Below are 115343 nucleotides of genomic sequence, written 5' to 3' on the forward strand. Positions count from 1 at the left end.
CTCCGCCAGGTCGGCATGCCCGGCGCTGGGCGGGCCGGCGGTCTGTTGCTGGGTCACGGTTGGTCCTGATCTTTGGTGAGGGTTGCTGGCGTTTAGCTAACGCGGGGGTTGTGCTCCGGGGAGGCCACAGCGGTGCGGCCTCCCCGGGCACATGGCAGGGGTTTTACTTGCCCCAGCAGATCTCGGAAGCTTCGGTGGTGGTGATGCTCTTGATGCCGTCGGCCGGCTTGTCAGTGACGAGTTCGACACCGGTGTTGTAGAAGTCCAGGCCCGGTGAGTTGGCCGGCTTTTCACCGGTCTTAGCGAGGTCCACGATTGCCTTCACGCCGAGTTCGGCCATCTTGACCGGGTACTGCTGGGCAGTGGCGCCGATGACGCCGGACTTGACGTTGTTCACGCCGGTGCAGCCGCCGTCGATCGAAACGACCAGCACGTCTTTGTCCTTGCCGGCTGACTTCAAGGCTTCGAATGCTCCCGCCGCCGCAGGTTCATTGATCGTGTAGATCACGTTGATGTCGGGGTTGCTCGACAAGAGGGTTTCCATGGCCGTCCGGCCGCCGTCCTCGTTGCCCTGGGAGGCCTGGTTACCGACGATTTCGTAGTCGCCGCCCTTGCCGCCGGTGTACTTTCCGGTTTTGGCCTCATCGCCATTCTTCTTCTTGTCCGCAGTGTCGATGCCTAGGCCGGTAAGGAAGCCCTGGTCCCGGTTGTAGTCAACGGAAACAATCTTGTCGTCGAAGAGGTCGACGAGGGCGATCGTGGCCTTCTTGCCGTCCAGCTGAGCAGCGGTCCATTTGCCGATCAGCTCGCCGGCGGCGAAGTTGTCGGTGGCGAAAGTGATGTCGGCGGCGTCGGCGGGGTCCGGCGGGGTATCCAAAGCGATGACGAACAGGCCGGCTTCCTTCGCCTTCTGAAGAGCGTCGACCACCGAGGGGCCGTTGGGCGTGATCAGGATGCCCTTGTCGCCCTTGGAAATGGCGTTCTCGATGGCCTGGATCTGCGTGTCCTCGTCGCCGTCAGCCTTACCGGCCGCCAGCTTCAAATCAACACCGCCAGCCTCTGCGGCTTTCTTGGCGCCGTCCTGCATCGAAACAAAGAAGGGGTTCGTCGTGGTCTTGACGATCAAGGAAACGCCGACTTTCTCGTCTGACGTGCCTTCGCTGGCACCCGGCGCAGTGGAACTTCCTCCACAAGCGGAAAGGCTGAGCGTTCCTAAGGTCAGGGCCGCGCCGGCGGCAAAGATGCGGGTGGCCTTTGAAAGGTGGGACTTGGAACTCAACATTGAATCTCCTGGTGTTTGAGGCCTCCATGGCCTCGACAACGATGTCATAACCGAGGTAAGCAGGATCACACGCTAGAGTCAATAGGAAAAGAACGATAAGGAGCTACTTTCTTGACAACGATGTCTGATCGTTACCAGCCACCCCTGTCCCCGACCCGGCCCACGATGCGTCACGTGGCGGCACTCGCGGGTGTTGGAATCAAAACCGTTTCACGGGTGATCAATGACGAGGCCGGGGTCTCCGAAGTCACTCGGCAAAAAGTGCTCGATGCCATCGCGCAGCTCAACTATCAGCTGGACGTCACAGCGGGCAGCCTCCGTCGAGCGGGCAGAAGGACCCTCTCGGTTGGCCTCTTGCTGCCCAGTGTTTCCAACCCGTTCAGCGGCGAAATACACCGCGCCATGGAGGATGCCCTTGGCGCCAGGGGAATAGCCGTTTTCGCCGCCAGCCTCGATGACGACCCCAAGCGGGAGCAGGCCATCATCGCAGCTTTCCTGGGCAGGCGGGTGGACGGCCTTGTCCTGACGCCGATCGCTAAAAACCAGGCCTACATGATCCCGGAGCACTCCAGGAACCTGCCAATGGTCTTTATTGACCGGGAGCCGGTAGGGGTTGAGGCTGATGCTGTGGTTACCGACAACGCAGTGGGCGCGGCAGGGGCGGCCGCACATCTGCTGGCGCACGGACACACCAAATTGGCCTACCTGGGTGACCGCACTGACATTCAGACGGCACGGGAGCGACGGCGGGGCTTCCTTGAGGAGGTCGGCAGGGCAGGACTTCCCACCTCTACGCTGCCCGTTGTCGAGAATCTTCACGATGAGGAAGCAGCGAGGCGGGCAGCCCTTGAACTGTTGACTTCCGAGGATCCTCCGACGGCAATCTTCTCCAGCCAGAACCTCGTCACCTTCGGAACGATGCGCGCCCTGAAGGAGCTTGGCGTGCACAAGCGTGTGGCCCTTGTCGGTTTTGACGACTTTACACTTGCCGACATGATGGACCCCGGGGTTACTGTCGTCGCTCAACACCCGGAGCGGATCGGCGTGATGTCGGCCGAACGGCTTCTAGCCAGAATGGATGGCGACGATCAACCGGCGCGGACCTACATTGTCCCCTCCGAGCTGATCCAAAGAGGCTCCGGCGAAATCCGCCCGCCGGCATAGCCCCCTTCCCAAAAGAACTTCGCCTCTGTAAAACCAACCCGAAGAGAGATCATGACCAAAACCTTGTATGCCGAGTTCACCGTCAAAGCCGGCAGTGAGGCCCGCGTTGCCGAAATGATGGCCGAATTGACCCAGCACGTCCGGAAGGAACCAGGCAACGAACTGTTTCTCCCCTACACCCGCGAAGAGAATCCCCGGGAATACTTCGTCTTCGAGGTCTACCGGGATGAAGCCGCGTTCCAGGAGCACATCAACGCCGATTACGGAGCCAGGTTCAACAAGGAATTGGCCCGTCACATTGAGGGTGACGGCTCGGAGCTGACCTGGCTCAACCCGGTCGTATAGCCCAGCAAAAACGGCCGTCATAGGGTAGGTGCCACCCAGGGTTTTCCCTCTGGGCCCCCAGTCGTACGTCTCAGCCCCCGTCCTGCGGACGGGGGCCAATCGTCGTTCCCAAGCATTCATGCCGCAACCAGACTCAAGAAAATCGGCCTCAAAATGACCGTTGACTTGTCCGATAGACATCTTTTAGAGTCCAACGCATTGACTGACAACGTTGTCTATTTGCTAGACACGCGCAACGAAGGGCGACACAAGCGACATGAAACAATCCACTATGCGGAGCACGCGCAGCGTCTCTGCACTGACACTGGCCAGCCTTTCGCTCGCCGCAGCACTGGCCGGCGCCATGCCCGCTTCCGCCGCCGAACTCGGGGATGAGCAGCACCGGCCGGCTATCCACTACACGCCGGAAAAGAACTGGATGAACGACCCCAACGGGCTCGTATTCCACAAGGGCGTGTACCACATGTACTACCAGCACAACCCCTCCGGGAACACCTGGGGGAACATGTCCTGGGGCCACGCCACGTCCAAGGACCTCGTCCATTGGGAAGAGCAGCCTTTGGCCATCTCCACCGATGCCCAGGAAGATGTCTTCTCCGGCAGCGTGGTCGTGGACAAAAACAACACATCCGGACTCGGAACCGCGGAAAACCCGCCCCTGATCGCGATTTACACAAGTGCTTATAAAGAAGCGTCCCCGTACCGCGGCCTGCAGGCCCAGTCACTGGCCTACAGCCTGGACGACGGCCAGACATGGACCAAGTACGACGGCAACCCAGTCCTGAACCGGAACTCAGCCAACTTCCGCGACCCGAAGGTCTTTTGGTACGACAACCCGGCCGGCGGAGGCTACTGGGTCATGACCGCGGTGGAATCGCAGGAGCACAAGGTTGTCCTCTACAAGTCCGACAACCTTAAGGATTGGACCGCACTGAGCGATTTCGGGCCCGCCAACGCCACCGGCGGGCAGTGGGAATGCCCCGACCTGTTCCCATTGGCTGTTGACGGTGACCCGAACAACGTCAAATGGGTCATGATAGTCAGCATCAACCCCGGCGGCGTCGCTGGCGGTTCTGCCGTCCAGTACTTCGTGGGCAACTTCGACGGCACCACGTTCACCTCCGAAACCACCGAGCCGGCCAGTGCCCCGCCGGCCGGAACAGTCCTCGCCGGATTCAACGACGGAACCTACAACGGCTGGACGGTGAACAACGAACCGGGCAACTGGAAGAATGGCCCCTTCGGTGACGCCCCTGCGACCGGTTCCCTGCCTGGTCAGAGCCCCGTGACCGGATTCGGCGGCAGCGGACTGATCAACTCTTTCAATGATGGGGACTGGCCCCTCGGTTCCATGCAGTCACCCACATTCACCGTGACAGACGACTATCTGAACTTCCTCGTGGGCGGAGGCAAGCACCCCCATGTCTCCGACAAACTGGACAATAACCCGCCCGAGGGAGAGCTCAAGTTTGAAGGCTTTGAGGTTCCCGAGGGAACGACGCTGGCCGATGCCGCCTGGACCGGCACAGGAGACCTGACCCCCAATTTCCAGCCAGCCACCAGCGGAGGGGACTATTACCTTGGCGCCAAACGGATCAATACGTTCGAAACCGGGACCGTGCCCGGTGATGACCGCCAAGGTACCCTGACGTCCCCAGAGTTCCCCATCACGAAGAATTTCATGAGCATGCTGGTGGGAGGCGGCAACCGCTCCACCGACTCCGGGCAGACCCTGGCCGTCCAGCTGCTCATCAATGGCAACGTGGTCCGCTCCCTGGCCGGCGACAACGGCGGGTTGCTGAACTGGAAAGGCTGGGACGTCTCCGAATTTGCCGGGCAAAACGCCCAGCTGCGGGTCGTTGACGAAGCTACCGGCGGGTGGGGACACCTGACGCTTGACCACGTCATGCTCACCGACTCCGCAGCTGTTCCCAGGTCCGATGAGGAAACGGTGAACCTGGTAGTCAACGGACAAGTGGTCCGTACGGCCACCGGCAACGACAGTGAATCCCTGGACTGGACATCATGGGACGTCAAGGAATTCATTGGCCAGCAGGCACAAATCAAGGTTGTCGACAACAACAGGTTCGGCTGGGGGCACATACTCGCGGACGAATTCACAGCAAGCCCCACACCCGCGGCGTCCCGCCTGGAGTCCTATGACTGGCTGGATTACGGACGGGACTACTACGCCACCGTATCCTTCGCCAACATGCCCGACGACAAGCGGATCATGCTGGGTTGGATGAGTAACTGGGACTACGCCAACAACACCCCAACCAACCCCTGGCGCAGCGCCATGGCCCTTCCCCGCGAAGTGAAACTCACCCAAACCCCTGACGGCCCCCGCCTCAGCCAAAGCGCCGTAAAGCAAGTGGAAAAGCTGGGAGGGAAAGTCACCTATAACGACAAGAAGGGCGGCCCGATTTCCGCAGGCAGGCACCCGCTGCCTGCACAGTCGGCAGGCCAGGTGCAGCAGGTGGACATCACGTTCGCCCCCGGTACCGCAACAAAATCCGGCATGACCGTGCTCGGCGATGGACAGTCGGCTACGATCATCGGCTATGACGCCACGACCGGGAAGATGTTCGTTGACCGCACAAACTCCGGCAACACCACATTCCACCCGGCCTTCGCATCCATCGAGGACGCCCCCGTCACGCTGGACAAGAACGGCAACGTCACCATGCGTATCTACCTTGACCACTCCTCCGTAGAGGTGTTCGCCCAGAACGGACTGAGGACCATCACCGACCAGGTATTCCCCAACCCGGGAGCCGACAAGATGGCCCTCTTCGCCGAAGGCGGTACTGCCCAGCTCAAATCACTCACCGTGACCCCGCTGGAAAAGGCAATGTTCCTCCCCCAAAAGAAATAACACACCCCACGGTGTGACCGGCTCACCTGCGAGCTGGAGCTGAAGGGACTGGGTTCGGTAATACACCGGGCCCAGTCCCTTCAGCTTTTCCCGCGCACACCTGTTGCTAGATCACTGCTCTCTCTTCGTGCACTTATTTTGCATGGTTATCTATAAAATCTTGCGCTTTTGTTGCAGCTACCGTGACCCTAGTCTCGTCTTTACAAGGGAGGTGTCCCGTGTCCGTGAAGGGTGCTTCGGTGGCTGAAACCTGGGGAGGTATCCTCATCGAAGCATCCTTCACGGGCTACGGGGCAACGCCTGCAACTTTGCCGGACCAGTGCCAGGCCATCCGCACGGAAGGCCTGGCACCACATGCCCCTACCAAAAGGAGTGTCCATGTCAGGAAACAGAGCCGTCGCCTACAAAGAACCCGGTGTCGTCGAAATCATCAACACCGACTATCCGACGTTGGAACTCAAGGATGGGCCTGGCGTTAATCCGGCTAATGTGGGCCGAAAAGTACCCCACGGTGCGATCCTGCGTACAGTGACCACCAACATCTGCGGCTCGGACCAGCACATGGTACGGGGCCGGACCACGGCTCCCAAGGACCTGGTCCTCGGCCACGAAATCACCGGCGAAGTGGTGGAAGTCGGACCGGACGTGGAGTTCATCAAGGTGGGAGATATTGTCTCTGTACCTTTCAATATCTCCTGCGGCCGTTGCCGGAACTGCAAGGAGCGCAAGACCGGCATCTGCCTGAACGTCAACCCTGACCGCCCGGGCAGCGCCTACGGCTATGTGGATATGGGCGGCTGGGTGGGTGGCCAGGCGGAATACGTGCTGGTCCCCTACGCTGACTGGAACCTGCTCAAGTTCCCGGACCGCGACCAGGCCCTGGAAAAGATCATGGACCTGACCATGCTTTCCGATATCTTCCCCACCGGCTTCCACGGTGCCGTCACTGCCGGAGTGGGCGTTGGATCCACCGTGTACATTGCCGGTGCCGGCCCGGTGGGCCTCGCAGCCGCCGTGGGCGCGCAGCTGCTCGGTGCCGCCGTCGTGATTGTCGGTGACATGAACGAAGACCGGCTGGCTCAGGCACGCTCCTTCGGCTGCGAAACGGTGAACGTCTCCAACGGTGATCCGAAGGACCATATCGAGCAAATCCTGGGCGTCCCCGAAGTGGATTGCGGCGTGGACGCCGTAGGGTTCGAAGCCCGGGGGCACGGCAAGGACGCCTCCCATGAGGCTCCGGCCACCGTGCTGAACTCCCTTATGGACATCACCGCTGCAGGCGGGGCCCTCGGCATTCCCGGCCTGTATGTCACGGGTGACCCCGGTGGAATCGACGACGCCGCCAAGCACGGCTCGCTGTCGCTGTCCTTGGGCACGGGCTGGGCGAAGTCCCTGTCCTTCACCACCGGCCAGTGCCCTGTCATGTCGTATAACCGGCAGCTTATGATGGCGATCCTGCACGACAAGGTCCAGATCGCCAAGGCCGTAAACGCCAAAGCGATCCCGCTTGAGGACGCACCGAGCGGCTACGCCGAATTCGACGCCGGCTCGGCAACGAAATTCGTGCTGAACCCGAACGGATACGTCAAGGCGGCGAACTCCAACTAAGTAGCAACCCGCCCTGGTGGCACGGGCCTTCCTGGCCCGTGCCACCGGCCCGCATCCACTCCCCCCCGCATCAGCAAAGGTAAGCACATGAATCGCAACGACCAAGAATCAATTCTCCGTCTCAGCAGCAACGGGAAGGAGCAGGGTGACATCCAGCTGGAAGCATCGAGTCCCGTGACCGTTCGGCTGCAGCTGGATCATGGCTGCGGTTGCCAGCATCGCACCCAGAACCGCCCGGGTTCGTATGTCGACAGCGACCTCGGCGTCCGCTGACAGTGGCTGCCCCGGCCATCTGGCATCAGTTCTAAGGCCGGGACTACACAGATAGGCATCTGTGCAGCAACCTTCGCTGCAGAGATGATCATGAGCGTCATGCCAATGATGCCCGGACTACAGCCCAGCCTGCAGGTGCTGCTTGTCCGCCTGGTCCCGGCTCCCGCTCCAGCGCCGAAGGCGCAGCGCGAAGGCGTTAGCGCCGACAATGAGGATTATCCCGGCCCATTCCACCGCGCCCAGTTCCTCATTGAGTGCGATGGCTCCGATGGCCGCAGCGAACACAGGATTGATGCTCATGAGTACGCCAAAGATGTGGGCGGGGACGCTGCGCAGCGCTATCAGGTCCGCAATATAGGGTACGACGGATGCCAGGAGTCCGGCGGCGACGGCGCAAAGCACCGTTGCGGCGTCGGGTCTTTGGGTAATGAAGATGGTGAGCCCGATGGGGAGGAACAGTGCGGCTGACACTCCTGTTGCGGTGGCGGTTCCCTGGACACCGGGTATCCGGTTACCTACCGTTCTGTTCAGCAGAATGTACGCGGCCCAGCTCGATGCCGCGATGAGTGCAAGACCGATTCCGGCGTAGTCTGTGGAAGCCTCGGGCTGTGTGATGGCAACAACCCCCGCACCAGCAATGGCAGCACAGAACATGCTGCCTTTACTTCTGGTTGTGGCCAAGGCAACTGCCAGAGGCCCAAGGAATTCCAGCGTCACGGCCAGTCCCAGACCGATTTGCTCGATGGCGGCGTAGAGCGAAAGGTTCATCGTTCCGAAGACAAGCGCGAGCAGAAGTATCGGCCACCATTGGGAAAGCGTGAAATCCCGGACTCTTGGCCGGACCAGCGGCAGGAGTACCGCGGCAGCAACAAGTTGACGAACTGCAACAACACCGACGGGGCCCACTGCGGGAAAGGCCATCGAGCCACTGGCCGCACCCAATTGGTTTGAGAGGGCACTTGCTACGAGCGTGGCGGTTGCCCGCCCCTGACGCCCTTTCCCTGCTTTATCCATGACTGGATTCTCCGCAACGGCCGCACTCCCCCATAATGCATAAGTGCGCCGACTAATGCAGATCCTGCATGAATAGACTGGTGGCATGGACTTCGAGATACGGCACCTGAGATCTTTCCTCAGGGTTACAGAGGCTGGGACGTTCACCGACGCAGCCATTGAGCTGGGTATTTCCCAGGCCGCTGTTTCCCGGAACGTCGCTGCTCTTGAACGGGCATTAGGAGTCCGGTTGCTGGTGCGGACCACCCGTAGTGTGGAACTCACTCCCGCGGGAAAGCGCGTGATAGGTCGCGCTCGACATGCCCTCTCCGCGCTGGAGGATCTTCAGCGGGAAGCGTCCTCCTCCAAGAGCACCGTAAGGATCGGGTATGCGTGGTCTGCCTTAGGCAGACACACCCCTGAATTGCAGCGCCGCTGGTCCGCCGCCTTCCCCGACAAAGACCTGCTGCTCATCAGGACAAACACCCCGACGGCGGGGCTGGCCGAAGGAACAACCGATCTTGCAATCCTGCGCCGCACCCCGGAACCAGGAACCCTCGGCTTCGTCCTCACTGGATACGAGAAGCGCTACTGCGCAATGGCAATCGCTGACCCCCTGGCAGCCAAACGAACCGTCACGCTAGCCCAAGTCAGCGATGCCACTTTGGCCATTGATCCACGGACCGGAAGCACCCGCCTGGACCTCTGGCCCGAAGAAAAGCAACCCGTTCAGACGGTAATCACCGACGACGTGGACGATTGGCTAACGGTCATCGGCAGCGGCAAAGCCCGCGGCATAACCGCCGAATCCACCGCCCACCAATACCGAAGGGCCGGTCTGGCCTACCGGCTCGTCCGAGATGCACCGCCAGTCCCCGTTTACCTGGCCTGGTCCAGAAACGACCCGCCCGCAATCCAAACCGGAGCGGCCGACCTCATCCGCAGCCTATATGAAGGGCTGGAACTAACGCCCGGGGCCGGGGGGCACAAGCCTTAGCGAATGGGTCGGCACCTGTTTTTGGTTACACGGCGCGGCGACCATGCTTGTCTTCAACGCCTTGGGAGGAGCGCCCAGCCCAGGGGGCGTCCGCTCAGTACACGGGCTACCCCAACTCAAACCTTGAAGTACTTCGCCTCCGGGTGGTGGAACACGAACGCGTCGGTGGACTGCTCGGGGTGCAGCATCAGCTCATCGTTCAGGATCACGCCCATCCGCTCGGGCTTAAGCAGCTCCGTCACCTTGCGGCGGTCCTCCATGTCCGGGCACGCGGGGTAGCCGAGCGAGAACCGGGCGCCGCGGTAATCGAGCTTGAAGTACCCTGCCGTGTCCTTGGGCTCCTCGGCCGCGAAACCCAGCTCCTTGCGGATCCGCGCGTGCCAGAACTCCGCCAGCGCCTCGGTGAGCTGCATGACCAGGCCGTTGAGCTCGTAGTAGTCGCGGTACTGGTTGGCGGCGAACATCTTGGAGGTGAACTCCTCGATCTTCGAGCCGGCGGTCACCAGCTGGACCGGCAGCACGTCGATCTGGCCCGATTCGCGGGACTTCACAAAGTCGGCCAGGCACAGGTGCCGGTCGCGGCGCTGCCGCGGGAAGTCGAAGCGCAAGCGGTCGGTGCCGATCGGACCGCCTGAACCACCGTCGGGGGCGAGCAAACCCGCGGTGCCGAGGACGCCGTCGTGGTCCTCCCCGTGGTGCAGCACCACCACTTGTTCCCCCTCGGAGACCACGGGGAAGTAGCCGTAGGCGACGGACGCGTCAAGCATTCCCTCGGCGAGGATGCGGTCCAGCCAGTAGCGCAGGCGCGGCCGGCCCTCGCGTTCAACGAGCTCCTCATAGGAGGCGCCGTCGTCGCCGCGGCCGGGCTTGAGCCCCCACTGCCCCATGAAGGTGGCGCGCTCGTCGAGCAAGGCGGCGTAGTCGTGGAGTGCCACGCCGCGCACGATGCGGGTGCCCCAGAATGGCGGGGCGGGCAGGGGGTTGTCGGTGACGACGTCGGACCGGCCGGGCATCGCTTCCGGCTCGGTCACCGTGAACTTCGCGCCGCCCTTGTGGATGCGCTTCTTCAAAGGCGGCAGGCCGACGTCGTCCGGGGACGCGCCGCGGGCCACCTTCACCAGCGGTTCCATCAGGGCGAGGCCCTCGAAGGCGTCCTTGGCGTACCGGACCACGCCGTCAAACTGCTCCGCCAGGTCCTGCTCCACATAGGCGCGGGTCAGGGCTGCGCCGCCAAGGATGATGGGCCACTTCTTCGCCAGGCCGCGGGACTGCAGCTCGGCGAGGTTCTCCTTCATCACCACGGTGGATTTCACCAGCAGCCCGGACATGCCGATCACGTCGGCGTTGTGCTCCTCGGCCGCGGCCATGATCTCAGCGATGCCCTGCTTGATGCCGATGTTGATGACGTTGTAGCCGTTGTTGGTGAGGATGATGTCCACCAGGTTCTTGCCGATGTCGTGCACGTCGCCGCGCACGGTGGCGATCACCATGGTGCCCTTGCCCGAGGAATCGGACTTTTCCATGTGCGGCTCGAGCAGCGCGACGGCGTTCTTCATCACCTCGGCGGACTGCAGCACGAACGGCAGCTGCATTTCGCCGGCGCCGAAGCGCTCACCCACCACCTTCATGCCCTCAAGCAGGTGGTCGTTGATGATGCCGAGCGGGGTCAGGCCCTCGCTGCGGGCAAGGTCGAGGTCCTCTTCGAGGCCCTTGCCTTCGCCGTCGATGATGCGCCGTTCCAGGCGCTGGCCGGTGGGCAGGGCCGCGAGTTCGGCGGCGCGCTGGTCCTTGAGCGCTGCGGTGTCGACGCCGGCGAACATGTCGAGCATGACAGCGAGGGGGTCGTAGGTGGTATTGCCCTCGGCGTCGTATTCGCGGCGGTCCCAGACGAGGTCCAGCGCCACCTTGCGCTGCTCTTCCGGCAGGGAGGCCAGCGGCACGATCTTGGCGGCGTCGATGATGCCGCTGGTCAGACCCGCCTGCGCGGCCTCGTGCAGGAACACCGAGTTCAGGACGACGCGCGCCGCGGGGTTTAGGCCGAAGGACACGTTGGAGACGCCGAGCGTGGTGTTGATGCCGGGGTACTTCGCGGTGATCTGGCGGATGGCCTCGATGGTTTCGATACCGTCCCGGCGGGTTTCTTCCTGGCCGGTGGCGATGGGGAAGGTCAGGGCGTCGACGATGATGTCCTCGACGCGCATCCCCCATTCGCCTACCAGGGCGTCGACCAGGCGGGAGGCGATGGCCACCTTGCCCTCGGTGGTGCGTGCCTGGCCCTCTTCGTTAATAGTCAGGGCGATCACGGCTGTACCGTGTTCCTTCACGAGCGGCATGATGCGCGCGAACCGGCTGCTGGGGCCGTCGCCGTCCTCGTAGTTGACCGAGTTGACCACCGGGCGGCCGCCGATGAGTTCAAGCCCGGCCTGCAGGACGGGCGGTTCGGTGGAGTCGATGACGAGCGGGAGGGTGGAGGCCGACGCGAAACGCGAGACGATCTCCTTGATGTCCGCCACGCCGTCGCGCCCCACGTAGTCGATGCAGACGTCCAGCAGGTGCGCGCCGACGCGGACCTGCTCGCGGGCGATGTCCACGCAGTCGTCCCAGCGCTCCTCGAGCATCGCCTGGCGGAACGCCTTCGAACCGTTGGCGTTGGTGCGCTCACCGATGGCGAGGTAGGCGGAATCCTGGTCGAACGGCACGTGGTGGTAGAGGGAGGCGATGCCTGCTTCCCGCTCGGTGGGGGTGCGGGCGGGGCCGTTGTTGGCTTTCGTCTCCGTGGTGACGGGGGCTGCGGTGCGGAAGGGGGCAAGACGTTCGACGACGGCGGCCATGTGCTCCGGCGTCGTACCGCAGCAGCCGCCCACCAGGCCCAGGCCGAACTCGCGGACGAACTGCTCGTGGGCGGTGGCGAGTTCGGTGGGCGAGAGCGGGTAGTGCGCGCCGTTGGGGCCGAGGACCGGCAGGCCGGCGTTGGGCATGCAGGCGATGGCGACGGAGGACTGCTTGGAGAGGTGGCGCAGGTGCTCGCTCATCTCGTCCGGCCCGGTGGCGCAGTTCAGGCCGATGGCGTCGACGCCGAGCGGTTCGAGCGCGGTGAGCGCGGCGCCGATTTCTGAGCCCATGAGCATGGTTCCGGTGGTTTCGACCGTCACCTCGACGAAGATGGGGAGCCGGATGCCGCGGGTGACGATGGCCTGCTTGCAGCCGTTGACCGCGGCTTTGGTCTGCAGGAGGTCCTGGCTGGTTTCGATGAGGAAGGCGTCCGCTCCCCCGTCGATGAGGCCCTCGGCCTGCAGGGCGAAGGTCTGTTTGAGGTAGTCGTAGCTGGTGTGGCCGAGGCTGGGGAGCTTGGTGCCCGGGCCCATGGAGCCGAGGACCCAGCGCACGCGTCCGTCTGTTTTTTCTGCCGCTTCTGCGCGTTCCCGGGCGATCTGGGCACCCTTGCGGGCGAGCTCCTCGATTCGGTCGTCGATGCCGTAATCGGAGAGGTTGGACCAGTTGGCGCCGAAAGTGTTGGTTTCGACCGCGTCGATGCCCGTGGCGAAGTACGCATCGTGGATGTCTGCGAGGACATCCGGGCGGGTGTCGTTGAGGATCTCGTTGCAGCCTTCCAGGCCCTGGAAGTCTGTTTCGAGCGACAGATCCCGGCCCTGCAGCATGGTGCCCATCGCGCCATCGGCAATGACGACCCGGTGGTTCACGGCATCCAGCAACTCCTGCGAACGGTCAGGACGGGGCACGGACTCAATATCAAGTGCAAAACGAGGCATCTAAACAGGTTACGTGTGGGGGCTGAAACGTTGCGCTGTGTGTCCGTGTACTACGGCGTGGGGTGGTGGTTGGGCTTGCTAGTCGCCGTTCGCAGGCGCTTGGGTCAGCGGTTGGTGACGACGACGGGCGCCAGCTTGGGAGCTTCAGTTTGGAACGTTGTAGCCGTTGCACAAGCCAGAGAGGTTGTTATGCCCTCTTTTCGACATGGAGTCATAGCTGCAACCAGATGAGTGTCATTCAGGACAATCGCATGTAGTTTGTTGCTTCATCAGCTTGGATCTTTGCTGCACTTCGTTGTGCAACATCGACGGTCTTGTAGGGGGACAAATGGAGTTCGCAGAGAAGCTTTCAGCGTTGGCAGCAAAGGTGCGCCAACAGCGCGGTGTTATCCAGACAGAAGAGGCGACGAAAAACGCGTTCGTGATGCCGTTCATTTCGACGATTCTTGGCTACGACGTATTCAATCCCATGGAAGTCGTTCCGGAATTCATCGCAGACGTGGGGCTCAAAAAGGGCGAGAAAATCGACTATGCGATCGTCAAGGACGGCGAAGTCCAGATCCTGATCGAGTGTAAGAAGTCCAGCGAACCGGTCAAAATCGAGCACGCGTCGCAGCTTTTCCGGTACTTCGCCGTAACCAATGCTCGGATTGCGATCCTTACCAACGGGGAGGTCTACCAATTCTTTACGGACCTTGACGCGCCTAACCGCATGGATGCGAAGCCGTTCCTCGTGCTCGATTTGAATGACATCGACCAAATGCTAATCCCCGAACTTCAGAAGCTGTCCAAGGATGTTTTCGATCTCGACTCGATCATCAGTGCGGCTGGCGAGCTGAAGTACATCGGCGAGCTGAAGCGGACTCTAGCCGCGCAGTTCAAGGAGCCTGAAGACGAATGGGTCAAGTTCCTCACTGGACGCGTGTATTCCGGCCCGTACACCCAGAAGGTGCGGGAACAATTCACTGCCCTGGTTACCAAAGCATCAAAGCAGTTCTTGAATGATCAGGTGAACGAGCGCTTGAAAAAGGCCCTCGGCAACCCGGGCTTCCCCCAGAACGAGGAAGCCGCAGTGGCGGCTAGCGTCACCAGCGCTCCAGTAGCCGAAGCGGACCTGGCCGAAGCTGATGGGCTCGAGACGACGCTGGAAGAGATCGAGGGTTACCAAATTGTGCGGGCCATTGTTTGCAGCGAGGTGAAGCCAGCGCGAGTAGTTCAACGGGATGCCAAATCTTACTTCGCAGTGCTGCTGGACGATAACAACCGCAAGCCCATCGCACGCCTGCACTTCAATCGGACTCAGAAGTACATCGGGATCTTCGACGACAACAAGGAAGAGACCCGAGTTCCCATTAGCTCTCTCGAGGAAATCTACGAGCATACTGAAGCTCTGCGCGCGAGCGTCAAGAGTTACCTATGACAGCGCCTTCTTCTCTTTGCGTGATCTTCAGGCATTTAGCTAATTAAGGAACTTTCTTGAAAATATCTGCATATCTCTACCGCAAGGAAGTTACTGATTTTGCTCAATTACTGAAACCCGTTCCCAACGGGATGCTTGGCCCGGTTGCACTAAAGCCCAAGGTGAAGCTGAGCGTTCCCTTCCAAGCGTGGTCGGTGCCCGGGCGAAAGAAGCCTCCTTCATGGGCTGCGGTCGCAGGGGAACTCGTTGACACGTCAGCCTTTGTTAACGTGTCGAACAGCCTGGTATTTCTTTTTGAAGTGGATTCTCGATTCTTTGCTGTGTCCTTTGGACATGGCCACTCAATTCTCAATGCAGAACTATTGGAACCGGAGTTCGGGCTACGTACTTCAGTCAATGCTGTGGATCCAAACAAGCTTGCGGCTATGCAAGTTCGGACGTTGAATGAAAACAGCAGGCAACAACGGAGTCAAACATCGAACCAAGCCAGCATCGCCGATCTTGACCTTGACGTCGAGCGCGAAATGATCCGTTTCGTTCGTGGGAAGGTCGGCGACAGCACGTCTGCAGTCAAAAGCCTGGGCGGTTCTCAAGCTGTCGCTCTTACCACCAAAAGTGACTTGAAGGAGATTCCGAAGGTCCTGTCGTGGTTATTGAAGGCATACGAGTCCGATGCCTATAAAGCGAGCTTTCCGTATCTGGATAACTTTGTTCCACTCAAGAAGAGCGACCCGGCCGTCCCTCCCTTGATCAAGCTTCTCCATGAAGCTATCGCGAAGCCAGCAGGTCAGAGGATCGGCGTAGCATCGCCTGATGACATATTTGGCGAGGAACCCGACTATTACCGGATATCCGGCGACCGAAAACGACGCGACAATTTAGAGGATCTCACTCTTGCAGACATCCTGGACCAAATTGCGAGCTCAACTAAAACCGAACCTCTAGAGGATCTGAAGATAACCCCTTACAATGCTGGCGGTGATCCGATCCGAACCGCGCGAAAGCTTCGCGACTACTTTGTTTACGAAGTAGTTCACGAGAAACAGACGTACGTCTTCTGCCTCGGCCAGTGGTTCCGCATAGATAAAGATTATGTAAAAAAAGTGAATGATCAGGTTCGTAGTTTGCCCGACATCACAAACGACTTGGCCCTGCCTGACTGGGGTAAGGATGAGGACGGCAAGGAACTCACTGAGGGTACCTATAACGAAGATACTGCAAAGAAGCACCAGTGGTTATTGCTGGACAAAAAGAACTTCCCGATTGGCGGTCCTCACCAAAAGGTTGAGATTGCTGACCTGATCACCCATAAGGGTGATTTTCTCTGTGTCAAACGGATGGAATCCTCTGCCACCCTGTCACATCTCTTTAGCCAAGCTGCAGTTTCTGCTGAACTGTACACTGAGGACGCTGCTGGCTATGCAACCCATGTAAACCAGAAATATGTCGCTCATTTCGGATCCGCATCGCTGCCAGCACGGCCTCGCATGGTTTTGGCGATTGCCACAGACAAATCAGGCAACCTTGCCGATGTGCTTTTTTTCTTCAGCAAGGTGAATCTTGTCCAGCGTCGACGCATCGTTGAGCGTGCTGGTTTTACCCTCGCCCTGTCCAAGATCGAAAAGAAATGACGTGCTTTTGGTTCATCCCATCGAACCGGAGCATCGTTCACTGCTCGTCACTTATACAAGTGCACCCTCCCTATTATCTGCTCACCAGCTGGAAGCACCCGCTGGCCCTTCGTCCACAAGAAGCGACCTCTTACCGCCGCTAAGAGGGCAAGAAACGGTAGTCCTATTACGCGCTGACCCGCTTTCGAGTCTACCGATGACAGGAGGTCATCTAAGTCTCAATTAGAGAGGACCTGCCCGTGGTGGCCATTTATACTCATGTGTTAAGAGCGACTCTCTTCCGGATCGCCCCAGCAAACTTCTCGACCGTCTCGGGACCTCTTCAGCTACTGAACTAACGTCAGCCTTGGACGTTCGGTGCTGCTGGAACGGCCACCACCGTCCAGAAGGGTGGGCGTAAGACCGAAGAGATAAGACTGCACTTCGTCAACTGCGAGACCAAGATCCTGAGCTATCTCATAAATTCCGGATCCACTGCCACGAAGTTGTTGTAGAACCTTAGTTAGCAATTGGGACGATTCGTGAACAGCGAGGCCACCTGGCTCGCCTCGTCTATAGCCCATCCTGGATAGATCCACGCAGGCGGCGCGATAGCACCATTCCGTCATAAGGCCAAGTTCATTAGCCCGATGAGCCAACGCCATCGCTGCAACTCCCCAGCGCTTTTTTGCTGCCAGGATTCTGTCCGCGGTGGCGTTTCGAAGGTTCTGTGCAAATACACCCGATGATGGCATTAAGAACGCTGCGGCGAATCTGTTGGCTTCTAGTTCCGCCGACGCGCCTTGTGGCTCTTTCTCTTCGCCGTGCAGAATAAGGTGTCCGAGTTCGTGCGCAGCATCAAACCGACTTCTTTCTGGGGATTTTCCACAACCCAAGAAAACGAATGGCGTACCGTGCCAGTTGAGGCAGAACGCATCTAGGTCCTGATTATTGTGAGCCAAGGTGTAGACCCGAACGCCGTGCGATTCGAGCAGATGCACAAGGTTTCCCACCGGGCCTATACCGAGGCCCCAACGAACGCGAAGCTCTTCCGCCGCCCCTTCCGGGCTTCGGCTGCTAAGCGTGGGCAGATCAGATTTTGGCAGTCGAAAGCGGCTTTCGATCCAATCATTGATCAGGATGGCAATGCGTCCCGAAGCTAGGCCACGGTCGCGGGTTCTGGCGGTCATCTTACTGAGCGCTCGAAAGCTGACCGCTTGAATCGGAATCTCCTCCATCTCCTCGGAGAGCAGAAAGGCGGGCGCCAAGCCGAGTTTCTGTGCCAGCAGGCCGACGATTTGGTCTGTGGGCTCCTGGTGGCCATTTTCGTAGGTAGACAGACTCTTGGTACTTATACCGGTTTCTTCGGCCAGTTTTGTGAGCGTCCAGCCATGACGCTTCCGGGCAGCAGTCAGTCTTGACGGGTTGAACATCAGTGCAGTGCTTTCTAAGAGTGTCAGAGCATGGCGACGTCTACTGTGTAGTCGCCGGCCCCGTCGTCCGGGCTCTCGCCGATAGGCAGGGAAACGGATGAAGCTCGATCTATTGGATCGATAATTATCCGCTCTGCCCAGTGGGTTATACGTCCGCCTTCAATCCGATCAGGGAGCGACAACTCGACGAAGATCTTGTCTTCGGTCACGTTGTAGAGCAAATACCACACCACCTGCCCATCGTCATCGATAGGTGCTTCGAGTTGGAAGGCCTGTCCAAGGTCGAATGAGGTTTGAAAAAAGTTCTGTGTTACGGCCTTTTCCGTGGTCTCGCCCTTGCGATACTTTGTCGATGGCGAGCGGTTTGGCGTCCAGAGACCGGTATCACTATCACCGGAGCTGGCGACGATTGCCCATTCCCGACCTGGATGAACGGTCCGACAATACCCTTGAGTATTGTCAGGAAACCAGCCACTCGGCATTAGCTCCTCACGGATGTACCGGTTTGTTTTGTTGTACCGCGTGACGCCTTCCGCGTTTGGTGGCTCCAGGTCGCTGATCAGCCGCGCTTCAGCATCCGCTCGTAGCACAGTCCTTTGCAGGCTCTGGGCCTCCAAGCCCAAAGAGGCAAGACGATTGCTCGCCTCCTGATGAATCGCAACTGCTGTCACTGGGTCTCCTGACGGTCGTCGTCTAGCGGAAATGCTACTTCACGAAATACTACCTCATGTGAGGTGGAAAAACGGGAAGCGCCCGTGGCATAGCTGATATTGCGATTTAATCGAGACCCAGTTGGTTTGGGCGGTTGCAGGGCAAGTGCTCACTTTGGGCTCTAACAGCTGTGGCGCGAACTTTCTAGACTTCCGCAACAGGAGCCGCGAACTGCGCCTCATACAACCGCGCATAAGCTCCACCCGCTGCCAGCAGCGAAGCATGCGTCCCCTGCTCCACGATCTGGCCGGCCTCCATCACCAGGATGAGGTCGGCGTCGCGGATCGTGGACAGGCGGTGCGCGATCACAAAGGAGGTCCGGTCGGACCGCAGCGCTCTCATCGCCTTCTGCACCAGCACCTCGGTCCGGGTGTCCACCGAAGACGTCGCCTCGTCCAGAATCAAGACAGACGGCCGCGCCAGGAACGCCCGGGCAATCGTCAGCAGCTGCTTCTCCCCCGCGGACACGTTCGAGCCCTCATCCTCCAGAAGCGTGTCGTACCCGTCCGGCAGCGACCGCACGAACCGGTCCACATACGTCGCCCGCGCGGCCTCCAGAATTTCAGCGTCAGTAGCCCCGGGCCGCCCATACGCAATGTTGTCCCGTATCGACCCGGCAAACAGCCACGTATCCTGCAGGACCATCCCCATCCGCGAGCGCAGCTCGCGCCGCGGCACCGAGGTGACGTCCACGCCGTCGAGCGTTATCCGCCCCGCATCAATCTCGTAGAACCGCATCATTAGGTTCACCAGCGTCGTCTTGCCCGCCCCGGTAGGCCCCACAATCGCCACCGTCTGCCCCGGCTCCGCCACCAAAGACAAAGAAGAGATCAAAGGCTGCTCCGGCGAATACGAAAACGAGACGTCCGAGAACACCAGCCGTCCCCGCCCAAAAACCGGCCCGGCAGAAGGAGCAGGCTCAACAGACTCCTCCTCCTCATCCAGCAAAGAGAACACCCGCTCAGCGGACGCCACGCCGGACTGCAGCACGTTCGCCATGGACCCCAGCTGCGCCAGCGGCATGGTGAACTGCCGCGAGTACTGGATGAACGCCTGCACGTCGCCCAGCTGCATCGCCCCGGACGCCACCTGCAGCCCGCCCACCACGGCGATCCCCACATACACCAGGTTCCCGATGAACGTTATGGCCGGCATGATCAGCCCCGAAATGAACTGGGCGCCAAAACTGGCCGAGTATAGCTCCGCGTTCTTCTGCCGGAACCGCTCCCCCACCTCCTGCTGCCGGCCGAACACCTTCACCAGCGCATGCCCGGTGTACGTCTCCTCGATCTGCCCGTTCAGCTCCCCCGTGTGCTTCCACTGCGCCACAAACAGCTTCTGCGAGCGCTTGGCGATCAGCGCCGTCAGCCCCAGCGTCAGCGGAATGGTCACCAGCGCGATCAGCGCCAGCGTGGGCGAAAGGATCACCATCATCACCAGCACGCCCACCACGGTCAGCACCGACGTGACCGCCTGGCTGATGGTCTGCTGCAGGCTCTGCGAAATGTTGTCCACATCGTTCGTCACCCGGCTGAGCAGCTCGCCGCGCTGGATCGAATCGAAATACCGCAGCGGCAGCCGGTTGATCTTCGCCTCGATCCGCTCCCGCAGCCCGAACACCGTCCGCTGCACCACCCCGTTCAGCACGTACGCCTGCACCCACATAAACGCCGACGACAGCACATACAGCACCAGCGCCCACGTCAGCACACTGCCCAGCGCCGCGAAGTCGATCCCCTGCCCCGGCACCAGGTCCATGGCACTGAGCATGTCCGCGCGCTGCCCCTCCCCGGACGCCCGCAGCTGCGCAATCACCTGCTCCTTGCTCACCCCGGCCTGCAGCTCCCGCGACACCACGCCGGCGAAGATCAGGTTGGTGCCCTCCCCCAGCAGCCGCGGCCCGATCACGGACAGCGCCACCCCGGCCACCGCCGTCGCGAACACCAGCAGCAGCCACGCCCGTTCCGGCCGCAGCGTCCCCATCAGCCGCTTGGCCGACGGCCAGAAGTTCATCGCCTTCTCCGCCGGGACGTTCATCCCCGCGAACGGCCCGCCGCGCCCCGGACCGCCCGCCGGACGGGGGATGCGGACGACGTCGGCGCTTGCCGTTTTGGCTCCGGGTGCGGTTCCGGCGGTGGTTCCGGGAGCGCCGCTTCCGGAAGAAGCGGACGACGGCGGGCGGTGAGGCGCGCTCATACCGTCTCCTCCGCCGCCAGCTGGGAGGAGACAATCTCGCGGTACGTCTCGGACGTCTCCAGCAGCTCACCGTGCGTTCCGCGCCCCACGATCCTGCCGTCGTCGAGCACTAAAATCTGGTCCGCGTCCATGATGCTGGAGACCCGCTGGGCGATGATCACCAGCGTGGCGCCGGCGGTGCTGCGCTTGAGGGCCTGCCGGAGCCGGGCGTCGGTGCCGGTGTCCAGGGAGGAGAACGAGTCGTCGAAGATGTACAGCTCGGGCCGTTTCACCAGGGCCCGGGCGATGGCCAGCCGCTGCCGCTGCCCGCCGGAGATGTTGGTGCCGCCCTGGCTAATGGGTGCGTCCAGGCCCTCCTCCATCCGCTCCACGAAGTCGCGGGCCTGGGCGATCTCCAGGGCGCTCCAGAGCTCGTCCTCGGTGGCGTCCGGCTTGCCGTACTGCAGGTTGCTGCGGACGGTGCCGCTGAACAGGTAGGGCCGCTGCGGGACCAGGCCGATGTGCCCCCAGAGCAGGTCCGGGTGCAGCTCGCGGACGTCCGCGCCGTTCATCCGGACCGAGCCTTCCGTGGCGTCGAAGAGCCGGGGCATGAGGTTCACCAGGGTGGTTTTGCCGGCGCCGGTGCTGCCGATGATCGCCGTCGTTTGTCCTGCCCTGGCGGTGAAGCTGATCCCGGTGAGGACGGGCTGGTCGGCACCCGGGTAGGCGAATCCGACGTCGCGCATTTCCAGCTCACCGCGGCGGCCGTCCTGTCCCGCCGTCGTACTGATGGGGTGAAGCGGCGGCCGGACGCTCGACTCCGTGCGCAGCACCTCCCCGATCCGGTCACCGGACACCGCGGCGCGCGGGATCATCACGGCCATGAACGTGGCCATCATGACGGACATCAGGATCTGCAGCAGGTAGCTCAGGAACGCGATGAGCGTGCCCACCTGCATGGAACCGTCCTGGATACGGAACGAGCCGAACCAGATCACGGCCACGGACGAAACGTTCAGGACCAGCATCACCACGGGGAACGCGAGCGCCATCAGCCGGCCGGCGCGCAGGGCGGTGTCCGTGACGTCCTCGTTGGCGCGGGCGAAGCGTTCGGTCTCGATGTCCTCGCGGACGAAGGCGCGCACCACGCGGATGCCGGTGAGCTGCTCGCGGAGGACCCGGTTCACGGTGTCGATCCGCTTCTGCATCTTCCGGAACAGCGGCACCATCCGGACGGTGATCAGGCCGACGGCGATCAGCAGCACCGGGACCGCGACGGCGATCAGCCAGGACAGCTGCGCGTCCTGCCGCACCGCCATGATCACGCCGCCGATGCTGAGCATGGGCGCGGTAACCAGCATGGTGGCGGACATCAGCACCAGCTGCTGGACCTGCTGGACGTCGTTGGTGGATCTTGTGATCAGGCTGGGTGCGCCGAATTTGGTGACCTCCTGCTCGGAGAAGTCACCCACCCTTGTGAAGATGGCGTCCCGGAGGTCCCGGCCCACGCCCATGGCCCCCTTCGCCGCGAAGTACACCGCGATCACCGCGCACACGATCTGCAGCAGGGTGATCCCGAGCATCACCCCGCCCAGGCTGAGGATGTACCCGACGTTTCCCTTGGCCACGCCTTCGTCGATGATGTCCGCGTTCAGGGTGGGCAGGTACAGGGACGCGATGGACTGCGCCAGCTGGAAAACCACGACGGCGGCCAGCAGCTTGCGGTGCGGGCGCAGGTATTCAACAAGCAGCTTCCAGAGCATGGGCGGCTCCTGGTCCAAGGCATTGGTCCGAAGGCTCACGGGACGTGATGCGAAGGTCAGTTTACGTCCGCGGGCTGGGAGTTTGGCTCTGGGCGTCAGAGCAGGCTGCTGGTGGTTCCTCAGTCATGCCCGGCGGAAAGCGAGTGTTCTCCGCCTGGCATGAATCAGGTTCCACGACGACGGCGCCGAGCTGGCGCTGGGGTAGCGGCCAACTCGGCGCCGGGAAGTCGTCCTCGACGATCCGGATCTGTAATTGTGGGTACTGAATGGGCCCTTCGGGCGGGCCAGTGCCGTCCTGGTCACTCCGCCGTCGGGGCCCCTACATCAGCTGATGGCGGTCATAACGTTCCAGCCCCCACCGACATTGATCCGCGAACCGAACAGACCGTTACCCAAGCCCGGGTAGGTCCACAACGTCCCGCTGGAATCACGGGCTGAGAGATCAGCCTTGCCGTCACCGGTCAGATCTCCGGCGGCACTGATGGCGGTCATAACATTCCAACCCCCACCGACATTGATCCGCGAACCGAACAGGCCGTTACCCAAGCCCGGGTAGGTCCACAACGTCCCGCTGGAGTCACGGGCTGAGAGATCAGCCTTGCCGTCACCGGTCAGATCTCCGGCGGCACTGATGGCGGTCATGACGTTCCAACCCCCACCCACATTGATCCGTGAACCAAACAGACCGTTACCCAAGCCCGGGTAGGTCCACAACGTCCCGCTGGAATCACGGGCCGAGAGATCAGCCTTGCCGTCACCGGTGAGGTCTCCGGCGGCACTGATGGCGGTCATAACATTCCAGCCCCCACCGACATTGATCCGCGAACCGAACAGACCGTTACCCAAGCCCGGGTAGGTCCACAACGTCCCGCTGGAGTCACGGGCAATAAGGTCAGCCTTGCCGTCACCGTTATATTCCCTGACACCACCCCCGGAAGCCGTGGTGAAGTTCCACGTCCTGTCCGACGCCAACGCGTTACCGGCAGCATCCTTCACCCCATCAGGGCCGCTCCTGATTGTCGCCGTATACGTCGTACCCGCCGCCAGGTCTGCGCTGGGGTTCACCGTCGCAACGTTGCCCGTGTACGTCACAGCTGCCGGCACCGGCGTCGTTCCCACCGTCAACGTGAACGTCCCCGAGGTAACCGTTGAGGCATCCATGGCCTCCGAGAACGTCCCCGTCACATTCGCGTTCACCGCAATATCTTTGGCATCAGCAGCCGGCGACGTAGCCGTCACGGTAGGCGGCGTGACATCTGATGGCGCCGTTCCAAGCGACCGGTCCGAATACCAGTAGCGGTTGGTTTCTTTGTTGCTGGCCAGGACGACGACGCCCGTGGTGGCGTTGACGCTTTGTTTGGTGGTGGTGACGTTGTTCATGCCGGCGGATGCCCCATCCTGAATAACCGGGGTGCCACGGCCGGTCTCGAAGACAGGATCATCCATGGAAGCGGTTTTCTCATAGATGCTTCCGGGCACACCCGAATACGCGCAGCCTGATGCCGAGGTGGACGGAGCCGTATAGAACGCCCTCACCTTGTTGGTGGCGGTATCCAGCAATATCTGTGGCCTGGAAACGCAGTCAGCAACAGTTGCTATGGTCGATTTCGTGAATGCACCCGTTCCGGGTTTGAAAACCAGCAACTGCAACTGCGGCAGGGTCTTGTCCAGCGTGGTGTTATCGAGGCTGGTCTTTGTTGCCGCGAAGACCCTTCCTGCCGAATCAGCCAGGAGTGCTTTGATGTTCAAATGATCGTCGGCCTGGCCTCTGCCCTGGATGGCGGCCTGCACCTTCCACGACGAAGCAGCCGTCCGGGAGGTTCCGTCGGTGCGAGTGGCCCAGTAAACCGCTCCCGCCGATTGATCACTCCACATCACACCGATCTTCTTGCCGGCAAAAGCGATGATGGCAGAAATATCGTCTGGAGTGGGGTTTGGATCCGCTACTGGCAGGACGAAGGGACTGCCCCAAGTGGTCTCGTTCGGCTCCAGGGAGTTCACGTACACGCTGCTGGTGTAATTTGAAGTCGAATTCCAGGACACCTGCGTCCACGTCGCCCAAATGGCTCCTGTGGAGTCCTTGTCGATCGTCAGGGACTCGCTGCTGCTGTTGTTGATGTTTGTTGGAAAACCTGCGTCAAGCGTGTACTTCCCCGCAGCATAGCTATACCTGTACAACTTAGCGGGCTCGTTAGGCAGCGAAGTCTGCATGCCGCCTTCTGCTGACACTGTCACCACGTGGGAGGCGATGTACAGCTTATTTCCGTCCCATAGGGTGTCCGCCGAGGTGGTGCCGCGACTGTCGTTCGTCAACCCGGTGCTCACCCAGGTTTTAGTGGCCCTGTCCAGTCTGTGGATCTGCCATCCTGTTCCTGTGGTCCACATGTCCGCCCACCATGAGCCGTCGTTCCACCACAGCTTGCTCTGGGGCTTATCGGCGGTCGGGGGGTTAGCCACCCCTGAGTAGCTGATGCTCTCGTAACCGTAATTGTCAGCGGCGTGGGCAGGGCTGACAGCAGCAATCAAGCTGATGAAGACGGCCACCGTCAGGGCCAAGGATTGGGCGACTATGACCGGGGTTTTAGCTTTAGGCATCTTTAGTCCTTTAACCGTTGAGGAAAACAAATCTCAGTCGGCGCCAACTCGTGCGCTGAACATCCGGAAATCGAACTCTGAGACCTGAGGACAACCTATTCCCGCCGACAAACGCCGACAATGCCGTGCCCGGCATAGTGTGGAAACCCGCATATATTCGCGGCATGGCCTTTGGATTATGCGCTTCCTGCGGGAAAAGTTACTTCCAGGGGCTGGGAGTTCGGGCGGCTAAGAAGACGGTGTTCAAGTCACCGCGGCTGCTAGCGGCGCAAGCTCGGCGGTATACGGCGGGTTCGCCCCAGTCCGCGAACAGGTGATCGCGGCGGCCCGGTTCGCATAGGCAGCCAGGGCAGAAAGCTGTTCCGGCCCCAGCGTCTGCAGGCGGTGCCTTCCTGCTGCCCCGAGCGCGTCAAGCTGGCCAAGGCCGGCGATGAGTGCGGCCATGAAGGAGTCGCCGGCACCCACGGTGTCAGCCACCGTCACGGACTCCGCCGGCAGCTCCACGCGCGCCTGCCGCGTGAGGAGAACCGGACCGGCCGCTCCTCGGGTCAGGGCTGCCAGGGATGGCCCGAGTTCCAGCCAGGCGTCGAGGCTTTCCTCAGGGGTACGGTGTGGGTAGAGCCAGGCCAGGTCCTCATCACTGGCCTTCACGATGTCGCTGGCCGCCACGAAACGCTCCGCCTGTTCACGGACGGGGTTGATATCAGGGCAGATAGCCGGGCGGAAGTTGGGGTCATAGCTGATGGTTGCCCGCTCCCCCGCCGCCTCAAGGAGACCCAGGACAGCCTGGTCCCCCGGTCCGAGCACAGCCGCAATTGATCCCGTGTGCACGTGGACGGACGTCTCGACGGCGGCCAATGCCGGGAGCGTTGCTCCGCTGAGGTCCCAGCCGATGTCGAAAACATAGGTGGCAGCGCCGTCGGTCCCCAGCGTTGCCGTGGCCGTCGATGTAACTCCGCAGGCGTTCCTGATGACGGTGACCCCGTTGGATCGGACGTGTTCCCCGATCATGAGGCCGTACGGATCGTCGGCATAGTGCGTCACCAGGTTGCTCGCAAGGCCCAGCCGCGTTGTCCCTACCGCGACGTTAAGGGGGCTCCCGCCCGGGTGTACCCGGGCGGGAGCGGCATGGCCGGCGTCCCTGATGATGTCAACGAGGGATTCACCAATGACTGTGATCATGGTCAGCGGCCCGGGTAAACCACGGATTTAAGCTGGCCCGGCTGCTTGCCCGCCTTGAGGGCATCCTCGGACTCCGCGAGGGTGAACTTCCCGGTGACCAGGATGTCCAGGTCCACCTTCGCGTCGGCGATGAGCTGGATGGCGAGCGGCCAGGTGTTGGTGTAGCGGAACACTCCGGACAGCCAGATCTCGCGGTTTTGGAGGAAGGAAACCGGCAGCTCAACATCGTCCGCGCCAAGCCCGACCAGGATCACCCTGCCGGCCGGGGCAACGGCCTTGATCCCGGAACGGACCGCCTGCGGTGCGCCGGACGCGTCTATGAACGCGTCGACGTCGAGCCCTTCCACACTGTCGGTCCTGGCGTTCAGCGCGTGCGTGGCGCCGTGCTGGAGGGCGAAGGCGAGGCGGTCCTCGGCGATGTCCGAGATGTAGATTTCGGTGGCACCGAAGGCGCGGGCAGCCTGGGCGGCGATGATGCCAATGGGGCCGGCGCCGGCGATCAGGACCCGGCTGCCGGGCTTGATGTCAGCACGTTCGCACGCCCAGAGGCCAACGGACAGCGGTTCGATCAGGGCTGCCGCTTCGTCACTGACGCTGTCCGGGATGTCGTAGGCGAAGTCGCTTTGGATAGTCACGTATTCGGCGAAGGCGCCGTCGATCGGCGGGGTGGCATAGAACTCGATGTCCGGGCAGAGGTTGTAGCGGCCGGCTTTGCATTGCTTGCACGTGCGGCAGGGGCGCTGGGGTTCGACGGCGACGCGCCGGCCGATGCGGGCAGGGTCCACGGCGCTTCCGACGGCGGCGATCCGGCCGGAGAGTTCGTGGCCGAGGATGAGCGGGTGGTCCACCACGTACGGGCCGATCCGGCCGTGCTCGTAGTAGTGCACATCGCTGCCGCAGACGCCGACGGCGGCCACCTGCACCAGGACCTGGTCGGCATCCAGCCGCGGGAGGGGCAGGGTTTCCATGGCCATGTCGCCCTGGCTCCTGAGGATGTTGGCGCGCATCGTGGCGGGCAGCGTGTAGCCCGTGGCGGGTGACTGGGTGGTTGTTGTTGTCATCGAAGTTGTTCCTTTGGAGATATGGGGCCGGTTTACTTGACTGCGCTTATTTCACGGCGCCGAGGGAGAGGCCCTGGACGAGTTTGTCCTGGGCGGCGAAGCCTGCGAACAGCACCGGCAGGGAGATCACGACGGCGGCGGCGCAGACCTGGGCGAGGAAGAGTCCCTGGCCGGAGACGAAGCCCGTGAGGAACACCGGCGCCGTGCCGGCGACCACCCCGGTGAGGACGCGGGCCAGGAGCAGTTCGTTCCAGCTGAAGATGAAGCAGATCAGGGCGGTGGCGGCGATGCCGGGCATGGCTACCGGGGCGATGATTTTGCGGAGGATGAGCAGCAGATTGGCGCCGTCGATCTGGGCTGCTTCGAGCATTTCCTCCGGAACCTCGGCGAGGAAGGAGCGCATCATCCAGACGGCGATGGGCAGGTTCATGGACGTGTACATCAGGATCAGGAACCAGATGTTGTCCAGGGCGCCCACAGTCCGGGCGAAGAGGTAGAGCGGCAGGATGGCCGCGACCACCGGCATCATTTTGGTGGAGAGGAAGAAGAACATGACGTCGGTCCACTTCTTCACCGGCCGGATGGACAGCGCATACGCGGCCGGGAAGGCCAGGAGCAGCACCAGAATCGTGGACAGGATCGAGGCGGTGGCGGAGTTGATCAGCGACGGCCACGGGCTGACGCCGGATGTTTCGCCGAAGAACTCCCGGTACGCGTCCAGGGTGAGGTTCGCGGCCAGGGACGGCGGGTTGGTTGCGGCGTCCGTCTCGGAGTGGAATGAGGTAAGGATCATCCACAGCACGGGGACTGCGAAGAGCAGCGCGAGCAGCCAAGCCGCGATGCCGGCGGCGGTGTTGTTGCGGGTGGGGTCCATGCGTGCCTTGCCGCGGCGTCGCGGCAGGCGGCCCGGGGTGTTCAGCGCGGTGGGGCCCGGAGGTGTGCTTTGCGGTGCAGCGGGGGTGAGGATGCTCATCGTGCTGCCTCCTTCTTGAAGAGTGAAAAGACGGTGCGGAGTGCGAACGTAGCCACGATGATGGTGCCGATGACTACGACGACGCCGGCAGCGGATGCCAGGCCGTATTCGTTGGCGAAGTAAAACGTCTGGTAAATCGCGTAGGGCAGGTTGGCGGTGCCGAGGCCGCCTGCGGTGAGGGTGAAGACGGCGTCGAAGTTCTGCACGATGTAGATGGCGCCGAGCAGCCCGCCCAGTTCCAGGTACTGGCGCAGGTGCGGCAGCGTCAGGTGGCGGAAGATCCCCAAGGGGGTGGCGCCGTCCATCTGGGCAGCTTCCACGGTGTCCATGGGCCGGGACTGCAGGCCGGCCAACAGGATAAGCATCATGAACGGCGTCCACTGCCACACCAGGGAGAGGATCACAGCCATCATGGGTGCCTGCGAGAGCAGGTCCAGCTGAGGTGCAGCAGCGCTGCTGAACAGGGACCATACCCAGGTGAGGACGCCGTTGATCAGCCCGTAGGTGGGGTTGAGCAGGGCGTGCTTCCAGATCAGGGCTGCTGCCACGGGAACCACCAGGAACGGTGCGATCAGCAGGGTCCGGGCCAGTCCGCGGCCGATGAACTTCTTGTCCAGCAGCAGGGCCAGCCCCAGCCCGATGAGCAGGCTGATCAGCACAACGGAGACGGTAAGGAGGATGGTGGTGAAGATGGCCTGGCGCAGGTCAGGATCCGTGAGGACGGTGGCGTAGTTCTCCAGGCCGGCAAAGGCGGTCTTGTCCGGGCTAAGGCTGTTCCAGTTCATGAACGAGATGACCAGCGTTGCCACGAACGGGAGCTGCGTGACCAGGATGAGGAAGATCAGGGCGGGAAGCAGCGGTGCCCGCCGCGCCCAGGCCAGGGCGCGTTCGCGCGACTTCGCTTCTCGTGAAGGGGTGGCTGCATTGTGTCCCGGGCGGGAGATGCGCGCCGTTGCGGTAGTCATGATGTTCTCCTGCGGTTCGGTTAAGGCTGCTTGTACTTGTCGCCGACCTTTTGGGCGGCTTCCTGGCCCTTGGCCAGCGCGTCGGCCACGTTGCCCTGGCCGGCGATGGCGGAGCTGACGCCCTGGGAGACGTTGGTGCCTAGGGCGGCGAATTCGGGGATGCCCACGAATTGGATGCCGACGGCGGGGCGCTCCTGTGCGCCGGGGTTCTTCGGGTCGGCGTTCTCGATGGCGAAGCGTTCGGCTTCGAAGAACGGGGCGGCCTTCTGGAATTCGGGGTTCTCGTAGGTGGAGATGCGTTTTCCGGACGGGACCTTGGCCCAGCCGAGCTCGGAGGCAACCAGTTCCTCATAGTCCTTGGAGCTGGCCCAGGCAATGAACTTCTCGGCGGCGTCCTGCTTCTTGGACGCCGCCTGCATGGCCCAGGACCAGGTCCACAACCAGCCGGAAGAGGCTGTCTCCTTCACCGGTGCCTGGGCGTAGCCGATCTTCCCCTTGACCGGGGAGTCCTCGGCTTCCAGTGCGCCAGCCGCAGACGTTGCGTCGTACCACATGGCAACTTTGCTCTGGCCCATGTTGTTCAGGCACTCGGTAAAGCCTGCCTGAGCGGCGCCTGCTTCACCATGCTCGCGGACCAGCTTGGTGTAGAACTTAACCGCTTCGGTGAATTCCGGGGAGTTGACCTGGGCGTTCCAGTCCTTGTCGAACCAGGTTCCGCCGAAGGTGTTCACCACGGTGGTCAGCGGTGCGAAGACCTGGCCCCAGCCTGGCTGGCCGCGGAGGCAGATGCCCTTCATCCCCGGTTCCGCGCCGTCGGCCTGGGCTGCAATCTCGGCCACCTCGTCCCAGGTGGGCTTCGCCGGCATGGTCAGGCCTTTGGCTTCCAGGATGTCCTTGCGGTACATCAGGAAGGAGGACTCGCCGTAGAAGGGTTCGCCGTAGAGCTTGCCGTCCTCGCCGGTGAGGGACGCTGTGTAGGCGGGCAGGATGTCGTCCTGGTCAAAGTCAGGATCTTTGGCCACGTCGTCCAGGGGTGCGAGCCAGCCGTTGGCCGAGTAGAAGGGGATTTCGTAGTTGGAGAGCGAGGCGACGTCGTACTGGCCGGCCTGGCTGGAAAACTCCTGGCTGATCTTGGCGCGGACGTCGTTCTCGGGAAGGATCGTGTAGTTGACCCTGATCCCGGTTTCCTTGGTGAAGTTCTCTGCGGTGAGCCGCTGCAGGTCCTCCATCTGGGGGTTGTTGACCATCAGGACGCTGATGCTGTTAGGGTCTCCGGCGGAGTTGCCGCCGCCGGCTCCTGCACAGGCCGAGGCACTCAGCGCGATACATAAAGCGCCGGCGGCCAGGGTCGCAGCACGCATTTTTGGGCGCATTAAGGACTCCTTTGTTCTCTTGGGGGATGCACAGTCGCCACACCTCGACTGCCATGTCGGGGTGCTGGACCGGGGCGGGGGATGTGACCGGAATGTCCCGGTGCCCCTCGCTGGTGTTCTTCAAGATTAGGCGCGAGGTATAGGTCACAACTAGCGTCCTGGTTGCCACTTTCTGATACTTATTTTCCTGACCGGCAGTGCCGGGCAGGCGCTACTCTGGGACCAGAACGCTGCCCCTCTGTCCAAAGTTCATAAATCGGCCCAACCACTGGAGCGCCATGATGACTGCCTCGGATACTGCTGACGGAGCCACCGCCAGGCTTGCCGAACGCCTGCTGGGGATGCGGGCCAACCGGGAGGTCATCCCGCCTGACCCCAACCACTCTGTCCGGTGGCACCAGCACAGCTATCCCAGTCCCGTGGCACGCTGGAACTACCATCCCGAGTACGAGATCCACCTCATCCGCAAGGGCACCGGAAAGTTCATTGTCGGTGACCATATCGGCACCTTCGAGGCCGGCCACGTTGCCCTGGTGGGTTCCGGACTTCCGCACGACTGGGTCAGTGACCTTGAGCCGGGTGAGGTCCTGGAGAACCGGGACGCCGTGATCCAGTTCGACGGGAAATGGGTGGAGCAAACTGCCGCCCTTGTCCCCGAGATGGTCGAGGTGAAGCCGCTGCTGGAGCAGTCCCAGCGGGGCATCGAGTTCCTGGGCTGGTCGGCTGAGGCGGCGGCAGCAGCGATCGAGGCCATGGGCGCCAGCACCGGACTGGTGCGCCTCCAGCACCTATTTACGCTGTTCGGCATCCTGGTCCGCGCCCCTGAAGAGGACCGGCGTTACCTGGCTGAGGAATGGTTCCGGCCGCAGCTGGACGGCCAGGCGGCCGCCGTCGTCGACCTCGTTTTGGAGTATGTTTTCAGCAACCATGCCGGCAGCGTGAAAATGTCCGAGGCGGCGGCCCTGGTAGGCATGCAGGAAGCCTCCTTCTCGAAGTACTTCAAACGCGCTACCGGGCAGAACTTCAGCGACCTGGTCCGTAAGCTGCGACTGGCCCACGCACGGCGCCTGCTGGAACGCAGCAACAAACCAATCTCCGACATCTGCTACGAGGTGGGCTTCTCCAACCTGTCCAACTTCAACAGGCACTTCCTGAACGACGCCGGGGAAACTCCGCGGCAATTCCGGCAGCGGGTCAGCGGCTGACTGTCCCGGAATGATGCCGTGTAGGGCAAGCGCGTTTTGACAGGTATACCCCATGGGGGTATAAAAGTTCTTGAGATACATACCCCATAGGGGTATCAGCTGCCCCTTTTGGGCGAGAGTCAAGGAGAACTGATGTCAAAGGCAGTCGCCGCTCACGAGGCCACAGGGTTAGGGCAATCTGCGGGACGCCGCCTGGGCATCGCTCTTCTCGTTATTGCGACCGCCCAGCTGATGCTGGTGCTGGATGATTCCATTGCCAACATCGCCCTGCCGACCATCCAGAACGAACTTGGCATCCCGGCCGCAACGCTGCCGTGGGTGATCAACGCCTACATCCTCGCCTTCGGCGGGCTGTTGATCTTTGGCGGGCGGATCGGGGACCTGATGGGCCGCCGTCGGATTCTCCAGCTCGGCATCCTGCTGTTCACCATTGCCTCACTGGCGGCAGGCTTGGCGCCGACCGGTCCGGCGCTGATCGCGGGACGCGCCCTTCAAGGCATCGGCGCGGCCCTGGTTGCACCCAACGCGCTGGCACTGATCGCCACAACGTTCCCTGCCGGCGAAGCCCGCAACAAAGCCCTTGCCATCTACGGAGCCATGTCAGGGCTGGGCATCACCGTCGGTCTACTGCTGGGCGGAGTCCTCACCGGCACGCTTGGCTGGAGGTGGGTATTCTTCATCAACGTGCCCATCGGGCTGGCCCTGCTGGCGGGAAGCCGCATCCTTGTTGACGCCCAGCGGCATCGCGGACGGCTGGACCTTGCCGGTGCGCTGACGGGAACCGGAGGCCTCACCGCCGTCGTCTTTGCTATCATCCGCGGCGGTGAACACGGCTGGACCGATGCCCTCACTGTGGCCTCCTTCGCCCTGGCAGCTGTCCTGATACCTGTCTTCATCGGGCTGCAGTCCCGCAGCAAGGACCCCCTCCTGCCGCTGCGTCTGTTCCGGGACCGGAACCGCTCCGGCTCCTATGTAGCGATGCTCCTGGTGTCCTTCGGCCCGATGGGCGCCTTCTACCTGCTCACCCTGTTCATGCAGCACATCCTCGGCTACAACCCGATCCAGACCGGCCTCGCCTGGCTTCCGTTCGGCATCGGAATCGTGCTGGGCGCTGGTGTGGCGTCCAAACTCGTCGTCCGCTTCGCCCCCCGCATCATCTCCACAACCGGGATGCTGATTGCGAGCGCCGCGATGTTCTGGTTTTCCACCGTCAACAGCGGCACGACCTATCTCGCGCTGCTGCCGGGCACCTTCGCTTTGGCCTTTGGCTTCGCCCTTAGTTTCATTCCGCTGACCCTCACCGCGGTAAACAGGGTTGAAGCCCAGGACTCCGGCATCGCGTCAGCGCTGCTGAACTCTGCCCAGCAGATCGGTGTGGCCCTCGGCATTGCGGTGCTCTCCACCATCTCGGTAAGCATCACAGAATCCAGCTTCCCCGGAGCATTAACGGCGCTCTACGTGTCCCGCGGTTCAGGGGACGGCGCAGCAACCGCGGCGGCCAGTGCGGCGTTGACCAGCGGCTATGCCACAGCGCTTTTCATCGCAGCCGTGCTCCTGGCGCTCTCCGCATTGATCACCGCTCTGGTCATCAACGCCGGCCCCCAAAAGGAAACCACCCAACGATAGCCCGCCAGCTGGATCCAGCGTCAGGTGCTGTTTCCTCCTCGGCACAGGCAGCAAGGGACGCTGCGGCATGAAGATGGAACGGCCGGGGGTAGTGCCTTTACAGGAGGTGCGCCGCCAGGAGAAGAAAAGCAGCCTCTCCGGTAAGTCCGGTCGGGCTGCTTTGCTCCATTGTCCCGTTAAGGGCTATATCCACTATGCAGTCGGAGCCCGGATCTCCTCAGGTTCATGGGTGGCAGCCGGGGCGCCAAGCGGAGCCTTAAGTTCCAGGCGCTGCCCCCACATGGTGCCAGCCAGGACCAGCACAACGCCGAAGATTCCAATGGGACCCAAAACGTCGCCGGCTAGCGTAACGCCGATGACTGCCGCCCAGACCGGCTCGGTTCCTAGCAGGAGACTCACTCTGGTCGGGGAAGTCTTGCGAACCGCCCACATCTGAATAAAGAACGGGAAAACGGTGCACACGATCACGAGGTATGCCATCTGGAGCGCTGCAGACCAATTCATGCCCGCGGCATAAGACGAGACCGGCCTGCCCCAGAGACTGGACATGATCAGGAACACCAGCGCACAAGTCGCCATTTGCACGAAGGTCAGGTTAAGAGAATCAACGCTGCGTCCTGCCGAGAGCCTGTGCATCCCTGTCACGTGGACCGCCCGCGCCGCTGCGGCCATCAGGATCAGCAGATCTCCAAATCCGAAGGAGGCCGCGGCACCGCCCGTGGCGAGGAAGTAGACCCCAACAACCGCGATCAGCGCGGCCAGGTAAAACAGGCGGTTGAGCTTCCGCTTTCCGACGACGGTTTCCAGTACTGGGGTCATTACGATGGTGAGGCTGATAATGAGCCCGGCATTGGTGGCACTGGTTGCGGCAATGCCGAAGGTTTCAAAGGTAAAAACGGTCGACAGCAGCAGGCCAAGAAGACAGCCGATCGCTGCCTCCGCCTTCTGTAGCCGCTTGCGCATCAAGACGAGAATCAGGCCGAGTGCGGCGGCGGTCAGTGTCATTCTGACGCCAAGAACCGCCAGTACGGTGTCCTGGCTGACCAGTTCCTTGGCGACCCAGTAAGTTGAGCCCCACGCCACAGCAACGGCAAGCAGCAAGGCATCGACAACCGGTGCCCGCCTCACCGTTGCCCGCCTGGGAGCTGACTCAGACACTTCTCAGCCCAGGCAAAGCCAATTCCTCAGCACGCATGGCAAGGCCTTTCTTTTTGGTAAGCACAAATTCCGTTTCCCAAGCTTCACGGTCACGAAGGGAGAGCATCCGGGGCGTGAATGCTCACTGTATCGACTGAACAGCAGGTAACTGCATTTGCTTCCGGCATCGCACGGGACATGTGGTTGCTGTGCCGTGTTGCCAGTTCGATCCGGATTTTGCGCGTGGTGTATCTGTCCTCTTTCATGGCTGCAGCCCGGTGGTAGTAGTAGGTGCTTGCAGACAGGACCGCCTCTTACTTCACAGCCCGCCGTTCAACGCGAGGTCGGCCTCATGGCGCCTGGTCCCGGCGGGCATGCCATAGTGATCCGCTATCAGTTCCACCGTGCGTGCCTGGGCGCGGCGCGTATATCCCTGGACAACCAGCATCACCTCATCGACGCCCGTCTGGTAGTGAAGCTCCTCCAAGCCGGAAGCTACCTCGGCGGCCGTTCCGTGAAGCGCCCGGTCGGTGTATTCCTCAATGATCTGCCGCTCCTGGTACGTGCCCTGGAAGGCTTCCACTTCCTCGGGAGGAAGCAGTGAAAAGGGCTTGCGCTGGAACATCCGCAACATTGCCATAGCGGTGGAAGACGACTGACGACGGGCCTCTGCGGGATCCTCGTCTGCAATCGCCCCTACGCTCACCAGGCTGTACGGTTCGTCAAGATAGCGCGACGGGCGGAAGTTCTCGCGATAAATCCGCAGGGCATTGAGCACATCGGCACTGCCGAACTGCAGGGCAAAGGCATAGGGCCGGCCAAAGCTGGCGGCAACCTGCGCGGAGTAGATCGATGATCCCAGAATCCAGATATCAGCGCTTGTCTCCGGCTGCGGGACCCGGTTCTGCTCGGCCTGCCAGGGGCCCGGCACCGCGTGCACGTGACTGTAAGGATGGCCCTGCGGGAAGTCGCTATTTAGGAAACCCAGCAGTTCCGTGATTTGTTCGGGAAACTCGTCGTTCGCGGCATGGTGGCGGCGCAGGGCCGAAGCAGTTGCCCCGTCCGTGCCGGGAGCCCGCCCAAGCCCCAGATCAATCCGGCCAGGGGCCAGCGCGTCGAGCATGCCGATCTGTTCGGCGATGACCAGGGGCACGTGGTTGGGCAACATGATGCCGCCCGCTCCGAGCCTGATGCGCTCGGTCTCGCCGGTAAGCCGGGCCACCATGAGATGCGGGGCGGGTATGGAGGCGCCCGGCATTGCATGGTGTTCCGACATCCAGAACCGCTGGAAGCCGCGACGGTCAGCCAGCTTTGCAAGGGCGATGATCTCGTCGAAGGTTTCCTGAGCTGAGTAGCCAACCCCGGTGATGGCGTTGTCGAGTACCGACAGGACGAACGGGGCGGTGCCGGAAGAGTGCGGACTGCTCATGAAAAAACCTCTCAAATCACGGGAAAAGACAAACTTTGGCGTGATAGTTACCTTACGCCGCTATCACGGCAAACTGCAAGTGATACCGTGATAAGCATGAAGGTCCCACTGCCTCCCGCCCCCGGAACCAGCGAGCATCCCTGCCTGGCGCTGGCCAACAGCATCGTTACCCTTCCCGGCGGCCACGGGATCGATGAACTCGACAGCCCGGAAAATGCCACGGCATGGCTGGTGGCCCAGGAACTCGTACCCGAAGGGACCGGATTGCTGGAATATTGCCAACTGAAGCTAACCAACGTTAGAGGGCATCTCCGGCAGTTGCTGGAGTCGCATACCTTGGGCGTCGCCCCCGATCCTGCGTCCCTGGACGCCATCAACGGTGCCCTGACAGCGGTGCCCAGCGCGGCGCTCCTGAGCTACCACCCCGGCGAGGGGCTGGCCCGGGTTTCCAACCATCCAGTGACACAACTCGTCGATCATGCGATGGCGGCCATCACCGAGGACGCGGCTTCATTGTTGACCGGCCCGGATGCGCACCGCATCACGCAGTGTGCATCCACGCCATGCGACCGGTTCCTGCTTCGGACCCATTTAAGGCGGCAGTGGTGCTCCGAACGGTGCGGCGCCCGCCAACGCGCTACCCGCGCCTATGCCCGCAAACAGGACAAGACTCCCGCAGGATGACCGGGGCTGGACGTACGGTCCGGAATATTGCTTAGGCCGCTTTGCTGACACCGTTCAGGGTGGCAAGGAGTCGATCTGCGGCCACCGTGACCCCCGGCCTTTCACGGAACCGTGTACCAAGTTTTCCGGCGGCAGCGGCTAAGCTCTCCGTTCCCGTAAGTTCCATGAGAGCGTGCCGGATCGTTTCCGGGGATGCTCCGGGACGTTGAGTCCGACGACGGCGGACAAGGGTTAGCCGAAATATGACAAGGCAGTAAAGAACAATAGTTTCCTTTACATCGCCAAGACAATAAGTAGACTGTCTTTGCGCCGTCTTCATAATCCGGACGGTCATCTGACGCAGACATTACCGGGGGGTGGTGCGCATGGCTGGAGCTGGTTCTCTGTGGCGTTCGCTGCGGCCGACCCTCTTGGCAGGAGCAGCCGCCCTTACGTGGCTCACCGTCTCGTCGACTGCAGCCAGTGCTGACACGCTCCCTGAGTCTCCATCGCTGCTTGGCGCTGTCACATCCTCGGTATCGTCGGTGGCCGAAGCACTGCCGGTCCTGTCGCAAGCCGATGCTTCGGATGATACGCCAGCATCCCCTAACGGCTTACTGCAGCCCGCAGTGCAACCTTTAGCCGGCGGCGTCGACAATCTCATTGCGTCAGTACCTGCGGTGCACCACGTAGTGCCGGCAAATACTGTTTCTGCCGTCACTGCGCCCGTAGCGGCTGTTGCCGACAATGTAGTGGCCGGAGCAGTAGGAGCGGTGGCAACACCGCTGACGGAAGTTGTCCCCGTCCTGGAGCCGGTGGTTCAACCCATCACCGAACTGGTGAGCGGGGATTCACCCCTGCCCGGCGGGATCCCGGGGCTTCCGCAGCTTCCGGCGACATCCGATGTGGGAGCTGTTCCCGGGAATACGGGTGTCAGTGATGGTGGAGCAGCTCCAACCCCGGCGGAAAATGCTGCCGGGGCAACGGAGGCGGTCGAGGTTCCCGGCGGGTCAGTGACCGCGCCGGCCCCGGCCAACATTGTCACCGCTCCCGTAACGCCCAAAGCTTCATACCTCGCGTCCTACCCCACATCCGGCGGCAGCCCGATAGCGATAGCGGACGAGCAGACTAGCCCCTCCGGCGGGTCGCCCTACCCTGCACATGCTCCTGCTCCCCCTGCCTCGGGCAACGGCGGCAGCACGGTATCCGGGGCGGGTTCGGGTCCAGCAGCGTGGCTCGACGTCTTTGATCTTCCATTCCCCCTTGCAGGCGATAGCCCGCTGGGCGAGTATTCGGAGCATGCTCCTTCACCGGTGTCCTATGACCCCGGTTCCTCCCCTGACTAGTTGAGCGCCTTCTGCCTTTCTGTGGCAGGACACGGCAAACGGGTTGCTGATCCAGCACCCAACCTCAACTACTTCAGGAGAAACCAATCATGAGTTCCAACCTTCGCAGAGGGCTGCTCGGCACCCTCTTTGCCGGCGGGCTGCTTGCCCTTAGCTGCACTGCGGCCAACGCAGCAGACGCCACTACCGCACCAGATGCCACCCAAACCGGCCTCGCAGTTGCCGCGGACGTAAACCTGGGTCTGGGCGGCCTCACCCAAACCGGCACCAACAACGGCAGCATTGCTGACGCTGCGGTCGCCGCCGATGTCGCCCTTAATCTCGGCAACGTCGTGAACACCGGAAACACCGGCAGCCTTGTCGCTGCTGCGGTGGCGGCTGACGTCGATCTCGGACTGGGCAACGTGACGGGCACCAACGGCGCCGGCACGCATGTCCCCGACGCCACCGTCGTCGCGGACGCAGCGGTCAATCTTGGCAATGTCGCGGGCCCGGAGAACACCGGCAGCCTCGTCGACGCAGCCGTCGCTGCCGACGTCATCCTCGGCCAAGGTGATGTGACGGGAACCAACGGCAGCCTTGTCGACGCAGCCGTTGCGGCGGACGTCAACCTCGGCCTGGGTAACGTGGCCGGCACAAATGGCACTCTCCCAGATGCTGCCGTTATCGCCGACATCGACCTCGGACTCGGACTCGGCGGCACCAACGGCACCGGCACCACCTTGCCCACAACCGACGTCGTAGCAGACATCGACCTCGGACTCGGACTCGGCGGCACCAACGGCACCGGCACCACCGCCCCGGGGAACACCGGGGGCGTGGATGTCGACGTTGATCTGGGCGTAGGTATCGGCGGTTCGGGCAACGATACAGAAGCCCCCGGAGCCGAAACGCCGGGGGCTGAAATGCCCGGTGACGGAACCGGTGGCATGGGAACTGTAAACCCGGGCACGGGCGGCGCAGCTCCCGGAACGGGTACTGGCGGCGGAACGGGAACGGTTGCCCCGGGAGCTGGCATCAGCGTGGTGGCCCCGGTAACCGGCACCACCAACGCTCAAACCAGCGTAGAAACAACCAACGCGGCTGACCGTACGGCCGGCAACGCCGTGACCGCTGCTTCAGCCGGCAATGCACAGGCGCAGGGCTCAGGGGTCCTGGCCAAGACGGGTGCTGACGCTTCACTGCTCCCGTTCGCCCTGGTCCTCCTCTTTGCTGGCCTGCTGCTTCTCAGGAAGCGGCGTGCTGCCTAGCCCTCGGCTGTGACGACTGATAGGGATCAGGGCTGCGGACGAAAGTAGAGGCAGCCCTGCGTAAGACGAACGTCCGGTGGCGGATTGTTTCCGCCACCGGACGTTTCGACATAGCAACGAGGAAAGCACTGTGAAACACATGGAACGGTTTGCGGCATCAAAGGACAACGGAATATTGAGGCTGCAGTGGGCACCCCTGACGTTCGTGACGTATGAAATCGCCGTACAGGCCGCCCGCGTGCTAGCCGACCTGAGCGGCAACCAACAACTGCCGCTCCTCGTTGACATCACCGGTGTCACGGGCCTCGCCCCGGAAGCGAGGGCCGGCATGAATACATACCGTGGATTCTCCACAGTTGCGCTCGTCGGCGATCATCCGATGGGCACGGTAATCTCAGGATTTGCCCAGCAGTCCGCCACTCCGACGGCCTTCTTCACCAATGGCGCAGAGGCCCTCCGGTGGCTTTCACTTGAACAGCCGGCCCGCGCTGACCACCAACATGAACCTTGAAGAGCGACTCCACCTAACGCCTGCAGGCACAACTACAGAAGCACGGGGAAACACGCGCCTTCCCCGCAAACCGCATCAAGAAAGTACAACCATGCACCCCACCGGCGTCTCCCTGGAGACCGCGCCGCCGCCGTCGTCCTTTCCCCTGGACAGGGTCCGGCTGCTGCCAGGCCGCTTCAAGAGCGCGCAGGACGTTGATATTCGCTATGTTCTTGAGCTCGACGCCGACCGTCTCTGCGCGCCCTATCTCAAGGAAGCGGGACTTGCGACGGCAGCGGAACCTTACGGCAACTGGGAATCCGACGGCATGGGCGGGCACATCAACGGGCACTTTTTGAGCGCCTGCGCGCGGCTGTTCGCTGCCACCGAAGACGTCCTGCTGCTCGAACGGGTGCAGTACGTTGTGCAGGTTTTGGACCGGTGCCAGGCTGCGGCCGGAAACGGGTACGTGGGCGGCGTCCCCCGCGGAGCGCGGCTCGGAGAAGAACTGGCCGCAGGACGCATCGAGGCGGATCTCTTCACGCTCAACGGGCGATGGGTCCCGCTCTACAACCTGCACAAAACCTTCGCGGGCCTCCTGGACGCTTACACCTATGCGGGTTCTGACAACGCCCTCGCCGTACTCCTGCGCCTGGCGGACTGGTGGTGTGACGTATCGCGCCGCATCGATGACGACTCGCTCGAGGAGGTACTCACCACCGAGTTTGGCGGCATGAACGACGTCTTCACCTCCCTTGCCCGGGTGACCGGCAGGAAAGAGTACCTGCGCGAGGCCGAACGATTCTCGCACCGCGCCCTCCTTGACCCGCTGGCGGCCGGCGACGACCGGCTGGACGGGCTCCACGCGAACACGCAGATTCCCAAAGTTGTCGGCTATGAACGCTACGCGCAGGCCACAGGCGACTTCCGTTGCCTCAACGCGTCTGATCACTTCTGGGACGTTGTCACCCGGCAACGAACCGTCTCAATCGGCGGCAACAGCGTCCGGGAACATTTCCACCCGTCGCGGGACTTCACTCCCATGGTCCTGGACGTCCAGGGGCCGGAAACCTGCAACACCTACAACATGCTCAAGCTCGCAAAGCTTCGCTTCGAACGGACCGGCGATCCGGCAGCCCTGGAGTTTTACGAGCGGGCCACGTTTAACCACATCCTTTCCTCCCAGCACCCGGAGCGGGGAGGCTTCGCCTACTTCACGCCGATGCGCCCGTCCCACTACCGGGTGTACTCCACCGTCCACGAATCAATGTGGTGCTGCGTGGGCTCCGGAATGGAGAACCACGCCGGTTACGGGGAACTCGTGTACAGCCACAGCGGTGACAGCCTGGGAATCAACCTCTACATCCCCTCCACACTGGGCTGGACCGAACGCGGAACACACGTTCACCTCGATACGGATTTCCCGCACTCGGACCTCGCCACATTGACCGTCACCGCGGCCGCCCCCACCGAGTTCACCTTGCGGCTTCGACGCCCCGCATGGGCAACGGACATGGAAGTCCGCGCATCCAAAACCGGTGAAGGCCTCCCTGCGCAGCCCGTTGAACAGGAAAACCACGTCACCATCCAGCGCATCTGGGAGGGCACCACCACCGTTTCCATCCGGCTCCGCGCCGAAGTCCGGGCTGAAGCGCTTCCGGATGGCTCGCCCTGGGTCTCTTTCCTCTACGGACCCGTGGTCCTCGCCGCCAGGGAAGGAAAGGCCGGGCTGGAAAGCTTCGATGCAGCCGGTGAAAGGATGGGCCACGTCGCCAGCGGCCCCCAGATAGCCCTGGCAAACACCCCGGTGGTCTCCGCGCCCGACCCGGCAGACGCCGTCGTCCTGGTCAATCGTGAACAGCTTGCCGCGGAACTCACGGCTACAAAAGAGGGTTCTCCCGTTCAGGTCCGGCTTGAACCGTTCGCAGGGATCCACGACGAGCGCTACACGGTCTACTGGCCCACCGGCGCCGCTCCCGCCCTGCGCACTGCCGGGCTCGCCGCCATGGATGCAGACGCAGCAGAAAAGGAATCCGTCATCGACGCCGTCACTGGGGGCGAACAGCAACCGGAGGCTGACCACTTCCTCACCGGCGAAGGCACCAAGGCCGGTGGACAGGACGGACTGCACTGGCGGGCCGCAACAGGGTGGTTCTCCTACACCCTCAAGGATCCCGCCACCGAAGCAGCCTGCCTCAGGGTCGCTGTCCGGCAGACCCCTGGACGCCGCCAGCGGCTTACCCTGAACGGCGCGCCCCTGACCGACGCATTGCGCACCGCAACAGACGGCAGCAACGTCCTAACCGATTACGCCATCCCGGCGGAAGCCAGGCTCAAGGACCCGCAGACGCTCGTGTTCGCAGTGCATGCAGAACCAGGTTCCAGCACGGAGGACTTGCTGTCAGTGGAACTGCGGAAAGCATCTCGGAACGGCTGACGGAGTTACGGGCCCGGCACGTGGGCGCCGGCGCGGACGGTTCCCCTGAACGGCGCAGAGTTGACGAAGATAGTGCGCATTGAAACAGGTGGATGCGTCAGGACCGGGCGGCCCGCGGGAGGAACGCGTGCGGTTCGGCCTTGATTTGTGTCAGTGCGGACTCGATGGCGCCCTTGACCACCACCTGGGCTCCGAACGTGCTGGCAACGAGTTCCGGGAGCGGCAGGCCGGTATCGGTGGGCAGCAGGCTGCGTGCGTGTTCGAGGACGGGTTCGATGGCCCGTGAGATGCCGCCTGCGATGACGACGCGCTCAATGTCCAGGAGGCTGGAGAGCACCACCGCGATCCGCGCCAGCCGGGCGCCGAGCCGGGCGATGATGTCCTCTGCAAACGGATCCCCTTCCCGGGCAGCCTGGAACACGTCCTCCGCGTTGATCTCCCCTTCGGGCATCTGCCGCAGCATGGTTTCGCCCTCGTAGGAATGAATGCGCGAACGCGCCCACTTCCGCGCAAGGGCTCCAAACCCGTCGGCACCCCCTTCGTCAGGCACGAACTTGCCGGCCGTCAGCGTATCGAGGAACCGCATTTCACCTGCGCCGCCTCGAGGACCCCGCAGCAGGCGTCCATCGACAATCAGGCCCGCACCGAACCGCTCCCCCGTCAACAACGTTGCCTGGTTGGCGGATGGCTCGTGGGCGCGTTCGGCCACAGCGGCAAGGTTGGCGTCATTCTCGACGACGACCCTGCCGTGGAGGTGCGACGCAAAGCCGGAATTCATCAGGTGCCAGAATTCTCCATCAGGCGACATGCCGTTCGCGTCGATTGGCGCGGGGACGCCGACCACCGTGAGCAGGACGTCGTCCGGGGCGCGGCCGACGTCCTGGAGGGTCAGACGGATCAGCTCCCGGGCGCTCGCACCACGGCCCTCGCGTCCCAGCGCATGCGACTCAATGCCCTGGCGGCGCGTGCCCAGCTCACGCCCGCGCAAATCCGCCACTATGACGGTGAAGTAGGTTTCCCCCGCGTCCAGCCCGACAACAACACCGGCCGCCTCGCGCAGCTGGTAGCGGCGGGCCGGGCGTCCCTTGGGCGTGTGGCCTCCGGCCCGGCCATCATCCACTTCCTCCAGCCAGCCGGCATCGACCAGGCCATCGCATACGCCAAGCACTGTGGCGCGCGTCAGCCCCGTCACGGCCATGGCCTCGCCAGCCGTGAACACTTGCTCCTGAAGACCGAAGCGCAGCAATGCATCAGAGTTGATCTGCCGCAACAGCTGCGTTGATCTCGCCGTGGTCCCGTTCATCCCTTGACGATATCGCCTCCATCCCCCATCCTCGTATAGGACCTAAATATAAGATCCATATAAATCTTCTGTGAGACCCCTAGGAGCCGATGTTGCCACCTTTGACGTCCATACGGACGCACGTCTCCCGACGCACTTTCCTTGCTGCTGCCGGGGGCGCATTGACCGCGTTCGGCTTGGCTGGTTGTGCCCCGGGAGGTACGCGCCCCACCGTCACGTTCCACCAGTCCAAACCGGAAGCGGTGCCCTACTTCCGCGATCTCGCGGCCCAATTTTCCGGGTCCCAGGACCGGGTCCGCGTTCTACACGATATGGCGACAAATCTTTCCGCCAGCTTTGTGCGCAGCAGCCCGCCGGATCTCGGCTGCCTCAACTACAACCTTGAAATGGCCCGGTTCATGGAGCGCGGGGCGCTCTCTGACCTGTCCGATCTCCCGGCAGCAGCTTCCATCCGCGACGACGTCCTGGACCTTACCAACTGGTACCCCACCTACCCGGGCCGCACGAGCATCATCCCCTACTCGGTCATGGCCGCCTCGGTCATCTATAACCGCCGCATCTTCGAGCAGAACGAGCTCGCCGTCCCGACAACCTGGGAAGAACTGATCAAGGTTTGTGAGGTACTCAAGGCAGCCGGCATCACTCCGATCTACGGCACCTTCCGTGACCCCTGGACCATCGCGCAGGGCCTGTTCGATTACACGGTGGGCGGCATGGTCAACGTGCGCGACTTCTACAAGGCAATGCATGAGATCGGCGAGAACGTGGGACCGGATTCCGACGTGTCCTTCCAGAAAACGATGCTCGAGCCCGTGCAGCGCATGGTGCAGCTGACCACTTACATCAACCCTGATGCATCCAGCCGCGGCTATGGCGACGGCAACACCGCCATGGCCCAGGGGCAGGCGGCAATGTACCTTCAGGGGCCGTGGGCCTTCGGAGAGATTGAAAAGGCCGGCACAGATGTGGATCTCGGCACCTTCCCGCTGCCAATGACCAGCGACCCCAACGATCTGAAGGTCCGCGTCAACATCGACCTTTCGCTCTGGATCCCCGAATTCGCCAACGCCCGGGAAGGTGCCCGCGACTTCCTTCAGTACCTCATGCAGCCCGAGATCCAGAACTCCTACAACGCCGAGTTCCTGGGATTCGGCACGGCCAAGGACGCACCGGCGGTGACAGACCCCCGAATCGTTGAGATGCAGAAGTACTACGACGAGGGCCGCTTTTATATGGGCGCCTCACAGTTCATCCCGAACTCGATTCCCGCCGCCAACTACCTCCAGTCAATCGTCGGTGGCGCCGACGCCGAGAGCACGTTGCGCCGAATGGACGCCGACTGGGCCCGCCTGGCCTTCCGCGCGTGATCACACTTCCGTTCTAATGCACGAAACGAGGACCCTTCATGTCATCGATGACTAAGCCTTCCACTGGGGCGGTGGTGACGAGCCCGGCAGCGGCCACAACGACAAAAACGCGCAAGAGCCGCCTCGATCCGCTCTACTACTTCTTCCTGTTCCCCGCGCTGGCGATTTTCACGCTCGCCGTCACGCTGCCCGCCGTGCTCGGATTCGTCTACAGCTTCACGAACTCCGTCGGCTTCGGCGAATTCGACTTCATAGGCATTCGAAACTTCATCGCTGTCTTCCAGGACGAAGGAGTCCTCAGCGCGTACAGCTTTACGCTCGCCTTTGCGCTCGTGACCGTTATCGTCGTCAACGCGCTGGCCTTCCTCCTGGCCCTGGGGCTCACATCCCGCGTCCGTTTCCGTGCCGCACTGCGCACGGTATTCGTGATCCCCATGGTGATCTCGGGGATCGTCATCGCGTTCGTCTTCCAGTACCTGTTCTCGAACTCGCTGCCGCTCCTGGGCCAAAGCATGGGAATCGAACCGCTGGCGACGAGCATCCTCGCCAACCCCGACCTGGCGTGGCTGGCAATCGTCGTCGTCACCGCGTGGCAGTCCATTCCGAGTGCAATGCTGATCTACATTGCAGGGCTCCTCACGGTTCCCGCAGAGGTCTACGAGGCAAGCTCCCTCGACGGAGCATCCCCCTGGCACAACCTGCGGCACATCACCCTGCCGCTCGTGGCCGGGTACGCAGTGATCAATATGGTCCTTGGCTTCAAGAACTACCTCAATGCCTACGACATCATCGTCGGCCTGACCGACGGCGGCCCCGGTGTCGCCACACGAAGCGTAGCGATGTCGATCTTCCGCGGCTTCGAAGGCGGAGACTACGCGTACCAGATGGCCAACGCCGTGATCTTCTTCCTCATCAGCATCGTCATCGCACTTATCCAGCTTCGCTTCACACGTGGCAAAGGAGGGATCGCGGCATGAGCAGCGCACCCGGCACTATCCAGGCAGGACCCGCGGCAGCAGGGAAGAACCATCGGGTCCGTGGCCACCAGGAGCGCAGCAACTGGCCCGCCACCATTGTCCTGCTCGTCTGCACGCTCAGCGTGCTCGTCCCGCTCTACGTCACCGTCAGCATGGCGTTCAAAACCACCGGCCAGGCGGTTGACGGCAACGCCTTCTCGCTGCCCAGCCCCCTGACCTTCGACAGTTTCATCCAGGCATGGACGCTGACAAACTTTCCCCGCGGCTTCGCGATCTCCGTGTTCGTGTCCGTGACCGCCGTGGCAGGGGAAATTATCGTGTCGGCACTGGCAGCGTACGCGATCGTCCGCAACTGGGACCGCCGCCTCTTCCGCTGGTCCTTCTTCTACCTGCTCGCGGCGATGTTCATCCCGTTCCCCGTGGTGGCGCTGCCGCAGATCCAGCTCACCGGCCTCGTGGGACTGGACAACCCGCTCGGCGTCGCGATCCTGCACATCGTGTTTGCGCTGGCATTCAACACGATGCTCTTTACCGCATTCCTGCGATCCATCCCGCTGGAGCTGGAGGAAAGCATGCGCATCGACGGCGCCGGCACGTGGCAGGTGTTTTGGCGGCTCATCTTCCCCCTGCTGGGACCCATGAGCGCCACGGTCGGCATCTTTGCCTTCATCGCCTCCTGGAACGACTTCATGATGCCCTCACTCATCATCTCCGACCCGGAAATGCAGACAATCCCGGTACTGCAGAAGATCTTCCAGACACAGTTCAGCAACAGCTACAACGTGGCCTTCGCCTCCTACCTCATGGCCATGACGCCCGCGATCGTCGTCTACCTGTTCACCCAGCGCTGGGTCATGTCAGGCCTGACCCAGGGCGCCGTGAAGTGACCCCGCCCGTGAAACCGACTCCAAAGAATAAAGTAAAGGAACCCGTCTTGCCCTCCATCGCCACCCAGGCAACCAGCACCGAGCACCCGCAGATGGCCGACCCCACCTGGTGGCGCCAGGCCTCGGTCTACCAGATCTACCCCCGCAGCTTCTCTGACTCCAACGGTGACGGCATCGGCGACATCAACGGCATCACCGCCAAGGTCCCGTACCTGAAAGAGCTTGGAATCGACGCGGTCTGGCTGAGCCCTTTCTACCCTTCAGCCCTGGCCGACGGCGGCTATGACGTGGACGACTACCGCAACGTGGACCCGCGGCTCGGCACGCTGGAAGACTTCAACCGAATGGCTTCCGCCCTGCACGCCGCCGGCATCAAGCTGATCGTGGACATCGTGCCCAACCACTCCTCGGACCGGCACGAGTGGTTCCAGGAAGCCCTCGCCTCGCCCAAGGGTTCCCCGGCCCGCGACCGCTACATCTTCCGTGACGGACTCGGCGAAAACGGCGAACTGCCGCCGTCGGACTGGGACTCGGTGTTCGGCGGCCCGGCCTGGGAGCGGATTACCGAACCGGACGGAACCCCGGGGCAGTGGTACATGCACATCTTCGCCAAAGAACAGCCCGACTTTAACTGGGACAACCCCGAGGTCCGCGACGACTTCCTGAAGACCCTGCGTTTCTGGTCCGACCGGGGAGTTGACGGCTTCCGCATTGACGTCGCCCATGCCCTGACCAAGAACCTCGAAGAGTCTCTGCCCACCAAGGCAGACCTCGAAGCCCAGGGCGAGGCGCTCTATCTTGCCGGTGCGCATCCGTACTGGGACCGGGACGAAGTCCACGAGATCTACGCCGAGTGGCGCAAAGTCTTCAACGAATACGACCCGCCGCGCACCGCCGTCGCCGAGGCCTGGGTCCACTCGGACCGCCGCGCCCGCTACGCCAGCCCGGAAGGCCTGGGCCAGGCGTTCAATTTCGACCTGCTGCAAGCCGACTTCGACGGCGCCCAGTTCCGGAAGATCATCACCAAGAACCTCGCCGAGGCCGAGGCTTCCGGCGCTTCCTCCACCTGGGTGTTTTCCAACCACGACGTCGTCCGGCACGCAACCCGCTACGGGCTCCCCGTGTCCGGGCCTTCGGCCGAGGGCGGGATTATGGCCGGCGAGGCCGGCAAGCAATGGCTGCTCGCCGGAGGCAAGCAGGAGGACGTCGACGTCGAACTCGGCCTCCGCCGCGCCCGCGCCGCGTCCCTGCTGATGTTCGCTCTCCCTGGCTCTGCGTACCTGTACCAGGGTGAGGAACTGGGCCTGCAGGAAGTCGGCAGCGAAATTCCTGACTCAGAACGGCAGGACCCGGCGTTCTTCCGCAACAAAGGCGTGGAAATCGGCCGTGACGGCTGTCGTGTCCCGTTGCCCTGGACAGCCTCGGGCAGCTCGTTCGGTTTCGGGACGGGCGACGCACACTTGCCGCAGCCGGAGTGGTTTTCCGCTCACTCAGTAGAGGTGCAGGAAACGCAGGAGGACGCAACCCTGTCCCTCTACCGCCAGGCGCTGGCCCTGCGGTCTAAGCTGCAGACTGCCGAAACGCTGGAATGGCTGGACACCGGCCGGACCGACGTGGTGGCCTTCCGCCGCCCCAACGGCTGGACCTCCGTCACGAACTTCGGTACGGAAGCCGTCGAACTTCCCGCCGGCACGGTACTGGTCTCCAGTGCGCCGCTCGAGGCAGATTCCCTGCCAGGAGCGACCACTGCCTGGCTTCAGGCTTAGCTGACCAACGCAAAGGAGATGCCCCCGGCGCTTGTGCGCCGGGGGCATCTCCGGCGTTCAGCCAGCCCGCGTATCAAACCGCCGCCGGTACTCCGTGGGAGTCGTGGCAAACGCGGCGGCAAAGTTCTGCCGGAGGGTGACGGCGTTGCCAAAGCCGCAGTCGGTGGAGATCTGGTCTATCGACAGGTCTGTGGTCTCCAGCAGCCGCCGGGCAGCGTCCAGGCGCCGGGCACGGATCCAGGCGGCCGGCGTTGTGCCTGTTGCCGCCCGGAAGGACCGGACAAAAGTGCGCCGGCTCAGGTGTGCCTGCGCCGCGAGCAGGTCAATGGTCAGTGGTTCACCCAGGTGGCCCAGGGCCCACTCAAGCAGCCGGGAGATGGGATCGTCCGTGGAACGCTCCGGGACCGGCCGCTCAATGTATTGCGCCTGTCCGCCCTCCCGGTGCGGTGCGATGACAAGGCTGCGGGCTACCTGGTTCGCGGCCTCCGCTCCGAGCTTGGTGCGCACGAGGTGCAGGCAGGCGTCCAGGGCGGAAGCGGTACCGGCCGAGGTGAGCACGTCGCCGTGGTCGATGTAGAGCACGGACTGGTCCAGGGGGACATCGGGGTGCCGCGCAGCCAGCGAATCGAATGCCTGCCAGTGCGTCACGGCCCGCCGCCCGGCCAGCAATCCGGCGTCGGCAACGGGAATCGCACCCAGGCACAAACCCAGGATGGGCACCCCGCGCCCGTGCGCCCCTTGGAGCACCTGCCGCAGGGCATCGCCGGAGACGCGCCCGTCGTCGAACCATGACGGCACCACCACAACGTCCGCCGCCTCCGCGGCCCCGGGCCCTTTGACCTCACCCAGCCGGTAGCCTTCAGCGGTTGTGATCTCCCCCTCCTGGTCAGAGAAAAGGGCTGTCTTCCAGTCCGCGAGCCCCTGGCGGGCCACCTCGTCAAAAACCATCTGCGGGACGGCAAGGTGAAACATTGTCGCGCCGTCGAAGGCGTAGACCGCGATCCTCATCGTGACCCCTTCCGCTACATTGGCCCGAATCCATCGTACATCTGCCTTCGTGCCACTGTTGGGCAGGGCCCTGAACCGGAAGACTGGAAGAGTAGCCAAAAAGGCACCACGAGAACCACCAGGGAGAACAACACTATGAGCACCCCCCGCCGCGCCCTCATCCTTATCGACGTGCAGCAGCAGTACTTCAGCGGCCCGCTCGAAATCCAGTACCCGCCGCACCAGGAGTCCCTGCCCGCGATTGCCAAGGCAGTTGACGCCGCCACGTCCGCCGGCATTCCCATTGCCGTCATCCAGCACTCGGCGGGCGAAGGCGCACCCGTCTTTGCACCCGGCACACCCGCCTTCGAGCTGCACCCCGAAATCGAACGCCGCAAAACCGGTGAATGGAAGTCCATCGTCAAGCAGTACGGCTCTGTCTACGCCGGTACGGACCTTGCTGACTGGCTGCGGAAGCACGACGTCGACACGGTCACCTTGGTGGGCTACATGACCAACAACTGCGTCCTCGCCTCCGCCGTGGAGGCAGAGTTCCTCGGCTTCACCACCGAAGTCCTCTCGGACGCCACCGGCGCCATCAACCTCGCCAACGAGGCAGGTTCCGCAGACGCGAAGACCGTACACACCACACTGCTCGCCCTGCTGAACTCGAACTGGGCAGCAGTAGCGAATACCGACGCCTGGACCAATGCCCTGACCGCGCAGCAGGCCCTGCAAGGCAGCGACCTCGGCAGCTCCGCCGTAGCTGGACTGGAACTGGCACCCCAGGCCTAGCCAGCGCCCGGGCTTCCCCGCCGGTCCAACGCGGGAAGCCCGGGAACACCAGCGGCACCCATGCCGTTGCATCAAGGGGACCAAGCCCCAACGGAAATCAAGGACTAAATACATGAAGTGGATTCTTCTCGCCGGCGCCATCCTGAGCGCGGTGACAGCATCCCTCTCCTTGAAAGCGGCCCTTGATGATCCTGCTTTCTTCATCGTGGTGGTCCTCGGGTATTCCGCATCCTTCGCTTTCCTCGCCGGAGTCCTCCGCAAGGGCCTGGGCCTCGGAGTCGCCTACGGCATCTGGGCTGCACTGGGAGTGACGCTCACCGTGCTGCTGGCCGCCATCCTCTTTGGTGAGGCACTGACCCCGGTGATGATGATCGGCGTCGCCATGGTCATCGGCGGCGTGCTGTGCGTTGAACTCGGGTCACACTCCGAGCCAGCGAAAGAACCCGCCAAGGAATTGGTCAGCTCATGATGTGGCTGTTCCTGGCGGCGGCCATTCTCACTGAGGTGACCGCCACCCTGCTGCTGCGTGTTGCCTCCACCGGAAAGCGGCGCTGGTACATACCTGTCGGCGTCGGGTACTTCCTGGCGTTCACCCTCCTCACCCTGACCCTGGAGCAGGGTATGAATCTCGGGGTTGCCTACGGCATCTGGGCTGCTGCCGGCGTCGCCCTGACCGCCCTGGCCAGCCGCGTCTTCTTCAAGGAAACCATTACGCCCGTCATGTTGCTTGGGCTTGGCCTCATCATTGGCGGCGTCCTGCTGATCGAGCTGGGTGCAGCGCACTAGGCAGCTATTTACCAAAAAAGGCTGTGCCCCGGGCATCCGGGGCACAGCCTTTCGTCTCATGTCGGGGTTTAGCGAATTGCAGGGGCGTGCGGAGGTGCTCGGTGCCGTTGCACTGGCCCTGCGGACGGCCGTCCCCTCGCCACATTAGGATCAGTCGTTTTGCCGCCTCGGTAAACCGGGCAGGGGAAGCACTCGACGCAATACGCTTCCTGGTGTTCCTGCAGTTTTCCCGGACAGGTTCCTGCAGATTTTCCGGACAAAGAAGACCTCCACCCTGCACCCGGTCCATGGTCAAATGGGAAGGTTGAACCGGCCGCCCGAGTCCGCTCCACGGCCTCGGCCACATGGAAGGAAGCACATGACCGACCCCCAGGAACACCCTCCAATCCCCACGCCGGGAAGTGCCCAAGGCCTGGATTCCAAGGTTGAGGGCGGATGCCCCGTGAACCACGGCAGCGTCACTTCGCACGGCAGCGAGAGCGAAAACCCGGCCATCGATTCGCCGGAGCCCAAAGGACACCGGCCGCGCACTGTCGCGGACTGGTGGCCCAACCAGCTGGACCTCTCGGTGCTGCACGCCAACCACCCCAAGGGCAACCCGCTCGGCCCGGACTTCAGCTATCGGGAAGAGTTCCAGAAGCTCGACGTCGAGGCGCTGAAGCAGGACATCACCGAGGTCCTCACCACCTCGCAGGACTGGTGGCCCGCGGACTTCGGCCACTACGGCGGCCTGATGATCCGGTTGAGCTGGCACGCCGCCGGTACCTACCGCGTCCACGATGGCCGCGGCGGTGCAGGGGACGGCAGCCAGCGGTTCGCGCCGCTCAACAGCTGGCCGGACAACGCCAACCTGGACAAGGCCCGCCGGCTGCTGTGGCCGGTCAAGCAGAAGTACGGCCAGAAGCTCTCCTGGGCGGACCTGCTGGTTTTGGCCGGCAACGTCTCCCTCGAGTCCATGGGCTTCAAGACGTTCGGCTTTGCCTTTGGCCGCGAGGACGTGTGGGAGCCCGAGGAGATTTTCTGGGGACCGTAGGACACCTGGCTCGGCGACGAACGCTACATCGGCGAAGGCCAGATGTCCGAGGAGGTCGGCTCCACAGAGATGGGCCTGATTTACGTCAACCCCGAGGGACCCATGGGCAACCCCGATCCCAAGCTCGCCGCAGCCTTCATCCGTGAAACCTTCAAGCGGATGGCCATGAACGACGAAGAGACCTTCGCGCTGATCGCCGGCGGGCACACGTTCGGCAAGACCCACGGCGCGGGCCCGGCAGATGCGCACGTTGGCCCCGAGCCGGAGGGCGCCGACCTTGAGGCGCAGGGGCTGGGCTGGCTCAGCACGTACGGCAGCGGCAAGGGTGCGGACACGATCACCTCCGGCCTTGAGGTCACCTGGACGGACGTGCCCACCCAGTGGAGCAACCGCTTCCTGGAGATCCTGTTCGAGTACGAGTGGGAACTGGTCAAGAGCCCCGGCGGCGCGCACCAGTGGGTTGCCAAGGATGCCCCGGCCATCATCCCGGACGCGCACGATCCGGAGAAGAAGCACCGGCCCACCATGCTGACCACCGACTTGTCGCTGCGCTTCGATCCGGTCTATGAGGAGATCGGGCGGCGCTTCCTGGAGAACCCGGACGAGTTCCAGCTCGCTTTCGCCAAGGCCTGGTACAAGCTGCTGCACCGCGACATGGGTCCTGTGGGCCCGCACATGCTTGGGCCGTGGGTCCCGGAAGCGCAGCTCTGGCAGGACCCCGTTCCCGCAGTGGACCACGAGCTGATCGATGAGCAGGACATCGCCTCACTCAAGGCGTCGCTCCTGGACTCGGGGCTGTCCGTCTCACAGCTCGCAACCACGGCCTGGGCCTCCGCTTCCACCTACCGCAAGACCGACCGGCGCGGCGGCGCCAACGGCGCGCGGATCCGGCTGGAGCCGCAGCGAGGCTGGGAGGTCAACGAGCCTGAGCAGCTTTCGACGGCGTTGCAGGCGATTGAGGGCGTGCAGCAGCAGTTCAACGCTGCCCAGAGCGGGGGTAAGAAGGTTTCGCTGGCTGACCTGATCGTCCTCGGTGGCTGCGCTGCGGTGGAGAAGGCGGCGGGCGACGCCGGGTTCCCCGTCACTGTGCCGTTCCGCCCGGGACGCACCGACGCCGCCCAGGACCAGACCGACGTCGAGCAGTTCCAGTACCTGAAGCCGCGGGCGGACGGGTTCCGCAACTACGTTCGTCCTGGCGAGAAGCTCCAGCCGGAGACCCTCCTGCTGGACAAGGCGTACCTGCTGGACCTCTCCGCGCCGGAGATGACAGCGCTTGTTGGCGGCATGCGCGCCCTGGGCACCAACATCGGCGGCTCCAAGCACGGAGTCCTCACTGACCGGCCCCAGGTCCTGACGAACGACTTCTTCGTCAACCTGCTCTCCCCCGGCACCAAGTGGAAGGCGTCCGAGAACGAGGAGAACGCCTACGAGATCACGGACGTTGCCACGGGCGAGCTGAAGTGGACCGCCACCCCGGTGGACCTGGTCTTCGGCTCCAACTCCCAGCTCCGGGCGATGTCCGAGGTCTACGCCAGCGAGGACGGCAAGGAGAAGTTCGTCAAGGACTTTGTGGCGGCCTGGGTGAAGGTCATGGAGCTGGACCGCTTCGACCTGCGCTGAGCGCACTGTACCGAATGAGGCGTCCGGGCCGGCTGCGTTGTGCAGCCGGCCGGGAGCCGTTTGGTCTCCACGTATGACCAAGAACCATAGGCGTGGGGCGTGGTCTGGCTTTCGTTGACACCGCCGATTCCCCAATTTAGGCTCCTGCCATTGCGGGCCAGAGGACACGGAGACGAGGGAACAAGGTTATGAACCAGGACAGCGGGCAGTTGCGGGACCGGATGGGACATCTCGGCTTTGGAGGTACAGGTGTGGGCAACCTCTACCGTGCCATCTCGGACGAGCAGGCGGCCGCAACCATCGAAGCGGCCTGGACCGCCGGCATCCGCTACTTCGACACTGCCCCGCACTACGGCCTGGGCCTGTCCGAGCGGCGTATCGGCGACGCCCTCGCGGGCAAACGGCGGGAAGATTTTGTCCTTTCCACGAAAGTGGGCAGGGTCCTGGTCCCGTCGCCTGCAACCAGGGACACGAAGGATCCGGAGGGCTTTGACGTGCCGGCGGACCTGCGCCGCGAATGGGACCCGTCCGAGGCAGGAGTGCGGCGCAGCATCGAACAGTCCCTGGAACGGCTGGGCCTCGAGTACATCGACATCGCCTACCTCCACGATCCCGACGTGTACAGCATGGAGGATGCCGTGAAGTCTGCCCTGCCCGCTTTGGAAAAAGTAAGGGCGGAAGGCCTGGTAAAGGCCATCGGCGTCGGCACCAACACCGCCGGCGCCGCCATGGAATGCGTCGAAGCAGCGGAGCTGAATTTCCTCATGCTGGCGGGCCGGTTCACCATGCTGGAACAACCGGGCTCGGACGGCCGCCCCGGCGCGGGGCTGCTGGACCGGTGTCTTGAGCTGGGTACGGGGGTGGTCAGCGTGGGCGTCTACAACTCAGGCATCCTCGCCAAGCCCGACCTGCCGGCAGATGCGCACTACAACTACTCGCAGGCCAGCGAAGAAATCCTGGACCGCGCGAGGCAGCTGGCAAGCATCTGCAAGGAGTACGACGTCGAGCTTCCCACCGCCGCCATCCAGTTCCCTTTCCGCCATCCAGCCGTCGCTAACGTCACCGTCGGAGCCAGCAGACCGGAGCAGATCCGTCAAAGTGCGGAGCGGATGGGCACAAAGGTCCCGGATGAGCTGTGGCAGGAACTGCAGAACCGTGAACTTATAGGGGCCTGAAGGTTCAACGGCCGGCAGCCCTCGCCCGCAGCGGCCGTCATGCTCAGGGAATGAGATTGTCCGCCCGGTACCGGTCAAAGAGCGCAATAAAGGCGTCCAGCGTCCGCCGGTGGCCGGTGAACCCTGCATCCCGGCTCTTACCCATGTCGGTGACAACCTCGATGTTCCGTCCCAGGTCACCGTCGGTGTGCCACCAGGACGCCAGGCGGTTCAAATCCGGCTCGGCGAGGTTGTGTCGTCCGGCGATGTCACGCCATTGTGCCTCCCGGCCTGCCATTGACTGCTCGAGCGGCCGGGGGTTTACTGCGAACCCCTCCCACTCCACGCCGAAGTAGGCCGCGAGCTTCGGCCACATCCAGCGCCAGCGGAACACGTCGCCGTTGACGATGTTGAAGGCTTCGTTCGCAGCCGCCGGGGTGGTGGAGGCCCACAGCATGTGCTCGGCGAGCAGGCCCGCATCCGTCATGTCGGTCAGTCCGTTCCACTGTGTTGCGGAGCCCGGAAAGACGAACGGCTCCCCGCTCTCCCTGCAGAGTGTGGCCTGGGTGGCGAGCGTGAGGCCCATGTTCATGGCGTTGCCGACGGCGTGCCCGATCACCGTGTGTGCGCGGTGCACCGACCAGGTGAACCCCTGCTTCGCGGCTGCGGCCCAAAGTTCGTCCTCTTGGGCGTAGTAGAAGTTCCGCACGGGTAAGCGCGGCTCCTCCTCATGGAACGGGGTGTCCGGCATTTCCCCGGCTGCATACGCCTCGAAGGGTCCGAGGTAGTGCTTGAGGCCCGTCATCAGTGCAACGTGGGCTACGTCCTTGCCGCGGAGGGCTGCGAGGAGGTCCCGCAGCATTCCCGCATTGACGGTGATGTTTTCCTCCTCGGTGTCCTGCCGGGACCATGCCGTGAAAAAGACATGCGTAGGATTCTCCGGACCGAGCACGGCGGTCAACGATGCCGCCGAGGTCAGGTCCGCAGAGAGCCACCGGACCCCGGGACGTTCCGCGCCGGGGTTCCGTGACAGGGCAAGCACGGTCCACCCCTCACCGGCCAAAGTGTCGACGAGGGCGGACCCGCCGATGCCGGTTGCTCCCACTACAAGAGCTGTATGCCCGGTGCCCGCTGTTGTTCCTGCGTCAATCGTCATGCTTCTCCTTCTCACGCCAAGCTGCATATATCCGCGCCCGGTCGAGCGCCACTTCCTCTAGCGACAAGCCGCCGCGCGAGGGAGATATTCCGCGCCCGCCGTCGTCGTTCCTGCCTTTGCGTGCCGGGATGAACACTCGTCAATCGTGCAGAGCTATGTGGGACTGCTTCGTACGTCCGGCGTCGACGTTCCACGCCCGCTGGGAAGGGACGACGACGGCCGGAACGTTTTTCGAGCGACCTGATGTGCCACAACGACCTCGCACCCTGGAACCTCATCAGGGGATCCCGGTGGGTGTGTACGTCAACGGCCACGGGGAACGTAGTCAGCGGCGCCGCTGACTACGTGCCGCGACATAAGGGAGCCTGGCAGCAAGCCCTGGCGCAGCCGTAAGTCACAGCTGTGCGCCAGTGGGCAAGGTGAGGATCTCGGCGCCGTCGCTGGTGATGGCGATGGTGTGCTCGCTATGCGCGGTCCGGCAGCCAGTTGCGCTCTTCAGGGTCCACCCGTCCGTATCGGTAATGAGCTCAGCGGTGTCCGCCATGACCCACGGCTCCAGTGCCAGCAGCAGCCCCGGGCGCAGCTTGAAGCCGCGGCCTGGCCGCCCGTTGTTAGGTACGTGCGGGTCCTGGTGCATGGTGGAACCGATCCCGTGGCCGCCGAACTGGGTGTTGACCGGGTAGCCCGCCTCACCGAGCACTGACCCGATGGCATGGGAGATGTCACCGATGCGCGCGCCTGGGCGCGCCGTGGCGATCCCGGCAGCCAGGGCCCGCTCGGTCGCCTCAATCATGGCGACGCTCTCCTCAGGCTTCGAGTCCCCGACAATGAAGCTGATGGCCGAGTCGGCAGCGATCCCGTTCTTGAGGACGGCGAGGTCGAGGCTAAGCAGGTCGCCGTCCTCAAGCGCGTAGTCGTGCGGCCTTCCATGCAGTACGGCATCATTCACACCTGTGCAGATGTAGTGCCCAAACGGCCCGCGGCCAAAGGACGGCGCGTAGTCGACGTAGCAGGACTGTGCCCCGGCCTCAAGGATCATGGACTTGGCCCACCGGTCGATGTCCAAAAGGTTGGTGCCCGCTGTGCTCCGGCGCTTCAAAGCCTGCAGGATGTCCGCAACCAGGGCACCGGCTTCCCTTGCCCGTGCGAGCTCGGAGGGGTTCAGGATCTCAATCAATGCTGGGGCCTTTCTTCACGCAACCAATAACTATCCCGGCCATATTATCCCGGTATTAGTATTGGAACCATGGTTAGATTGCCGCTAACAGCGGGGGAACTCGAGCGCGGACAGCGCCTCGGCGCCCTCCTGCGACGGGCGAGGGGTGAGCGGCCCATGCTCGATACAGCACTGGAGGCACGCGTCTCTCCGGAGACCCTCCGGAAGATCGAGTCGGGACGCGTCGCAACTCCCGCCTTTCCCACCATCGCAGCGATTGCGGACGTCCTGGGCCTTTCCCTCGATGATGTCTGGGCAGAGATAAACCGGGCTGAATCTTCAGTTGAACCTGCCCGCGCTCGCCACAAGACAGGCACGCGGCTGGCCTCCTGACCTGCCGGGGATGACACGTCGAATAGCATCTTCACATGGCAGACCTGATCATTCCTGACGTTCGTTTCCACTTCTCTTGGCTGGAATCAGCGGCAGAATTCGACGGCGCCCGGCAGGACGGTGCCGGGGCCGAGGACTGGCCGCTGGATGCACTGGAAGAGCCTCAGGAATTCTGCCGCTTCGTCGAGTGGCTCGTGAGGGATGCCCTCCCGGAGAGCCCGCGGAAGCCCGGGTATGTGCCCTGCACCTACCTGTGGATCGTGGAGGGGGACACGTTCCTCGGCTCGCTGGCCATCAGGCACGAACTGACCGAATTCCTCCTCAATGAGGGTGGGCATATCGGATACAGCGTCCGGCCCTCGGCACGGCGCTGCGGGAATGCTGCGAAAGCACTGGCTGATGCCCTCCCGATTGCCCGCGAGCTCGGAATCCCCCGGGTCCTGCTGACATGCGATGAGGACAACGCCGGCTCCCGGGCAACCATCGAAAGGAACGGTGGCCTTTACGAGGACACCCGCAACGGCAAACGCCGCTACTGGATCGACAACGCCTAAACCGGGCGCCCCCGGTGTGAGTGCCCTACCCCGCCGGCCGCAGCGAGGTGATCATCCGCTTGATGTCCTTGTACTCCTGCGTCCCCGCGTACAGCTTCGCCTTCTCCAGGTACGGCAGCGACGCGTCACCCGGCGTCCGGTTCAGCTCCGGGTTGTAAAACGCACCAAATGTTGCCGCGTTGGGCGGCCAGTTGAAGAAATGGAACATGTAGCAGGCTGTATCCCCTTCAGGGAGGGGCGCGGTGGTGATGCCGTAGGCGGCAGCCGGAGTGTCCGGCGGGCCGGCGGTGGTGGCGTTGCCGCGGGTTTCGAACGTATACCGCGGCACCGTGCCGTACTGCGCCAGCTGCGGCATCTCCTGGGACTCCAACACGGTATATGGGTACTTTTCCGTGCACGTGGAACCTGTTGCCATGTTGGTTCGCAGCGTCGCCAGCAACCGCCCGTCCTCGCTGGTCACCTCCGCGAACGCGCCGCCGCCCTCAGCCAGCTCGCCCGCCGGGTCCGTGATGTTCCAGGTGGAGGGCAGGTCGAAGGACAGGTCCCCGGCCGCGGTGGTGTAGGTGGTCCAGGAAGGCTGCGCCGGTGCGCTGGCTGTCGCACTCGGAGGCGCTGCCGCCGTCGTCGTTTCGGCGGCTGTTGGCGTTGCGGTCGCTCGGGCGGAGGCGGAAGCGGAAGCGGAAGCGCTCGACGGCGACGGTTGCGGCGGCGAGGCCGGCTCACCGCAGGCGGTGAGCAGCAAGAGTGAAAGAAGCAGTGCCGGGGTTACCGCGCCGGGCCACACTGACCGCCGCATGTACGCCTCCTTGAGGGCCGTTGTGATCCCTCAATTGTGCAGCCGTCCCGGCTGCCTGGATCCCTTAATCAAACGATTGGAGCCAAACCGTTGCAGCCCATAACGAAACCGTTCCCGGCGGTCCCCAGCGCCCGTTGCCGGACGTTATGTCCCCTTCAACGCGCCCTGCCGGGCAGGCTGTTGTGGTGACCGGATGGCCACGATGGTGAACACAAAGGCAACGACGGCCGTGACCACCAGCAGCATGAGCCCGATGAAGTAGCTGTTGTCCGCCGCGTTGTACGTGGCGCCCATAACCAGGGGCGGGAAGTATCCCCCCATTCCGCCGGCCGCGCTGACAATGCCGCTGATGCTGCCCACCTTGTCCGGTGGCGCCAGTCTCCCGACCCAGGCGAACACACCTCCGGTGCCCAGGCCCAGGGCCGCAGCCATGGCCACGAAGGTCAAGCCGGCCGGGATTTCCCCGTCGGGGCGGAGATTGACAATGAAGGCCAGGACCGCGATGCCTGCCAGGGACGCCAGCACCACCGGCTTGGAGCCGATTCGGTCAGCCAGTACTCCCCCGACAGGCCGGAACAGGACCGCTGCCAGGGCGAAGCCGGCGGTGCGGGTGCCTGCCGCCGTGGGGTCGAACTGGTAGATGTCGCGGAGGTAGGTGGGCAGATAGGTGGCGAAGGAAACGAACCCGCCAAAGACCAGGGCATAAAGGAAGCACAGCTTCCAGGTGACGGCCAGGCCGGCCGCGTCCTTGAGTTTGGGGATCACCGGGGCCGTGTTCGCGTGCCAGTCCGGGGACTCCTTCAGGTTGAACCAGATCAGGGCGCCCATGGCCACAAGGAGCCCGGCAATCAGCAGGTGGGTGGGCAGGTACCCGATCCAGCTCACCAGCCGCGGGGTCAGGAAGGCCGCCAGCGCGGTGCCGCCCATCCCGGCGCCAAAAACACCGGTGGCGAAGCCCCTGCGCGACGGCTCGTACCAGGCGGAGACAAAGGGAATTCCGACGGCGAACACGGTGCCTGCGATGCCCAGCAGCAGGCCCGCGCCCAGCACCAAGGCGTACGAACCGAGGGACCCGCCGAGGGCCACCAGCAGCACCGGCGGGACGCTGCCGAGAAGGACGAACGTGAACATCACCCGGCCGCCGAACCGGTCAGTCATGGCCCCCACCACAATCCGGCCCAGCGACCCGACGAAGATTGGCATCGCCACCAGAATGGCCGTGGACGTGGAGTTCAGCCCCATCTCCTGTGTGTAGCGGGCACCCAGCGGTGCCACGATGTTCCACGCCCAGAACGCCATCACCGATGCACTGGTGGCCAGGGCCAGGTTCAGTCCCTTGCCTGGATGGGAGGTTTCCGCAGGCGGGGCGGGGTTAGTGGGCGCGGCAGATTCGGCCATCGTCTTCTCCTCTCCTCAGCGGTTCCGGGTGTCCCGGTCCTGGGTCCCCACCGGGGACCAGCCGCGCCGCGCTGCAGGGGCGTTCGGGTTCTCCGCGGCATTGGTTCCGGACCTGCTTCCGGCCCGGGTGCCCGGACGCCCGCCTGTCCTGCCGCCTTCGCGGTCCCGGGATCGGTAAACGATGTAGGGGCGGAACAGGTAGTGCATCGGTGCGGTGAAGGCGTGGACCAGCCGGGTAAAGGGCCAGATGATGAACAGAGCCATTCCCACCAGGGTGTGCAGGTGGAAGGAGAACGGCGCGGCAGCCATCGCAGTGAGGTCCGGCTGGAAGATAAAGAGCGAACGGAACCACGGAGCAACGGTTTCGCGGTAGTTGTGTCCGTGCTCCCCCTCGAACACGCTGGCCAGGGTGGTCCACAAGCCGAACACGATGGCCGCGGTGAGCACCACGTACATGGTCTTGTCATTCTTCGTGGTCGCCATGAACACCGGCCCCGTGGTGCGGCGCCGGTAAATCAGCAGGACAATGCCGCCCAGGGTCCCGATTCCCGCGATCCCGCCCACGAACAGGGCGTTGAAGTGGTAGAAGTCCTGGCTCATGCCCACCGCTTCCGTCCAGGACATGGGAATGACCAGGCCGAAGAAGTGGCCGGCAATCACGGCGAGCAGGCCGAAGTGGAACAGCGGCGAGGCGATCCGCAGCAGCTTGGACTCGTAGAGCTGTGAGGACCTGGTGGTCCAGCCGAACTGGTCATACTTGTAGCGCCAAATCAGCCCGCCCACCAGGACAACCACCATGACGTAGGGCAGGACGCCCCAGAGCACAATGTCCAAGGCAGAAAGTTCGACGGCGGCACTGGGCTGTGTTTCAAAGGGGAGGGTTTCAAAGGGCGAAGTTTCCAAGGGCGGCGTTGCGAACGGCATGTCAGGCCCCCTTCACGGGCAGCAGGCGCGGATCGTACGGGTCAAGGCCCACGGCTTCGGTGGGTGGTCCGTAGCCTGCCATCCGCATCACGGCCTGTTCATCCGCCGGCGACTTCCCGGGCAGGGTGGCGCAGATGGCCTGCAGGATCCGGGCGTGCGGCAGCTTGTCCCCGAGCAGCCTGAACCGGAGCATTTCCAGGCTGGGGCGGTACTGGATCAGCAGCTCCCGCCCGGCGTCGAAATCCACCAGGGCCGTGTACTCGAGCACCATGGGCAGGTAGTCCGGCAGCTCCCCCTGGGTGTCCACCAGGATGTCGCTTTGCCGGTAGGCCTTCTTGAAGCTGCCCAGGACCTCGCCGCGGCGCCGGGTGTCCCCGTCTGTCCAGTAGCTCAGGTGCAGGGCATGCCGGCGGCTGAGGTCGAACTCGCGCACGTAATGCGCCTGGGCCTCCATCAGCGGCGTGGCCTCCAGCGCGTCCAGCACCTCCTGGAAGTTGTCGACGGCGCCCGGGAACTCCGCGAGCGCGGCCCGCATGAGCGGCACTTTGGCCAGGAGGTCCTCGTCCGGGTAGGACAGGCACCAGGCACCGGCCATGTACACCACCTGGTCCCGGCGGTTCACGGCTGGTCCTCCGCTGCCGCCAGGGTGTCCGGTTCAGGCCCCTTGTCCGGGAAGAGCCCGGGCGGCGCCCCCCGGCCGTCCCAGTTCAGCAGGTTCACCCGGCCTTTGAGGCTGGTGCCAGCCGCTATCTCGTCGGTGGTCTGCCGGTCCTTGAGCGCGTTGAAGGTGTCCACGGCAACCGGGACGGGCCTGCCGCTCGCCTCACCGAAGGGTGACGAATCCTGCATGCCCGGGCCGCCGTCGAAATCCAGTGAACAACCCATCTCCTCCAGGTCGTGGGCCTGCTCCACGTGCGCCTTGGGGATGACGTACCGTTCGTCGTACTTGGCAATAGCCATCAACCGGTACATCTCGTACATGGTCTGCCCGTCCATGCCCACGGACTCGGGGATGGACTCGTCCGGATCGTTGCCCAGGCTGATGCCGCGCATGAACGAACGCATGGCCGCGAGCTTGCGCAGCACGGCAGTGACGCGGTCCGCGTCCCCGGCCGTGAACAGCTCCGCCAGGTACTCCACCGGGATACGCAGCGCATCAATGGCGCCGAACAGGTTGCCGTGGTCCTCGCCGTCGTGCCCCTGGTCCCGCAGCAGGTCCACTACCGGGGACAGCGGCGGGACGTACCAGACCATGGGCATGGTCCGGTACTCGGGGTGCAGCGGCAGGGCCACCTTGTACACCTTCGCGAGCGCATAGACCGGCGAGCGCACGGCGGCGTCGATCCAGTCCTCCGGAATGTTCTGCGCCCGGGCTTCGGCCTGGACCACCGGATCGTTGGGGTCCAGCAGCACGTCCATCTGGGCGTCGTAGAGTTCCTGCGGGTCGGTGACGGACGCAGCGGCGGTGACGGCATCGGCGTCGTACAGGAACAATCCCAGGTACCGCAGCCGGCCCACGCACGTCTCCGAGCACACAGTGGGGATCCCCACCTCCACGCGGGGGTAGCAGAACGTGCACTTCTCGGCCTTGCCGGTCTTGTGGTTGAAATAGATCTTCTTGTACGGGCAGCCGGTGACGCACTGCCGCCAGCCGCGGCACTTGTCCTGGTCCACCAGGACAATCCCGTCCTCCACGCGCTTGTAGATGGCGCCGGAGGGGCAGGACGCCATACAGGACGGGTTCAGGCAGTGCTCGCAGATCCGCGGCAGGTAGAACATGAAGGTCTGCTCGTAGGCGAACTTGATCTTGTCCTCGGATTCCCGCCTGACCTTCTCCACCAGCGGGTCCAGGTGGCCGTTCTCGGCGGAACCGCCCAGGTTGTCATCCCAGTTCGCGGACCAGGTGACCTTGGTGTCCTCCCCGGTGATCAGGGACTTGGGCCGGGCCACCGGGAAGTCGTCGCCCAGGGGCGCGTCCACCAGGGTTTTGTAGTCGTAGGTCCACGGCTCGTAGTAGTCCTTGAGCTCGGGCTGGACCGGGCTGGCGAAGAGCCCGAACATCTTCTTCACCCGGCCGCCGGCTTTGAGGACCAGCTTGCCGCGCTTGTTCAGGTCCCAGCCGCCGCGCCACTTGTCCTGGTCCTCGTACCGGCGGGGATACCCCTGCCCGGGGCGGGTCTCCACGTTGTTGAACCAGACGTACTCGGTGCCCGCACGGTTGGTCCAGGCCTGCTTGCAGGTGACCGAACACGTGTGGCAACCGATGCACTTGTCCAGGTTCATCACCATGCCCATCTGAGCCATGACTCGCATCAGTACTGCACCTCCTGTGAGCGGCGGCGGACTGTGGCCACCATGTCGCGCTGGTTTCCGGTGGGGCCCAGGTAGTTGAAGGCGTACGCCAGCTGGGCGTAGCCGCCGATCAGGTGCGAGGGTTTCACCAGCAGCCTGGTGACCGAGTTGTGGATGCCGCCCCTCCGCCCGGTGGCCTCAGACTTCGGGACATCAATGGTGCGTTCCTGGGCGTGATGGACGTACACCACACCGGCCGGCATCCGGTGGCTGACGATGGCCCGGGCCACCAGGACGCCGTTGATGTTCAGGCACTCCACCCAGTCGTTGTCCTTGACCTGGATGGAATCGGCGTCGGCCGGGCTCATCCACACCGTGGGCCCGCCGCGGGAGAGCGAGAGCATGAGCAGGTTGTCCTGGTATTCCGAGTGGATGGACCACTTGGAGTGCGGCGTCAGGTACCGGACCACCACCTCCAGCTGCCCGTTCTGCCCGAGTTTGGGTTCGCCGAACAGCCGGTGCATGTCCAGGGGCGGCCGGTAAATCGGAAGCCCCTCGCCGATGTCCGTGATCCAGTCATGGTCCAGGAAGAAATGCATCCGGCCGGTCAGGGTGTGGAAGGGCTTGAGCCGCTCAATGTTGATGGTGAACGGGGCATAGCGGCGGCCGCCCGTCTCCGAACCCGACCACTCCGGCGAGGTGATCACCGGAACCGGGGCCGCCTGGGTCTGGGCGAAGGTGATGAACTTTTCCTCGGAACCCTCGGACAGGTCCGCCAGTTTCCGCCCGGTCCGGACTTCCAGGTCCTTGAAGCCCTGCACAGACAGCTCACCGTTGGTGGTTCCAGAGAAGGCCAGGATGGCTTCCGCCATCTTCGCGTCGGTGTCCATGGCCGGGCGGCCGTCCGCGGCACCGCCCAGCATCACGCCGTTGGAGTGGCTGAGCCGGTTGAGTGCGCCGTCGAGTTTGTAGGTGACGTTCTTGACGGTGAAGCCGAGCTTGTCCGCCAGGGGTCCGACGGCGGCGAGCTTGTCCGCGATGGTCGTATAGTCCCGCTCCACCACCGAGAAGACGGGCATGTTCTGCCCGGGGACGGCGGGGATATCCGCTTCCCGCCAGTCCCGCACGATCCCGCCGGGCTGGGCCAGCTGGCCGGGGGTGTCGTGCTGCAGCGGCACGCTCACCAGGTCGCGCCGGACGCCCAGGTGGGTCTTGGCCATCTTCGAGAACTCGCGGGCCAGCAGGTGGAAAGTGTCAAAGTCGGTCTTGGTTTCCCACGGCGGGTCGATCGCCGGGGTGAACGCGTGCACAAACGGGTGCATGTCCGTGGAGGACAGGTCGTGTTTTTCGTACCAGGTGGCGGCCGGGAAAACGACGTCGGAGAGCAGCGTGGTGGACGTCATCCGGAAGTCCGCGGAGACCAGCAGGTCCAGCTTCCCTTCCGGCGCCTTCTCGTGCCATTTCACGTGCGTGGGTTTGAGCCCCTCGGCGTGGTCCTCGCCCATCACGTTGTTGTGGGTGCCCAGCAGGTTCCGCAGGAAGTACTCGTTGCCCTTCGCCGAGGAGCCGAAGAGGTTGGAACGCCACAGGACCAGCGTGCGCGGCCAGTTCTCCGGTGCGTCCACGTCCTCGACGGCAGGGTTCAGGGTACGGTTTTTGAGGGCGTCCGCGATGTAGCCGGGGGTGTCCTTCGCGGTCCCGGCGGCGACGGCGGCCTCCGCCTCATCCGCGAGGTCCAGCGGGTTGCGGTCGAACTGCGGGTAGAACGGCATCCACCCAAGCCGTGCCGACTGCGCAATGGCATCCGCGGTGTGCAGGCCGTCCATGGCTCCGGTGGAGAGCGGGGACTTCAGGGCGTCGGCCGAGTAGCCGTCCTGGCGCCACTGGTCCGTGTGCATGTACCAGTACCCGGTGCCGATCATGGTCCGCGGCGGCCGGGACCAGTCCAGGGCGTTGGCAAGCGACACCCATCCGGTCACAGGGCGGGTTTTTTCCTGCCCCACGTAGTGCGCCCAGCCGCCACCGTTCCTGCCCATGCAGCCGGTCAGCATCACCATCGCCAGGATGGCCCGGTACGTGGTGTCCCCGTGGAACCACTGGCAGATCCCGGCGCCCATGATGATCATGGACCGGCCCTTGGACTGCTCCGCGTTCCGGGCGAATTCTCGCGCCACCCGGATGCACGCCTGGGCCGGAACGGAGGTGATCTCCTCCTGCCACGCGGGGGTGTAGGGCGTGGCCGCGTCGTCGTACCCGGTGGCCCATTCACCCGGGAGCCCTTCGCGGCCCACGCCGTACTGGGCGAGCATCAGGTCGAACACCGTGGTGACCAACCGGCCCTCCACCTCGATCACGGGAACCCCCCGCCGGAGCACGCTGCCGGTGCCGTCCGCCTGTTCGAAGCACGGCAGCAGGATCTCGGCGCTCTCCCCCGAAACGTCCTGCAGGGACAGTGCCGGCTCAATTCCCTCAAGGTCCAGGTTCCACTTGCCCTTGCCGCTGCCGGAGTAGCGGAACCCCATGGAACCGTTGGGGACGGCGGGACGGCCGGTCTTCTTGTCGAAAAGGACGGTGCGGAAGGCTGCATCTTCAGCCCCGGACTCCGCCGGGATGTCCCTGGCGGTGAGGAATTTCGACGGCGTGAGCGCGCCGTCGTCGCGCTTTTCCAGGCGGACCAGGAACGGCAGGTCCGTGTACTGCTTTACGTAGTCAGTGAAGAACGGGACCTGCCGGTCCACGAAGAATTCCTTGAGCATCACGTGCCCCATGGCCATGGCCAGCGCGGCATCAGTTCCGGCCTGGGCGGGAAGCCATTCGTCGGCGAACTTGGTGTTGTCCGCGAAGTCCGGGCTGACGGTGACCACCTTGGTGCCGCGGTACCGCACCTCGGCCATCCAGTGCGCGTCCGGGGTGCGGGTGACGGGGACGTTGGAGCCCCACATCATCAGGTAGCGGGCATCCCACCAGTCACCGGATTCGGGGACGTCCGTCTGGTCGCCGAACACCTGCGGGCTGGCAACGGGCAGGTCCGCGTACCAGTCGTAGAAGGAGGTCATCACGCCGCCGATGAGCTGGATGAAGCGGGTTCCCACCGCGTGCGACACCATGGACATCGCGGGAATCGGCGAGAAGCCGGCGCAGCGGTCCGGGCCGTAGGTCTTGATGGTGTTCACGTGGGCGGCGGCCGCGATCTCGATCGCTTCCTGCCACGAGATCCTTACCAGGCCGCCCTTGCCGCGCGCCTGCTGGTAGCGGCGCCGGCGTTCGGGATCGGCAGCAATCTCCGCGAAGGCCAGGACCGGGTCCCCCAGCCGGGCCTTGGCCTCCCGGTACATCTCCACCAGGACCCCGCGGGCGTACGGGAAACGGACCCGGGTGGGCGAGTAGGTGTACCAGGAAAAGGCCGCCCCGCGCGGGCAGCCCCGGGGTTCATATTCAGGGCTGTCAGGGCCCACCGAAGGGTAGTCTGTCTGCTGCGACTCCCAGGTGATGATGCCGTCCTTGACGTACACCTTCCATGAGCAGGAGCCTGTGCAGTTCACGCCGTGGGTGGAACGGACCACCTTGTCGTGGCTCCACCGGTCGCGGTAGAAGATGTCTCCCTTGCGGCCGCCTTCCCGAAAAACAGCCCTGCCGTCGTCGGTCTGGTCCCACTTGGTGAAGAACCTGCCCACCTTCAACATTGCATCGGATGCTGCTCCGTCTACCCCCGCGACAAATCGGTCTTCAGCCATGCTGCCACCGTAGGCACGGGCTTTCCGGACTACTAGGGCCTTTCGGCTGCTTGTGCTTTGGGCCCGGCGGGACTAAGTTGCGCCCTGGTCACGCGGCTCCTCTCCCTGCCCCTCTGCGCATCGCCTCCCCCGCAATCCCTTCCGGGCATAGGCTGAAGTCCGCACGTAGTGGACAGGAGACAGCGGTGGCCGAAACAACCATGACCGGGACAACCGTGAAAGAGCTGATGGCCGAACTGGCGCAGCTTGAGGACACAAGGGCGCGGGAGGTCAACGAGCGGCACGGAGACGATCACGGCGTGAACCTCGGCAAGCTGCGTGCCATCGCCAAGCGCCTGAAGACGCAGCAGGAACTCGCGTACCAGCTCTGGGCCACCGGTGACACTGCGGCCAGGCTGCTGGCCCTGCTGGTCTGCCGGCCAAAGGCGTTCAGCAGGGACGAGCTGGACGCCATGCTGCGGGAGGCCCTGGCACCCAAGGTGCAGGACTGGCTGGTGAACTACGTGGTGAAAAAGAGCCCGCATGCCGAAGAGCTGCGCGTGGCCTGGCTGGCTGACCCGGATCCTCTGGTGGCGAGCGCGGGGTGGGCCCTGACCAGCGACAGGGTGGTCAAGGCGCCCCAGGGACTCGACCTTGCGGGCCTGCTGGACGTCGTTGAGGCTGAGATGAAGGACGCACCGGACCGCCTGCAGTGGGCTATGAACACCTGCCTGGCGCAAATCGGAATCGGGCATCCCGAACACCGTTCCCGTGCTCTGGAGATCGGCGAGCGCCTGCAGGTACTCAAGGACTACCCCACTCCGCCGGGCTGCACCTCACCCTTCGCCCCCGCCTGGATCAACGAGATGGTCCGTCGGCAGGGTGCCTTGTAAAAACAGCGGGGAGGAATGGCGAAGCCCCCGCGCGAGTCATGCTCCAGCGCGGGGGCTCCTTGTGCTTCCGTGTTGGGGAATAACGTGGAAACAGATAGAACTTACCCGCTGGTAACGTGCGTCAAAGTCCATTTAGCGGGGTGACCGCAAATCTTGAGTGAATTTTGAGGGAACCGGCGGGCTGCGATTTCCCCCTAGTCGCTTTCCGGCGCGTCCGTTGCGTCCGGGTCTTCCTCAGGCTCAAAGGTGTTCGCCTCGCCGTCCGCTCCGATACCCACGCCATCCGCGTGGCCGGGAACACCGCCGTCGCCCTTTCCCTGGGCAGCTGCAGCACCCTCCTGCGGGTCGTCCTCAGGCAGTGAATCTGGTGAGTTGATAGTCATCGCTCCTCCTTCATTGGCCGGTCCTTCACGCTAACAGCCCTATGCCCGGAAGGCGTGGATCACGGCAAAGAATTTACGCCCGACGGCGGAGACGCGCCTCGCGTGGCGCCTTACGGCGTCATCCGGTAGCCCACGCCGCGCACTGTTTCCACCCAGCGGGGATGATTGGAACTGTCGCCAAGGCGTTTCCGCAGGTTTCCCACATGCACCTCGACGGCGCGCTCCTCGCCCGCGGTGACAAAGGAGCCGGTGTTGTACGGCTCGTTGCGGAGTCGCCGGACCAGGTCCGCCTTGGTCTGGACGGTCCGTCCGTTTTCCATCAGGACCAGCAGGATGTCGAACTGCGTGCGGGTCAGGTCCACCGGCTCCCCGTTGATTACCGCCTGCCGGGAGGCCTCGTGAAGGGCAAGCCCCCGATGGGCGAAGTCGCAGCAGCCGGGGGCTGCACCTGCGGATGGTTCACCCTCTGCCTGCTCAGGTCCGGCCGGAGGCCTGCCGGTCCGCAACTGTTCGGCGGAAGGTGCCGGCCGCCCCCGCCTGGTGGGCTGCGCCCGTTCAGCCGGAGCCTCCCTGAGGGTCCGCGGGCGCCGGAGCATGGCCGCTATCCGGGCACGAAGTTCACGGGGGCGGAAAGGTTTGGTGAGGTAGTCGTCCGCGCCGGCCTCGAATCCCATCAGGGTGTCAGCTTCGTCCACCCTTCCGCTGACAATGATGAGGTAGGCATCGCTGAAAGTCCGGATCCGCCGGGACGCCTCAATGCCGTCGAAATCAGGGAGCCCGACGTCCATGGTGACGATGTCCGGGTTGTGTTCGCGGACTGCGTCCACACCTTCGATGCCCGAAGCCGTTGAATGGACGGCAAACCCTGACTGCCGCAGCACTTCCGCCAAGGTTGACCTGATGTCATCGTCATCCTCAACCACCACAGCAACACCGCGCTCCACCATGTGATTCCCCAAGCTCTCTTCACTTTTGCGCCCAGGTTTTCCTCAAGCACATGCAAGGAACATTCGGAGGAACGGGCAATATGGATTGCTTTTGTTATTCCGCACCGTGGGACGTTGAAAAGCCTAACGCAAGGGATTGAAAGGTTACTTATCACCTTCGTCCGAATTGAGCATTTCTTGAGCTTTAGCAAATATTGAGTATTTCCTGAGATATGCCTCAGGAAAAATTAAGTCCGTTGAGCTATTGCCTCGGCAGAGTTCTTGGCTCAAGATCAAGCTGTGTGCTCCACAGGGGCGCAATTGCTCGCTGGGAGCAACCGAAAAGGGGCGTTACATGGCTGGTTTTCGCTTTTTTGTCTCACATCCCAAGCGCCGGACGAAACCGCTGGCAATGCTGGCAGCGGCCGCCGTCGCAATGCTTGCGTGCGTACCGCCCGCCCAGGCGGCGGAAACCACTCCGCTGGATCCCAATCCCGGGCCTGCCGGCAACTTCACCTGGAAAGGCCTCAACTGGGAGAAACGCTTTTGGGCCGGGGCCCCGCAATACAACAAAGCCTTCGCTGCCGCCAACGTTGGCAATCCCGATGCCAACGGTTACATCACCATGAACCTGACCAACCCCACTGGAGAAGCCCCGGTGGGGGCCGAGTTCCAGTCCACCCGGCAGGGCTTCGGCTACGGAACGTACAGCACAACCGTGGAAAAGAACCTGGCCGCCCTGCAAAAAGAGGTGGTGTGGGGCTGCCTGTTCACCTACGACCCCCTGGCCGAACCAGGACACACGGAAATCGATCTCTGCGAGGCCTCTGCGTGGGGCGGCGGTGCCGCTTACGGGGAGTCCTGGCCGGTCACGCAGGGCCACGGCTATTGGTTCGATGCCACGAAACCGCCCGGCGAAGGCAACAACACCACTGTCTTTGGCGTCACGTCAGATTCCATCACCACCCACCGGATGGTGTGGGAGCCGGGAAGGATCACGTTCGAAACCTTTGCCGGCGAAGGCTACACCGGCGCCCTGCTGAAACGCACTGTCCTGGAGGGTGCCACGGTCCCGGTTCCCGCCAGGGAGCGGATCCACTTCAACCTGTGGGTTACCGGCGGGGGTGGCGGGGACCCGGCCCATGTGAAGCCGGAAAGCGTGGTCATCAGGGATTTCTCCTTTGTGTCCGCAGCAACTGCGGCACCCACCGGGCCTGTCTCCGCAATCTCGTTGAGTGCTGCCACCACCAAGGCAAAGTCCGTCAGCACCACCACCCTGAAGTGGACCGGCGCCACGGGTACCAACGTCACGTTATGGGTGAACGGGGTACAGAAGTCTGTGGCAAACACAGGAACCTACGTCACCAAAGTCAAGGGCGGGAGCAGCACCGCCTACAAAGTCTGCGACGCGGCCGGCTGTTCAAATGTGGTCAGCGTGGTGACCTGAACGCCGCCTGCCCGCATCCGCGGAGAACCGCCCGCGGGGAACACCCGAGGGGAAACGCCTGAGCGCAGGGCAGCCGTGGATGGCTTCCCTGCGCTCTTGCCGCTATCAGCTGACGGCAAGCTTGTGCCCTACTGCTTGTTCGTCCGGACCGGGATGATCCGCTTGATGGCGAGGCCGAGGGCCAGGAGGGCAAAGGCAGCGAGTGCCACCCAGAACACCTCTCCTGCGCCTGTCATGGCAAGCGTGCCGGAGCCGGCTCCGGCAGCAGCGGGAACGGCTGGATTGTTATACATGGTTTTTACCAGGCTTTCTTTTTGTTGAAGGCTGCGTCTGTATACGCCTTCGCGTGAACCAACTGCAGGAAGAGGTCAATCACCAGCTCGTACATGGTGGCGGCCGCGAGCATGTACTTCCAGCCCCGCAGCCGCACTGTCACCACGCGTTCGATCACGAAGACACCGGTCACGGCAAGCCAGAACGGCTGGAAATGCAGCCCTGCCCCCGTGCCCAGTGCAATCGCCACCGTGCTGAGGTAGCCGAAAGTCACCAGGACCCCCGCCACCGAAAGTGCCTGCCTGCCCCAATAGGGCTGAGTGACCCGCGTCCAGCCGTATTGGACGCAGTTCTCCACTGCACCGCGCTTCCACCTGAGCCGCTGCGCCCACAGCTCGCGCCAGGTGGGCATCACTTCCGTGACAAGCGTGCAGTCAGCCGGTGACCGGATCCGGTATTTAAGCGTCAGCAGGGCAAAGGACAGTTCGTTGTCCTCCGTCAGGACAGAGGTGTCATAGACGCCGCCCCTGCCGTTGCCGGGAGGCAGGGTACCGTCCAGCCGCGCCGCTGCCACATCACGGAGCGTCCGCACCCGGAACAGTGCCGCCGTACCCGTGACCACCAGGCATCGTCCCTGCAGCCGCCTCACGTCCCGGGCATAGCGCGCGTATTCATTCCGCTGCAGGTGCCCAACAAATCCACCGCCGTGGCCTCCGCGGAACACGCCGCCCACGGCACCAAGCCGGGTATCAGCCGTCAGGTGCCCCACTGCGCGGTCGATGAAGTCGGGGGAGAGCTGGGAATCCGCGTCCTGCACCAGGATCATGTCCTCGGCCGCGGCATGCGGCAACAGCTCCGCCAGGACGAAGTTGAGCGCCCCGGCCTTCTTATCGGTGTTACCCACCGTGGAAACCACCTCGGCGCCCGCCGCCAGAGAAATAGCCTCAGTTTTATCCGTGCAATTGTCCGCCACCACGATTATCCGGTCGGGAACAATTGTCTGGGATTGCAGCGAAACAAGGGTCTCGTGGATACCGGCCGCCTCGTTGTGGGCCGGGATGATAACTGTGATCACAGGGCTGTCCCCGCCGGGAAATTAGTCACAAAAGCTCCGCTGACCGCGCCGCCGCACGCATATTTCCCCGCTGTGAATATTTGAAGTTCCATTGGCTTTGAGTGTTCCAACGCGAACTCAAATCGTATGCACAGAAGCGGCAACAAAGCGGCAAGCTTCCATCAAGAGGGCCGCATGCACCTCAACCTCAGGGGAAGCCCGACCTGAGGTCCGCCTGGGCGCACAGGGGACGAAATCCGCCGGATTGACCGGCGAAGAGGGCAACAAGAAGAAGCAGAAGCGCACAGAAAGCGCACAAAAAGTCTTGACTAGTCACAGCAAGCGCTGTTACAAATTGTGTAAAGCAGTTGCTGAAACGATACAAACAAAGCCCTTAGCCTCATCAAAGGAGATGACAATGACCATCGCTGCCAACCCGCCCGGTACCCCGGCCACAGCCGGATCAGGCCGCCATGCAAGGAAGTCGCTGGCCGCTGGCCTGGCCGCGGCCGCCCTGCTCAGCGCGTCCGGCGTTGCCCTCTCAGCCCCCGCTGCCAACGCCGAACCGAGCAATTACCGCTTTGACTTCGGTAATGGCCCGGTGGAACACGGCTACACCGGCGTCAGCGCCACCGATGCCTACAGCCCTGAAACACGTTACGGCTTCAATACCCCGGAGCACATGGCAAACGTTGCCGCCAAGGGCAATGGAGCCGGAAGTGATGCAGTACGTTTCCTCCAGTTCGGGACCAAGAGCAGCAACACGTTCAACGTGGACCTCAAAGAGGGCCTGTACAAGGTCTCCGTCACGCTGGGTGACACCTCCCGGGCCAGCATCGCGGCCGAAGGAGTTTTCCAGGAAATGAACCTGACCGGAAACGGCGCCACGGCCTCCTTCGAAATTCCGGTGACGGACGGGCAGCTGAACCTGCTGGTTACCGAAGGCAAGGTGGGAACCGCCTTCACCCTGAGCTCACTGGAAATCGACAAGGTGTCACGCCACCCGGACATGGACCCCACGATCTGGGTGGGCGGGGATTCAACCGTGGCCAGCTACTACCCCCTGGAGAACAGTGTCCAGGGCGGCTGGGGCCAGATGCTGCCGCAGTACGTGGACCCGGAAGCGTTCGACATCCGGAACATGGCCACCGGGGGGCAGATTGCCCGTGGCTTCCGCAACGACGGCCAGCTCGAAGCCATCCTCCAGTACATCAAGCCCGGCGACCTGTTCCTGCTGGAAATGGGCATCAATGACACCGCGGCCAAGAACGCCACCACCGAGGCGGAGTTCAAGGAGATCATGCGGGACATGGTCCGCCAGGTCGCAGCCACCGGAGCTACGCCCGTGCTCGTTACGCCGCAGGGCCGCGCCACTGATTTCGTGGACGGCGTCCACACCTCGGTGAACCGCTGGTACCGCAACTCCACCGTTGCCCTGGCACAGGAAGAGGGCGTGCACCTGGTGGACCTCAACGTCCTGGCCTCGGCCTACTTCACCGGAATCGGCCCGGAAGCCACCCTCGCCCTGTTCATGCCCGGTGACACGCTGCATCCCAACCGTGCCGGCGCCTCCGAACTGGCCCGCCTGGTTGCGGAGGACCTTGCCCGCCAGGGCCTCTCAGCCGGCAAACCTTAGTTGGCAAACTTTAGTTGGCAAACCTTAGTTGGCAGGGCCCGACGGCGGGATGCGGCACTGCGCCGCATCCCGCCGTCGTCCTGTCTGGCGCCGCACGGGCCAAGTGAGTACAGCTAGGTCCAGTCTGAGGAGAAGTCCATCGGCGGCCACCACCGCGTCCGCGAATGGACGGGGAACCTGCGTCCGCTGACGTCGGTGGGAGTGATGCGGATCAGGTGCTCCTTCACGCCGGCTTCCCAGGGCTCGCGGTCCGGATCGGACAGCTCCAGTGGCACGGCGTCCTCTGCCATCGGCTCAGGCAGGCCTTTGACCACCACACTCCACACCTCGGTGCCGTAAGCATTCATCCCGTCGGCCTCCAGCGCTACAACCGTCCCTGCCAGCAAGGAGTACAGCTTTGTGCCGGCGGCGGTCCGGAAAAACAAGGCTCCTTCTGCCGGCACAAAGTTCACGGGGAAGATTTCCGGCGTCGTGCCGTTGATGACCGCCAGCCTGCCGATGTAGGAGGAGCGCAGGTATTTCCAGCACTCCTCTTCCGGGAGGACTTCAGTTTGTGGTCCCGGGGGTGAAGTATCCATGGCCCGCAGTCTAGGCCCGGAGCAGCGGCGGAAGTAGGGTCTTCCTGCCCGTTGCCTTGCACCGTCAGGGTTTCGGGTCACGGCGCCGGCCTCCCCTCGTCAGCCCGGCTGCCCCGGCGGGCGGATGATGCGGCGCTGCGTGGCGGCGGCGATGGCGGCCGTCCGGTTGTCCACGCCGAGCTTGCCGTAAATATGGACCAGGTGCGTTTTGACCGTGGCCTCGGAAATGAAGGTCTGCCGTGCAATGGCCCGGTTGGAAAGCCCGGTGGCCAGGAGTTCCAGCAGCTGGACTTCCCGGGGAGTGAGCGAGGTGCCTGGATTGGTAATGCGGTTCATGAGCAGCGCCGCCGCCCGCGGTGCCAGTACGGTCTCCCCCGCCGCGGCCGCGACCACGGCCCGCCGGATCTGTTCCGGGGGCGCGTCCTTGAGCATGTATCCGCTGGCTCCGGCCTCTACAGCCGCGAGGATGTCCGCGTCAGTGTCATAGGTGGTCAGGATGAGGACTGGCGGGGGCACAGCCAGCTTCCGGATCTCCGCCGTGGCCGCCACCCCGTCCATGCCCGCACCCATCTGGAGGTCCATCAGCACAACGTCCACGCCGTCACCGAGGACGGTCAGCCGCGCCAGCTCCTTCAGGGCCGCCTGCCCGTCCGCCGCCTCCGCGGCAATGGAAATGCCCTCGAACCCGGCGAGCATTGCCTTCAGGCCGGCACGGACCACCGGATGGTCGTCGACCAGCAGGACGCGGACATCATTCACCGGCGTCTCCTGCCGGACCATCAAGCGGCAACCGGATGGCCACCACCGCCCCTTCGCCCGGGGCGGACTCCACGTCCAGGGAGCCGTGGAGTGCCTTAACCCTTGCCTGCAGGGAGCGGAGGCCGAATCCGCTGCCGTCCGTGCCGCCGTCGTGCTGTGTCCGGACGGCCAGTGACGGGTCAAAGCCGACGCCGTCGTCGTAAATGTCCAGGGTGACTTCTGAGCCCAGGAACGTGAGGGTGATGACCGCGGTGCCGGCGCGGGCGTGCTCGCGGACGTTGGCGAGGCTGGCCTGGGTGGCGCGGAGCAGTGCCACCTGGTGGGGCTGCGGGAGTTCGGCCGGCTCCCCGTCCACCTCGAGCCGGCAGCGGAGCGCCACTCCCCCGGCGGCCGCGCTGGACTCGGTCTTCGCGCAGAGCCGGCGCAAGGCCTCCGCCAACGTGCTGTCGTTCAGTTGGGGGGAGGACAGGCCGCGGACGAAACTCCGGGCTTCGGCCAGGTTTTCGGCTGCCGTTTGCTGCATCTGTGCCACCCGTGACGCAGCAGTGGAAAGATCCCCGTGTGCCAGCGAGCTTTCGGCCGACCGGCCCAGCAGCACGATGCTGGACAGGCCCTGGGCCAGGGTGTCGTGGATTTCCCGGGCCAGCCGTTCCCGCTCGGCCAGCACCCCGGCCTCGTGCTGGGATGCTGCCAGTTCCTGCCGGGTGCGGCGCAGTTCGTCCGCGGCCCGCCGCTGGTTCTCTGCCTCCCGGTACAGGGCAACGTAGGCGAGGCCGGTGACGACGGCGAAGGCGGCACCAAACAGCGGGCCGACGACGGCGGCCGCGTGCGGGGCAGGCTCACCGCTGGCGGACCACTGGGAAGCGATGACCGCGGCCGTCATCAGCGTGATGGTCAGCAGCGCGGCCCGCCTGGGCAGCAGGTGCAGGTGCAGGAAAAACAACGGGAACGCCAGCCAGGCGAAATCGGCGCTCCCCACCAGCAAAAGGACCCACAGGGTTGTCACCGCTGCCAACCACTGGATGGCATAGCGGCGGGGGTTGAACCTGATATGGCCCGCGGCATGGCGGTGTTCCAGGACGGTCCCCGTGAGGTAGACCGCCGCAAGGACAAGGGCAAGGGCCGCCCAAAGCACCGGGAAGTACCCGCGGGAACCGGGCGCCAGCAGCCGGACTACACCCACCACGAGGAGGGCGGCGAAGCCGGTGTGCAGCGTCACCCGCAGGACACGCAGGATCGCCGCTGAGGACGCCGTCTCAAGGGCGTTCAGCGGAACCCGGGCAGGCGTGGCGGACATTTTCCCAGCTTATGCGGGCCGGCGTAGCGGGGGGTCAATCAAAAGGTTGACTCCGGGTTCCACCTATCGGCGCCGGCATCTCAACTGCCTGCTCGATGGCTGACGGGCAGCCGGACGGGACAGTGGATAGAGAGCTCATCAACTGCAACAAACCCATACTTCAACTGAGAGAAGACCAACGTGTTTCTGGCAATCCGCGACATCCGCTTCGCCAAGGGCCGGTTCGCCATGATGGGCGGCGTGGTGGCCCTGATTACCCTGCTCCTGGTCATGCTGTCCGGCCTAACCGCCGGGCTGGCTGAACAATCAACGTCGGCGATCGGAAAGCTGGGGGCCGCCTCCGCGTCACCGGTGGACGCCGTGGTGTTCGGCGCCCCGGGCTCCAGCGTTCCCAAAGCGTCCTACACCGAAAGCTCGGTGACAGCCGGCCAGCTGGACAGCTGGCAGAACCAGCCCGGAGTCCGCAACGCCGAGCCGCTGGGAATCACCCAGACCCGCGCGCACGGCGGGGCTGCCGGCGCGGGCACCGCCAATGTAGCCGTTTTCGGCGTTGCTCCGGGGAGCGGACTGGCACCTGTTGACGTTTCGGCCGGCACCGCGGTGGTGGGCAGGTCGGTGGCCGATGCCCTGTCGCTGAAACAGGGTGACGCGCTGACTATCGGCGGCGTGGAACTCGCCGTCGCCGCCGTGGTGGAGAACCAATGGTATGCCCACACCAGTGTGGTGTGGGCGGCGCTGCCGGAATGGTCAAGGCTGGCGCATCTATCCGACGGCGAACAGCTGGCCACGGTGGTTGCTGTCACCTACCAGGACGGGACCGCCGTCGACGAGGCCGCCGCCAACGCTGCGGCCAACACGGTCAGCACCTCGCGGACCGGGTCCTTCCAGGCGCTGGGCTCCTTCAAGAGCGAGAACGGCTCGCTGACGCTGATGCAGGCTTTCCTGTACGGCATCTCGTCCCTGGTCATTGTGGCCTTCCTGACTGTCTGGACCATTCAGCGGACCCGTGACATCGCCGTCCTGAAAGCCTTGGGAGCACCGGGCTCCTACATTCTGCGCGATGCCATGACGCAGGCCGCGATCGTCCTGGTGGCGGGGGCTGGAGCCGGCGGAGTGATCGGCGTCGCCACCGGACTCCTCGCGGCCCAGGCGGCCCCGTTCCTCCTCACTCCGGCCACCACGCTGGTTCCCGTCGTCGGAATCATTGCCCTGGGACTGGCCGGAGCGGCGCTGGCCGTCAGGCGCGTCACCACAATCGATCCCCTGCTCGCCCTCGGCGGGAACTAGGAAGGAAACACCCATGGACACCACATCCACCATGAGCCCTGACACCAGCGGCCCTGCTCCCCTGGCCCTGGTCAACGTGACCCTCGAATATCCGGACGGGGGCGGAACCACCACCGCGCTGGACCGGGTCAGCCTCTCGGTCCGGGCCGGGCAACTGGTCTCCCTCGTGGGGCCGTCCGGCTCCGGAAAATCGAGCCTCCTCGCTGCAGCCGCCACCCTGGTCCGCCCTACCCGGGGGCAGGTCATCATCGACGGTACTGACACCGGCGCCCTCCCGGCCAGGGCCCTCACGGCCCTGCGGCGCAGCAAGGTGGGCATCATTTTCCAGCAGCCCAACCTGCTCCCCTCGCTGACGGCCGAGGAACAGCTCATCATCGGCGACCACCTCCGGGGAAAGCCCGTGCAGGCCGCCCGGAAGAAAGCCGCCGAACTCCTGGACGTCGTCGGACTGGCCGCGAGCGCGGCAAAACTGCCGCACCAGCTCTCCGGCGGCCAGAGGCAGCGCGTCAACATAGCGCGGGCCCTGATGGGCAACCCCAGGCTGCTGCTGGTGGACGAACCCACGGCGGCACTGGACCACGACCGCAGCGCGTCGATCATCCGGCTGCTCCGCCAGGTCACCTGCGAATTCAACGTGGCCACGGTGATGGTCACCCACGACACGGAATTTGTTCCCCTGACGGACGCCGTGGCCACCATGCGGGACGGGGCGCTGACCGCGCCGGTGCTGACCAGCGCCTGATGCGCCACCAGGCCCCGGCAGAAGCACGGCCGGGGCCTTTCCGCTGCAGCCACGCAGCCGCCCCGCGAAGTATTGATGTGATCTTGCGGTAAACCTTGCTGCCCTTTGACGTTGCCGCGCCACCCTGAAGTCATGGATCAACCAGCCTGTGGGGAGCGGGACGTTATGGACAACAAGACAGCGTTTGACGAAGAAGTCACAACAGTGGGAGGCGTGATCACCGATCAGCATCCGCTCGACTTCCACACATTGGGGCTGGCGGGCTGCATCGACCGGCTCACGGCGCCCCTCCGCCACCGGGGGACGGCAGTGAGCTGGGATACCCCGCACTGGGGCATCGAGATTCCTGCGGACTGCGCTTCCCTGCTGTACCAATCGGCGCGTGAGGCCCTCAGCAACGCCTACAAATACTCGGAGGCGTCCCATCTCACCGTCCAGCTTGCCGCGGTGGACCACGGGATCCGCCTGGTGGTGTCCGACGACGGCAAGGGCTTTGACAGCCGGCTGGCCACCTGCGGGCGCCACCACGGTTATGGCCTTCGGCTCATGTCGGAGGCCGTCCACGGCGCCGGCGGCACCCTGGACATCTGCTCCTCCCCCGGTCAGGGCAGCAGCGTGACGGTAACACTCCCGCTGGACTAAGCCCGGATGCCCGCCGTGACGGGACGGCAGGCATCCGTGAGCCTTAACGCGTCAGCTTGGCAGTATCAGGCTCAAGGTCGCCGATATGGCCCGGCGCATTGGCGGCCAGGACCCGCTGGACGAAGGCGCAGTACTCGTCCATGTAATGGCGCAGGAACTTGGCGGTTCCCTCGTCCTTCACCTGGCCATCCTCGCCGAAGACGGCGGCGTCGTAGTGGATGTACGCCTCAGGGGCGTTCAGCTGCGGGGCGTCAAGGAAGCTCAGGACGCTCCGCATGGAGGACTGCATTACCGCCGTACCGATGCTGCCGGGCGAGGCCCCGATAATCCCTGTGGGTTTGCGGGCGAAGGAGTTCGATCCCCAGGGCCGGGAACCCCAGTCGATGGCATTCTTGAGCGCACCCGGGATGGACCGGTTGTACTCCGGGGAGACGAACAGGATCCCGTCGGCCGCCTCGATGGCCTCCTTGAGGGCGCGGCCCTCCGGCGGAAAGTCGGCGTCGTAGTCGTAGCTGTAGAGGGGAAGGTCCCGGATGGGGATTTCGAAGAACTCGAGGTCCTCCGGAGCAAGTTTGATCAACGCGTTGGCGAGGACCCTGTTGATTGAGCCGCTGGCGAGGCTCCCCACGAAGTAGCCGATTCTGTACGGTGCCATGAGTGTTCCTTCCTATAGCCGGCCCGCGCCGGCGGGCCAAGGTTCCGGAAATAATGCCGCCCGTTGGTTGAGCGGCAGGTGGTGCCCACTGCATCCACCAGTCCAACACAGAAGCCCGTGCCCGGCCAGAGGGTGCTGCCGCGCCTTGACAGCCTCCGCCAAGGAGAGCTCAATGATGGTTAGCACAGTCCCCGCCGGGTCCCCAGGAGCAGCCATGACAGACAATCCATCGAAGGACGACGATCGGGTCCACCCGGAATCCCCTGCTGAGGGAGATCCGGACGCGGATCCGACAGACATCAGGGTCCACCCCCAGGAGCCGGCCGAGGGCGCCGACCCTGATGGACCGGGCGCGGACAAGAACCAGTAACGGCGCCGCGTTCCCCACGCTCCTACCAATCGCGGCCCTTCCGCACCTCCGGATCCCGGGCGCCCCTTGCATGCCTGCCGTCGTGAGCACTAGGTTTTAATCCGCAACAAGAAAGCGCTTTCCCGCAGCAGAAGCGGCACCAAAGGCGTACCGGACACCAGCGGAATTGGATCACATGACGGACAACACCCTCATCAGGTGGATCGACGGCGGCGCACCTTCGGAGATCAGCGGCGGAACCACGTGGGGCATGCCCTTTGCGCGGGGCTCCGTGGCCGCGGCCAGCTCCCTCTCAGTGACGGACGCCGGCGGCGCCTTCGTCGCGTCCCAGGCCTGGCCGCTGGCCACCTGGCCGGACGGTTCCCTGAAATGGGCCGGCCTTGCACTTCCCGCCACCAGCTCGCCTTCGGAGGCGTACCACGTAGGGTCCGACGGCGGCACCCCACCACAGGCCGGCGGGGAACCAGCGGCGGGCGGCGGCAGTCTCACCGTGACGGAAACCGCGGACACCCTTACCGTGGACACCGGAAACCTGCACATGGTCCTGAACCGCACCGGGTCCACCCTGTTCAGCAGCCTTGTCCGTGGCGGGACCGAGGTGGCCAGGGATGCGCGCCTGGTCAGCCTCCTGCAGGACGGCATCGCCGACGACAAGGACGGCGGCGCTGGAAGCCTAAAGCGGGACGCCTTCACGGGCGAGGTCACCGCCGTCGTGCTTGAACACAGCGGACCCGTCCGGGCCGTGGTGCGGCTGGAGGGACAGCACCGGCCGGATGCCCCGGACAGCGGCCACGACAGCTGGCTCCCGTTCGTGGTCCGCTTCTACTTCCACGCCAACGCCCGCAGCGTGCGCATGGTGCATTCCTTCATTTGGGACGGCGACGCGGACCGTGACTTCCTGGCGGGCCTCGGCGTCCGCTTCACCGTGCCGCTGCGGGCGGAGCTGCACAACCGGCACGTCCGCATTGCCGGGGCTGACGGCGGTTTCCTTACCGAGGGGGTCCGCGGACTGACGGGCCTGCGAAGGGACCCCGGCGAGGAAATCAGGCGGGCACAAGTGGAAGGGCGCCCTACTCCACCCCTGGCCGGATGGAACCCTGAGGTGTCCGAACGGCTGCACCTCATCCCGGCATGGAATGACTACACACTGAGCCAGCTCACTGCCGACGGTTTTGAACTGCGCAAGCGCACTGCACCCGGCCATGCGTGGGTGGGCATTTCCGGCGGAACCAGGTCTGCCGGGTTCTGCTCCCTCACCGATACCCTCGGCGGCTTCGGCGTGGGCATCAAGGACTTCTGGCAGTCCCACCCCGGCCAGCTGGACATCCGCAACGCCGCCACGGACGAGGCATCCCTCACCGCATGGCTGTACTCCCCGGAAGCCCAACCCATGGACCTGCGCTTCTATCACGACGGCCTGGGCCAGGACACGTTTGAGGAACAGCTCGAAGGACTCGAGGTCACCTATGAGGACTACGAGCCGGGATTCGGAAACGCCCGGGGAATTGCCCGCACACATGAGTTAACTCTTTTCGCCTACGAGAGCACCCCTGCAACGGAAAGCCTGGCTGCGGATGCTGCCTCGGCCTCAACCCCCGCCCTGCTCCAGGCCACCCCCGAATACCTGCACTCTGTGGGCGTTTTCGGTAACTGGGACCCCGTGGACCGGAGCACTCCCGCGCGCGCAGAGCTGGAGGACCACCTGGACTTCCTCTTCGATTTCTATGCGGGCCAGGTGGAGCAGCGGCGCTGGTACGGCTTCTGGAACTACGGCGACGTCATGCATACCTACGACCACGACCGGCATGTGTGGCGTTATGACGTGGGCGGCTACGCCTGGGACAACTCCGAACTCTCCCCCGACCTCTGGCTCTGGTACTCCTACCTGCGCTCCGGCCGGGCAGACATTTTCCGCTTTGCCGAGGCCATGACCCGGCACACCGGCGAAGTGGACGTCTACCACTTGGGACCATGGAAGGGACTGGGTTCGCGGCACAACGTCCAGCACTGGGGCTGCAGCGCCAAGCAGCTCCGCATCAGCACTCCTGCCTACCGCCGCTTTTACTACTACCTCACCGCCGACGAGCGCACAGGAGACCTGCTGACCGAGCTGGTGGACAGCGACCAGAACTTCCTGGGCCTCGATCCTGTCCGCAAAGTCCGCCCCGACGCCGACACCTACCGGCCGAACCGGGAGGCCCTTGGCGTGGGACTCGGCACGGACTGGGGTTCGCTGGCCGCCACCTGGCTCACCGACTGGGAGCGGACCGGCAACCCCCGCTCGCGGGACCGGCTCCTGGGCACCATGGCGGACATCGGCGCCCTCAAGTACGGCTTCCTGACGGGTGAGGCACTCTACGACCTGGACAAGGGCCGGTTCGACACAGGCCGTGAGCTGATCCAGGTGTCCCACCTCAGCGCCGTGTTCGGCCTGGTGGAAATCTGCAGCGAACTGGTGGACCTGGTCGGGGATCCGGAGTTCGAACGGGCCTGGCTTCAGTACTGCCGGTTGTTCCTGGCCGGCAAGGAGGAACAGGTGGAGGCAGTGGGCCAGCCGCTCGAGGGCATCTACCTCACGCAGGCGCACAGCCGGCTCACAGCCTATGCCGCGGCCAGGCTGAACGATCCGGACCTGGCCGCCCGCGCCTGGGCCAGCTTTGCGGAAGGCGGCGAGCACCTCAACCACGAGTCGGCCTTCACACTGCGGCGGATCGAGCCGCCGCACGTGCTGCTGCCGGTGGATGAGGCGCCTACCGTTTCCACCAACGACGCATCACAGTTCGGGCTCGCCGTCATCCAGAACCTGGCGCTGATTGGCCACCACCTGCCGTAGTTGTGCGGACCCGCGACGGCGGTACCCCCACCCGTCGCATCCGCGGCGGGTTAGGGGGTGCTGGGGTTGAAGCCGCAGGCCAGATGCCGCCACTGTTGCGCCTGCTCTGGAAACCGGACCGTTCAAAAGGTATGTTGGTAAGCATGCTGATGATTTTTCCTACTCATCAGTTTCCGGTTACACAGCGAAGGAGACGTTATGAGCACGAAGGTGGAAAAACGCATTCTGGTGAACGTACCGGTGAGCACCGCTTACAACCAGTGGACCCAGTTCGAGGAGTTCCCGCACTTCATGGGCGGCGTCAAGAGCGTTACGCAGCTCAGCGATGACAGGCTGGAATGGGTGGCCGAGATCGGCGGCGTCCGCCGGCAGTGGGAAGCCCGGATCCTTGAGCAGATCCCCGACCGGAAGGTCGCATGGGCAGCAACGGAAGGCGCCACCAACGCCGGCGCAATCGAGTTCGAGGACATCGGCGGCGGCCAGACGTCCCTGCAGCTGACGCTTGAGTACGAGCCCGAAGGCATTATCGAGAAGGTGGGCGACAAGCTCAACGTGGTGGACCGCCAGGCCGAGGCAGACCTGAAGCGGTTCAAGGAATTCATTGAGGACGAGGGCTATGCAAGCGGAGCCTGGCGTGGCAGCGTCAGCTCCGGAGCACCCGCAGGCACGCCCGGCGTCGAGGACGCAGCAGGATCGCGTGGCGACTCGGGCAAGGCCGGCGTCTCCGGCAAGGTGGCTGCAGGCCTGGGCGTAGCCGCGGCGGCGGGTGCAGCTGCGGCAATGGCGGCCGGCGGCAACAAGGGCGAAACTGCGGCCGCGGACGAGACCGTGACTCCCGTGGCTCCAGGCGAGCCGGCCACCGTCACGCCCATCACGACGGACACCACCACAGACGCCACGGCCGGGGGTATGACGACGGGCACCACCGGTGCGGGTGCTGCCACGGCAGGCACGACGGCCGGTACGGGATCCGCCGGTTCCCTCGGGGACCTGGGCGACGACAGGATCGGGCACCCGTTTGACCAGACGAACGGCCTGGTGGATACGACGGGCGAGTCCGACGAGACGCTCGAGGGAGAGAACCTGAGCGCCGCTGAGCGTGAGGGCGGTGACCGCCGGACCGACGGCGGCCTGCCGCCCGTCGGCGGAAACCTGGGCCAGCACTGACGGGACAACCCGTCGCGCGGTGTACTCCAGCTGACCGCTGAGGGGAGCCCCGCCGTCGGACGTTTCTAACGGCACAGCAAAGCGCCGCCCACCTCCTTCCGGAGGTGGGCGGCGCTTCGTTGTGCCGGCGCTACTTGTCCGTGCCGGCGTACTTCACGGACGGCGCAGCGGGGGTTTCCATGCCTTCACCGAGGAAGAAGCCCGGGTGCGGCGGCTGGTTGTAGGCCACATTTTCGCGGGCCACGGCGGTCCGGTAGACGGTGTCATGCATCAGGGTGCGGAGCCGGACCTCGGTGGGTGAGGTGCTGGTATAGATCCGCAGTTCGGTGCTGTCCGACGACGGGAAGGCCAGTTCCTCGCGCCAGTCACCCAGCAGGTCCGCCTGCAAGGACGGGTTGCCCTTGGTGTGGTTGTTGGTGCGGGCCCCGGTGATGGTCATCAGCCTGTCGCTGGACTCCGTTTCCCAGTTCCACTTCGAAATGGTGGGCACGCCCACGCCTGCCGCAGCATCGAAGTCGTGGTCCACAATCTCACGCAGCAGGTCCCCGTCCCACCAGGCCAGGAAGTTGGCCGCCGGGATCTTCTCGGCGATCAGCTCGCCCTTGGCGGACATCAGCTGGCCGCGCGGAGAATTCCACGAAGCGTCACCGCCAACAGCCCAGCCTTCAGCGCCGGCGTAGCGGGGGTCGATGTCCCCCGCGGCACCGCGGCCGGTGTCACGCAATGCCGGGATACTCCAGATGACCTCGCCTGTGGCGGCGTCGCGGAAGGTGGCACCGCGGTTGCCACTCTGGCTCATGCTCTCGTGCACCGCGAAAACTTCCAGGCCCGGACGGGACGGATCGAAATCGCTGGTGTGGATGGCGTCGCCGTGGCCCAGCTTGGTGTTGTACAGGGCCTTGCCGTCGTCGTCGATGGTCATGGAACCAAAGACGAACTCGTCCTTGCCGTCCTGGTCCACGTCCGCCACCGAAAGGTTGTGGTTGCCCTGGCCCTTGTACTCAGCCCCGGAAACGTCCGAGTCAAAGGTCCAGCGCTTCACCAGCTTGCCGTCCACCAGGTCATAGGTGACCAGGACGGCGCGGGTGTAGTAGCCGCGGCTGAACATCATGGACGGCTTCTCGCCGTCCAGGTACGCCACGCCGGCCAGGAAGCGGTCCACGCGGTTGCCGTACCCGTCACCCCAGGAGCTGACGTTGCCGCGCGGCGGATCGTAAGGCACCGTGTCCATGATGGTGCCGGTGGCGCCGTTGAACACCGTAAGGAATTCCGGCCCGGACAACACGTAGCCGCCGCTATTGCGGTAGTCCGCGGCGGGGTCGCCGATCACGGTTCCGGCCCCGTCCTTGGTGCCGTCCGCCGTCTTCATGGACACTTCAGCCTTGCCGTCACCGTCAAAATCGTAAGCAAGCATCTGGGTGTAGTGGGCGCCTGCGCGGATGTTGTGGCCCAGGTCGATACGCCACAGCTTGGTGCCGTCCATCTTGTAGGCGTCCACATAGACGTTTCCGGTGAAGCCGGATTTGGAGTTGTCCTGGGCGTTGGAGGGGTTCCAGAGCTGGATGATCTCGTAACTGCCGTCGCCATCCAGGTCAGCCACGGTGGCGTCGTTGGCGGTGTAGGTGTACGGCTTTCCATCCTTGCTAACGCCGTCGGCCGGCTTGTCCAGCTTGATGGACAGGAAGTTCTGCGCAAGCGGGGTGAATTCGGCGCTGAGCTTGTCCTGGCCGTTGCCGTTGCCCACGGTCTTGATGACGTACCTGGACGTTGCGGTTCCGGCCGGGTCAACATAGGTGGTGGTGTTGCGGATGGGCTCTTCGGTGAGCTGGACGCCGTCGCGGATGACGTGAAAGCCAATGCTGTCCTTGTCCAGGCCCAGCATGCGCCAGCCCAGCGTGACGCCCTGGTCCGTCAGCACCGCCACAGGCGCACGATCCAGGTTTTCCACCTGGCGCTTGAGCTCCGCCTTCCCGGACTGGCCGGGTGCAGTGCCGGGATTGGCGTGAGCCAGCGGTATGCCGGTAAACACTAGCGCTGCAGCAGTAAGTGACGCCGCGGCGGCGCGAGGGGCTGCCTTCCAGGCGCGGCCAGGCCGGAACGACGGGGAACATTTCGAGGGATAAGCCAAAAGAACATCTCCTTTGATGCGGCGGCAGCTGAGTCTGCCGCGCGACAGGTTGGAACGTTTCACTCGCCGGCCTCTCATCCCCTTCAAAGGAAGGGGTGTTGGGGGCGTTCGAGAAGGAAAGCGTTTTCTGCCCTTAAGGTGTATCAGCGGTTGACAAGGCCGGTCAAGGGCTTGACGATTATCAATGGGAGAAATTGTTAGTTTCTGTCGTGCACCAGATCCGTCGCCGCTGTACTGTACAGCAGCGGCGCAGATGCCCGTGGGAGGCCCGGCACGGCATGGGCGCCCCCGTTCTGCTTACAATCGAAACCTCAATCAACTACTGAGGGACCGATGAAGAAACTCGCCACAGCCCTGATCGCCGCCGGACTCGTTGCCTCCGCAACGGCCTGCACCGCCTCGAACCAGCTCACCACCGCGGAAACCTGCGAGCGGATCCAGTCCGTTGTATCGAATCCGGCCAACAACGCGGGCAAGACCGGCATGAACCGGCTGGCCAACCAGATCCGGCCGATCCACTCAGTCGCTTCTGATGACCTGAAGGGCGCCCTCGGGGCAATCATCGAGTACACGGATGAGCAGGCAAAGGAGACGCCTGACGAGGACAAGCTCGCCGAGCTGCAGCAAGACTACGAGGAAGCCGGCAACACGTACAGCCAGTACTGCACCTAAGGCCAGTCAGAGCCGGCAATCCCCCCATGATGCGGCACCCTCGGGTGTCTTGCCGGCCCGCGAAGGGGTGAGCCGGGATTTGGGTGCCCCCTCAGCAAGCTGCCGTTGTGGTCATGCCAGCGTTGCCGGGTCCGTGTTGGCTCCGCAGAGGATCACGGCGGTCCGTTCGCCCAGTCCCGGCAGGTAGGCGCCTGATGTGAGTGCGGCGTAGGCGGCCGCAGCACCATGTTCCACGATGATGCGGTAATCCTCCCACAGCCTCAAACGGGCCTCCACGATGTCCGGGTCGCACACCAGGATGCTTTCGACGCCGGCCCGGACCGCAACAGAAAAACCAATGTCGCCGATGCGGCGGGCGCCAAGCGAGTCCGCCGCAATTCCCGCTACCGGCACGTCGACCGGCTCTCCGGCAGCCAGGGCAGCGTTCAGCGTTGGTGCCGTCTCCGGTTCCACGGCCACCACCCTTGCCCTGCCTTCCACGGCCGCTGCGATTCCGGCCATCAGGCCGCCGCCGCCCACGGCAACGAGTACGGTGTCCACCCCGCCTACCTGGTCCAGCAACTCCAGTCCTGCAGTTCCGGCGCCGGCGGCGATTTCAGGCTGGTCATAGGCGTGGCAGTACACCGCGCCGGTTTCCCCGGCATACCGGATGGCCGCCTGGTACGCCTCCGCGTATTCGGTGCCGCCCTGCACCACGGTGGCCCCTACGGCTTTCAGCTTGCGGACTTTCACCGCCGGAGCGGCTGCGGGCACAAACACCGTTGCGGGGACGCCAAGCTGCGCGGCAGCGTACGCGTTCGCCAGCCCGGCATTTCCTCCGGAGGCGACGACGACGCCAACGTCCGGCTTCAGCTCACCACGTTCCTTGGCGGCGAGAACCCTGTTGAGTGCACCACGTGCCTTGAACGTCCCCGTGTGCTGCATGAATTCGCACTTGAACCAGACGGGGCCGGGCAAGGCACAGGGGTCAGCTTCCAGCACAGGCGTCAACCGGGTGAGGCCAGCAGTCCTTTGTGCCGCCTGCTCCACGTCCGCGCGGGTGATCATTGCTGCGTCAGACCTCGTCGTCCCACGTTCCCGGTTCCTGCAGCGCGTCCTCGGGCTTGTCCTCCCGGGGCGGCTCGCCGCTGCCCGAGTAAGACGCAGGAACGGTGCCTGCGGCGTGGGCCTGCTGCTCCTCACGGATGTTGCCCGCACCGGGCAGTTCAGGATGCTGGCCGCTCTGCGGGGCCTGCGTAGGCTCCTTGGCCTCGTCCGGGTCACCCGGGCCGCGAAGGTCGGCGGCGTTCTGCGGCTCGTCGTTGCTAGCAGTCATGGTTCTGCCTTTCGCTGGGGAACTGCGGTGTTCGGCCGGGACATGTTCCCGCACCGCTCTCCAGCCTACGGGCTGGGCTCATCGCGCCGTAGGAACCGGTAGCCTTGGGCCTTCCGTGGATCCGGAGCAGGCATCAGGCACTCCAGTCCTGTGAAAGGGCCGCGAACCTGTGAATCACCAGGCAGCCGGGATGTTCCCGGCACGCCCGGCGTTAAACCCATGGCGAAAGGAGGCCACGTGATCATTGTCCTGTCCGGAATCGACGGTTCCGGAAAGTCTACGGCCGCCCGCGCCCTGGTCTCCGCCATCAAGGCCGACGGTGGTGCCGCCCTGCTGCTGAACAACCACGCGGGCAGGCGCAGCATGTCGGTTCTGGCCGCCAGGCTGGGAGTCCGGCTGCCTGACAGGGCTTCCGATGCCATCGAAACGACGTTCCGCGTGTGGAACGTCCTGGTGAACCATGGCCGGGCCAGCCGGTTTACCGGCCTTGTAGTCATGGACCGGCACCTGTACTGCCAGTTGGCGCTCCGCTCAACCAAAGGGCTGCCGCGCGGGCGCCTGCTCCCGTGGCTCCTTGGCGTCCTGCCGGCTCCGGATGCCGTTGTGCATCTGGAGGTGGACCCTGAGGTTGCATACCGGCGCATCATGGCCCGCGGCGCCGACGTGGAGACAGTGGAGGACTTGACTGCCTTCGATCGCGGGTACAGGCAACTGCCTGGATATGGCACCTTCGTGAAGATCGACGCCTCGATCCCCGCCCCGGAGCTGGCACAGACCCTGGCCGGGCTGGTGCAGGAGCTTGCCGCACCAGAGACTAACGGACGGCAGCCGGTTCCCGGCTGACTTGGCGCCGGGCCGGGAGATAAAGAAGCCAAGGGCGGACCCAATGGTCCGCCCGTTGCCCTGCAGAGCTGCAGGCTTAGCCGCTATGGGGTTGGTGACGGCGAGGCCGTCTCCGTTTCTTCCGTCTCGGTTTCCGTGGCGGAAGGTGAAGCTGAACCGCTCGGCGAGGACGTGCTGGTGGAACCGGACGTGCTGGTGGACGTCGGGCTGGAAGTGCCGCTGCCGCCGTCGGCCTTCTCCAGCACCTCATTGATCAGGTCCTCGAGCTCCTTCTGGTCCGCGTCACCCAGATCGGCGCCGCTCTTGGTGGCAACCACCAGCAGCCGGCCTTCAGCGGCGGAGACCTGCATCAGCTTCTGCTGGTTTTCGCCGCTGCGGGAGCTCAGGGTGGCGAAGGTCTGCTCTGCGTTCGTGTCCGCCTGGACTTCCTCGCTGGTCACTTCATAGGTCTGGCCCAGCGCTTCCACGGAGAAGGTGGCGCACTGGTCCATCTTGCCGCTGATCTCGTCCAGGACCTCCACAGCGTCCGGCCCCTCGCTGCCTGACTGTGCGGACAGGGTGCGCGGCTGGTCACCCTCAGAGAGGGCCACGGCGATCTCGCCGCTTTCCACGGTATCCAGCAGGCCCGCGGTGGCGATGTCCTTGCAGTCTTCGGGGTCCACGGTAGCGGTGCTCAGGAGCAGGTTGGCGATGTTGCCGCCCTGGTCCACCTGCTCCTTGGAGTAGAGCTTCAGCTCGTTGCCGTCCTCGTCCGTCATGCCGGAGATCAGGTCACGGAGCTCATCCTCGCTGTAAACCTTCGCTTCGGCTGTTGCGGAGGCGGAGGCCGTGGCTGTTTCCGAGGCCGAGGGGCTGGCAGCTCCACCGCCTCCACCCGTGCAGCCGGCCAGTGCAATCATGGCTGCTGTCATCAATCCAAGCGCAGGTACTTTTCGCATCAGATACAACCCCTTTTGAGATAGGAAGCTTGCTTAGTGTTTCCAGCCTAAGGGGTTTTAAGCGGAGTGTGAAATATCGTCACGGTAACTTTTGCGCCCGCCGGTAACCGGTCGAAGCAGCCTCAATGCCTGTGGAATAATCCGAAACGCGTACCGGCAAACGAGCCGGCGTACAGGAATTCAATCAGCGGAAGACGGGTATCAGTGGACAAAGCCCTTGTGCTTCGCGGCCGCCTCGTCTCCGCCACCATGGATATAGCGGATGGGCTCCTGGCGGTCGACGACGGATGGATCACCTACGCCGGGCCGGCGTCGGAATTCCGCGGTGAAGCAAGCCCCGCGCGCGAAGAACCTGGCCGCATCATCCTGCCCGGACTGGTGGACCTGCACTGTCACGGGGCGTTGGGCACCGACTTCGGCGAGGGCTCCGCTGACGGTGCGCGCTCAGCGGCCCGCTACCTGCACAGTCGTGGAACCACCACACTGCTGGCGAGCCTGGTGACACGGCCGCCTGGGCTCTTGGTCCGCAGCCTCGCCGTCCTGCGGACGCTGGCGGATGAGGGATTGGTTGCCGGGTCCCATCTGGAGGGCCCCTTCCTCTCTCCCCGGCAATGCGGAGCCCATGATCCGGCGTTGCTGCTCGAACCGGACGCTCGCCTGATGGCAACCTTGCTCAACGCTGCGGGTCATTCCCTGGTTTCCATGACGCTGGCTGCCGAGCTTCCCGGTGCTGCCGAACTGGTGGATGTCCTCGCTGTCCGGGGGGTTATTCCGTCACTGGGCCATACCGCCGCAGACCACCGCACGGCAGCCGCCTTCCTGCACCAGGCCTCGGTGGGACTTGCGCAACCTGCGAATCACACGGGAAGGGTCCGCCCCACCGTCACGCACCTCTTCAACGCGATGCCCACCCTGCATCACCGCGACCCGGGCCCCGTCTCCGCCAGCCTCGGCGCGGCCCATGCCGGCAATGCCGTGGTGGAGCTGATCGCGGACGGAGTCCACCTGGCCCCGGAGACAGTCAAGATGGTGTTCGAGCTGGTGGGAGCAGACAATATCGCCCTGGTGACGGACTCAATGGCCGCGACGGGCCTGCACGACGGCGAGTACCGGTTGGGCACATCGGCTGTCACCGTTGACCACGGTGTTGCGCGCGTGGACAGCACCGGCGCGATCGCCGGCGGCACCGCGACGCTTCTCGACGTGGTGCGATCGACGGTGGCGGCAGGTGTCCCGCTCCAGGAGGCCACGACGGCGGCAAGTGCAGTCCCAGCGTCCGTCCTGGGCCTGTCCGGGCAGGCAGGCGACCTGCGTGCCGGCATGCCTGCCGATGTCGTGCTCGTTGACCGGGACCTGAACCTTGCGGGCGTGCTGCGGCGGGGTGAGTGGGTCTCACCACTCGCTGATTCCCGACCCTAAAATGTCGGACCCCGCAAGGATGATGGGGGTATGGAAAGCAATCCGGGAGTGGCGCACGCGGAAGCGGCCGTGGAGGCTGCCGTCGCTGCTTTGGATGTTCTGGCCGGGATTGCCTGGGCGGACGCGAAACTGGCGGGGTTGAAGGCGCAGCTCCTTCAGGCTACGCGTATCCCCAACCGGGCGTTTAGTCAGCGCCGGGCAAGCACACCTCGACGAGGCCGGCGCTCACGCGGGTCTCGAACAGTGGCTGCCTGGCGGTGGCGGGGCCGGCCTGCACTTCTCCAGTGCGCAACGAAAAGGTGCTTCCGTGCCAGGGGCAGACGACGCAGGGCTCACCTCCGGCAGGGCCGCCGTTTTGAGTGGCTCTGTCCTGGAGTTTCCCGGCCTTGAGCTTGCCTTCGTGCAGCGGGCCCGAGAGGTGGCTGCAGACGTCGGAGAGCACGCGGATATCTTCCCCCTCCCGGTAGACAAGCAACGGGATTTCGGCCACAACGATCTTGTGGAGCTTTCCTTCGGGCAGATCCGCGAGCGGGGCCAGGGGCTGCCATCCGCCGGGGAAGCGGTGCGGAATCTCCTCGCTGTGGTTTACGCCTGCTGCCTGCCGGTAGGTGAGATGGCCGCCCAGGAAACCTCCCGCGCCCACAACGGCCAGCCCAAGGTAAGCCAGCACCTTGCCGCTTCCCCGGCTGCCCCTGGCACGTGCCACCAGCGAGGCTGCGTAAAGGCTCGTGGCCGTGACGTTGGCAGCAGCATGGACAAGCCCCACCCGCTGCTGCTCCGGGTGCAACTGCGTCCAGTCGGTAAAACCCGCCACAGCGGACGGCACTGCTGCGCCGGCCCCTACACCGATGAGGACTGCGGCTGCCCTGTCATTGCCTGGAAGAGCATCGAGGACGGCAGCGGATATCCAGGCGCCCAACGGCACCTGCACCGCCAACGGGTGCACCGGGTGTCCGATCGGAACGCCATGCAGGACATCACGCGCCCACTTCGGCCGGATCACCCGCCGGACAACTTTCCTGACTTTCTTGGCCGTAGGGTCCAGCCACTCGGCATCTTCCAGGCGGGTAACAAGTTCCAGTGCAGGCAGCGGTTTCATGTTTCTCCCTTACCCCTTTGCTCCGTGTCGAGTCATTGCCGGGAAGCTTACTTCCTGAAAGAGGCGGGGCACAGGGTCCCGGCGGAACTAATGAAGCGGAGACCCCAGCACCGTGAACTGGTGCCCGCCCATCTCGCCGGAAAGCAGGGGGATGGCTTCGGCAATTGCGGACTGCACGCTATCCAGCTCAAGGGACGCACGGTGCGCTTCCGGCGACTCCCACAGTTCGCATACAAAGACCGTGTCCGGAGCAGCATCGTTGACGCCCACCTCGTACAGCAGGCAGCCCGCCTCCTTCAGTCCGGCCATGGGCCGGACCAGGATTGAGACGACGGCGTCGCGCTGGCCAGGTTTTGTTTCGAGGCTTCCCACATTCGCAAAGGTCATAGGGACAGTCTGCAGCACCTCAGTCCCCGGCGGGCAGGCTTTGCGCGTAACTTTCCGCCTGAACCACGACGGCGCCACTCGCCGTCGTGTCTTCGTTCAGCATCCAGCCCACGCGTTTGACAGTCCGCAGCATCACCACGCTTTCCACCAGGTCGATGCCGGGGACCTTCTGCTGCAGCGTGAGTTCAGCTGTCATCACATCCGCCAACGAGTGCAGCCACATAATGATCACAAAATTAGTGGGCCCGGTTGTGGACGCACTGAGCCGGACATTGCTGATGGTTCGGATGTCCGCGGCAGCAGCTTCATGCTGGCCCGCCGGAACATTGACGAACCACTGGCATGTCACCGGGAATGAGGAATACCGCTGCGCCATTTCACAGCGGAAGGACAGGAGACCGCTGGCAAGCACCCTGTTCAGCTGGCGCTGCACAGTAGCCGGATGGCGGCCGAGGTCGCGGGCGATCTCCGCAGCGGTAGCCCGGCCGTCCCGGGCGAGGTAGGGAAGCAGATCGAGGTGGCTCTGCGGAAGTTGGCCCACCGCCGGAGCCGCCCGCCTGGGATCAGGACTTGCCTGCGTCAACGTCCGCAGGGTGGCCTGTTGCGCCCGGCTCAGGACGTTCAGCCGCCAGGAATCGGCACTGGTGTGCAACCGCGTACATAGTGCTGTCTGGTACTTTGTGAGTCCTTCGATCGTCTTCAGCCGTGACACCACGTTCGCGCTGAACTCCTCGAGGGACCTCGTGATGACCGTCAGCATCAGGTCCCGGTTGCTGGCCGCCTCCTCCACGGTGATGATCTCAGGGACGGCCGCCAGTTGGGCCATAACGGTGTCGCGGCGGTGCATCTCGCAGTCCACCGCAACGAACGCGAGCAGCATCTGCTGCGGATCCCCCACCAGGTGTGCCGTCGTCCAGGCCGCTCCGCCGGCTGCCAACCGCTCCCACCGGGCAGCAAGGGTGGTGGCGTGGACGCCCAGCACCTTGGCTGCATCACCCCAGCCGAGCCGTGGCGACGACTGCAACACCTGGATGAGGGCCAGGTCTTCTTCACTCAGCTCCATGGCCTTCGCCGACTCCTGCTGCACTAATTCTGCCCGGAAGCGGCAGGTGATGAATATTTCCAGCGCTTCATGGGATTGTGAATTGCGCCACTTCAGAATAGTCCACAGACCCGGACAGCTGATATGAGGAGCCAAAAATGCCCGCAAGCGAAGATGCCAAGGAACTGCAGGGGGATCTCGTCCGCCTCCGCCACGAGCTGCACCGGCACCCGGAAATCGGGCTGCACCTTCCACGGACGCAGGAAAAGGTTTTGCAGGCCCTGGACGGACTTCCCTTCGAGATCACGCTGGGCAAGGAAACCACGTCGGTCACCGCGGTGCTTCGCGGAGGCAAAGCCGGCGATGCAGAGGGCGCCGAGGGTCAGCGGCCCGCGGTGCTCCTCCGCGCAGATATGGACGCCCTTCCCGTGCAGGAAAAGACGGGCGTGGAGTTCTCCTCGGAGGCTGACGGCACCATGCACGCCTGCGGCCACGACCTGCACACCTCGATGCTCGCCGGAGCCGCCACGCTCCTCGCGGAGAAGCAGCACCAGCTGCAGGGCGACGTCGTCCTCATGTTCCAGCCCGGCGAGGAAGGGTTCGACGGCGCAAGCTACATGATCCGCGAAGGTGTGCTGGATGCCGCCGGAACCCGGGTCCAGGCAGCGTACGGAATGCATGTGTTCTCATCCCTGGAACCGCACGGCACGTTCTGCACCAAGCCCGGTGTCATGCTGAGCGCTTCAGATGGGCTGGAGGTGACGATTCTCGGCGCCGGCGGGCATGGCTCTGCCCCGCACGCCGCAAAGGATCCTGTGACGGTTGCCGCGGAAATGGTGACCGCACTGCAGGTGATGGTCACACGGCAGTTCAACATGTTCGATCCTGTGGTGCTTTCGGTGGGTGTGCTTCACGCCGGCACCAAGCGCAACATCATTCCCGAGACGGCCCGCATTGAAGCGACGGTGCGCACCTTCTCCGAGGTGTCCCGGCTGAAGATGATGGACGCCGTCCCGCGCCTGCTGCAGGGTATCGCCGCCGCGCACGGGGTGGAGGTCCAGGTGGACTACCAGGAGGAATACCCCCTCACCATCACCAATGAGGACGAAACCCATACGGCCGAAAAAGTCATCTCGGAACTCTTCGGCGAGCGCCGTCTCTCCCGCTGGGCCACGCCGCTGAGCGGCTCTGAGGATTTCTCCCGCGTCCTGGCCGAGGTGCCCGGTACTTTCGTCGGGCTCAGCGCCGTTGCCCCCGGCGGTGATCCCGCCACCTCGGCGTTCAACCACTCCCCTTATGCAACGTTCGACGACGGCGTGCTGGCTGACGGTGCCGCGCTTTACGCCCAGCTCGCCACCTCGCGGCTGGCAGCGCTTTCGACGGCGTCCTGACCCGCCGTCGTCCTCTTCATTCCGGCCATCCTCTTTCACCACAACATCCTGAGGAAGTAATCATGTCCATGGCAGTCACAAAGCAGCAGACCGGACGCCCGTCCACCGCCAAAACCATCGTCGGAACAGGCATCGGCAACGCCGTTGAATGGTACGACTGGGCAATCTACGCCACCTTCACGCCATTTATCGCCAGCCAGCTCTTCAGCAAAGCGGACCCCGCGTCGGCCGTCCTGTCCACCTTGGCGATCTTTGCCGTCGGGTTCGTGGCACGGCCTTTTGGAGGATTCCTCTTCGGCTGGATCGGCGACAGGGTGGGCCGCAAGACGTCCATGACACTCGCCGTCGGACTCGCCTCGCTGGGCAGCCTGATGATCGGCATCGCGCCCACGTTCGCAAGCGTCGGCGCCTGGGCATCCCTGATGCTGCTGGTGGCACGGCTTATTCAGGGCTTGGCGCACGGCGGCGAGCTGCCGTCGTCGCAGACATACCTGTCCGAAATGGCCCCCAAGGAGCACCGCGGATTCTGGGCCACGCTGATTTACACCTCGGGAACCGTTGGCATCCTGTTTGGCACTTTGCTGGGCGCCGTCCTCAACATGACGCTCAGCACGGAGGCGATGAACGCCTGGGGCTGGCGGATCCCCTTCCTCCTGGGTGCGGCCATGGGACTGTACGCACTGATCATGCGTTCCAAGCTGCACGAGACGGACGCCTTCGAGGGCGAATCGCAGGCCCAGAAGCGTGCGCCCATCTGGCCGCAGATTGTCCGCCACCGCAAACAGGCACTCCAGGTCATCGGCCTCACGGTTGGCCTCACCGTCATTTACTACGTCTGGGGAGTTGTGGCCCCGAGCTACGCCACCACCACCCTGAAGATCGACCGCGGCGAAGCGCTGTGGGCCGCTGTCATCGCCAACATCGTCTTCATTGCCGCCCTCCCCTTCTGGGGGAAGCTTTCTGACCGCATCGGCCGCAAGAAGGTGCTGTGGTCCGGCGCGGTCGGTTCCGGCCTCATGCACTTCCCGATGACCTGGCTGCTGAAGGACTCAGCGTGGCAGCTTGCCGTAGCCATGTCGGTGATGCTGATCTTCATCGCCGCAAGCGCCGCGATTGTCCCGGCCGTGTATGCCGAGCTCTTCCCGACGTCGATCCGAACCGTGGGCGTGGGCGTGCCGTACTCCATCTGCGTGGCACTCTTCGGCGGCACCGCACCTTACCTGCAGCAGTGGCTGGGAACCAGTATGGGAATGCCCCAGCTGTTCAATGTTTACGCGGTGGTGCTCCTGGCCATCAGTGCCGTGTTCGTCTTCACCATTCCGGAGACGAAGGGCAAGGACCTGACGCACTAGGGGCACCTGCCACTCTCGAAAGGCGGAACCAAGAAGGGTAGATGTTGCTCTGGCGCCGTACCAACACGGGGTGGAGGATTGGACTATCGGATCACAACGTTCAACGGATCCGGAGTCGCGCCTCGTATCAGTAGGGCACGCAATTCGATATAGGACGGGCAGGCTGCGGCCGCCACGCGAATCAACCGCGGTAGTCAGTCGCGCATTGGTTGTGCCGCCCAAAATGGGAAATCCACCCCAAAAAAAGTGTGAATCGCATCCTTATCAGGAGCACAAATGTCCATCACTCCATCAACAGGAATCCGTTCAACCCGGGCAAGGATCGCCCTGGTTCCGCTTCTTTCACTGGGCCTGCTCGGGGGTTCAGCGGCTATTGCCGCTCCCGTCCAGGCTGACGACGGGAAAAACGAACGGTACGGCTGTACCGTCACCCCGCTGAAGCCAGACAAACTTCACGGAAAGTGGGTCGACTTCAGCATCAAGGTCACGTGCGACGACAAGACGGACAGCAAGAGGACTGTGCATATCCGCCAACTCCGCTACGAAGACGAGAAGGGCCCACGGCGCACAGACGACCTCCTCGGCCGTTCCCGCTTCATGGAGGAATTCAAGAACAACGACAAGGACGACACCAGAATCATCGGCAGCGTTGACAAAGTGCGCAACCTGGACCGCAGGGGCACTGAAGAGGTCTACCACGTCGTGTCCTTCCGCGTGCAGAAGGGCAACGGAAACTGGTCCGACTGGACCAAGTGGGAGGAGAGCAAGGTCCTCGAACTTAAGAAAGACCACTGACAGCAGGACTTCCCTCAAGCAAAACAGCACAGAAGAGCCAGGGGTAACCGCCCCTGGCTCTTCTGTGTGCAGGCACCGATAGGGCATCACGTGCTGCCCGACCCCCAAGCCGTGCCCCTTGACTCCTACCCCCACCCTTCCCTACACTTTTCATAAAGCAGAATCTAAATTCCACAAAGCGGAAACGGCTGAACCCGAAGAAGCAGGGAAGATGGATCAAAGCCCCTCCTCGGAAGGACCTACGATGACGTACACAGTGAACTGCTCCATCCTCCTCACGGAGCTGCCCCTGCTCGAGCGCCCCGCCGCAGCCAAGGCAGCAGGCTTTGACGCTGTCGAGTTCTGGTGGCCCTTCGAAAACTCCGTCCCCACCGACGCCCAGGTCACCGGATTCGAGAACGCGATCAACGATGCCGGCGTCCAGCTCACAGGCCTGAACTTCAACGCCGGCAACATGCCTGGCGGCGACCGCGGTCTGGTCTCCTGGAAGGGACGCTGCTCCGAGTTCAAGGACAACATCGACGTTGTCGCCGGCATCGGTGAGCGCCTTGGCTGCAAGGCCTTCAACGCCCTCTACGGCAACCGGCAGGACGAATTCACCCCCGAAGAGCAGGACGAGCTGGCGGTTAAGAACCTCGCCGCAGCTGCAGAGGGCGTCGCCCGCATCGGCGGCACCGTCCTCCTCGAACCGGTCAGCGGCGCCCCCAAATACCCCCTCCTCACTGCCGACGACGCCTTCAAAGTCATCGCCCGCGTCAAGGCAGAATCCGGCGCTACCAACGTCAAGCTCCTCGCCGACTTCTACCACCTCGCAGTCAACGGCGACGACGTCGAAGCCGTCATCGAAAACCACGCCAAGGACTTCGGCCACATCCAGATTGCCGACAACCCCGGCCGCGGCGCCCCGGGCACGGGCACCCTCCCCCTGGGCGAGTGGATCGCCCGCAGCCGCGAACTCGGCTACGAGGGCTACATCGGCCTCGAATACAAGGAACCGCAGGAAACCGCCTTCAGCTGGGCCATCCGCGATCACGCTTCCCGCTAAGCAATAACCACAACAGACTTCAGGAAAGAGAACCACCATGAGCAACATTGCAGTTATCGGACTCGGAATCATGGGCCTGCCCATGGCCATCAACCTGGTCAAGGCCGGCCACACCGTCACCGGCTTCAACCGCAGCCAGGACAAAATCGACAAGCTCGTCTCCGAAGGCGGCAAGGGTGCCACCAGCATCGCGGACGCCGTCAAGGATGCCGACGTGGTCATCACCATGGTGCCGGACTCCCCCGATGTTGAGGGCGTTGTCAGCGGCAAGGACGGCATCTTCGCCAACGCGAAGAAGGGCACCTTGTGGATCGACGCCTCCAGCATCCGCCCCGACGTCGCAAAGCGCCTTTCCGACGAAGCCCGCGAAGCCGGCATCCGCCCCCTGGACGCGCCGGTGTCCGGCGGCGAACAGGGCGCCATCGACGCCGTCCTCTCCATCATGGTGGGCGGCGACAAGGAAGACTTTGACGCCGCCTCCGACGTCCTCAACGCCGTCGGCAAAACCATCGTCCACGTCGGCCCCTCAGGCTCCGGCCAGACCGTCAAGGCAGCCAACCAGCTGATCGTCGCCGTCAACATCGAGGTCCTCGGCGAAGCCATCGCCTTCCTCGAGGCCTACGGCGTGGACACCGACGCCGCACTGAAGGTCCTCGGCGGCGGCCTGGCCGGCTCCAAGGTCCTGGACCAGAAGGGCCAGAAGATGCTGGACCGGAACTTCGACCCCGGTTTCCGGCTCGCCCTCCACCACAAGGACCTGGGCATCGTCACCTCCGCCGCCCGCGAAGCCAACGTCACCGTCCCCCTCGGCGCCGTCGTCGCACAGCTTGTCGCCGCCACCGTCAACCAGGGCGACGGCGCACTGGACCACTCCGGACTCTTCAAGCAGGTCCTCCGGCTCAGCGGCCGAGAGTAACAGCCGGCAGCAGCTAAACCAGCCCCTCCATAACGGGGCACTTCGACACAGACACGCCGGCCGCCGTCGTGAATTACGACGGCGGCCACCCCCAAAGTGCCCCACGACGGTTCGTGGGGGTACTTCAGCACACCCAAGAACAGACTTTCACAGCCTTCAAGGAGCACACCATGAGCAAGATGCGTACCGTTGATGCAGCGGTTGCCATCCTGGAGAAGGAAGGCGCCATCGAGGCGTTCGGCCTGCCAGGCGCCGCCATCAACCCCTTCTATTCAGCAATGCGGGCCCACGGCGGCATCCGCCACACGCTGGCCCGCCACGTTGAAGGTGCCAGCCACATGGCTGACGGCTTCAGCCGCGCCAAGGACGGCAACATCGGCATCTGCATCGGCACCTCCGGCCCCGCCGGCACCGACATGATCACCGGCCTCTACGCCGCCTGGGCCGATTCCATCCCGATGCTCTGCATCACCGGCCAGGCCCCCGTGGCCAAACTGCACAAGGAAGACTTCCAGGCCGTGGACATCGAGTCCATCGCGAAGCCCGTCACCAAGATGGCCATGACCATCCTGGAACCGGGCCAGGTTCCCGGCGCCTTCCAGAAGGCCTTCCAGCTGATGCGCTCCGGCCGTCCGGGCCCGGTCCTGCTGGACCTGCCCATCGACGTGCAGATGGCCGAGATCGAGTTCGACATCGACACCTACGAGCCCCTCCCCGTCGAAAAGCCCAAGGCCTCCCGCAAGCAGCTGGAAAAGGCCCTGGACATGCTCACTGCAGCACAGCACCCGCTGATCGTGGCCGGCGGCGGCATCATCAACGCCGGCGCTTCCGCCCAGCTCGTGGAACTGGCAGAGATCCTCAACGTTCCGGTGATCCCCACCCTGATGGGCTGGGGCACCATCCCGGACGACCACCAGCTCATGGCGGGCATGGTGGGCCTGCAGACCTCGCACCGCTACGGCAACGAGAACTACCTGCAGAGCGACTTCGTGATCGGCATCGGCAACCGCTGGGCCAACCGCCACACCGGCGGCCTCGAGACCTACACCGCCGGCCGGAAATTCGTGCACATCGACATCGAGCCCACGCAGATCGGCCGCGTGTTCTCACCGGACCTGGGCATCGCGTCCGACGCCGGTGCGGCGCTGGCCGGGCTGGTTGAGCTCGCCCGTGAGCGCAAGGCGGCCGGGTCCCTGCCGGACTACAGCGCCTGGGTTGCCGAGTGCCAGGAACGGAAGGCGTCCCTGCACCGCAAGACGCACTTCGAGAACATCCCCATCAAGCCCCAGCGCGTGTACGAGGAGATGAACAAGGCCTTCGGCCGCGACACCATCTATGTCTCCACCATCGGCCTGTCCCAGATCGCCGGCGCGCAGATGCTGCACGTGTTCGGCCCGCGCAAGTGGATCAACGCCGGCCAGGCAGGTCCCCTGGGCTGGACCGCCCCGGCTGCCCTCGGCGTCGTTCGCGGCAAGCCGGACGAGACCGTGGTTGCCCTCTCCGGCGACTACGACTTCCAGTTCATGATCGAGGAACTGGCCGTGGGCGCTCAGTTCAACCTCCCCTACATCCACGTGGTGGTGAACAACTCCTACCTGGGCCTGATCCGCCAGTCCCAGCGCGGCTTCAAAATGGAGCAGAACGTGTCCCTGGCGTTCGACAACATCAACTCCCCCGAGACCAACGGCTACGGCGTGGACCACCTGAAGGTGGCCGAAGGCCTGGGCTGCAAGGCCGTGCGCGTGGAGGACCCCAACGACCTCGCCGCAGCCTTCGACAAGGCCAAGGCGCTGATGGGCGAGTTCAAGGTTCCCGTGGTGGTGGAAGTGATCCTGGAAAAGATCACCAACATCTCCATGGGCGTGGAAATCAACGCCGTGAACGAGTTCGAGGAACTGGCCGGGACTGCTGCCGACGCCCCCACCGCCATCCTGGCACTGCAGGGCTAACCATGCGCATCGTCATTGCCCCGGACAAGTTCAAAGGATCCCTGTCCGCCCCCGAAGTCTGCCAGCACCTGGAAAAGGGTCTGCAGCGGGGGGCGGGCGGCAACCTTGACGTGGTCCGGATTCCAGTAGCCGACGGCGGTGAGGGCACCCTCGATGCCGCCGTCGGCTCGGGCTTCACCCGCCGCAGCGCCGTGGTTGCCGGACCAACAGGCGAACCGGTGACCGCCGAGTTTGCCGTCCGGGGCAATGAGGCCGTCATCGAAATGGCGGCTGCTTCCGGTTTGGCCCTGCTCCCCACGGGAGCGCAGGTCAACGGACGTCCGGGCCCGACGGCGGCCGCCACCGCCACCAGCCTGGGCACCGGCCAGCTCATTACTGCCGCCCTCGACGCCAGCTGCAACCGGATCATCCTGGGTGTGGGCGGCAGCGCCAACACCGACGGCGGCGCCGGAGTCCTGCAGGGCCTCGGCGCGAGATTCCTCGACAGTGAGGGCAAGGAACTTCCGCCGGGCGGCGCCGCTTTGGCCCGCCTGGACCGGATCGACTTCAGCGGATTCGAACCCCGGCTGAAGGACACACGCTTTGTGCTGGCATCCGACGTCGACAACCCCCTGCTGGGCGCCCAGGGCACCGCAACGGTTTTCGGCCCGCAAAAGGGTGCCGCACAACAGGACGTCGACATGCTCGACGCCGCCCTGGCCAGGTTTGTCGAAGTCCTGGCCAGGGAAATCGGTCACCGCGCCATCAAGGCAGCGGAAGCACCGGGCGCCGGAGCGGCAGGAGGCGTTGGCTATGCCGCCATCGCTGTCCTGGCCGCAACCCGGCGCCCGGGCATCGACGTCGTCCTCGAATTCACCGGACTGGCCGAACGCCTGACCGGTGCCGACCTGATGATCACCGGCGAAGGCAGCCTGGACGAGCAGAGCCTGCTCGGAAAGACGCCGATGGGCGTCGCGAGGGCAGCCGCCGCACAGGGTGTTCCCGTGATCGCCGTCTGCGGCCGGAGCACCCTGGCGCAGGGCCAGGCAACTGCTGCCGGATTCGAGGATGTTTACGCTTTGACCGAGCTTGAAAGCAATGTAGACAGGTGCATAGCAGAGGCAGCGCAGCTTCTGGAGCAGCTGGGCACACAAATCAGCGGAAGGCTGGCGGCGAACACGCTGTCCCGTTCCGCCACCACCAAGGAGGACCTCCGTGTCTGAAGAACGTTTTGACCTGGTCATCCGCGGCCAGCGCATCCTCACCACCGCAGGCCTGGCACCGCGCGAGGTGGGCGTCCGCGGCGGAAAAATCGTGGCACTCGAGCCGCTGGGCAACAACCTGGCGGGCGCCGAGGTCATTGAACTGGCTGACGACGAAACCCTGATCCCCGGCCTGGTGGACACCCACGTCCACGTCAACGAGCCCGGCCGCACCGAGTGGGAGGGCTTCGCCTCCGCCACCCGTGCAGCCGCTGCCGGCGGGGTGACCACCATCATCGACATGCCGCTGAACTCCGTCCCGCCCACCACCACGGTGGAAAACCTCAAGCTGAAGCGCGAGGTGGCCGAGGACCAGGCGTTCGTTGACGTCGGATTCTGGGGCGGCGCAATCCCCGGCAACAAGGGTGACCTGCGGGCCCTGCACGACGAAGGCGTCTTCGGTTTCAAGTGTTTCCTGCTGCACTCCGGCGTGGACGAGTTCCCGCACCTGGACGCGGACGAGATGGAGGAGGACATGGCCGAGCTGAAGTCCTTCGACTCCCTCATGATCGTCCACGCTGAAGACTCCCATGCCATCGACCGCGCCCCGCATCCCGGCGGCGACCACTACCAGACCTTCCTGGCCTCCCGCCCCCGCGGCGCGGAGAACAAGGCCATCGCGGAGGTCATCGAACGGGCCCGCTGGACCGGTGCCCGTGCGCACATCCTGCACCTCTCGTCGTCGGACGCGCTGCCCATGATTGCCAGTGCAAAGCGCGACGGCGTGAAGCTCACCGTGGAGACGTGCCCGCACTACCTGACGTTGATGGCCGAGGAAATCCCCGACGGCGCCACCGCCTACAAGTGCTGCCCGCCCATCCGCGAAGCCTCCAACCGCGAGCTGCTGTGGCAGGGCCTGCAGGACGGCACCATCGACTGCATCGTCTCGGACCACTCCCCCTCCACCCTGGACCTGAAGGACCTGGAAAACGGGGACTTCGCCGTGGCCTGGGGCGGCGTCTCGTCCCTGCAACTGGGCCTTTCATTGATCTGGACCGAGGCCCGGCACCGCGGGATTCCCCTGGAGCAGGTGGTGTCCTGGATGGGCGAGAAGCCGGCAGCGCTGGCACGGCTCTCCACGAAGGGACAGCTGGCGCTGGGCTACGACGCCGACTTCGCCGTCTTCGCGCCGGATGACGCCTTTGTGGTGGACGTGTCCAAGCTCAAGCACAAGAACCCCATTACCCCGTACGACGGCAAAGCCCTCTCCGGTGTGGTCCGCAAGACATTCCTGCGCGGCGCGGTCGTGGACGGCCAGACGCCCACGGGCAAGCTGATCCGCCGCGGCGGGGTCTAAGGACGCGCCATGGCAGTGGAAGCCCACCATCCGAGGACGGGGGCGCGTCCCGGAATGAACCCCCGGCCAGCAGTCACCGGCGCGGCTGCCCGCGGCCTCGCAGTGTGGGTCGTGCCGGAAGAAGGCACCAGCCCGGAACTCCTCGCCCGTGCCGCCCGACTGGTCCTGGCCAAGGCCCTCGAAACTGCTCCGGAGGCGGAAGTCCATTGGCCTGCCGCCGGAGCTCCCACGTCCGGGGTCTCCGCCGATGCGGGGGGAGGCACAGCAGACGACTCCTCTCAGCCTCCCTCCGCGGCGGAGAACCCCGGCGGTCCACACCAGGAACACAGCGGGGACGACGACGGCACCCGCCTGCCGCCGTCGGCCGGGCCCGTCAGCCGGATGGCGGTGGACCTCGCAGCCGACACCGTGTTGCTGGACGGACAGCCCGTGCCACTGACCGGCGTCGAATTCAAGGTGCTCCGCTACCTGGTGACCCACCTGTCCCGGACCGTGGGCAGGGAGGAACTGCAGGGGTTCCTGGACTCGTTTGAAACCCCGGGCGCCTCGGCTCGCTCCATCGATGTGTACGTGGGCAGGATCCGGCGGAAACTCGGAAACGCCCGGCATGCCGTGGCCACTGTCCGGGGCGGCGGGTACCGGTTTGTGCCCGGTTCCTGCGCCACAGTCCGAGGGCCTGCGGAATACTGCATATGACGCCGGAGTTGTATGACTGAGCGGGAAGCCGCTTCACTTGATGTTTTGCCAGTAACTGACAAAGACTTCCAAAGGAATGCCATGAGCCAGACCCTGACCACCAAGCTTCAGCCCGGAACCCAGGCCCCTGATTTCACCCTTCAGGATGCCCAGGGCCGCGAGACTGCCTTGGCCGACTACCGTGGCAAAAACGTCATCGTGTACTTCTACCCCAAAGCCGCCACCCCCGGCTGCACCACCGAGGCCTGCGACTTCCGCGACAACCTGGCCTCCCTGCAGGGCAAGGGCTACGAGGTCATCGGCATCTCCCCCGACGCCCCGGAGGCCCTGGCCGGTTTCACCGGCGACTTCTCCCTGACCTTCCCGCTGCTCTCCGACCCCGACCACGCAGTTGCCCTGACCTACGGCGCCTGGGGCGAGAAGCTGGTCAATGGCGAGATCACCGAGGGCATCGTCCGCTCCACGGTGGTAGTGGATCCCGACGGCAACGTCACCCTGGCCCAGTACCAGGTCAAGGCCGACGGCCACGTCGCCGCCCTGAAGGAAGCCCTGGGACTCTAGAGCTCCCTCACCTGCCGCCGGTTTCCCCTGGCCCCTCCCGCAGATCCTGCGGCTTTTCGCCCTACGCTCCCGCAGTACTGGATCCCTTCAGTACTGCGGGAGCGTTCGGCGTTAAGGGTCGTCGGCCGCGGCCTTCGCCTCTTTCGCCGCTTTCGCCTCTTTTGCCGCCTCCGCATACTCTTCGGAAACCCGCCGGTAGACAGGGGTGAGGAAGGCGAGCAGGGCGGCCGCGATCATGATGATGCCTGCCACCAGGAACACCAGGGCGATGCCGCGGGAGGTGCCCTCGCCCAGCAGCGGCGCCAGCCGGGCTGCGCCATCAGCGGACCGGGCATAGGGAATGATCCAGAACTGGGCGATCGGTGCGATAAGGAAGGCAGTGACCGGCGCTGCCGCGGACTCGAAGGCCATGGCGAAGCCGAACACCCGGCCCTGCCGCTGCAGGGGCACTACCTGCTGGATGACGGTTTGCTCCGCCGCTTCAACGAAGGGGATCAGGACCAGGTACAGCCAGATACCGGCGATGTACAGCCATGCCCACTCCCGGATGGTGAACACGGCACCGAGGAATCCCATTACAACCACCGCAATGAGCATGGTGCGCAGCGGGTTGGATCCGAGTCCGAACTTGCCGATGAGCGCGCCGCCCACAATGAACCCCGTGGACCCGACAGCAAAGAAGATCCCCCAGAGCTCCACGGGAAACATTTCCAGGCCGTAGGGATCCATCAACGCCATGTACACGCCGCCGATGAAGTTGTTGAAGGTGGAAAACAGGATCAGCGCGAAGAGGCCGGAAATGGCCAGTACAGCGGCGAGCGAGCCGCGGAAGTCGAAGCTGCCATGCGCATCCGTGGCTGCCGCACGGACTTCCTCCGGCATGCGCAGGGTGAGAAGGTGCACGAAGGCCAGCGCCGTCAGCGCCAGGGCAACAGCGATGGTCCACCCCATGCCGAGCAACCCGACCGAGAGCCCGGAGAGCACGGACGTGACAATGAACATCAGTCCCTGCACCATGCCCACCAGCCCGTTGGCATTGGCGCGCCGGTCCGGCTCAATCAGGATGGTCACCGTGGTGGAGAGGGCAATGTTGCGGAGGTTCTCCACCACCGCACCGATCAGGATCACCAGGGTAAAGACCCAGAACCACGGCCCGGTCAGGTCCAGCAGCCAGGACGTGGGCGTCAGCAGGAACATGGCCCCTGACAGCACGAACATCACCAGGGTGAAGGCGGCGGCGAAGCGCATCACGGCCAGCTTGCGGTAGCGGTCCACGAAGGTGCCGAAGCTAATGCTGGAGAGGGCGATCAGCAGCATGTAGGCGCCGCCCACCACTCCTGTGGCGATCACGTTGCGCGTCTCCAGGTACACCCAGAACGTCAGCGCAAACCAGAGATAGCTGGTGGTGATGTTCGCGGCCGCGGTGTTCACCAGGATGCCGGCAAAAGTGCGGGACCGCTCCGCCGGAGTCCGCAATGACGTGTCCACAGCCTCCGGATCGGTGAGGACGGGAGCCTCAGCATCCGCATGCGACGCGGACGCAACAGCAGCATCCCCGCTAAGTCTTTTACCGCCGTCGGAAGCCGCCGCGGCGCGCGGCGGGACCGGTTCCTGGTCGGTCATGCGTCCCAGTGTAGTGAGAACCGGCAGGCATGGACATGGTCAAAATATGCGGATTTGTGTCAGCGCTTGTCGCGGTCCTGGAACTCCTCGTCCAGTTCATAGTGGCGGAATTCTGTTTCAGGGTTCACTTCGCCGTCGACCACCACTTCGTGGTCGAGCTGGCGTTGAACCTGGCTGTCCAAGACCTGAAGTTCGTGGTCCGTTACCTTGTCCAGCTCCTCCGGGAACTGGTCTTCCGGAGTGAGGTGCAGCTTATCGTTCATTGAGCCCGCCATGTCTTCCGCTGTTGCTTGGTTGGATCAGTGTAGCGGGGCTCCTGCCATCGTTGCAGGCTGCAAAGGCCGGTGACAGGATGGCCCCATGGCGATCGAGGTCAGGCCTGCAACTGCATTCGAGGATGTCGCGACCATGCTCGGGCCCAAGCGGCCGGATGCCAACGTCTGCTGGTGCCTGAGCTACCGGATTCCGTCAAAGCAGAATCAGGCGCTGCGTGGGACCGAGCGCGGGGAGCTGGTCAGGCAGTTGGTGGCACAGGATCCGCCGCCGGGGGTTTTGGCGTACGACGGCGGCGAGGTAGTTGGGTGGGCAGCGGTCCACCCCCGCGCTGACACGAGTTTCGCCGGCAACCGGAAAATTCCGCACGTGGATGACGTAGACGTCTGGTCCGTGTGGTGCATCAGGGTACGGCCGGGACACCGCGGCAAAGGCATCTCCCACCAGCTGCTGGCCGGCGCGGTGGACCTGGCCAGGGCCCATGGAGCACCCGCTGTGGAGGGGTACCCGGTGGACAACGCCGGCAGGAAAGTGGACCTGACAATGGCGTACGTTGGAACGCGCAAACTTTTTGAGGATGCGGGTTTCACCTGGGCTGCGGACACCGGTTCAGTGCTCAACGGCTTCCCGCGGGTGCTGATGCGGCGGCACCTCGGCTAAACATTCCGGGTCATGGCCGAGTGACCCAATGAACGTCAAGCACAGGGTTGTGGCGACGCACCTTTCTTGCCGTTCGCACTCCCCCTGCGCAGTTACACCAACTTGTCAAATCCGGTCGAGGAGTTGACTCATCAGTATGCTTACTATTAGGTTCGCAGTAACGGTGATGCCAATCACGCAATGCCGTTGGGGATGTTTGTAACACGTCCTCTAAACCAGCAAATCAAGAGTTCCGCCGGCAGTTCCGCATGGGGGCTGGGACGCCGGGGGTTCAAGCGCCGTACACCGGCACTGAAAGGAACATCAGAGATGCGAACACGAGTCCTTGCACCTATGGCAGCAGTAGCTCTTTCCGGAGCCATGATCTTCGGAGCGGGCGCCCCGGCCTCCGCTGCCCCGCCCGCACCCGCCCCGGCAGCATCGGCGAGCACGGCAGACGCCACGAAGGTAGCGTCGACAGTTACCGGCACCGCCAGTGATGGATCTGCTTTCGCAGGTACCTTCACGCCCACCAGCTTCCAGGTCCAGGACGGCGTTCTGACCGCCACAGGACTGGTTGCCGGCACCCTGACCTCGGCCACCGGTACGGTGACGGATGTCCCTGCAACCGAGGTAACCACCGCCGTCACCAGCGGTGTTGAGAAAACCCTTGCGGGCAGCAACGCTGCCTGCAATGTGGTCAACCTTGACCTCGGACCGCTGAACCTCAACGTCCTGGGTCTCGTCATCGACCTCAACCAGATCCAGCTGGACATCACTGCTGTCCCCGGAGCGGGCAACCTGGTGGGTAACCTCCTGTGCGCCGTCGCCGGCCTCTTGGACGGAAGCGGCACCAGCGGACTGGCGAACCTGCTCAACCGCCTGCTGGGCCTCTAAGCTCCAAGCCGGCAACTACGTCTGTGGGCGGCCCTTCGGGGCTGCCCACAGTCTTTTAAGTGCCAGTGCCCGAAGTGCCAGTGCCGGCCCGTAAGGAACAGGTCAGGGTTTCTTCCACCATTTGCCGGGCCAGTCCTCGTCGATGGCCCACAAAGCGAGGAGCAGCGCGTCCACTGTCATAAGTCCAGCGATGAGGTACGCCCAACCTGTCCACCAACCCACGGCAATCTCCTGACCAGTAACCCCCAGCCACTCGATTGCTCATTAGTGTGGCACTTAAAGTGCCAGTACGGAACGCCCACCGCCCGCAGTCCTGAAAAGCGCTTCCAGCCGGACGTGCGCCTCCGTTTCCAGCTTGAGCCGGCGGGTCAGCCGCTCCACCTGCTGGGACATCTCGGCGCCTACCGGAAGCCGGTCTCCCGGCCAGCTCCACACTTCCCGCGATTCGGCCAAAGCTTCTGCCAGCGCCGCCGCCGCAGCGCGGACTTTTCGTCTGTGGAAGTAGACGCGCAGCAGCGCCCGGCCCTTGTCCAACGCGGCCCGGGCAGCCGCCTGGGCTGCGGTTCCGGCCGCCGGCTGATCAGTGATCTTGATGTTTTCCATGAGCTGCACCTTCTCCAAGCCGTCCAGCCTTCCGGCGGGTCGTCCTTAGCCCTCCTCCGATGAAAGCTGTTGCATGCCTCGAGTGTCCCCGGCGCACCTCAACGTCCGGGCAAGCAGGCCGAAGGATTTCTGCAAGATCCTCCTCCACTCGCGGTAAGGCACCAGAAGACCTGCGTGGAGCGCTGCGACATGCTCAGTGGGGCTTAATACTGTAGAAGTAGAGCTATGGTCTCTCCCACCGAATCCCGTCGTGCCGTTGTCATCGAGGATGACCCGGACATCCGCGGTCTGCTGGTCCGCGTCCTCGTCAAGCAGGGCTTCGACGTCACCCAGGCCGGAGCCGGCCTGCCCGGTGTGGAGGAAGTCCGCCGGGTTAAGCCGGACCTCGTCACCCTTGACCTGAACCTGCCGGACCTAGACGGCCTCGAGGTCTGCAAGCTGCTCCGCGAGTTTTCGGATGCCTTCATTGTGATGCTCACCGCGCGTGCCGATGAGCTGGACAAACTGACCGGGCTGGATAACGGCGCGGACGAATACCTCAGCAAGCCGTTCAGCCCCCGCGAACTACAGTCCAGGATCAACGCCCTCTTCCGTCGCCGGCCGTCCCCCGCTGCTGATTCGGCCGCCCGAAGCGATCTGGAGCGAGCCACCGAGGTGCAGCAAAGCCTCCTGCCGCAGGAAGACATCCAGGTCCAGGGCTACGACGTTGCCGGGGTATTCCGGCCCTCACGCAATGTTGGCGGGGACTTTTACGACTGGTACCGCACGCCGGAGGGGCTCCACCTGACCTTCGCCGACGCCATGGGCAAGGGCATGGGCGCCGCGCTCATCGCCGCAACAGTCCGCGCGGTGATGCGTTCCACAGGTTTGCGCCACGACCTGGACACGGCGTTCGCCTCGGCCAGCAAGGCGATCGCCGAGGACCTGGATTCCTCGAACTCTTTTGTCACCCTGTTCCACGCCCGCCTGGATGCCGATTCCGGAACTGTCGCCTATGTCGACGCCGGCCATGGGCTTGCGCTGCACGTTCAGTCCACCGGCACAGTGCACCGCCTCCCGTCCGGCGGACCCCCGGTGGGTGCGTGGGCAGGGAGCGAGTGGCCGCAGTCAGTCATGGAACTGGCCCCCGGGGATTCCCTGGTGGTGGTCAGTGACGGCGTGCTGGACGTTTTCGAGTCCGTGGAGGACTTCACGGACGCCGTGCTCCAGGCCGCCCACAACCAGGAATCAGCACAGTCCGCGAGCACTGCAATCCTGGCACTGGCCCCTGCTGAGACGGCGGAGGATGACGTAACGGTGGTTGTGGTCCGCCGGCTTCCGCAGGAGGTGGCCGCATGACCCGCTTCTGGACCCGCCTGGTGGTGGTCCTGACCGTCATCACCGGCGTCAACTACATCGCCTGGCGCTGGGCAGCCTCGCTGAACTGGGACGCCTGGTGGATCGCGCTGCCGCTGGTAATCGCCGAAACGTACAGCCTCATCGACGTCATGCTCTTCGGCATGACCGTATGGAAGCTGAAGATCCGCAAGGGCGCCCCGCCGCCACCGGCGGACACCACGGTGGACGTCTTCATCACCACCTACAACGAAGACCTGGACATGGTGATGACCACCGCGCTGGCGGCGCAGAAGATCCGGCACCCGCACAGCACCTGGATCCTGGACGACGGCGCGCGTCCCGAGCTGAAGGCACTCGCCGAGGAGCACGGGCTGGGCTATGTAACCCGGAGCGAGGACTGGACCTCCAACCTGCCCCGGCACGCGAAGGCCGGCAACCTGAACAACGCGCTGATGCAGACGGACGGTGAGTTCCTCCTGATCCTGGACGCGGACCAGATCCCGGAGCCGGACATCCTGGAAAAGACCCTGGGCTACTTCAACAACCGCCGGGTGGCCCTGGTCCAGACACCGCAGTACTTTAGCAACGTCCCCGCCGACGATCCGCTGGGCAGCCAGGCGCCCCTCTTCTACGGCCCCATCCAGCAAGGCAAGGACGGCTGGAACGCTGCATTCTTCTGCGGCTCCAATGCCATCCTGCGCCGCGAGGCGCTGATGCAGCTGGGCCTGGTGGGCTATGTCAAGGAAACCGAAAAGAGCATCCGCCGGGCGCTTGCCGCCTCCCGGTCCGCCATCAAGCAGGCCCGCAAGTCCGCGGACATGGAAACGCCCCTGGTGGCGCAGGTGCTCGACGAAGTTGAAGCCGCTACCCGTGAGGCCCAGCAGGAACTCGACGCCGGGCAGCCACTGGGCGAGATCACGTACCGTGTCCGGCGCCGCGTTGATGCCGCCGTCCAGACCCTGGTGATGGCCGACGTCGAGGCCCTGCAGGCCGATCTCGAGGAGATCGCCGCCATGGAACTGGCTCATGTGGGCGAGTCCGGAGTTCCGGTGGTGGCGGACGACGCCGTACAGCGCATGTCCGCCCGCGACTGGTCGCCCCTGGGCGCCCTTGAATCCGTGCAGGCCGTCCTGGACGCCCTGTCAGTGGAACGCAACGATGAAGCGCAGCCAGTGATGCCGCTGGCCACCATCTCCGTCACCGAGGACATGGCCACGGCCATGCGGATGCATGCCATGGGCTGGGAGAGCGTCTACCACCACGAGGTCCTGGCCTATGGCCTTGCACCGGAGGACCTGAAGACCATGCTCACCCAGCGCCTCCGCTGGGCGCAGGGCACCATCCAGGTGCTGCTCCGCGAGAACCCGCTGGTCCAGAAGGGCCTGAAGCTCGGGCAGCGGCTCATGTACTTCGCCACCATGTGGACCTACCTGAGCGGCTACGCGGCGGTCATCTACTTCGCCGCCCCCATCATCTACCTGCTGCTGGGCATCCTGCCGGTCACCAGCCTGAGCTGGGACTTCTTTGTCCGGTTCATTCCGTTCATGGTGGTCAACCAGCTGCTGTTCGCTGTTGCAGGCCGCGGCATCCCCACCTGGCGCGGGCAGCAGTACAGCCTGGCCCTCTTCCCCACCTGGATCAAGGCGTGCTCGACGGCGGCCCGGAACGTCTGGTTCGGCCGCCCACTCGGGTTCGCTGTCACCCCCAAGGCCCGCCAGAGCGGCGGACCCAGCTGGAGCCTGATCCGGCCGCAGATCGTGGTGTCCGCGCTGCTGGCCGTGGCCGCCGTCGTCGGACTCATCCGCCTGGCCACCGGCCTGGCGGAACCCCTGGGCACTTTGGTGAACGTGGCCTGGGTCATTTTCGACCTCGTGGTCATGAGCATCCTGGTCCGGGCAGTACTTTACAAAGGTTATGAACCGGCCACCGGTCCGGCAGCAACAGAAAGGAATGCTGATGGAGTTTAGTCATGAGGTCAAGGAGTCGTACGCCGAGGTGAAGGCGAACGGGAGGCTGAACATGGTCTCCGCGCCGAAGCTGCGGGAGTTTGTTACGGACGTTATTGCCGCCGGATCAAACCGGATCGTGGTGAACCTGGAGAACACGGCGTTCATGGATTCCTCGGGCCTCGGGGCGCTCATCGGCTGCCTCAAGGCTGCACGGCAGGCGGGCGGTGACCTGCGCATCGCAGCCGTCCAGCCGCAGGTGAAAATGGTCCTGCAGCTGACCAGCATGGACAAGGTCCTGACGTCCTACACTTCAGCCGACGAGGCGTTCAGCAATGACTGAGGTCCTCGCGTCCCGCACCTTCCGGGGACCGGCTGCGGACGAGGCCATCGAATCCGTCCACAATGACCTGGACAGCCTCTGGCTCGATGTTCCTTTCGTGGGCGACATGGACCAGATGACGTTTACGACGGCGGTGATCGAGTCGGCATCGAACATCGTCCAGCATGCCGAACCCGTGGGGCAGGAACCCGTGGAACTCGGCGTCGACGTCGAGGTCCAGCCCGCGCTGCTGCAGGCCCGCGTCAGCGCGTATCACGCCAAGCCGCCGTTTGGACCGATGACCCCGGGCTCACCGGACGAAGAGGCCGAGTCAGGCCGCGGACTGGCGCTAATCGAGGCGCTGGTTACTACCGTCACGTTCGAGCGGCAGGACGGCACCAACACCTGGGTCCTCACCCGGACCTCCGAGCACGGCTGAGCGAGCGCGGCGAAGCACCCCTTATTGGGGTTAGGACGGCGTCCTAGGGCCCGGCGGGGAACAGCACTGACACGGTGACGCCGCCACCCGGGGTGTCAGTGATCGCCAGCTCTCCCCCGTGTGCCTGGGCGATGCGCTGGCAGGTGGACAAGCCCAGCCCTGTCCCGGGGCCGTCACCGGGCCGGTTCAGCCTGACCAGCGGCTGCACTGCTCGCTGCCGCTCCGATGGCAGCATGCCCTTGCCGTTGTCCGACACGTGAACGGTGGTTCCCAGAGGTCCGGTGTCGGCGCTGAGGGCCACGCACAGGGGCCGGGATTCACTCCGGTAGTTGAGTGAGTTGGCCAGGAGGTTCTGCACGAGGGTCCGCAGCTGGGAGCGGTCAGCAAAGAGTTCCGCGCCCTCGCAGGAGATTCCGCTGCCGGCTCCCAGGTCCACGCCAAGGTCCCTGGCCGCCTCCGCAGCCACGGCTGGCAGGAACACCCGCTCCCGGTTCAGGGTTCCGTCCGCCCTGGAGTAATCCAGCACGTCCTCGAGCATTCCCGCCATGCGGCGCCCGCTGCTGCCGATGTACCCCAGGTACTCGAGGGACGGGTGCTCCGCGGGAATGTCCGGATCATCCTCCGCCAGCTCCACGTAGCCCAGGATGGCGGTCAGCGGAGCGCGGAGATCATGGCTGACCCGGCCGGCGAACTCGGAGAGCAAAGCGTTGCTGCGTTGCAGCTCAGCCATGGCGCCGCTGAGTTGCAGGGTCCGGTGCTGCAGCTCGAGGAGTTCCACAACCTGGTGGGCCAGCATCTCCAGCATCTCAAGCTGCCCGGCGCTGGGACTTCCGGACATATCGGAGAAAACGCACAGTGAGCCAAGGACCAGCCCGGAAGAAGTCTCCAGCGGCACCGAAGCATAGAAGCGAACGTCAGCTATTTCACCGGTCACAAACGGGTTGGCGGCGAACCGGGAATCCCTTGAGGCGTCGCCCACCACCGTTGTGCTGCGGTTCAGGAAGACCGTGGCGCACATCGAGTCCTCGCGGGAGCAGATGCCGGGGTCGATGCCAAAGGCGGCAATCTGCAACTGCCGTTCCGCAGTGATGATGTTAACCACGCTGAAGGGGACCCCGCACAGCGAGGCAGCGAGCTGCACCAAATTGTCCAGGGCGCTGCGCGTCGACGCGTCCGCCAGGACCGGCAACTCGTCGGCGGAGGCAGGCATCAGCCCGTAGTCCCGCAGCCCGGCCTCTCGTACGGCGTCCTGACCTGCCAGCGTCTGCAGCGCCGTCGTTTCCATGTTCTTCGTTCCCCCAGCATCAACGTACCGAGCTCACCGGCTCTTCCGCGATGATACCGGCTGGACCTGCAGGCTGTTGTAGTCTCTTGACACCACCGCATGCCTGCCTTTGAATATTACGTATGCTGAAATAACAGTTCCATGATGCGGAAGCTTGGGAATGATGAGTCGCTTCATTGCCGGGCGCCGGGAAGTCCGGCCTCCGCATAGCCGTCACCATGGATGCCAGCAGATCGCCGCAAGGAAACAGCCAGCATGAAGCTTGCCGAATTCAACAGCGCGGACCCCGCCCGGGCCGCCGAAACCCTCAGACCCTGCATCGACGTCAGACGCTGGGTTGATACCGTTGCCGCCGCCCGGCCGTTCAGCAGCAAGGACGCACTCCTGGCCTTTGCCTCCCAGGCCGCAAGCCCTTTCACGCCTGCTGAGGTTGAGTCCGCCATGGCCCACCATCCGCGCATCGGGGAACGCCCGACGGCGGCCACCACCGAGGCGTCCATGTCCCGGTCCGAGCAGGCCGGGGTGGATCCTGCGGACAGTGCGCTCGTGGAGGCTTTGGCCCGGGGCAACCGGGACTACGAGGAAAAGTTCGGCCGGGTCTTCCTGATCCGTGCCGCCGGCCGGACCGCCCCTGAGATCCTGCGGGCCTTGAACGAACGGCTTGCCAACTCCCCCGCCGAAGAAGACACCATCGTGGCCCAGCAGCTGCGCGAAATCGCCGTCCTGCGGCTGGAAGGAC

General features: G+C 64.2%; 97 protein-coding genes and 2 pseudogenes (2 of these 99 cut by a window edge). 54 read left to right on the forward strand and 45 right to left on the reverse strand.

Annotation, left to right across the window (positions count from 1 at the left end; genetic code table 11):
- A protein-coding gene (locus CXX84_RS07280) for an ABC transporter permease (RefSeq protein ID WP_079595136.1) crosses the window boundary here: on the reverse strand, positions 1–57 show its beginning. It extends 990 nt beyond the left edge of the window; the window shows 57 of its 1047 coding nt (coding positions 1–57); the start codon lies at positions 55–57; its stop codon lies off the left edge, out of view.
- Between the two features lie 106 nt (positions 58–163).
- Positions 164–1282 carry a substrate-binding domain-containing protein gene (locus CXX84_RS07285; RefSeq protein ID WP_102976036.1) on the reverse strand — a complete coding sequence of 373 codons (1119 nt, stop codon included), beginning with the start codon at positions 1280–1282 and terminating at the stop codon, positions 164–166.
- Between the two features lie 165 nt (positions 1283–1447).
- Here CXX84_RS07285 and CXX84_RS07290 point away from each other — a divergent pair, with 165 nt between their 5' ends.
- The 4 genes from CXX84_RS07290 (at position 1448) to fdhA (ending at position 7277) form a co-directional block, all read left to right on the forward strand.
- A complete protein-coding gene (locus tag CXX84_RS07290; protein ID WP_102976250.1) occupies positions 1448–2446 on the forward strand; it encodes a LacI family DNA-binding transcriptional regulator in 999 nt (332 codons plus the stop codon).
- A 51-nt stretch (positions 2447–2497) separates the two neighbouring features.
- Positions 2498–2791 carry a putative quinol monooxygenase gene (locus tag CXX84_RS07295; RefSeq protein ID WP_102976037.1) on the forward strand — a complete coding sequence of 98 codons (294 nt, stop codon included), beginning with the start codon at positions 2498–2500 and terminating at the stop codon, positions 2789–2791.
- Between the two features lie 256 nt (positions 2792–3047).
- Positions 3048–5669: a GH32 C-terminal domain-containing protein gene (locus CXX84_RS07300; protein WP_223253012.1), complete on the forward strand. Its 2622-nt coding sequence runs from the start codon at positions 3048–3050 to the stop codon at positions 5667–5669.
- 378 nt (positions 5670–6047) lie between these two features.
- Entirely contained in the window at positions 6048–7277 is a 1230-nt protein-coding gene (gene fdhA / locus CXX84_RS07305) for a formaldehyde dehydrogenase, glutathione-independent (RefSeq protein ID WP_102976039.1), read from the forward strand.
- Positions 7278–7667: 390 nt separating this feature from the next.
- Here the strand turns inward: fdhA and CXX84_RS07315 are convergent, their stop codons facing one another.
- The gene (locus CXX84_RS07315) at positions 7668–8471 is read right to left on the reverse strand and encodes an EamA family transporter (RefSeq protein ID WP_223253013.1); all 804 of its coding nucleotides are present in this window, start codon (positions 8469–8471) and stop codon (positions 7668–7670) included.
- A 178-nt stretch (positions 8472–8649) separates the two neighbouring features.
- On the opposite strand from CXX84_RS07315, the gene CXX84_RS07320 reads away from it, so the two are divergent.
- Positions 8650–9540, forward strand: a complete 891-nt coding sequence (locus tag CXX84_RS07320; RefSeq protein WP_102976042.1) for a LysR family transcriptional regulator — start codon at positions 8650–8652, stop codon at positions 9538–9540.
- A gap of 116 nt (positions 9541–9656) precedes the next feature.
- Here CXX84_RS07320 and metH read toward each other — a convergent pair whose 3' ends face one another.
- Complete coding sequence (gene metH / locus CXX84_RS07325) at positions 9657–13310, reverse strand: methionine synthase (protein WP_102976043.1); 3654 nt, start codon at positions 13308–13310, stop codon at positions 9657–9659.
- A gap of 328 nt (positions 13311–13638) precedes the next feature.
- Between metH and CXX84_RS07330 the strand changes: the two genes are divergently transcribed.
- Positions 13639–14730, forward strand: a complete 1092-nt coding sequence (locus CXX84_RS07330) for a type I restriction endonuclease (RefSeq protein ID WP_102976044.1) — start codon at positions 13639–13641, stop codon at positions 14728–14730.
- Positions 14731–14786: 56 nt separating this feature from the next.
- Positions 14787–16361: a TIGR04141 family sporadically distributed protein gene (locus CXX84_RS07335; RefSeq protein ID WP_102976045.1), complete on the forward strand. Its 1575-nt coding sequence runs from the start codon at positions 14787–14789 to the stop codon at positions 16359–16361.
- A gap of 326 nt (positions 16362–16687) precedes the next feature.
- Here CXX84_RS07335 and CXX84_RS07340 read toward each other — a convergent pair whose 3' ends face one another.
- The 10 genes from CXX84_RS07340 to CXX84_RS07390 form a co-directional block, all read right to left on the reverse strand.
- Positions 16688–17773 carry a helix-turn-helix domain-containing protein gene (locus CXX84_RS07340; protein ID WP_102976046.1) on the reverse strand — a complete coding sequence of 362 codons (1086 nt, stop codon included), beginning with the start codon at positions 17771–17773 and terminating at the stop codon, positions 16688–16690.
- Positions 17774–17796: 23 nt separating this feature from the next.
- Complete coding sequence (locus CXX84_RS07345) at positions 17797–18444, reverse strand: hypothetical protein (protein ID WP_102976047.1); 648 nt, start codon at positions 18442–18444, stop codon at positions 17797–17799.
- Between the two features lie 184 nt (positions 18445–18628).
- Positions 18629–20680 carry an ABC transporter ATP-binding protein gene (locus tag CXX84_RS07350; protein ID WP_317614945.1) on the reverse strand — a complete coding sequence of 684 codons (2052 nt, stop codon included), beginning with the start codon at positions 20678–20680 and terminating at the stop codon, positions 18629–18631.
- Entirely contained in the window at positions 20677–22422 is a 1746-nt protein-coding gene (locus tag CXX84_RS07355) for an ABC transporter ATP-binding protein (protein WP_102976048.1), read from the reverse strand. The genes CXX84_RS07350 and CXX84_RS07355 overlap by 4 nt, the downstream gene beginning before the upstream one ends.
- Positions 22423–22746: 324 nt before the next feature.
- On the reverse strand, positions 22747–25047 hold the full coding sequence (locus CXX84_RS07365) for an Ig-like domain-containing protein (RefSeq protein WP_146031849.1): 2301 nt from the start codon (positions 25045–25047) through the stop codon (positions 22747–22749).
- 213 nt (positions 25048–25260) lie between these two features.
- Positions 25261–26199, reverse strand: a complete 939-nt coding sequence (locus CXX84_RS07370; protein ID WP_102976050.1) for a carbohydrate kinase family protein — start codon at positions 26197–26199, stop codon at positions 25261–25263.
- Between the two features lie 2 nt (positions 26200–26201).
- Positions 26202–27260: an NAD(P)-dependent alcohol dehydrogenase gene (locus CXX84_RS07375; protein WP_102976051.1), complete on the reverse strand. Its 1059-nt coding sequence runs from the start codon at positions 27258–27260 to the stop codon at positions 26202–26204.
- Positions 27261–27306: 46 nt separating this feature from the next.
- Positions 27307–28233, reverse strand: coding sequence for a carbohydrate ABC transporter permease (locus tag CXX84_RS07380; RefSeq protein WP_102976052.1), 927 nt, complete (start codon positions 28231–28233; stop codon positions 27307–27309).
- A complete protein-coding gene (locus CXX84_RS07385; RefSeq protein WP_102976053.1) occupies positions 28230–29198 on the reverse strand; it encodes a carbohydrate ABC transporter permease in 969 nt (322 codons plus the stop codon). The genes CXX84_RS07380 and CXX84_RS07385 overlap by 4 nt, the downstream gene beginning before the upstream one ends.
- A gap of 20 nt (positions 29199–29218) precedes the next feature.
- Positions 29219–30571 (reverse strand): ABC transporter substrate-binding protein, encoded by a 1353-nt coding sequence (locus tag CXX84_RS07390; RefSeq protein WP_102976054.1) that lies wholly within the window; start codon positions 30569–30571, stop codon positions 29219–29221.
- A gap of 278 nt (positions 30572–30849) precedes the next feature.
- Here CXX84_RS07390 and CXX84_RS07395 point away from each other — a divergent pair, with 278 nt between their 5' ends.
- Both CXX84_RS07395 and CXX84_RS07400 read left to right on the forward strand, forming a co-directional pair.
- A complete protein-coding gene (locus CXX84_RS07395) occupies positions 30850–31776 on the forward strand; it encodes an AraC family transcriptional regulator (protein ID WP_223253014.1) in 927 nt (308 codons plus the stop codon).
- 132 nt (positions 31777–31908) lie between these two features.
- Positions 31909–33402: an MFS transporter gene (locus CXX84_RS07400; protein ID WP_102976055.1), complete on the forward strand. Its 1494-nt coding sequence runs from the start codon at positions 31909–31911 to the stop codon at positions 33400–33402.
- A gap of 192 nt (positions 33403–33594) precedes the next feature.
- On the opposite strand, the gene CXX84_RS07405 is transcribed toward CXX84_RS07400, so the two are convergent.
- Entirely contained in the window at positions 33595–34530 is a 936-nt protein-coding gene (locus CXX84_RS07405) for a DMT family transporter (RefSeq protein ID WP_189337521.1), read from the reverse strand.
- Positions 34531–34858: 328 nt separating this feature from the next.
- The gene (locus CXX84_RS07410; RefSeq protein ID WP_102976057.1) at positions 34859–35968 is read right to left on the reverse strand and encodes an LLM class flavin-dependent oxidoreductase; all 1110 of its coding nucleotides are present in this window, start codon (positions 35966–35968) and stop codon (positions 34859–34861) included.
- 96 nt (positions 35969–36064) lie between these two features.
- Here CXX84_RS07410 and CXX84_RS07415 point away from each other — a divergent pair, with 96 nt between their 5' ends.
- The 5 genes from CXX84_RS07415 to CXX84_RS07435 all read left to right on the forward strand — a co-directional run bounded on the left by CXX84_RS07415 (position 36065) and on the right by CXX84_RS07435 (position 42154).
- Entirely contained in the window at positions 36065–36652 is a 588-nt protein-coding gene (locus tag CXX84_RS07415; protein ID WP_102976058.1) for a CGNR zinc finger domain-containing protein, read from the forward strand.
- A gap of 608 nt (positions 36653–37260) precedes the next feature.
- On the forward strand, positions 37261–37977 hold the full coding sequence (locus tag CXX84_RS07420; RefSeq protein WP_146031850.1) for a hypothetical protein: 717 nt from the start codon (positions 37261–37263) through the stop codon (positions 37975–37977).
- Positions 37978–38066: 89 nt separating this feature from the next.
- The gene (locus CXX84_RS07425; protein ID WP_102976060.1) at positions 38067–39227 is read left to right on the forward strand and encodes a hypothetical protein; all 1161 of its coding nucleotides are present in this window, start codon (positions 38067–38069) and stop codon (positions 39225–39227) included.
- Positions 39228–39357: 130 nt separating this feature from the next.
- Positions 39358–39738 carry a hypothetical protein gene (locus tag CXX84_RS07430; protein WP_146031851.1) on the forward strand — a complete coding sequence of 127 codons (381 nt, stop codon included), beginning with the start codon at positions 39358–39360 and terminating at the stop codon, positions 39736–39738.
- Positions 39739–39829: 91 nt separating this feature from the next.
- Complete coding sequence (locus tag CXX84_RS07435) at positions 39830–42154, forward strand: beta-L-arabinofuranosidase domain-containing protein (protein ID WP_189337522.1); 2325 nt, start codon at positions 39830–39832, stop codon at positions 42152–42154.
- Between the two features lie 97 nt (positions 42155–42251).
- On the opposite strand, the gene CXX84_RS07440 is transcribed toward CXX84_RS07435, so the two are convergent.
- Positions 42252–43457, reverse strand: coding sequence for an ROK family transcriptional regulator (locus tag CXX84_RS07440; RefSeq protein WP_102976063.1), 1206 nt, complete (start codon positions 43455–43457; stop codon positions 42252–42254).
- An 89-nt stretch (positions 43458–43546) separates the two neighbouring features.
- Between CXX84_RS07440 and CXX84_RS07445 the strand changes: the two genes are divergently transcribed.
- From CXX84_RS07445 to CXX84_RS07460, 4 genes are read left to right on the forward strand one after another with little or no spacing between them, the layout of a single operon-like run.
- Positions 43547–44824, forward strand: a complete 1278-nt coding sequence (locus CXX84_RS07445) for an ABC transporter substrate-binding protein (protein WP_189337523.1) — start codon at positions 43547–43549, stop codon at positions 44822–44824.
- A 38-nt stretch (positions 44825–44862) separates the two neighbouring features.
- Positions 44863–45801, forward strand: a complete 939-nt coding sequence (locus tag CXX84_RS07450; RefSeq protein ID WP_149917143.1) for a carbohydrate ABC transporter permease — start codon at positions 44863–44865, stop codon at positions 45799–45801.
- Complete coding sequence (locus CXX84_RS07455; RefSeq protein ID WP_102976066.1) at positions 45798–46688, forward strand: carbohydrate ABC transporter permease; 891 nt, start codon at positions 45798–45800, stop codon at positions 46686–46688. Before CXX84_RS07450 ends, CXX84_RS07455 begins: the two co-directional genes overlap by 4 nt.
- 47 nt (positions 46689–46735) lie before the next feature.
- The gene (locus CXX84_RS07460) at positions 46736–48454 is read left to right on the forward strand and encodes an alpha-amylase family glycosyl hydrolase (RefSeq protein WP_102976067.1); all 1719 of its coding nucleotides are present in this window, start codon (positions 46736–46738) and stop codon (positions 48452–48454) included.
- Positions 48455–48511: 57 nt separating this feature from the next.
- Here the strand turns inward: CXX84_RS07460 and CXX84_RS07465 are convergent, their stop codons facing one another.
- Positions 48512–49462 carry a GlxA family transcriptional regulator gene (locus tag CXX84_RS07465; protein ID WP_102976068.1) on the reverse strand — a complete coding sequence of 317 codons (951 nt, stop codon included), beginning with the start codon at positions 49460–49462 and terminating at the stop codon, positions 48512–48514.
- 135 nt (positions 49463–49597) lie between these two features.
- Between CXX84_RS07465 and CXX84_RS07470 the strand changes: the two genes are divergently transcribed.
- From CXX84_RS07470 to CXX84_RS07490, 5 genes and pseudogenes are all read left to right on the forward strand, one after another.
- Entirely contained in the window at positions 49598–50236 is a 639-nt protein-coding gene (locus CXX84_RS07470; protein WP_102976069.1) for an isochorismatase family protein, read from the forward strand.
- Positions 50237–50348: 112 nt separating this feature from the next.
- Positions 50349–50705, forward strand: a complete 357-nt coding sequence (locus tag CXX84_RS07475) for a DMT family transporter (protein ID WP_102976070.1) — start codon at positions 50349–50351, stop codon at positions 50703–50705.
- The gene (locus CXX84_RS07480; RefSeq protein ID WP_102976071.1) at positions 50702–51022 is read left to right on the forward strand and encodes a DMT family transporter; all 321 of its coding nucleotides are present in this window, start codon (positions 50702–50704) and stop codon (positions 51020–51022) included. Before CXX84_RS07475 ends, CXX84_RS07480 begins: the two co-directional genes overlap by 4 nt.
- 358 nt (positions 51023–51380) lie before the next feature.
- Positions 51381–53675, forward strand: a pseudogene (katG, locus tag CXX84_RS07485) (catalase/peroxidase HPI).
- A 188-nt stretch (positions 53676–53863) separates the two neighbouring features.
- Positions 53864–54850 carry an aldo/keto reductase gene (locus CXX84_RS07490; RefSeq protein ID WP_102976072.1) on the forward strand — a complete coding sequence of 329 codons (987 nt, stop codon included), beginning with the start codon at positions 53864–53866 and terminating at the stop codon, positions 54848–54850.
- Between the two features lie 43 nt (positions 54851–54893).
- Here the strand turns inward: CXX84_RS07490 and CXX84_RS07495 are convergent, their stop codons facing one another.
- Together CXX84_RS07495 and map are read right to left on the reverse strand one after the other, a co-directional pair.
- On the reverse strand, positions 54894–55985 hold the full coding sequence (locus tag CXX84_RS07495; RefSeq protein WP_102976073.1) for an SDR family oxidoreductase: 1092 nt from the start codon (positions 55983–55985) through the stop codon (positions 54894–54896).
- A 394-nt stretch (positions 55986–56379) separates the two neighbouring features.
- Complete coding sequence (map, locus tag CXX84_RS07500) at positions 56380–57162, reverse strand: type I methionyl aminopeptidase (protein ID WP_102976074.1); 783 nt, start codon at positions 57160–57162, stop codon at positions 56380–56382.
- Positions 57163–57231: 69 nt separating this feature from the next.
- Between map and CXX84_RS07505 the strand changes: the two genes are divergently transcribed.
- Positions 57232–57534, forward strand: coding sequence for a helix-turn-helix domain-containing protein (locus CXX84_RS07505; protein WP_102976075.1), 303 nt, complete (start codon positions 57232–57234; stop codon positions 57532–57534).
- A gap of 35 nt (positions 57535–57569) precedes the next feature.
- On the forward strand, positions 57570–58088 hold the full coding sequence (locus CXX84_RS07510) for a GNAT family N-acetyltransferase (protein ID WP_102976076.1): 519 nt from the start codon (positions 57570–57572) through the stop codon (positions 58086–58088).
- Positions 58089–58113: 25 nt separating this feature from the next.
- On the opposite strand, the gene CXX84_RS07515 is transcribed toward CXX84_RS07510, so the two are convergent.
- The 6 genes from CXX84_RS07515 to CXX84_RS07540 form a co-directional block, all read right to left on the reverse strand.
- A complete protein-coding gene (locus tag CXX84_RS07515) occupies positions 58114–58884 on the reverse strand; it encodes a hypothetical protein (RefSeq protein ID WP_102976077.1) in 771 nt (256 codons plus the stop codon).
- Between the two features lie 144 nt (positions 58885–59028).
- Positions 59029–60282, reverse strand: a complete 1254-nt coding sequence (locus CXX84_RS07520; RefSeq protein ID WP_189337524.1) for an MFS transporter — start codon at positions 60280–60282, stop codon at positions 59029–59031.
- A gap of 15 nt (positions 60283–60297) precedes the next feature.
- The gene (gene narI / locus CXX84_RS07525) at positions 60298–61206 is read right to left on the reverse strand and encodes a respiratory nitrate reductase subunit gamma (RefSeq protein WP_102976078.1); all 909 of its coding nucleotides are present in this window, start codon (positions 61204–61206) and stop codon (positions 60298–60300) included.
- A gap of 1 nt (position 61207) precedes the next feature.
- Entirely contained in the window at positions 61208–61828 is a 621-nt protein-coding gene (gene narJ, locus CXX84_RS07530; RefSeq protein WP_102976079.1) for a nitrate reductase molybdenum cofactor assembly chaperone, read from the reverse strand.
- A complete protein-coding gene (gene narH, locus CXX84_RS07535) occupies positions 61825–63519 on the reverse strand; it encodes a nitrate reductase subunit beta (RefSeq protein ID WP_102976080.1) in 1695 nt (564 codons plus the stop codon). Before narH ends, narJ begins: the two co-directional genes overlap by 4 nt.
- A complete protein-coding gene (locus tag CXX84_RS07540; protein WP_189337525.1) occupies positions 63519–67232 on the reverse strand; it encodes a nitrate reductase subunit alpha in 3714 nt (1237 codons plus the stop codon). Before CXX84_RS07540 ends, narH begins: the two co-directional genes overlap by 1 nt.
- A gap of 200 nt (positions 67233–67432) precedes the next feature.
- On the opposite strand from CXX84_RS07540, the gene CXX84_RS07545 reads away from it, so the two are divergent.
- On the forward strand, positions 67433–68104 hold the full coding sequence (locus tag CXX84_RS07545) for a DNA alkylation repair protein (RefSeq protein WP_223253029.1): 672 nt from the start codon (positions 67433–67435) through the stop codon (positions 68102–68104).
- Between the two features lie 194 nt (positions 68105–68298).
- Here the strand turns inward: CXX84_RS07545 and CXX84_RS07550 are convergent, their stop codons facing one another.
- Together CXX84_RS07550 and CXX84_RS07555 are read right to left on the reverse strand one after the other, a co-directional pair.
- Entirely contained in the window at positions 68299–68487 is a 189-nt protein-coding gene (locus CXX84_RS07550; protein WP_102976083.1) for a hypothetical protein, read from the reverse strand.
- 110 nt (positions 68488–68597) lie between these two features.
- Positions 68598–69434, reverse strand: a complete 837-nt coding sequence (locus CXX84_RS07555) for a response regulator transcription factor (RefSeq protein ID WP_102976084.1) — start codon at positions 69432–69434, stop codon at positions 68598–68600.
- A 334-nt stretch (positions 69435–69768) separates the two neighbouring features.
- Here CXX84_RS07555 and CXX84_RS07560 point away from each other — a divergent pair, with 334 nt between their 5' ends.
- Complete coding sequence (locus tag CXX84_RS07560; protein ID WP_189337526.1) at positions 69769–70860, forward strand: hypothetical protein; 1092 nt, start codon at positions 69769–69771, stop codon at positions 70858–70860.
- A 128-nt stretch (positions 70861–70988) separates the two neighbouring features.
- Here the strand turns inward: CXX84_RS07560 and CXX84_RS19100 are convergent, their stop codons facing one another.
- Together CXX84_RS19100 and CXX84_RS07565 are read right to left on the reverse strand one after the other, a co-directional pair.
- A complete protein-coding gene (locus CXX84_RS19100) occupies positions 70989–71153 on the reverse strand; it encodes a hypothetical protein (protein ID WP_189337527.1) in 165 nt (54 codons plus the stop codon).
- A gap of 5 nt (positions 71154–71158) precedes the next feature.
- On the reverse strand, positions 71159–72208 hold the full coding sequence (locus CXX84_RS07565; RefSeq protein WP_102976085.1) for a glycosyltransferase: 1050 nt from the start codon (positions 72206–72208) through the stop codon (positions 71159–71161).
- A 397-nt stretch (positions 72209–72605) separates the two neighbouring features.
- On the opposite strand from CXX84_RS07565, the gene CXX84_RS07570 reads away from it, so the two are divergent.
- The gene (locus tag CXX84_RS07570) at positions 72606–73823 is read left to right on the forward strand and encodes a rhamnogalacturonan acetylesterase (protein ID WP_102976086.1); all 1218 of its coding nucleotides are present in this window, start codon (positions 72606–72608) and stop codon (positions 73821–73823) included.
- 113 nt (positions 73824–73936) lie between these two features.
- Here CXX84_RS07570 and CXX84_RS07575 read toward each other — a convergent pair whose 3' ends face one another.
- From CXX84_RS07575 to CXX84_RS07585, 3 genes are all read right to left on the reverse strand, one after another.
- The gene (locus CXX84_RS07575; protein WP_102976087.1) at positions 73937–74401 is read right to left on the reverse strand and encodes a pyridoxamine 5'-phosphate oxidase family protein; all 465 of its coding nucleotides are present in this window, start codon (positions 74399–74401) and stop codon (positions 73937–73939) included.
- 99 nt (positions 74402–74500) lie between these two features.
- Positions 74501–75160 (reverse strand): response regulator, encoded by a 660-nt coding sequence (locus CXX84_RS07580; RefSeq protein WP_102976088.1) that lies wholly within the window; start codon positions 75158–75160, stop codon positions 74501–74503.
- Entirely contained in the window at positions 75153–76457 is a 1305-nt protein-coding gene (locus CXX84_RS07585) for a sensor histidine kinase (RefSeq protein ID WP_102976089.1), read from the reverse strand. The genes CXX84_RS07580 and CXX84_RS07585 overlap by 8 nt, the downstream gene beginning before the upstream one ends.
- Positions 76458–76637: 180 nt before the next feature.
- On the opposite strand from CXX84_RS07585, the gene CXX84_RS07590 reads away from it, so the two are divergent.
- From CXX84_RS07590 to CXX84_RS07600, 3 genes are all read left to right on the forward strand, one after another.
- Positions 76638–77744: an ABC transporter permease gene (locus CXX84_RS07590; RefSeq protein ID WP_102976090.1), complete on the forward strand. Its 1107-nt coding sequence runs from the start codon at positions 76638–76640 to the stop codon at positions 77742–77744.
- A 13-nt stretch (positions 77745–77757) separates the two neighbouring features.
- Positions 77758–78486, forward strand: a complete 729-nt coding sequence (locus tag CXX84_RS07595; protein WP_223253015.1) for an ABC transporter ATP-binding protein — start codon at positions 77758–77760, stop codon at positions 78484–78486.
- Between the two features lie 165 nt (positions 78487–78651).
- Positions 78652–79128, forward strand: coding sequence for a sensor histidine kinase (locus CXX84_RS07600; RefSeq protein ID WP_102976091.1), 477 nt, complete (start codon positions 78652–78654; stop codon positions 79126–79128).
- Between the two features lie 43 nt (positions 79129–79171).
- Here CXX84_RS07600 and CXX84_RS07605 read toward each other — a convergent pair whose 3' ends face one another.
- Positions 79172–79783: an NADPH-dependent FMN reductase gene (locus CXX84_RS07605; protein ID WP_102976092.1), complete on the reverse strand. Its 612-nt coding sequence runs from the start codon at positions 79781–79783 to the stop codon at positions 79172–79174.
- Positions 79784–79997: 214 nt separating this feature from the next.
- Here CXX84_RS07605 and CXX84_RS19105 point away from each other — a divergent pair, with 214 nt between their 5' ends.
- The 3 genes from CXX84_RS19105 to CXX84_RS07615 all read left to right on the forward strand — a co-directional run bounded on the left by CXX84_RS19105 (position 79998) and on the right by CXX84_RS07615 (position 84153).
- On the forward strand, positions 79998–80153 hold the full coding sequence (locus CXX84_RS19105; RefSeq protein ID WP_189337529.1) for a hypothetical protein: 156 nt from the start codon (positions 79998–80000) through the stop codon (positions 80151–80153).
- A 175-nt stretch (positions 80154–80328) separates the two neighbouring features.
- Positions 80329–82986, forward strand: a complete 2658-nt coding sequence (locus CXX84_RS07610; RefSeq protein ID WP_102976093.1) for a Tat pathway signal sequence domain protein — start codon at positions 80329–80331, stop codon at positions 82984–82986.
- Between the two features lie 198 nt (positions 82987–83184).
- The gene (locus CXX84_RS07615) at positions 83185–84153 is read left to right on the forward strand and encodes an SRPBCC family protein (protein ID WP_102976094.1); all 969 of its coding nucleotides are present in this window, start codon (positions 83185–83187) and stop codon (positions 84151–84153) included.
- A 130-nt stretch (positions 84154–84283) separates the two neighbouring features.
- Here CXX84_RS07615 and CXX84_RS07620 read toward each other — a convergent pair whose 3' ends face one another.
- Positions 84284–86281: a rhamnogalacturonan lyase gene (locus CXX84_RS07620; RefSeq protein WP_102976095.1), complete on the reverse strand. Its 1998-nt coding sequence runs from the start codon at positions 86279–86281 to the stop codon at positions 84284–84286.
- Between the two features lie 333 nt (positions 86282–86614).
- Here CXX84_RS07620 and CXX84_RS07625 point away from each other — a divergent pair, with 333 nt between their 5' ends.
- Positions 86615–86953 (forward strand): hypothetical protein, encoded by a 339-nt coding sequence (locus CXX84_RS07625; protein ID WP_102976096.1) that lies wholly within the window; start codon positions 86615–86617, stop codon positions 86951–86953.
- A gap of 111 nt (positions 86954–87064) precedes the next feature.
- Here CXX84_RS07625 and CXX84_RS07630 read toward each other — a convergent pair whose 3' ends face one another.
- Both CXX84_RS07630 and CXX84_RS07635 read right to left on the reverse strand, forming a co-directional pair.
- Positions 87065–88000, reverse strand: coding sequence for a threonine/serine dehydratase (locus tag CXX84_RS07630; protein WP_102976097.1), 936 nt, complete (start codon positions 87998–88000; stop codon positions 87065–87067).
- A 7-nt stretch (positions 88001–88007) separates the two neighbouring features.
- Complete coding sequence (locus CXX84_RS07635; protein ID WP_102976098.1) at positions 88008–88268, reverse strand: hypothetical protein; 261 nt, start codon at positions 88266–88268, stop codon at positions 88008–88010.
- 237 nt (positions 88269–88505) lie between these two features.
- Between CXX84_RS07635 and CXX84_RS07640 the strand changes: the two genes are divergently transcribed.
- Positions 88506–89111 (forward strand): dTMP kinase, encoded by a 606-nt coding sequence (locus CXX84_RS07640; RefSeq protein ID WP_102976099.1) that lies wholly within the window; start codon positions 88506–88508, stop codon positions 89109–89111.
- An 83-nt stretch (positions 89112–89194) separates the two neighbouring features.
- On the opposite strand, the gene CXX84_RS07645 is transcribed toward CXX84_RS07640, so the two are convergent.
- The gene (locus CXX84_RS07645) at positions 89195–90022 is read right to left on the reverse strand and encodes a hypothetical protein (protein ID WP_223253016.1); all 828 of its coding nucleotides are present in this window, start codon (positions 90020–90022) and stop codon (positions 89195–89197) included.
- 276 nt (positions 90023–90298) lie between these two features.
- Between CXX84_RS07645 and CXX84_RS07650 the strand changes: the two genes are divergently transcribed.
- Positions 90299–91468 carry an N-acetylglucosamine-6-phosphate deacetylase gene (locus CXX84_RS07650; RefSeq protein WP_411266202.1) on the forward strand — a complete coding sequence of 390 codons (1170 nt, stop codon included), beginning with the start codon at positions 90299–90301 and terminating at the stop codon, positions 91466–91468.
- Positions 91469–91652: 184 nt separating this feature from the next.
- On the opposite strand, the gene CXX84_RS07655 is transcribed toward CXX84_RS07650, so the two are convergent.
- The 3 genes from CXX84_RS07655 to CXX84_RS07665 form a co-directional block, all read right to left on the reverse strand.
- Entirely contained in the window at positions 91653–92567 is a 915-nt protein-coding gene (locus tag CXX84_RS07655) for a Rieske 2Fe-2S domain-containing protein (protein ID WP_102976101.1), read from the reverse strand.
- Positions 92568–92654: 87 nt separating this feature from the next.
- Positions 92655–92954 carry a putative quinol monooxygenase gene (locus CXX84_RS07660; RefSeq protein WP_102976102.1) on the reverse strand — a complete coding sequence of 100 codons (300 nt, stop codon included), beginning with the start codon at positions 92952–92954 and terminating at the stop codon, positions 92655–92657.
- Between the two features lie 19 nt (positions 92955–92973).
- Positions 92974–94017, reverse strand: a complete 1044-nt coding sequence (locus tag CXX84_RS07665) for an Lrp/AsnC family transcriptional regulator (RefSeq protein WP_102976256.1) — start codon at positions 94015–94017, stop codon at positions 92974–92976.
- 137 nt (positions 94018–94154) lie between these two features.
- Here CXX84_RS07665 and CXX84_RS07670 point away from each other — a divergent pair, with 137 nt between their 5' ends.
- The 10 genes and pseudogenes from CXX84_RS07670 (at position 94155) to bcp (ending at position 105239) form a co-directional block, all read left to right on the forward strand.
- Complete coding sequence (locus tag CXX84_RS07670; RefSeq protein WP_102976103.1) at positions 94155–95387, forward strand: M20 family metallopeptidase; 1233 nt, start codon at positions 94155–94157, stop codon at positions 95385–95387.
- A gap of 62 nt (positions 95388–95449) precedes the next feature.
- Positions 95450–96739, forward strand: a complete 1290-nt coding sequence (locus CXX84_RS07675; RefSeq protein WP_102976104.1) for an MFS transporter — start codon at positions 95450–95452, stop codon at positions 96737–96739.
- A 276-nt stretch (positions 96740–97015) separates the two neighbouring features.
- The gene (locus CXX84_RS07680) at positions 97016–97534 is read left to right on the forward strand and encodes a hypothetical protein (protein WP_102976105.1); all 519 of its coding nucleotides are present in this window, start codon (positions 97016–97018) and stop codon (positions 97532–97534) included.
- A gap of 244 nt (positions 97535–97778) precedes the next feature.
- Positions 97779–98579 (forward strand): hydroxypyruvate isomerase family protein, encoded by an 801-nt coding sequence (locus tag CXX84_RS07685; RefSeq protein WP_102976106.1) that lies wholly within the window; start codon positions 97779–97781, stop codon positions 98577–98579.
- 13 nt (positions 98580–98592) lie between these two features.
- Positions 98593–99495: pseudogene (locus tag CXX84_RS07690) on the forward strand (2-hydroxy-3-oxopropionate reductase); the annotation flags it as partial.
- A gap of 170 nt (positions 99496–99665) precedes the next feature.
- Positions 99666–101444: a glyoxylate carboligase gene (gene gcl, locus CXX84_RS07695; protein WP_102976108.1), complete on the forward strand. Its 1779-nt coding sequence runs from the start codon at positions 99666–99668 to the stop codon at positions 101442–101444.
- A gap of 2 nt (positions 101445–101446) precedes the next feature.
- Complete coding sequence (locus CXX84_RS07700) at positions 101447–102646, forward strand: glycerate kinase (RefSeq protein WP_102976109.1); 1200 nt, start codon at positions 101447–101449, stop codon at positions 102644–102646.
- Positions 102639–103982, forward strand: a complete 1344-nt coding sequence (allB, locus tag CXX84_RS07705) for an allantoinase AllB (protein WP_102976110.1) — start codon at positions 102639–102641, stop codon at positions 103980–103982. Before CXX84_RS07700 ends, allB begins: the two co-directional genes overlap by 8 nt.
- 9 nt (positions 103983–103991) lie before the next feature.
- The gene (locus tag CXX84_RS07710) at positions 103992–104678 is read left to right on the forward strand and encodes a winged helix-turn-helix domain-containing protein (RefSeq protein ID WP_102976111.1); all 687 of its coding nucleotides are present in this window, start codon (positions 103992–103994) and stop codon (positions 104676–104678) included.
- A gap of 81 nt (positions 104679–104759) precedes the next feature.
- Positions 104760–105239, forward strand: coding sequence for a thioredoxin-dependent thiol peroxidase (gene bcp / locus CXX84_RS07715; RefSeq protein WP_102976112.1), 480 nt, complete (start codon positions 104760–104762; stop codon positions 105237–105239).
- Between the two features lie 111 nt (positions 105240–105350).
- Here the strand turns inward: bcp and CXX84_RS07720 are convergent, their stop codons facing one another.
- Both CXX84_RS07720 and CXX84_RS07725 read right to left on the reverse strand, forming a co-directional pair.
- Complete coding sequence (locus tag CXX84_RS07720; protein ID WP_102976113.1) at positions 105351–106862, reverse strand: MFS transporter; 1512 nt, start codon at positions 106860–106862, stop codon at positions 105351–105353.
- 59 nt (positions 106863–106921) lie between these two features.
- Positions 106922–107125 (reverse strand): hypothetical protein, encoded by a 204-nt coding sequence (locus CXX84_RS07725; protein ID WP_102976114.1) that lies wholly within the window; start codon positions 107123–107125, stop codon positions 106922–106924.
- A gap of 97 nt (positions 107126–107222) precedes the next feature.
- Between CXX84_RS07725 and CXX84_RS07730 the strand changes: the two genes are divergently transcribed.
- Together CXX84_RS07730 and CXX84_RS07735 are read left to right on the forward strand one after the other, a co-directional pair.
- Positions 107223–107795 (forward strand): GNAT family N-acetyltransferase, encoded by a 573-nt coding sequence (locus tag CXX84_RS07730; RefSeq protein ID WP_102976115.1) that lies wholly within the window; start codon positions 107223–107225, stop codon positions 107793–107795.
- A 333-nt stretch (positions 107796–108128) separates the two neighbouring features.
- Entirely contained in the window at positions 108129–108671 is a 543-nt protein-coding gene (locus tag CXX84_RS07735; RefSeq protein WP_223253017.1) for an ABC transporter substrate-binding protein, read from the forward strand.
- 276 nt (positions 108672–108947) lie between these two features.
- On the opposite strand, the gene CXX84_RS07740 is transcribed toward CXX84_RS07735, so the two are convergent.
- Positions 108948–109274: a hypothetical protein gene (locus CXX84_RS07740; protein WP_223253018.1), complete on the reverse strand. Its 327-nt coding sequence runs from the start codon at positions 109272–109274 to the stop codon at positions 108948–108950.
- Positions 109275–109499: 225 nt separating this feature from the next.
- Here CXX84_RS07740 and CXX84_RS07745 point away from each other — a divergent pair, with 225 nt between their 5' ends.
- The 4 genes from CXX84_RS07745 to CXX84_RS07760 are packed head-to-tail and all read left to right on the forward strand — an operon-like array spanning position 109500 to position 113319.
- Positions 109500–110612, forward strand: a complete 1113-nt coding sequence (locus CXX84_RS07745; RefSeq protein ID WP_102976116.1) for a PP2C family protein-serine/threonine phosphatase — start codon at positions 109500–109502, stop codon at positions 110610–110612.
- Entirely contained in the window at positions 110609–112579 is a 1971-nt protein-coding gene (locus CXX84_RS07750; RefSeq protein WP_102976117.1) for a glycosyltransferase family 2 protein, read from the forward strand. Before CXX84_RS07745 ends, CXX84_RS07750 begins: the two co-directional genes overlap by 4 nt.
- Positions 112569–112901, forward strand: a complete 333-nt coding sequence (locus tag CXX84_RS07755; protein WP_102976118.1) for an STAS domain-containing protein — start codon at positions 112569–112571, stop codon at positions 112899–112901. Before CXX84_RS07750 ends, CXX84_RS07755 begins: the two co-directional genes overlap by 11 nt.
- Positions 112894–113319 carry an ATP-binding protein gene (locus CXX84_RS07760; RefSeq protein ID WP_102976119.1) on the forward strand — a complete coding sequence of 142 codons (426 nt, stop codon included), beginning with the start codon at positions 112894–112896 and terminating at the stop codon, positions 113317–113319. The genes CXX84_RS07755 and CXX84_RS07760 overlap by 8 nt, the downstream gene beginning before the upstream one ends.
- 43 nt (positions 113320–113362) lie before the next feature.
- Here CXX84_RS07760 and CXX84_RS07765 read toward each other — a convergent pair whose 3' ends face one another.
- A complete protein-coding gene (locus tag CXX84_RS07765) occupies positions 113363–114604 on the reverse strand; it encodes a GAF domain-containing sensor histidine kinase (protein WP_102976120.1) in 1242 nt (413 codons plus the stop codon).
- A 255-nt stretch (positions 114605–114859) separates the two neighbouring features.
- Between CXX84_RS07765 and uraD the strand changes: the two genes are divergently transcribed.
- Positions 114860–115343: the 5' portion of a 2-oxo-4-hydroxy-4-carboxy-5-ureidoimidazoline decarboxylase gene (gene uraD, locus CXX84_RS07770; protein ID WP_102976121.1), read on the forward strand. 14 nt of this gene lie beyond the right edge of the window; 484 of the gene's 498 nt are visible here — the first part of the coding sequence; it begins with the start codon at positions 114860–114862; the stop codon falls past the right edge of the window.

Origin of the sequence: Arthrobacter sp. AFG7.2, from assembly GCF_002892835.1 — a bacterium.
In the GTDB taxonomy this organism is placed as follows: Bacteria; Actinomycetota; Actinomycetes; order Actinomycetales; family Micrococcaceae; genus Arthrobacter.

Excerpts from the sequence above, each read along its gene's own strand:
- CXX84_RS07520 (WP_189337524.1), bottom strand. The coding sequence starts at position 60,282 with ATGGCCGAATCTGCCGCGCCCACTAACCCCGCCCCGCCTGCGGAAACC.
- CXX84_RS07745 (WP_102976116.1), top strand. The coding sequence starts at position 109,500 with ATGGTCTCTCCCACCGAATCCCGTCGTGCCGTTGTCATCGAGGATGAC.
- CXX84_RS07515 (WP_102976077.1), bottom strand. The coding sequence starts at position 58,884 with ATGCGGCGGTCAGTGTGGCCCGGCGCGGTAACCCCGGCACTGCTTCTT.
- CXX84_RS07495 (WP_102976073.1), bottom strand. The coding sequence starts at position 55,985 with ATGACGATTGACGCAGGAACAACAGCGGGCACCGGGCATACAGCTCTT.
- CXX84_RS07585 (WP_102976089.1), bottom strand. The coding sequence starts at position 76,457 with ATGTCCGCCACGCCTGCCCGGGTTCCGCTGAACGCCCTTGAGACGGCG.
- CXX84_RS07635 (WP_102976098.1), bottom strand. The coding sequence starts at position 88,268 with ATGACTGCTAGCAACGACGAGCCGCAGAACGCCGCCGACCTTCGCGGC.
- CXX84_RS07755 (WP_102976118.1), top strand. The coding sequence starts at position 112,569 with ATGGAGTTTAGTCATGAGGTCAAGGAGTCGTACGCCGAGGTGAAGGCG.
- CXX84_RS07390 (WP_102976054.1), bottom strand. The coding sequence starts at position 30,571 with ATGCGCCCAAAAATGCGTGCTGCGACCCTGGCCGCCGGCGCTTTATGT.
- CXX84_RS07595 (WP_223253015.1), top strand. The coding sequence starts at position 77,758 with ATGGACACCACATCCACCATGAGCCCTGACACCAGCGGCCCTGCTCCC.
- CXX84_RS07425 (WP_102976060.1), top strand. The coding sequence starts at position 38,067 with ATGAGTTCCAACCTTCGCAGAGGGCTGCTCGGCACCCTCTTTGCCGGC.
- CXX84_RS07665 (WP_102976256.1), bottom strand. The coding sequence starts at position 94,017 with ATGGAGCTGAGTGAAGAAGACCTGGCCCTCATCCAGGTGTTGCAGTCG.
- metH (WP_102976043.1), bottom strand. The coding sequence starts at position 13,310 with ATGCCTCGTTTTGCACTTGATATTGAGTCCGTGCCCCGTCCTGACCGT.
- CXX84_RS07470 (WP_102976069.1), top strand. The coding sequence starts at position 49,598 with ATGAGCACCCCCCGCCGCGCCCTCATCCTTATCGACGTGCAGCAGCAG.
- CXX84_RS07385 (WP_102976053.1), bottom strand. The coding sequence starts at position 29,198 with ATGACTACCGCAACGGCGCGCATCTCCCGCCCGGGACACAATGCAGCC.
- CXX84_RS07320 (WP_102976042.1), top strand. The coding sequence starts at position 8,650 with ATGGACTTCGAGATACGGCACCTGAGATCTTTCCTCAGGGTTACAGAG.
- CXX84_RS07575 (WP_102976087.1), bottom strand. The coding sequence starts at position 74,401 with ATGGATACTTCACCCCCGGGACCACAAACTGAAGTCCTCCCGGAAGAG.
- CXX84_RS07560 (WP_189337526.1), top strand. The coding sequence starts at position 69,769 with ATGGCTGGTTTTCGCTTTTTTGTCTCACATCCCAAGCGCCGGACGAAA.
- CXX84_RS07645 (WP_223253016.1), bottom strand. The coding sequence starts at position 90,022 with ATGACAGCAGCCATGATTGCACTGGCCGGCTGCACGGGTGGAGGCGGT.
- CXX84_RS07700 (WP_102976109.1), top strand. The coding sequence starts at position 101,447 with ATGCGCATCGTCATTGCCCCGGACAAGTTCAAAGGATCCCTGTCCGCC.
- CXX84_RS07685 (WP_102976106.1), top strand. The coding sequence starts at position 97,779 with ATGACGTACACAGTGAACTGCTCCATCCTCCTCACGGAGCTGCCCCTG.
- CXX84_RS19100 (WP_189337527.1), bottom strand. The coding sequence starts at position 71,153 with ATGTATAACAATCCAGCCGTTCCCGCTGCTGCCGGAGCCGGCTCCGGC.
- CXX84_RS07730 (WP_102976115.1), top strand. The coding sequence starts at position 107,223 with ATGGCGATCGAGGTCAGGCCTGCAACTGCATTCGAGGATGTCGCGACC.
- CXX84_RS07395 (WP_223253014.1), top strand. The coding sequence starts at position 30,850 with ATGATGACTGCCTCGGATACTGCTGACGGAGCCACCGCCAGGCTTGCC.
- CXX84_RS07410 (WP_102976057.1), bottom strand. The coding sequence starts at position 35,968 with ATGAGCAGTCCGCACTCTTCCGGCACCGCCCCGTTCGTCCTGTCGGTA.
- CXX84_RS07400 (WP_102976055.1), top strand. The coding sequence starts at position 31,909 with ATGTCAAAGGCAGTCGCCGCTCACGAGGCCACAGGGTTAGGGCAATCT.
- fdhA (WP_102976039.1), top strand. The coding sequence starts at position 6,048 with ATGTCAGGAAACAGAGCCGTCGCCTACAAAGAACCCGGTGTCGTCGAA.
- CXX84_RS07375 (WP_102976051.1), bottom strand. The coding sequence starts at position 27,260 with ATGACAACAACAACCACCCAGTCACCCGCCACGGGCTACACGCTGCCC.
- CXX84_RS07350 (WP_317614945.1), bottom strand. The coding sequence starts at position 20,680 with ATGAGCGCGCCTCACCGCCCGCCGTCGTCCGCTTCTTCCGGAAGCGGC.
- CXX84_RS07760 (WP_102976119.1), top strand. The coding sequence starts at position 112,894 with ATGACTGAGGTCCTCGCGTCCCGCACCTTCCGGGGACCGGCTGCGGAC.
- CXX84_RS07450 (WP_149917143.1), top strand. The coding sequence starts at position 44,863 with ATGTCATCGATGACTAAGCCTTCCACTGGGGCGGTGGTGACGAGCCCG.
- CXX84_RS07315 (WP_223253013.1), bottom strand. The coding sequence starts at position 8,471 with ATGGCCTTTCCCGCAGTGGGCCCCGTCGGTGTTGTTGCAGTTCGTCAA.
- CXX84_RS07455 (WP_102976066.1), top strand. The coding sequence starts at position 45,798 with ATGAGCAGCGCACCCGGCACTATCCAGGCAGGACCCGCGGCAGCAGGG.
- CXX84_RS07505 (WP_102976075.1), top strand. The coding sequence starts at position 57,232 with ATGGTTAGATTGCCGCTAACAGCGGGGGAACTCGAGCGCGGACAGCGC.
- CXX84_RS07480 (WP_102976071.1), top strand. The coding sequence starts at position 50,702 with ATGATGTGGCTGTTCCTGGCGGCGGCCATTCTCACTGAGGTGACCGCC.
- CXX84_RS07435 (WP_189337522.1), top strand. The coding sequence starts at position 39,830 with ATGCACCCCACCGGCGTCTCCCTGGAGACCGCGCCGCCGCCGTCGTCC.
- CXX84_RS07680 (WP_102976105.1), top strand. The coding sequence starts at position 97,016 with ATGTCCATCACTCCATCAACAGGAATCCGTTCAACCCGGGCAAGGATC.
- CXX84_RS07670 (WP_102976103.1), top strand. The coding sequence starts at position 94,155 with ATGCCCGCAAGCGAAGATGCCAAGGAACTGCAGGGGGATCTCGTCCGC.
- CXX84_RS07750 (WP_102976117.1), top strand. The coding sequence starts at position 110,609 with ATGACCCGCTTCTGGACCCGCCTGGTGGTGGTCCTGACCGTCATCACC.
- CXX84_RS07285 (WP_102976036.1), bottom strand. The coding sequence starts at position 1,282 with ATGTTGAGTTCCAAGTCCCACCTTTCAAAGGCCACCCGCATCTTTGCC.
- CXX84_RS07330 (WP_102976044.1), top strand. The coding sequence starts at position 13,639 with ATGGAGTTCGCAGAGAAGCTTTCAGCGTTGGCAGCAAAGGTGCGCCAA.
- CXX84_RS07445 (WP_189337523.1), top strand. The coding sequence starts at position 43,547 with ATGTTGCCACCTTTGACGTCCATACGGACGCACGTCTCCCGACGCACT.
- CXX84_RS07720 (WP_102976113.1), bottom strand. The coding sequence starts at position 106,862 with ATGACCGACCAGGAACCGGTCCCGCCGCGCGCCGCGGCGGCTTCCGAC.
- CXX84_RS07300 (WP_223253012.1), top strand. The coding sequence starts at position 3,048 with ATGAAACAATCCACTATGCGGAGCACGCGCAGCGTCTCTGCACTGACA.
- CXX84_RS07735 (WP_223253017.1), top strand. The coding sequence starts at position 108,129 with ATGGCAGCAGTAGCTCTTTCCGGAGCCATGATCTTCGGAGCGGGCGCC.
- CXX84_RS07440 (WP_102976063.1), bottom strand. The coding sequence starts at position 43,457 with ATGAACGGGACCACGGCGAGATCAACGCAGCTGTTGCGGCAGATCAAC.
- CXX84_RS07600 (WP_102976091.1), top strand. The coding sequence starts at position 78,652 with ATGGACAACAAGACAGCGTTTGACGAAGAAGTCACAACAGTGGGAGGC.
- CXX84_RS07295 (WP_102976037.1), top strand. The coding sequence starts at position 2,498 with ATGACCAAAACCTTGTATGCCGAGTTCACCGTCAAAGCCGGCAGTGAG.
- narH (WP_102976080.1), bottom strand. The coding sequence starts at position 63,519 with ATGCGAGTCATGGCTCAGATGGGCATGGTGATGAACCTGGACAAGTGC.
- CXX84_RS07290 (WP_102976250.1), top strand. The coding sequence starts at position 1,448 with ATGCGTCACGTGGCGGCACTCGCGGGTGTTGGAATCAAAACCGTTTCA.
- CXX84_RS07610 (WP_102976093.1), top strand. The coding sequence starts at position 80,329 with ATGACGGACAACACCCTCATCAGGTGGATCGACGGCGGCGCACCTTCG.
- CXX84_RS07555 (WP_102976084.1), bottom strand. The coding sequence starts at position 69,434 with ATGGTGGAGCGCGGTGTTGCTGTGGTGGTTGAGGATGACGATGACATC.
- CXX84_RS07765 (WP_102976120.1), bottom strand. The coding sequence starts at position 114,604 with ATGGAAACGACGGCGCTGCAGACGCTGGCAGGTCAGGACGCCGTACGA.
- CXX84_RS07550 (WP_102976083.1), bottom strand. The coding sequence starts at position 68,487 with ATGACTATCAACTCACCAGATTCACTGCCTGAGGACGACCCGCAGGAG.
- CXX84_RS07370 (WP_102976050.1), bottom strand. The coding sequence starts at position 26,199 with ATGATCACAGTCATTGGTGAATCCCTCGTTGACATCATCAGGGACGCC.
- CXX84_RS07465 (WP_102976068.1), bottom strand. The coding sequence starts at position 49,462 with ATGAGGATCGCGGTCTACGCCTTCGACGGCGCGACAATGTTTCACCTT.
- CXX84_RS07545 (WP_223253029.1), top strand. The coding sequence starts at position 67,433 with ATGACCGGGACAACCGTGAAAGAGCTGATGGCCGAACTGGCGCAGCTT.
- gcl (WP_102976108.1), top strand. The coding sequence starts at position 99,666 with ATGAGCAAGATGCGTACCGTTGATGCAGCGGTTGCCATCCTGGAGAAG.
- CXX84_RS07650 (WP_411266202.1), top strand. The coding sequence starts at position 90,299 with ATGGATATAGCGGATGGGCTCCTGGCGGTCGACGACGGATGGATCACC.
- CXX84_RS07540 (WP_189337525.1), bottom strand. The coding sequence starts at position 67,232 with ATGGCTGAAGACCGATTTGTCGCGGGGGTAGACGGAGCAGCATCCGAT.
- CXX84_RS07725 (WP_102976114.1), bottom strand. The coding sequence starts at position 107,125 with ATGAACGATAAGCTGCACCTCACTCCGGAAGACCAGTTCCCGGAGGAG.
- CXX84_RS07660 (WP_102976102.1), bottom strand. The coding sequence starts at position 92,954 with ATGACCTTTGCGAATGTGGGAAGCCTCGAAACAAAACCTGGCCAGCGC.
- CXX84_RS07510 (WP_102976076.1), top strand. The coding sequence starts at position 57,570 with ATGGCAGACCTGATCATTCCTGACGTTCGTTTCCACTTCTCTTGGCTG.
- CXX84_RS07615 (WP_102976094.1), top strand. The coding sequence starts at position 83,185 with ATGAGCACGAAGGTGGAAAAACGCATTCTGGTGAACGTACCGGTGAGC.
- CXX84_RS07675 (WP_102976104.1), top strand. The coding sequence starts at position 95,450 with ATGTCCATGGCAGTCACAAAGCAGCAGACCGGACGCCCGTCCACCGCC.
- CXX84_RS07490 (WP_102976072.1), top strand. The coding sequence starts at position 53,864 with ATGAACCAGGACAGCGGGCAGTTGCGGGACCGGATGGGACATCTCGGC.
- CXX84_RS07710 (WP_102976111.1), top strand. The coding sequence starts at position 103,992 with ATGGCAGTGGAAGCCCACCATCCGAGGACGGGGGCGCGTCCCGGAATG.
- narI (WP_102976078.1), bottom strand. The coding sequence starts at position 61,206 with ATGCCGTTCGCAACGCCGCCCTTGGAAACTTCGCCCTTTGAAACCCTC.
- CXX84_RS07570 (WP_102976086.1), top strand. The coding sequence starts at position 72,606 with ATGACCATCGCTGCCAACCCGCCCGGTACCCCGGCCACAGCCGGATCA.
- CXX84_RS07625 (WP_102976096.1), top strand. The coding sequence starts at position 86,615 with ATGAAGAAACTCGCCACAGCCCTGATCGCCGCCGGACTCGTTGCCTCC.
- CXX84_RS07380 (WP_102976052.1), bottom strand. The coding sequence starts at position 28,233 with ATGAGCATCCTCACCCCCGCTGCACCGCAAAGCACACCTCCGGGCCCC.
- CXX84_RS07655 (WP_102976101.1), bottom strand. The coding sequence starts at position 92,567 with ATGAAACCGCTGCCTGCACTGGAACTTGTTACCCGCCTGGAAGATGCC.
- CXX84_RS07355 (WP_102976048.1), bottom strand. The coding sequence starts at position 22,422 with ATGCTCTGGAAGCTGCTTGTTGAATACCTGCGCCCGCACCGCAAGCTG.
- CXX84_RS19105 (WP_189337529.1), top strand. The coding sequence starts at position 79,998 with ATGACAGACAATCCATCGAAGGACGACGATCGGGTCCACCCGGAATCC.
- CXX84_RS07605 (WP_102976092.1), bottom strand. The coding sequence starts at position 79,783 with ATGGCACCGTACAGAATCGGCTACTTCGTGGGGAGCCTCGCCAGCGGC.
- bcp (WP_102976112.1), top strand. The coding sequence starts at position 104,760 with ATGAGCCAGACCCTGACCACCAAGCTTCAGCCCGGAACCCAGGCCCCT.
- CXX84_RS07415 (WP_102976058.1), top strand. The coding sequence starts at position 36,065 with ATGAAGGTCCCACTGCCTCCCGCCCCCGGAACCAGCGAGCATCCCTGC.
- CXX84_RS07740 (WP_223253018.1), bottom strand. The coding sequence starts at position 109,274 with ATGGAAAACATCAAGATCACTGATCAGCCGGCGGCCGGAACCGCAGCC.
- CXX84_RS07630 (WP_102976097.1), bottom strand. The coding sequence starts at position 88,000 with ATGATCACCCGCGCGGACGTGGAGCAGGCGGCACAAAGGACTGCTGGC.
- CXX84_RS07475 (WP_102976070.1), top strand. The coding sequence starts at position 50,349 with ATGAAGTGGATTCTTCTCGCCGGCGCCATCCTGAGCGCGGTGACAGCA.
- CXX84_RS07340 (WP_102976046.1), bottom strand. The coding sequence starts at position 17,773 with ATGTTCAACCCGTCAAGACTGACTGCTGCCCGGAAGCGTCATGGCTGG.